The following is a 104926-nucleotide window of genomic DNA, read 5'->3' as shown; positions in this document are numbered from 1 at the left end:
GGGGGGGGCTCTGGGGCGTTGCCCTCCATCGCGTCCAGGGCGGTCTACGCAGCGTTCGCGGTGTCGGCGCAGCCGGCCACGAAAGCAAGGACGGGAGTCAGCAGTAGGCCACAAACCTTGGCCACGGTGTGCGCCTTCACGGAAACCTTTTCGGCGGATGTGTGGCCGCGGTCCACTCGGACCGGACATGGCCGCGCGCCCATCGCTCTGACCGACAAGGCGAAACCGAGCACCCCGAGCAGATTGGCTACGATAGTAAATTCGCGGCCGGTAAGTACCTGGCTTGCGACGTCCAGAACGTGGGCGATGAAGGGGTAGGAGTAGGTCACCAACGCCATGTCTGCGGAGTCGGCCGCCGGTGCTCACTCAGCTTAAGGGGCAGGCGCAGCGGGCTCTGTGGCTCACCCTGATCGCTCACGGGCAGGTCACGACCTCGGCCGGCTGTCGAGTGGCCGCCCGGGCGTGGACCGCTGTGCGCGGCGCGACCCAGGTGTCGCGGACCTTGACGGCGTCGAGCTGGCCGCCGCCGACCAGGGGGAGTGCCCGCTGCCGGCGCACGCCGAGGGGGCCACCGAACTCCTGGCACCCGTCCGGCCCAGCGGCGGTGACGGCTGGGCGCCCGCGATGACGTCGCCGATAGGGTCGCCGGCCCTGGTGAAGAATTGCTTGCACCCTGCATCCGTGCACCTTGACTGGTCGCTCGTCGGTCGTCGCCACCGGGTGTCACGTGAGTGACTCGCGCGTCAGGCGGACACCTCGTTCTGTGTCATGTGCATCGTCTCGTAGTCGGTGGGGCTGAGCCCAAAGCCGGGAGCGCCGGCGGCGGGTGTTCTAGATGTACTGACCGGGGAGGTTGGTCAGGCGGCTGATGGGTGGATGACCGCCGATACCGGTGTGGGGCCGGTGATTGTTGTAGGCGTGTAGCCAAGCAGGAAAGGCCGCCCGGCGGTCGGTCTCGCTGGCGAAGTACTGGGCGAAGGCCCACTCGGTGGTCATGGTGCGGTTGAAGCGTTCGACCTTGCCGTTGGTCTGGGGCCGGTAGGGCCGGGTTCGTTTCGGGGTGATGCCCAGGTCGGCGCAGGTAGCGGCCCAGTCGCGGCTGCGGTAGCAGCCGCCGTTGTCGGTGAGCACCCGGCGAGTGGCCACGCCGCGGTCGGCGAACCAGGCCACCGCCCGGCGCAGCACCGCAGTGGCGGTCGCGCTGGTCTCGTCGTCGTGGATCTCGGCGTAGGCCAGCCGGGAGTGGTCGTCGAGAACGACGTGGATGAAGCCGTGGCGCATCAGCGGGTTGCGGTACTTGCTGCGGGCTCGGCCGCCGTCGGCGGTGCGGTTGGCGTGGCCCTGCTCGCGGCCGAGAAACCGCCAGCCGCCGCCGGCGGGGATGTTGCCCAGCTTCTTCACATCGGCGTGCAGCAGTTCGCCCGGCGCGGGGTGCTCGTAGCGGAGCACCACCCGTTCGCGCCGGTCGAGCTGGGCCAGCCGGTTGACCCGGCAGCGGCGCAGCACCGCCCCGGCGGTGGACGGTGCCACCCCGATCTCGTCGGCCAGCCGCACGGCGCCCCAGCGCTTGCGCAGCCGCAAGGACACGATCCGCTTGGTCCTCGCCGGGCCGGTCTTGCCCGGGCTGGAATGCGGCCGGCTGGAGCGATCGGCCATGCCGGTGCCGCCCTCGGCCCGATAGCGCTCGGCCCACCGATCGGCGGTCTTCCAGCTCACGCTGAAGAACTCCGCAGCCCGGCTCTTGGGCCAGCCCTCCTCGACGACCAGGCGGGCCAACCGCAGGCGCTGGCGTGGGGTCAGGGCGGCGTTAGCGTGGAGCACGAGGACCTCCGGGTTCGTGTCGTGGTCGCCTTCAGCAGCTCCACTCCACGTCCGGAGGTCCTCCCTCCACAAGATCAGTCAGCTAGACGCTGTGATCGCACACCCTCGACCAACGTCTCCGGTCAGTACATCTAGAAGGCCTCGAGGTAACAGAAGACCTCCACCTCCACCTCTAGCTTGTGGCGGGTTGGCCAGGAACGGCACTAAAACAGCTCGGTCTTCAGCGTGGCGAACACCGTCGCGGCCATCGCGTCTTCGTACGCCGAGCCGACCCGACCTATCGAGGCCAGCCGGCCCGAGGCACGCAGCCCCTTGCCGAACTCATACGACGTGTACGCCGCGGTAGGAGTCGTGGACCAGGCTGGTCACGTCCCGTTCGTCGCGGGCTCGGGTCCACAGGCCCTGCTCGGGAGAATCAAGGGCCCGATCGGTGCGCAGGCTGGTCGACGCGCGCCAGCCGACGATCCGCTGGCTGTAGACGTCCATGACGAAGGCGACGTAGACGAAGCCGGACCAGGTGGCGGCGTAGGTCAGGTCGGCCACCCACAGCCGGTTCGGCCCCGGCGCGGCGAAGATCCGGTCGACCAGGTCCCCGCGGCGGGCGGCCACGTCCGCGCGCACGGTCGTGCGCTTGACCCTGCACGCCGACCGCCCCGGCCAGGCTCAGTTCACGCATAAGCCGCTCGACCCGGCAGCGGGCAAGGGGAACGCCCTCGCGGTCAGAGCCCGCCAGACCTTGCGGGCGCCGTAGGCGTTGGCCTCGTACACCCGGAGGATCAACCTTGAGCTGGGCGTCGCCGACCGCCCGCACCGAGGGCGGTCGGGTTCGGCCAGCGTAGGAGGTGCTCAAAGCGATCCTGGCGCCCGCATCAGCGAGCGCGAGGCAGATCGGCTCGACGCCAAACTCCTGACGATGCTGGTCGAGGTAGTCGATTAGCGCTGACATGGCCGTCGAGCTCGGCCGCGAAGACAGCCGACGCCCTCTTGAGAATCGCGGTCGCCCGGCAGCTCGCGGTTCTCCCGCTCCAGCTCGGCCGGCCGTGCCCGCTCATAGGTGGTCAGACCCGGCGCGGCGCCGGTGTCGATGCGCACCTGCTGCACCCAGCTCCGCAGCGAGTCCGGCACGATCCCCAACTCCTCACCCAACCGATTGCACGCGGCCTTGACGCTCAGCCTCTCCCGCCCCTCAACCAGATCGAGCGCGGCGCGCATCGCCCGCTTACGTACCTCATCGGGGTACTTCTACGGTGCCGCAATTATTATCATACCCATGTGGATTGAGAGCCTCCGGGACAGCTACGTCGTGCCGCCACGGTGACACTCATGTGACGCCGCTGCATGCACGATTTTCATGGAAGGCAATGGCGGGGTGACTCGACAAGGGAAAGGTGCGGAAGCCGTGACAGCGACTGCAAGAGCCGTAATCGCCTATGTCGGTCGCCTACTGCGGCGGCTCGGAGACCCTGCCAGAAAGCGAAGGGACGCATACCCCACCCCGCGGGAGAGATTAGATATATCGGCCCGCGACGTGCCCATGCTGCTCGATAGGGAGCTGAACAGCCATGGGCAATCTGGCGCCCGCACGCACCCCCCAACTCATCTCCTGTACGACATGACTGGCCCCACAGGGGTTGTAGAGGTTTTCCGGGAGGATCAGACTTACCAACGCGTGCTCGCATCCCACAGGGAGGAAGCGGGTGACGCAATCCTGGTCTCGATTCTTGCCCCACGTCGCGGAAACCCAAATCCCCCAAGCTTTCGGACACGGGAAGAAGAAGCGGAACGGGTCGGTGCGCTGGTAGGGGAGCCGCCCGAAGTGATCCGCTGGTACTCCAGCGACCCAGGTCAGGAATATCGGGCTACTTTGATCGCCTGGTCAACGTCTGCGATCCTTTACGAAAGCTGTGGCGCTACCTGCCGCTTGGAACATTGGGAGGGTGGCTGGGTTGAACGACCTGCCACGAGGATTCGCATCGAAACAACCTATACCGTCAGCATCAAGGACGTCCCCCCTATGCTCGTGCCCGGTAAGACTTGCGAAGAGGCGAATGAGCAGGATATGGATTGCTTCTACTACTTCGTAGGCAAAGATCCGCGTGGCCTAAGAATTCACCGCCTTTACGCGAGCGCCTCAATCAATGTACCGAATGGTGAGGTCGCCAGGCTTGGCCCCGTATCAGTCGAGCATAAAGACATGGAGCAGTGACGGATGTAGGGCTGCAACTTAGCAGCCCCCACAAATCGACCAACCGAGCTTGCTCAGCCGGGAGGGACGGTGGATGTTGCGGAAGCTTCCGCGGTAAGAGCAAACCTCGTCCGTCGTACCTGGGCGGCCACTCCGGGCCGCCTGTGCGCGAGCCACCGCTTCAATTAGCGATGCTGCACCCACAATGGCCGTGGAAGGCGGAGCCGACACAGGCCGACCCAAGCGTGGCAGACGTTATCAGAAGCGAAGCGGCTGCTGAAGGCAGCAACCGCCCACTCAATCGCATCGCAGATATCGCTTATCCACGATCGGCACGGTGAATGCCGTCGGTGCCGACCCGCCGGCAGATGATGGCCCCGGCGGTGGCAGAGAGGAGCTGTGCGTGTAGGGAGCCTACATTATCGACCGATCCAGGATGCGACTGACGGGTCAATCTCCCCTCGCGGGGAGCTTGCCAACAACCGGTCCGATGAAAGGAATGCAGTCTTAGTGGGTTTCCGCAGCGCTGCCCGCGTGAAGTGGCCGAGCCGAGCGAATTGCCGACAGGCGACGAGCCTCCAGCCAATGACTCGTCAAGAAAGCCAGTCTGCAGCCCATAAAAACTGGCAACTCGGATGAGAGCTTGGCCACTGGAAGAATTGCCCTGTGTCGGCGACCTGCGTCGAAACCGCCAGGTCTCGCTCAAGAAGCCCTCGAACTTGATCGGCGAGCCGTTCACTGCGCACGAGGGCCACAGCTTCGAAGTCATGCAGAGCACTACGATAGTTCAGGTTGTACGAACCATGACAGACCACATTGGCACGGTCATTCAGGGCCGTCTTCCAATGCGTCATGCGTCGACCCCCAGAGAAGTCGAACAGACGCACCCCTCGAGCGCATGGTTCTGTTGCAACGGATTGCCGAAGCTTGGAAGGGGTAATCGCTCGCCTCTGTTGTATAGGGATTGATGAGGATTACATTGCTGGCGCGTTCCCTCGAAAGTCGGCCAAGGGCATGGAAGAAGCTCCGATCAGAGATGCAGGGGTTCTCGATCAACACCTTGCCCTCCGCCACCCCCGGGAGCGCCAAATAATAGGCACGTATCAAGTTGTTCGGATCTCCCGGGAAGGACGCGAGCAATGCGCAATCATCATGCCCAACGAACCCCAGGGGTCTGTAATTCGCTTCGGCGTTGAAAGTTCCCCCTCCCCGCACCGTCCATGTTGACGCGAACAGTCCATTGAGTCCGTCGGCGAGTGGCCCCCGAATACGCAGCATCCCGTCGTGCCACTGCCGAGCGTCAACGGGTAGGCCATCCTGGTCCACGGGGTCGCCATAAAGGTAGTTTCCGCCGATGTTGAGGCTGCCGATCAGTGTTGGTCTTCCATCGATAACCATAAACTTGCGGTGGTCAACAACGTTCCAATTCGCCTCAACGTCCCGTTGCACCAAATCTTGCATCCGAAGAAACACCTCTGGTACGCCCTCTGCAGCAAACTGCCGGCGCTTGTCCTCCCAGTCCCACTCCCAGTACGATTCTTGATCCGAGTCAATGACCTCCGCCCCGGCCTGACGAAGGAATCTCGCAATCCTACTGAAATCCGCCTCTCCTGAGGAGTTGACGGCAACACTGCCATAGTAGCCGCTCTTCGTCGTCTCACCGTCGGCCATCACGCGCACCTTTACCCCGGCCTGGGCTCTCTCGGCGAGTGCCCGGCAACCCGCCAACCGGCGTCGTCGCTAAAAAACAGCATCATTTGTACATTCACGTAGTGTTCCGCCACGGCGACCTCCTCCAGCACGACCCTCAAGCAATCGGGACCATCGACGACGGCGTCGCACTGGTTACTGGCAGACACTACGGGAGCGAGCTGCAGCAAAAGCTTGCGATCGATCCTGTCAGTGATGGCCGAGGCAGCCTGCCGCAGTTGGTCTTGGCCGAAGCCGTGCACGTTCTCCAATTGTTCAATGTTCCACATGAAGCTGTTGGAGTGGGCCATCTCTTGGACGCGGTGATGTACAGCATCTTCGACTGCATAGTCTGGCGTGATGCCGGAATCGGCACTCGCGAGGAAGCCAGCCGCGTAGTTGAAGTAGCGCACAATGTCCGCTAGCGTCTCCTCGTCAAACTCGTCAAAACTAAGATTCATTGTTGACCCACCCCAACCCGTGGTTTGAGCCAGCATTCCGCCCGAGCACTTCACGCGGACGCCGCGACTGAGCCGGAGAGCGCATGAATGGCCGACCAGCATCCAGTTCACGTAGGCCCACGCGTGCAACCCCGAGCACCACATCGATGTCCGGGTCGCGGCCATACCGCTTGTACACTCGACGCATCGCTTCGCGCCCTGCCTCGATTAGGGCTTTGCGATCTCTGAGCGTCGGTGGTTGCTGATCGCGCTCTTCTCCTGTCATCCCGCACCTCCAGCGAAAATGGGCCGCACCTGCAGGGAGGGGGCGGTCCGCTCCAACGCCTAGATCTGCGGCTTCTCATCGACGCAGAGCGCCACCGCCTTCCCCGGCGGATGCAGATACAGGCCGACGACGTCGCGGATCTCTGCTTCCAGTTGCCGGTCAGTGCAGAACCTGAAGATCTGCGCCCGCCAGGGCTGAATGCCGAAGTGGCGGCGGATCCAGGCCCGAGGGTGGGTGTGGGAAATCGGTGTGCCCTCACCGGCGAGCGCGGCGGCCAGCAGCCGCGCGGACCAATGGGCCGCGCCGAGAGGGTGGGCGGCTCGGTCAAGGTCAGCTCCAGCACCCGCTTCCGCAGCCCTTCGGGCAGCTGCGCCCGCTTGCCCGGCCGCGGCGGGGTCCTCCACCCCGACCAGGCCGCCTCGGCGTAGCGGCCGCGCCAGGTCACCACCGTCGGCTCGGCGCAGCCGACGAGCGCGGCGACCTTCTTGTCCGGCACGCCCTCGGCCGCGAGCAGCACGATCCAGGGGCGTTCGACCTCCCGGGCCGGCGCGCCCTTGTCCCGGAACCGCCGCTGCAGCTCCCCCCATCGGCGTAGGGCACTTCCACAGTCCGCACGTGCGCGGCCATGAGAAAGGGTCACTCCGGCGGCAGATCACATCAAGGAGTACCGGTACGGAGCACTAGCGGCCTAGTCGAGCGACCAGGCGCCCCACAGTCTCACGCTGTGGCGAGTCCGGGCCGACTCCCGGCGCAACCCCTTGACGCCGCCCATCCCTGAGAGTAAGCGTAGAGCTACAGCCGCGGCCCAAGTCGATGCAAGATTAGCGCCGCGGCGGTCGCGATCAAAAGCAGCGGTCATTGATGAGGAGACGCTGGAGGGAGCCGGCCCTCTTAGTCAAGTCTCAGGCAGCCTCATCCTGCGCGGGCAGCCAAGCGTTTAAGCATTCCCGCGACAGCCTGAATTCCAAGTCTGTGGGCGGCAGGTGTCTTTCATCCCCCTTCTTTGACGACATGCGAGACATGACACGGCGACCCCCTCGGGAGGGCGGCATGGCTGATCGCAAATTGGTCCGCTGGCATCGTCGTCGACTTGCGGGTGCCGTCTGCGCCTTCCTCATCACAGGGGCAATCTATGGATGCAACGGAGGCGAGGTCCTATTTGGTGGGGCACTCCTGGGCAATCTACTGAACCAGTTCTCCAGCGAGGTGAACTGGACAGTCACACACGCGAGCGCTGAGGCGAGTGTCAGGACGACGCAGGCCGGTTCCGAGGCCACTAGGGTAATCGATCATGCGCGCGTAGCGTTCGCAGATTCATTGGATAAGGCCATCAAAAGCTCCGATGAGGCACTCGCCGATCGCATCACTCAAATCGAGAACATGGTGGACCGGTTTGCGCGAGAAGGCGCGGTGGCGGCTGAGGAACTGGTGAAGCAGGCGCAGGCCATAGCCTTAACACTCCCGTTCTCTAGGGGAGATCCACAAGTTACTACATGGCAGCCTCGCTTTTTCGTTCCATCGCAAGACATCACTTTCACTGTCACAGGGATCTTCACTCAGGCTCAGCGGGAGGGAATGGCTCCCACTCTGACCATTGGTGATCGTCAAATCTCGGTAGGCCCGGGAATGCCAGGCACGAGCTTGACACAGGAACTGCAATTTATTGTGCCGTCAAACATCTTGCCAGCACCGACAGGGGCGGCAGCCACGCCAATAACTGCATCCCTGACCGTTCCCTATCGCTCGCCTGTGTTGCAGCGCCATAAGACGGCCACCTTCTCTGTCCTGCTTGGCGTCATGCCACCATCCGCAGGAACCGTAGAGATTCGGCGTGTAAGGCATGACGTCAGCACGGAGCAGCTCCGGAAGTCGACTGGTGTAATCGCCCAGGGCGGCAGGGATGATAGTGAGGCGCTGGAGTACTGCACAGAGCCCGCTTCGCCGCCGTGGCGCTTCGTGGTGCCATCCAACGTTGATGACATCTTCAAGCTCGACGACCTGACCCGATATTCGAGGGAGAATGTCAATTGGAGCAAGCGTTGGGTCAATGTCGGAGCCACGGATCGAGCCTGCGTCATGGTATGGACCTGCGGCCGGGACGAGTGCGGCCATAGTGGCGACATCAACTTTCACGTTGAGTGGACGATCGCACGTGACGTTGATCATCCGACGTGGGTAACCGAGAGTCCCGTCAATCTCGCCTGGGGGGAAATGCGCACCTTTGATGTCGTCAATGGAGAGTGGCGACTGGTCTACGACCCATTTGACGGGCCCCCACAGGAACTAGTCAGCGCAGTAGAATTGCCATACATCTCTTTGAGAGAGGAGCAGGGCGTCGTTAGTCTTCAGGTTAAGACCTTCTGCAAGAGAGCCCCTGGGGCTGAACCGCCTTGCATCATGCTGTGACGGCGGCATTCAATAAGTAGGCGATCTTCGGCGCTGCATACCCGTAGGGGCGGCGACACCATGTCAGATGACTTGCGCCGTGGCGTCGCCGATTCGACCTTGGATGTGCACGGGTACCAACAGCTGCGAATGATCGACGCCGGCCTGTTGACGACCAGTCTGCGCGTCAATTGCCAAGGTGCCGTGGTGGCGCGGGGCTGCGTGGTGGCAGAACTGTTCGTAAAGCCGATCGACCGACGGGTGGCCGCATGACCGCAACCGGCTGGGATGATGCAGTTTGGCAAAACTGGGCGGGCGACCTTCGGATGCGTCCACTTCGGCACTACCGCCCCCGCAGCCTGGCGGAGGTGGTTGCCCTCGTCCAGGAGGCGGAGTCGCAGCCGATACCGCACCACGTGCATGCCGTCGGCTCCAGTTGGTCCTTTAGTGGACCGGGCGCAACCTGCGACTACATCGTGGAGACGCGGCAGCTCAGCCAGAGTCTGAACACGGTGACCTACACCGGGATCTCCGACGGCGACCCGGCAGCTCAGCGCTGGGGCGCTCCCGTACTCGGCGTCTGTCACGTCGAAGCCGGCATCACCTTGTATAAGCTGTGTCAGCGGCTGGACCAGCCGCCTAGGGGAGAGCCATCGCCAGTACTACTCCATGGCACGCCGTCAGCACCAATAACACGTTGGGCCTTGCCCACGATGGGCGGCTCGAGCGGTCAAACACTGGCAGGCGCCATTGCCACCGGTACGCATGGCATGGATGCACACCTCCCGCCGCTAGCCGATGCCGTCCGCGCCCTTCACCTGGTCGGCCCGGGTGGTCGGCAGCACTGGATCGAGCGGGCGGCAGCCGTTACCACGCAGGCAGGACTGCAAGCCGCATATCCCGGCATCACGGCGCACTACGACGACGACATGCTGGCGGCGGCCGTTATCAGCCTAGGTCGTTTCGGCATCGTTTACGCCGTCCTGCTCGACGTCGTGCCGCAGTACGCCTTGCGTAGCTCCATCAGGCGACTCTCCTGGCAGCAGGCCCGAGCGGCGCTGGGAACTGGTCAGATACTGGCTGAGCACCGCGGTGTCCAGCTTGTCGTCAGCCCATACCGTGCCGGGACAGCGGCGGATCGGACTTGCTATCTGACGACGCGCGACGTCGGTGCGGTCCTCCCGCGCACGCGACCGATGTGGTTCGGACAGGGGGTCGCCCGGGCTTTGCTGGGTGGCGGCAGTTTGCTTCGATCGCTGGCCATCCTTCTGGGGCTAACTTGGCTAGCCCTTCGCCAAGGGCAAAGGCACGGGCCGGGCCGTCGCCTCGGCCGTCGACTGACCTGGCTGCTGCAGCTGCCGCTGATGAGTTTGATCCCTCTGGCGGCTGGCCGTCCAGGCGACCTGGTCGCGGCCGTCTGCCGCACGGCCAACGCCTGGCGTCTGGCTGGCATTACTCGCGGACTGACGCGTGGCGTTCTGGCCGCGGCGCATCGCAGAGGCACGAGGGAGGCGGTCAGCTTTCAGGCCATGGCCGGGCCGCCCTGGGTGAACGAGTACTACCGAGGCAACTCGGTCGAGGTCTTCTTCAATGCCACGACCGCGTACTATCTGGAGGTCATAGAACAGGAACTGTTGCCGATCATTGAGAAGCATGCCGAGCGTGGCCACGCAATCGCCGGCTGGTTTTCATTGCGCTACATGGCGCGCAGTTCGGCCTTGCTGGCAATGCAACAATGGCCGTGCACGGTGAGTGTGGAAGTGGCCGTCCTGCGCGGCATCCCCGGCAGCGTGCAGGTCCTCCGTGAGTTGGAGCATCTGGCCATTGCTCACGGTGGGCTAGTGCATTGGGGGCAACAGAACAATCTCGACAAGGTCGCCGTGGCCCGGATGTACCCTGCATTGCCTAAGTGGCGGGAGATGCTGCGGTTGCTAGCGAAGACCGAAGTGGAAGCCGGTACGTTTTTGAACAGCTACTGCGCGGAGCGCGGCCTAACCGTTTAATGGAGTCTTTGCACTCTGACTGTCCCGCCTCGGAACTTGTCGGGCTCTGAACTGACGTTCCGTCGGGTGGAGTGCCCCCCGTCAGGCGGACACCTCATCTCGTGTCAGATGGATGTTCTCGTAGTCATCGGAGCTGAGGTTGTTCGGCTTCGAGCGTTGGCGGAGGGTGTTGTTGGAGTCCTCGATGTCGGAGAAAGCTTCATTTCCAGCTCATGGCGGGTCGGCCCGGACCGGCGGTAATCAGCACTTCCTTCAGAGTGGCGGAGAACGACTCGGCCATCGCGTTCTCGAATGCGCACCCACCCGCCGATCGCGGACAGCACCCCGGAGGTGCGCAGCGCCTTGCCGACTCGTAGCGGGTTCACTGCGAGCCGCGGTCGGTGTAGCGCACCGTTCCGGCCGGCGGTTGGTGATCGCCAGCGGACGGCGTCGAGGACTGGCTCGCTGCGCAGGTGGTCGGCCATCGCCCAGTCGACGTACTTGCGGGAGAAGGCGTCGACGACCAAGGCAGCGGTCAGTCCCTCCACAACCCGACGATCGCCGACTCTGGGGACGACCGCTGGTGGATGCACGTGTGCGGCGTCCGGTGGACCAGTTGGCAAGGGCCTCGGCCACGACGCACGTCGACTAGGGGCCTCAGGTCAGGCAGCCACAGAGTGACTTCTCCGGTGCTCCTCCAGTAGTCCGGCGAAGTCCGGCCGCCTGTCTCCTCCGCTGCACTGGGCCGCGACCCCTCGGGCCGACCTGCTGCACGGCGATGCACACTGAAGATCAACTGGAGCCTGCTCGCCACGGTCGGCGACATGCAGATCAATGCCCCGCTTCGTGGGTGTGCCAATCACCAGGCCGCGTGATGAGTGGCCAACCGTCGCAGTCGCCGTGTCAGGCGGAGACCAGCCTTCCGGCGACGAGCCCGGTACCGCCGATGACGGTCGAGGCGATGCGGGCGGCCGTGATCGCCCTTCGAGCCGGTGCCTTCGACGCTCGTCGCAACGTCGATGTCGCTGTTCGCAAGCGCACGTCGGGGGCGGCGCTCCTAGCCGGTGCTTCCCGTGTCGCCGCAGGCACGCCTTGCGTGAACGCTGGTGCGCGCGCTGCCGTGGTCCTGGTACTGGCGGGGCACGCCGGGGCTGGGGCATCGACCGTGGCGCTAGCGGTCGCGGAGGCGCTGGCGGGCAGCCGCAGGGTGCAGTTGGTGGAGTACTCCGAGCCGGCGCGGTCGGGGTTGGTGGCGGCGTCCAGCGTTGAGCTCGGTGCGGACGGCTCCGGGTGGCGGCGGGGTCGTCGCGGTCGCCTCGACGTCGTCCGTCTGGCTCGAAGCCGTGTGGAGGTGGAGCTGCCGTCGTTACCGGAGGCGGATGACGCGGAGCGGTTGATTGTGGTCGACGTCGGCTGGCGCCTGACCGCCCGACTGCCCGACACCGGCTCGGCCGCGCCCTGGAAGCGCGGCGAGCGGGTGGTTGTGGTGACTCGGGTGACGGTGCCTGCCATCCGGCAGACCGAGCATGTGTTGAGCACCATCGGCGGTGGGGCGCTGGTGGCTGCGGTGGGGCCGGTCCGCTGGCCGCGGGCGGTGGAGGCCAGCTGCGGACCGCTCCTGCGCGGGTTGCGTTCGCGTGGCCGCGTGGTCCCGGTTCCGGTTGACCGGCGACTGGAGACAGCGGGCCTGACCGCGGACGGGTTGCCGAGGCGGGTGGCGGCCGCGGGCCGGTTGCTGGCCGCGTTGGTGACACCGGGCGTGCTGGCGCGGCCTGATCCGCAACACCGAGTGCCGTCGACGCGGAGGAGGCCGGGGGGAGGCCTCCGGTGACGAGCGCAGCCACGACCCGGGTCATGGCGGTGGAGGTGTTGGGTGCTGTCGTCACCCTGCTCGTCGGGCCGTATCTGCTGGACAGCTGGGCTGTGGCCGCGGCGCGTGTGGAGGTGGTCGCGGCGGTCTGTCCCGAGGCGCCTCCGGGGATGCAGACGTTCGCCGACGACGTGACGGCGTGGACGAAGTGGGGAGTGCTGGCGCTGATCGGCATCGGCGCTGTGGTGTCGCTGGGCTCGATCCTGGTGGGCCGGATCTTCTCGCATCCGCACGCGTCCCGGTACGGGGCGATGGGTGTCGCGGTGGTCGTGATGGTGGCGATCACTTACACGGTCATTCTGGTGATCCTGGATTCGATCACCGGCAGCGGGTGCACGTGATGCGCCGCCGTGCGGACGTCCGCGGCGTCGGTGCGCCGGAGTGGGGGCCGGCCCGGCTACTCGCCGTACTCGGGGCCGGTGCCCTGGTCGCGATGGCGGTGCTGGTCGGGCTGGTTCTCGCGGTGATCGAAGCGGTGACCGACGACGGACCGGGCACCACCGAGGCACCGCGACGGACGGCTCCCTCCACGGCCTTCTCGCGTGAGGACGCCCTCGCGGCCGCGCCCATGCCGTCCGCTGCACCGGAGGCGGCATTGCCCGGGCCGGTGTCGGCCCGTATCGCCGGCGGTGTCGAGCTGCCCCACGCCACGAGCGTGGGTCCGGCGGACGTGTCCACCGGCTTTCCCAGCACACCGGAAGGGGCACTGGCGCAGTTGGCGGCGATCGACGTGACCGCGATGGAGAGCGGGTCGCTGGACGGCGCGCGGCGGGTGATCGCCGAGTGGGCCGCCCCGGGCGGCCCCACCGCGGCGACGTGGTCCGGGGTGGACGGCATGGCCCGGCTGCTCTCGGCCGCCGGCCTGTCCGCTGCTGGGACCCCGGAGCTGGCCGTCGTGGTCCGCCCGGTGATGGGGCTGATCAAGGGCACGGTGGGCCCGGGCTTCGCGGTGGTGTGCGTGAACTTCGAGTTCACGGTCACCGTGGAACAGACGTCGCGGATCGCGATCGCCGACTGCCAGCGCATGACCCGGACGGGGGGCCGGTGGGTGATCGGCGCGGGGGCGGAGCCTGCGCCGGCGCCGTCCATCTGGCCCGGCACCGAGGCGGCCATCGCCACCGGCTGGCGGGAGCTCCGGCATGTCTAGGGCGCAGCCGCGACGGCGCATCGAATCGGTGCCCCCGCGGGCGCTGTCCGTGCTGGGGTTGACCGTGGCGGCCTGGGTCGCGGCGACCGCACCGGCGTCGGCCGACCAGGTGTGGGCGTTCCCGCCGGCTCCGGCGGCGGACGACGGCTCGCTCTCGTGCGCACCGACCGATCCGTTCTGCGTCGCCGGCGAGGCGGCCGGTGCGGTGGTCACCGACGTGTGGATCAGCGCCATGGTGTCGCTGTGGGAGGCCGGACTGTGGCTGCTGCGCCTGGCCTTCGCGGTGGTCGACGCCCTGGCGACCCCGGACCTGTCCGCCGACGGCCCCTTAGCCGGGATCTACCCGGTGACCTTCGGCATCGGCGCCGCGGTGGCCGGCCTCATGGCGCTGGTGCAGCTCGGGGTCGCGGCGGTGCGGCGGGACGGGCAGACGCTGGGCCGACTGCTAATCGGGCTGGTCCAGTTCGGCCTGGTGTGGGCCGGCTACGTCGGCGTCGCGGCGCTGCTGGTCACCGGCGTCTCCGGGCTGACCACCGCCCTGCTGCGCAGCCTGCTGGGCATCGACACCCTGGCCGCCTTCGACCCCTCGATCAGCGTGGGCCGCGACCTGGTCGACGGCACGGTCGCCACCGTCCTCGGCGTCTCCTCGATCTTCCTGCTGGTGCCGGCCAGCGTCGGCTACCTGCTGCTGATGCTGGTCCGCGAGGCCGCGCTGATCGTGCTGACGGCCACCTCGGCGATCTCCGCCGGCGGCCTGCTGGCCCAGACCTCGAGCGCCTGGTTCTGGCGCAGCCTGCGCTGGTTCCTCGCCGCCCTGCTGGTCTCCCCGGTCGCCGTGCTGGTCCTCGGCGTCGGGGTGACCATCACCGAGGGCATCCTCACCGGGGCCGAGGAGACGAGCACCGAGGCCGCGGTCGGCATGGCGGTGGTCGGCTGCCTGCTGGTCCTGCTGGGCGCCGTCTGCCCGCTGGCGCTGTTCCGGCTGCTGGCCTTCGTCGACCCGGGCACCTCCAGCGGAGCGGCGCTGCGGCAGTCGCTGGCCGCGTCCGGTGGGGTGCTCGGCGCCCTGCAGGGCCTCGGCGGCCGCGGTGGTGGCGCCGCCGCCGGGGCGTCCGCGGCGGCCGTCGGCGGGGGAGTGGCCGCCTCGGGCGCGGCCGCCCGGGTGGCCGGGGACCGCGCGCAAGGGGAGTCGACCGCCGACGCCGCGACGCAGGGCCGGTTCGCCGGTGCGCTGTCCGCGCTGACCGCCGGAACTGCGCAGGCCGGCCGGCTGGCCGCCGGGGTGGCCGCCTCGGCCGCCGACGTCCTCTCCGGTGCCGGCGTCGGGCACACCGATCCGTACATCGGGCAGCCGATGACCGGCCGCCCGCCGGCGGGCGGCCCCGGGAGCGCCCCGGGGACGCCGGGTCGTCGGCGGCGGGACGGGCGGTCGGCGCACCCGGACGGCGTTCCGCCAGGGGGAGGTGCGGGTGCCGGTCCGCCCCCGGCGGCCGACGGCGATGCCGGAGAGGGGCCGGTGGCGGCCTGGCCGGCCCAGCACATCGACGGCACGGGCCCCCGGGGTCCGGACGAGATGGATCCGCCGGCTCCCCGGGTGCCGCGGCGCGACCCGCCCGCGGACGGCGACGGGCGATGAGCGCCCGCTACGGCGACTACGCCCGGGACGTGGCCGGCTGGTTCCTCGGCATGACCGGCGCCCAGCTGGCCCTGGTCGCCCTCGCCGGCGTGCCGGCGCTGCTGGCCCTGAACGCCCAGGCATGGGGGCTGCTCATCGCATGGCTGCCGGTGTGGGCGCTGTTGGCCGCCGTGCTGCTACTTCCCGTGCGCGGCCGCGCGGCCGGCCGGTGGTTCGGCGATCTCTGCCTGCACGGCATCGGAGGGGGCATGGGCTGGACGGTGTTCGGCTCGCGGGCCGCGGCGGGGACGGCCGACGACCTTTCCCAGGCGGATCTGCCGGGCGTGCTGGCCGGCATCCGCACCCACGACGGGCCGCCGTTCGGGCCACACTTCACCCGCCCGGTGATCGTGCAAGACCTGGCCGCGCGCACCTGGGCGGCGGTGGCGCGGATCGACCATCCCGGCATCGGGCTGGCCGAGCCGGCCGACCGCGACCGGATGGGCGCCGGGCTGGCCGAGCTGTGCGAGCTGGCCGCCCGCACCGAGCTGATCGACGTGCTGGCCCTGCAGGTGCGCACCGTGCCCGACGACGGCGCGGAGCGGGCCGCCTGGGAGCGCGCCCACACCCGCCCCGACGCGCCGGCGCTGGCGGCGCGGGTGAATGCGCTGCTCGGGGCCACCCTCACCCCGGCCGCGGTGCGCACCGAGGCCTTCGTGACCGTCGTGGTCGGCGAGGCGCGGACTCACCGGGCCGCCCGGCAAGCCGGCGGGGGCGTGGACGGCCGCGCCCGGGTGCTGCACGGGGTGATGGCCGAGGTGGAGGCCGCGCTGCGCGGCCCGGTCGGCTGCACCGCGGTCGGCTGGCTGGACTCCGCCGCGCTGGCCGCCGCGGTCCGCACCGGGTTCGCCCCGGGCGACCGCGCCCAGCTGGTCGCCGCGGACCTGGCCGCCGCCGCGGATCCACGGCTGGCCACCGGGGTGCCGATGGCCGCCGCCGGCCCCACGGTGGCCCGCGCGGAGCTGCGGCACTACGTGCACGACGCGTGGGCGTCGGTCACCGACACGATCCTGCTGCCCGACTCCGGCGCGGTGCTCGGCGCCCTGGCCCCGGTGCTGGTGCCCACGACGGCGGGGGAGCGGCGCAGCCTGACCGTCTTCCTCGCCCCGCTGCCGCTGGAGCGGGCCACCCGGCTGGTCGGCCGGGAGGACATGAGCGCCACCACCGGCAACGAGCTGCGCGCCCGGATGGGCTTCCGCCAGCGGGCCCGGCAGCGGCGGGACACCGAGCGGATCGGCGCCGCCGACGAGAGGCTCGCCGCCGGCCGCGCGCTGGTCCGCCCCGCCGTCGCCGCCTGCGTCACCGTGCCCGGCACCTGGCCGGTCGCCGAGCACGGCCGGCGGCTGGACGCCTCGATCCGGGCCGCCGGCTACGTGCCGCTGCGGCTGGACCTGGCGCAGGACTCCGGCTTCGCCGCCGCCGCCATTCCGCTCGGCGTCGGCCTGCCCCACCGGCGGGGCCGACGATGACCCGGCGCTGCGACCGGCGGGGCCGGGCGGTCGCCGTCCTGCTCGACGACTTCGGCCACCGGCTGCCCGCCCGGCCCCCCGCGCAGCAGGCACCGCGGGAGCGGGGCCCGTTCGCCCAGCCGGTGTCGCGCCGCGGGCCCCGGGGCCGGGGACGGGGCCGGGCGGCGACGCCGGCGCCGCTGTCGGTGTGGCGGATGACCTCGGAGCAGACGCCGGTGGTGTGGCCGCTGATCGCCACCAGCGGACTGCCGCCCACCGGCGCGCTGATGGGCATCGATTTGCTGTCGGGCGGGGCGTTCTACTGCGATCCGATCGGCTGGGTCACCGACGACGACATCCCGGTCACCAATCCCAACGTCGTCGTCTTCGGCAAGCCCGGGCGCGGCAAGTCCGCCACCGTCAAGGCCTTCGCGCTGCGGATGCTGGGCTTCGGCTACCGCACCCTGGTCCTGGGCGACACCAAGGACGAGTACGAGCCGCTGTGCCGGGCGCTGGGCGTGGAGCCGTTCGTTCTCGGCTCCGGCCTGCCCGCCCGGATCAACCCGCTGGCCTTCGGGCCGCTCGGACACGGGTGGGAGCGGCTGGACGCCGCCGAGGCCCGGCGCCGCGAGGCCGTCCTGTTCGCCCGCTGGCTGGTGCTGCTGCGCGGCCTGGTCGGCTCCCAGCACGTGCCGTTCGGCCCGGTGGAGGAGACCGCCGTCGGGGAGGCGCTGCGGCTGCTCACCGGCCACCGCTCGGGCGCGACCCGGCTCACCGAGGCCACCATTCCGCGGCTGTGGCGCGCCCTGGACGAGCCGCCCGCCGAGCTGGTCGCCGCCTGCCGCTACGCCGACTGCCGGCACTTCCTCGACGCCACCCGAACCCTCCGCGACGCCCTCGGTTCCCTGGTCAAGGGCTCCCTGGCCGGGCTCTTCGACGACCACACCACCATCGCCGTCGACTGGCGGGCACCGATCCAGTCCCTGTCGCTGTCCCGCCTGGAGCCGCTCGGCGACTCCGCCGTCGGCATCGCGCTCACCTGCCTGAACTCCTGGGGACAGGCGATGCGGGAGATCGCCGACCCCGGAGACCTGCGCATCGTCATCCGCGACGAGACCTGGCGGCAGATGCGCCTCGGCGTGGAGGCGGTGCGCAGCCTGGACGCCAACCTGCGGCTGTCCCGCCGCGACGCCGACGTGCAGGTCCTGCTGGTCCACAAGCCCTCGGACATGCTCACCGCCGGCGACGCCCCCTCGCAGGCGGTCGCCATCGCGCGTGACCTGCTGCACCTGTGCGACGTCAAGGTCCTGCACGGCCAGGACCAGGCCGTCGGCGACGAGCTCGGCGGCATGCTCGGCCTGACCCCGACCGCCCAGCGGGTCGTCACTGGCTGGGCGGTCGCCGGCCAGGGCCGCGCCCTGTGGCTGGTGGGGGACCGGGCGTTCCAGGTGCAGACCGTCCTCACCGCGCCGGAGCTGCGGCTGACCTTCACCAACGACGCGCTCACCGCCGGCGGCCCGGCGTGAGCGGGGCGGCGGTTCGCGCGGCGCGGGCCCGGCTGTGGTGGGCAGCCGCGCGCGTCGCGGTACCGGTGGTCGCCGCGCTCGCCCTGCTGCTGGTCCCGCTCGCGGTTCTCGCCGCACCCGCACCGACGGCGGCGTCGTCGGCCTGCGCGCGGGCCGGCACCGGCGCCACCGTCGCCGGCCTCGCGCTGGACGCCGCCCAGATGGGGCAGGCGCAGACCATCGTCACCGTCGCCGCCGCGCGCGGGCTCGACCCGTACGCCGCGACGGTGGCGCTGGCCACCGCGCAGCAGGAGTCCCGCCTCCGCATGCTGGCCAACGACGGCCGCAGCCCGCAGCTCACCGCCGCGCAGGCGGCGGTGACCGCCACCAGCCTCCGGTACCCGCACGACGGGCTCGGCGCCGACCACGACAGCGTCAATCCCTTCCAGCAGCGCTGGCTGGCCGGCTGGGGCACCGTCGCCCAGCTGATGGACCCCGTCTACGCGGCCGAGGCCTTCTACGCCCGGCTGGTCGAGGTGCCGCACTGGCGGACGATCCCGCTCACCCGGGCCGCGCAGGCCGTGCAGATCTCGGCGGCCGGCGGGGCCTACGCCCGCTGGGAGCCGTTCGCCCGCGAGCTGACCGCGATGCTGTGGCCGGCCGCCCGGGCGGTGGCCGCCGATCCGTCGGGGGCGGCGGCCGGGATCTGCCCGGGCCTGCCGGTCGCCGCCGGGGCGTGGATCCGGCCCACCGCCGGCACGGTCACCTCCGGCTACGGGCCCCGCTGGGGAACGCTGCACGCGGGGATCGACATCGCCGGCCCCCGCGACACCCCCGTCTACGCCGCCGCCGACGGCACCGTGCTCACCGCGGCGTGCACCAGCGCCTACTGCGACCGCGACGGCGGCCTGGGCCTGGCCGGCTACGGCAACCTCGTCGAGCTCGACCACGGCGCCGGCGTGACCACCCGCTACGGGCACCTGTCGGCCTACGCCGTCCGCGCCGGCCAGCCGGTGCGCGCCGGCGCGCTGATCGGCTTCCAGGGCTCCACCGGCAACAGCACCGGCGTCCACCTGCACTTCGAGGTCCGCCGGGACGGCGTCCCGGTGGACCCGGCGCCGTGGCTCGCCGACCGCGGCGTCGACCTGCACGCCGCCGACCCCGGCTGACCCACGCCCCGCCCGCGAACGGAGGAGGAGCCATGCACAGACCAGAGTCGGGACGGCGGCGATGAGCGCCGGCCCGTCGCGGGCCGACGTCGGCCCGGCCTCCTGGGAGATCCCGGTCGCGGCCGCGCTCACGTGGTCGGCGGCCGCCGCGCTGCTGCTGCCGGCCGGCCGCGCCGCCGCCGCGGCGCTGGCCGGCGGCGGCTGGGTGTGGCCGGACGGGGCGGCCGCCCTGGTGTCGTCGGTCGGCGGCCTGCTCACCGGCGACGCCACCGCGGGCCTGGACGCCGGGCAGGCGGCGGCGGTGCCGTCGTCGGCTCTCGTGTACGGCGTCACCGCGGCGGTGCTCGGGCTGTTCGTGGCCGTCAGCGGGGGAGCGGCCTGGGCCGCGCACCGGCGGCTGGGCGGGCCGTCGGGCATGGCCACCCGGGGCGAGGTCACCGACGTGCTCGGCCGGGCGCGGCTGCGCCGGGTGGCGCCGGTCGTCCGGCCCGACCTGGCTCCTGCTCGCCGCCGCGGCGCCCGCCGCGTCGCCGAGCCAGAGGTGGGCTGGCGGCTGGGTCGCGCCGCCGTGCCGGCCGCCGGGGAGCTGTGGGTGCCGTTCGACCGCACCACCGGCGTCTACGGCCCGCAGGGCTCGGGCAAGACCCTGGACCTGCTCGCGCCGGCGCTGCTGTCCGCGCCGGGCGCGGCGCTGGTGACGCTGACCAAGGCCGAGGACCTGCTGCTCACCGTCGGCCCGCGCGCCGACGGGAACCGGCCGGTCGCCGTGCTCGACCCGTTCGGGGCCGTGCCCGGCCTGCCGGAGCTGGTCTGGGATCCGGTCGCCGGCTGCGCGGACCCGATGGTCGCCGAGCGCCGCGCCAAGGCCTTCACCGCCGGCACCGTCACCGGCGCGGTCACCGACGGCAGCACCGACAGCGCGGCCCGGTTCTACGCCTTCGAGGCGGCCAAGGTGCTGCAGGCCTACCTGCACGCCGCCGCACTCACCGGCGGCACCGTCGAGGACGTCCTGGGGTGGGCAGCCCACCCGCAGGCCGCGACGCAACCGGCCGACATCCTGCGCGGCCACCCCGACGCCGCGCCGCTGTGGGACGGGCTGCTGCACGGCGCCCTGCAGGGCGACCCCCGCACCGCCGGCAACACCGCCACCACCGTGCAGCAGGCGCTCGCGCTGTTCTTCCAGGCCGACATCCGCCGCCGCTGCACTCCCGGGCCCCACCGCCCGGCCACCGACGTCGCCGCGCTGCTCGCCGCTCGCGGCACCCTCTACCTGCTCGGCCGCGACGATCCCTACGCCTCGGCGTCGCCGCTGATGACCGCCCTCGCCGAGCACATCCTCGACACCGCGCTGCAGCTGGCCGGTAACGCGCCGACCGGGCGGCTGTGCCCACCCCTGCTGGCCTGCCTGGACGAGCTGCCCTCCACCGCGCCGCTGCCCACCCTGCGCACCCGGATGGCCAACGACCGGGCCCTGGGCGTCAGCTTCCTCTACGCCGCACAGACCTGGCGGCAGCTGGTCATCGTCTACGGCGAGGACGAGGCGCGTGCGCTGTTCGGGCTCACCAACGTCGTCGTCGCCTTCGGCGGCGGCAAGGACGGCGGCTTCAACCGCGACCTGTCGGAGCTCACCGGCACCACCCGGATGCGGCGCGCCACCTACACCTACGGCCGCGCCGGCTGGGGCCGCTCCACCCACGGGGAGAGCGTGCCGGTGCTGCGGCCCGAGGAGATCCGCCAGCTCCCGCCCGGCCGGGCGCTGGTCGTCGCCGAGCACGCGCCACCGCTCCTCGCCCGGCTCGACCGCTGCATCTCCGGCCGCGCCGGGCGGCCGCTGCTGGCCGCCCAGGCCGCGGCCCGCGCCCGGGTCGCCGCCGTCCGCCAGGACGCGTCCGGGCGAGGGAAGCAGTCCGGTCGGGCACCCGCGGCGGCCGCCCCCGCCGGCCGCGAGCCTGCCGGAGGGCGGGCACGGTGACCGCCCCCGAGCTCGTTCCCCCCTTCCCGACGCCGCCGCGGGCGGTGCGGACCGCCCTGGAGCAGCTGCGGCAGGCCGGGGACGGCGGCCTCGAGCCGACCGGGCTTCCGCTGCTGGACCGGCCCTGGGACCCGGCCGGCTGCTCCCCGCACGTCCGGGCGCAGCTGTGGCCCTGGCTGGACGACGTCGCCGCCTGGCTCAACCACACCTACGCCTGGCAGACCGCCGCGGCCATCCCCTCCTGCTGGCCCGCGCACCCCTACCTGGTGTCCGAGCTGGCGGTGCTCGCCTGCCTGCGGGTCGCCGCCGCCGACGCCCTCGCCCCGCAGGGGCTGGAGGAGTGGCACCGCTACGCGCTGCCCGGGTTCCAGCTGCGGATGAGCGAACGGCTCGGCATCGGCTGCCCGCCCGGCCGGCACACCGACTGGCCGGCCCGCTCCTGGGCGGCCGAGTACGACAGCCCGCGGGCCGCCGAGGCGCGGCGGGCCCTCTTCGACGGCGACGCCGGTCCGCGCCGGGTGGCCGGCACGATGCGGCCGGGATGGGGCACGCCGGGAGGAACACGATGAGCGGCGACCCAGCGGCCCGTCCCGGCGACGGCGACTGGATGACCCTCCTCGGCGGCGTCCGGGTCAGCCGCACCTGGATGACCCGGCACACCCCGCGGCTGCTGGCCGCCTGGTGCGACGCACCCACCCCCGAGGAACGGCACACGGTCGCCGCCCGCATCCTGCGGATCGCCACCGAACTGGAGAGCGAGCCCGACGACGGCGATCAGCCGGCCGCCCCTCCGGCGTGGGAGCCCGTCGCCGAGCGGATCGATCCGCGCCTTCGGCACGGGCCGGACTGGCCGCCGCTGGCCGCCGCGCTCGACCGCGCCGCGGCCGCCGGCTACGACGTCGCCGGCCGGCTCCCCGCGCTCGCCACCGCGGCACCGCTGCCGTACCGGCACCCCGCGCGGGAACTGCACTGGCGGCTGCTCGACGACTGCCCGGCCGCCCTGCCGATCCGCGGTGCGCAGGACGGCCGGCCCGCTGCCGCCGGACGCAGCCCGGGTGTCCACAGCCCGGCCGGTGCTCCACACATCCCCGGCCACGCCGCACCGAACGCAACGAACGGCGCAGCGTCGACCCGTGCCCGGCCCAACCGAGGAGGAGATCCGCCATGACCGCCGCATCGATCACCGATCCGCTCAGCTACGCCGCCGCCCTGCTCGACGCCGTCGGCGCCGACCGCGACCAGGTCCCCGCCGACATCGCCCTGCAGTGCCTGTTCGCCGCCGAGCTCCTGGAGCAGGCCGGCGCCCGCCCCACACTCACCGCGCTCATCGACGGCGATCCGAGCGCCAGTCTCCGCACCGCCATGCGCGCGCTGGCGACCCTGGACGAGGACGTCTTCACCAGCCCGCCGGTCCTCGACGCCGCCCGCGCCGCCCGCCACGCCCTGCGCCGGCTGGGCTGAGCGGTGGCCACCGCCCTGCGGCACCTGCTCGACGACCTCGCCGAGCGGACCGGCGCCCCCGCCCAGACGGCCACCATCGAGGACGTCACCGGAGCGCTGGCCCACCTGGGACGGGCGCTGACCGGACTGGCCGACGACGGGCTCACCCCGACGGCGAGCGCACGCCAGACGACCGCCACCGAGCTCGCCGCGGCCTGCGCCACCGCCGGCAGGCTGTGGCCGCGCACCGGCGGGCCGCTCACCGACCTGGGCGGCGTCGCCGCGGACCTGATCGGCCGCGAGCGGGCGAGCATGGGCCGCGCGCACCGGTGGGCGGTCACCGTGGAGCTGGCCGAGGTGGCCGATCACTGCGCGCACCTCGGGCGCCGGCTGCTCCCGCGGAGTGCGGCCCCCGAGCTGGCGTTCGTGCGCATGATCGCCGCCGCCGTCGAACGCGACGCACAGGCCGATCCACCGACCGCCGAGGGCACGGCGGTGCTCGACTGCCTGGTTCCCCTGCCCGGCCCGCCGTCCGGTGCGACGGCGGGGACGGCCCTGGACGCCTCGGCGGCCCTCGTCGCGGCGCTCGATCGGGCCCTGCAGGCGGACGACCTAACCCTCCGCGACTTCCGTGCCGCCGTCGCCGCCGCCGAGCTCACCAGCCGTTACGCCGCCATCAGCACCGGCAGGGCCGGGGAGGACGCCGGTCCGCTGATGCTCACCGGGCTCGCGTGGCAACTGGCCGGCCGCGCCAGCATGGTCTTCCACGACGGACACCGAGCAGAGCCCGGCGATCGCCGGGGCGTCGTCGCCTGGTCGCAGACCCTTGTGAGTGCGCTGAGCAGCGAGGTTCACGCTCACGCCGACGCAGCCGGGCGGCGCGACCGGAGGGAACTGGCGGACGTGGCCGCCGCAGTTCACCGCGTTGCCGGCGAGCTGCCCGTCCTTGCCGATCGGCTCAGCGCCGCCGTCGACCGCTGGTCCCGCACCGGCCGGCTGTACGCCAACGCCCGGGACCTGCCGCCCATGGAGAACATGCCCGAGGAACGGGTGTCGGCGGTGATCGCCGGACAGCAGGTGCGGGCCAGCGGCGCCGACCTTGACCGCCTCCGGGTGGCCGTCGGCCGTGCCGTGGACCTGTCGATCGGACTGACCCACGTACTCGCTTGCGCCGCTTCACCGGCGGCCACGTCTCAGCGGCCCCTGCCTAGCGCACCCGGGCGTCTACTCGACCGTGCGCACGCCGTCGCCCTGTCTCTCGCCGCCGTTCGATTCGGGCCGGATGCTGCTAGGGGTGTCCTTCCAGCGCCTCCCGACGTCTGATCACCGGATTCGGCCCGGCCCCTGAGGTCCGAGGCGCCGGGCAGTGCCCCCGGCGGCCATCTTCGTTGACGGGCTCGCGTGCCCGACCGCCTCCGGGACCGGGGGCCCTGTCGTTCGGTCGGTCGTCGGCCGGGACTGTGTCCTGGGGGTCGTCGTCCCTCTGTCGAGTGGTGCGCGCCTCACGCCCATGTCCCTGACCGCGGACGGTCGCGACCATCGGCTCCTGGACCGTGCGCTGAGGGGGACGACCGTGGTGATGGATTTGCTGCAGGTGTGGCTGAGCCTGACGGGGGTGGCGGTGGCGCTGATCGGCGGCGTGCTGTTCACCGCAGCCCGACTGTGGGGCGACTCCCGGGCGGTGGAGGACGACGAGCCCGTGGGCGCGGTGGCCGACTGACGATCCGTTCATGACGAGCTACTCGGCGACGACGGCGCTGCCGTACGAGCACCTGGAGCGGGCGACCGCCGGACTGCGGGGCGCGCTCCGCCAACTGGTGCTCGACGACTGCGCCGGCGAACTGCCCGACTGGTCGACACTGCAGATTGCCGGCACTGTCACGACGACCGACGCCCGTGGGAGGACCTGGTACGAGTACGCAGCCACCGTCGAGAGCCGGTCTCTCCGGGCCTGATAACCCCACTCCGACGGGCAATGCCAGCGGCGGCCCGAGCATGTCGCCGGAGGCGACCCCGGACGCTGCTCAGCAGTTGGAGGGGTGACAGCGCAGAGCCTGGGCTCTACCTTGTCACCTGCAAGGTCCTTCACAGGCCCGCTCGTTGCACATTTCACGCGGAGCTCCGATGGACGTTGGAACGCTCGTTATCGCTCCGGCAGTCGAGGCTGTACTTTCTGCTCTCCTTCACTCGGCGGCGTCCGGTGTCGGGCGCCTCCGGAACAGAGATCCCATCAGCAAAGCGCTTGAACTGGCTCTCGGTCGAGCGATCAAAGACTACGCGACGACGGATAATGGTCGGGCCATCGCTGGACCGCTGTTAGTCGAAAACAGCTTCTTGACAGAGCCTGACGTTGCCGAGCAAATAGCTCGAGTGATTCAGGCGAGCGGTGAGCCCGACTTCTCACTGCTGGGGCAGCGGTGGGAAGCAGCGCTGGGTGGGTCCGAGACCTTCACGGCGTGGGACTTCGCAAGCGAGGCCCAAGTCCTCGTCGGCTACCTTCGCGACGAGCTTGCTCGGCTCGCCCCCACGCAACCGATACTGGCGATCCATGCGATCGGCGACGTGGGCGACGCGGTGCAGGTTCTCCACCGCGACGCAGTCGTAAGTCTGAGTGAAATCGACAGTGATCTAAAGGATGTGTATTCCCAGCTGACCAGCCTGGTCACAACGGTTCAGAATCTCGGGGCCAGCCTCCTTGGCGCGACGCCGGACATCCGATCCCATATCTACGACCAGACCAGTTTGATCGAAGAGAAGACCCGCGGATTCCTCGGGCGCCGGTTTGTCTTCGAGGGCATCGACGAGTTTATTGCAAGCGCCGACCACGGATACTGCTGCGTCGTCGCACGGCCTGGGCTGGGAAAGACTGCCCTGATGGCAATCCTCGTCAAGAACCGCGGTCTCGTGCACCACTTCAATGTGCTTACGGCCAACATAACGTCTCCCCGGGCCTTCCTTGGCAATGTCTGCGCGCAACTCATCAGCCATTATCTCCCTGGTCGCTATAACAACTTGCCGGCACGGGCTACCGCTGACGGCGGCACGCTCATGGAGTTGCTGTCAACGATCGCGTCTCAAGCCCGCTCCAAGATCATCATTGCTGTCGATGCGCTAGACGAAGCAGACGCGTCCTCCATGCCACCGGGCTCTAACCCCTTGTGGCTGCCCGAGTCGGTCCCGCAGGGCTGCTACTTCGTCGTGTCAATCCGCGGCGACGAGGGCGAGCCACCTCCGAGGCTTAGCGTCCGCAGCCCGCAACGTTCGATCGTCATCGATCATCTCGGTGAGCCGAACATGGCGGATATCCGTGCGTACGTCAGGTCGCAGCAATATCTCCCGGGCATAGTGGAGTACATTCGTCGTCACGGCCTGACCGCTGACACTTTTGTTGAACTCCTGGCCGAGAAGAGTGAAGGAAACTTTATGTACCTTCACCACGTCCTTCCGGACATCGACCGTGGCCTCTTGCAAGACCGCGCCCTAGAAGGACTTCCGATCGGGTTATGGCAGTATTACTCCGACCAGCTCGAGCGCATGCGGGGCCGCGATGAGACGGCCTGGTTCGACTACAAGATTCCGGTCATCGTTGCGCTCTCAGCCGAGCGCAAGCCCCTCACGGTGGGGCAGATCGCCGAATCGTCTGGGATCCGAGAGCGTGGGCGAATTGTGGGCGCGCTTCAGGAATGGGCGCCGTTTCTCGAGACCGTGCCCGTCACCTACAGTGGCCGACGACTCAAGGCGTACAAGATCTACCACTCACGGTTCCACGACTTCCTGCGCGACCAGGTCTCAGGGGTCTCGGAGGGCATCATTGAAGCGGAAGACCGCATCATCGACGCCGAGTTGACGAGGTACCTGAGTGACCAGTGAGTCGACGATCGACACCGCGGACGAACCTAGCCTGGATTGTGGTTCGCCTGGCAGGTCTTCCTGCGCTCCTGGACCGTCACGGGCGTTGGGAAGACCTCTTCCACCTCGCCCGGTGCGCACGCTTCCTTCAAGATCAAGCGGCCGAGTTTGCCGCTCCGACCTCGAGCCTGGAGGTCCCCAGCCCTCTAGAGACACTGGACCTTGCTCTTCGACGAGCTGTGAGCCTCGACCGCGTCCGCGAAATGGCGGCCTTCACCCTGACGCAAGCCAGATGGGGTGACCTGCTCGGCGGTGAATCACCGCTCGTCCTGCTCCGAAAGGGCAACCTGGATCGGGCCATTGACATCGTTCAACTGCTAGGCCCGGAGGAAGCCATACCGTGGCGCCTGCTCTTGGCCTGGGAGTTGGCCGACGTCGGCGCCCTAGGGGCCGCCCGTCGCATTGTCCGCGATCTCGCCGGGAGCGAGCCGCCCATCCTTCGAACAGCGAGCGCCCGGCACGCGGTCTATCTATTGTGCCGCACGCGACACGTCGATCCGGAAGCGTTCCGCAAACTCCAGCGGCAACTCTTCGACGACAACGACAAATCGGACTTGTGCGAGTCCCTCATCGAAGCGGGAGACCTGAGTTCAGCGCTGCTCGTAGCCACCAGTATCGCGTACTTCTACGATCAGCGCGTTGCCCGCCTAACAGCCATCGCCAAGGCGCACGCCCGCAGGGCTGAGATCGATGCTGGCCGGCTGGCTTTGACGCGGGCCGAGACCGACCTGAGCCTGATAGAGGACGAAGACACTCACGCCGAACGCCTCGCCGCGATCGCCTCCGCGCACGCGTTGCTCGGCGACTCGCGCAAGGCGCGAGCCAACTTCGCCGAGGCCATCAAGGCGGTGCTCGCGCATGGCGCCTCAGCATCAAGCCTGGCCAGGATCGGGCAGGAGCAGGCCGAAGCTGGCCTATTGGATGACGCTGAGCAAACGGCTGCCCTCCGTGGAACCGGCACGCTCGATTTCCATTACCCCAAGGAGATTCTCGAGAGCGTCGCAGTAGCCGCAGCGGACCGCGGCGAGACCGAACGTGCCGTCAAACTGCTTTCCGTGATCGGCTCGTCGTACATTAACTATCCTCGGGCCGTACGGAACGTTGCTCGGTGTGTCGCCGCACACGACAAGGTGACCACCATTCTTCCGCTGGTCACGGATCTTCCCACCGATGAGCGGGGCAGGACACTGAGCGCGGTGGTGTCAGTCCACGCGCGGGCGGGACACCTTGACCAGGCGATCTCCGTCGCCGAGTTGCTGGAGGGCGATGCTGCTGCCGGCGCGCTTGTGGACATCGTACTCGCTCCCGGCAGTCCCCCCACAGCGTGGCAGCGCGCCCGTCAAGCGGTCGAGCAGGCCAGTCCCTCCGCGCGCGTGCGGTTCCTGGCCCGGTTGGCCACCGCGTTCGACGGCCCGGAGCGGGACCGGGCCTTCGGGCAGGCGCTGGAGGCAGCCGCCAGCGCCGACCAACAAGCCCGGTGGGACCTCTTAGCGACGGTGGGCTACTGGCAGGCGTCGGTCGGGGACGCGCGGGCAGCCGCGACGTTCGCGGCTGCCCGGCGGGCCAAGCGCGCCAGTCAGGAGGAGCCCGGGACGGAGGACGATCGCGACCAGTGGTGGGAGCTGGGCGTCTTCGAGAACTCTGCCGGAAACCCAGCGGGAGCTCGGGAGAGCTTCGCCGAGGCGATGCGCATCCCGTCGCTGTCGCGCAGCTTTGCCACATGGGCCCTGCCGGCGGCCCTGGTCGGCATCGCGCTCACGCAGGCGCGGAGCGGCGACGAACAGGGAGCACGGATAACTGTTGAGTCAGCCATGCGCGCCGCGGAAGAGATTCCCGAAGACGAACGCGGTCCCATTGCGAGTGCGCTCGCGAATGTCTTCGCCGAAACGGGCGACTTCGAGGTCGCCCTCAACCTGTTGTTCTCCGCAGCGCCGGACGAAGACGGTTGGCAAGTGCTGGAGATGGTCACTACCAAGATGGCCGAAGTCGGCCTGGAGAACGAAGCGCGCGACATGTTGGCTCTGTTGGCGTCCCAGGCGGAAGGTTACTTCGAGCCGCCGACGTTCGAGGCTTCCGAGCCGATCGCGGCACTGGCTTCTGCGCGGGCCACGGTTGGGGATGTCGATGGTGCCCGCGAAGTCGCGTCTTGGGATGCCACCAACGAGGCCTCCTCGCGAGTGGAGTTCGAAATCATCAAGGATCTTGTTCAGCGCGGCGACGCGGATGCGGCCAGGGAACTGGTGGAGGACATCTGGAGCCCGCGCTGGAAGGCCAAAGCATACTGCGCGATCGCCTCCGCTCGCTTGTCGCGAGGAGACCTGGAAGGCTCAGACGCTGCATTTGCCGGGGCCGTCGCAGCCGCAGAGGAGGAGGAAGAAGAGATTCGAGTGCGTGTGCTGTTGGAGGTCGCGCACGCGCAGGATGAATCGAGGCAGAGCGCTGGCCTCGAGACCACCCTCGCGGGAGCTCTGGCCGCCGCGGACGCAATTGAATACCCGGACGGGCGCGACCAGGCCCTGTCAGCCGTTGTGCAGGCTCAGGCGGCGTTCGGTGACGTGGATGGTGCGCTGCGAACGGTGAGCAATATCCGCAACCTCTGGTTTGTCGGCGAAGCGCAGTGCATGGCTGCGCTAGCTGCCGGCACGCGATCACGAGACCCGAGCGCGGCGGCAGCAATCGCGGAGCAGATTGAAAGCCCCTGGTGGCGTGCCGTCGGCCAGGCGGCTGTCTTTGCGGTCAAGGAGAAGCGTAACGACCCCGACGCCTGGGAGTACTGGACGAAAGCTCAGCAGGCAATGAATGAGGTCCCTGAGGGAAACGCGCGATCCCGGCTGCAGGAGGCGGTCGTTGGCATTACGCTGGAGACGGGAAATATGGCCTTGGCGCTGCGGCTTGCGCGGGACTACACGACGGACCGGGAACTCCGTTTGACTCGGCTGGTGCGCGAACTCGGGCAACGAGGGGCCGTCGAAAGCGTCCGCAACTTGCTTCCGGAATGTGCAAAGTACCCGGCCGCCGCCTATGCCGCATGCCAGGCCCTCGCCGAGGTCGTGCCAGCCCATGCAGACGCCATCGCGGAAGAAATGATCCTCGCGGGCGCCCTTTAGCTCGCTCACCGGCACCTCGGCCGCATGTGGCCCTAAGGCAGCCTTCAGTGCGAGCCTGGGTGGCGGTACTAGCAGCCGTTCCCCGGAGGTGCAGGCTCAGTGCGCGCCCTCGCGATGGTCGTTGGGACGGAGGCTGGATGCTCCGGACGGGGCGGAGTCAGCGTGGAGGTCCACGTCGCGTGCCCTGACCGCTGCGATCGCCTGAGGCCGCCGCTGACCCACGGCAGTCCGGAGACGGGGCTGGCGTCGAGCACAGCCGCGTGGACGGTGCCTGGAGACACGTTGAGGGCCTCGGTCACCCAGTCGATGCGGTCCAGCCATCGGGACGGCGGCGAGGCAGAGATGATGGCCGCCGCATCCCGCACGGTTTGCAGGAGAGCGCCCGGATTCCCGTCGGGCGCGGTGCCCGTGACGCAAGCGTCGAGCAGGTGATCGGCGAGGGTGCTCGCGGCCTCGATCGCCGCCCGGAGTGCGGCGGCGCCTTGCTCAAGGAGGTCGGCGGGGTCGAGACCGTCGGGCAGGAGGAGGTGACGAGGGTCGTCGTCGCGGGCGGTGAGCTGCCAGTACATCCGCTCGGCGGCCCGCAGGCCGGCGTCGTCGGCGTCGGTGGCCACGAGCACGCCGGGGCCGTCGCCGCGGATGTAGGGGCGGAGCAGATCGGCCTGCGGGTCGGTGAGTGCGGTGCCGAGGGCGGCGACGCCGACGGTCTCACCGTCGCCGGCCACGGTGAGGGCGAGAGCGTCGAGCGGCCCCTCGACGAGGGCGGGGGTGGCACCGGCCGCGAGCGCGGCACGGCTCTCGAAGAGCCCGAGCAGGTGCTCGCCCTTGCGGTAGAGGTCGGTGGCGGGGGTGTTGAGGTACTTGGGGCCGGCGCTGCCCCGGTCGGGGGCCGCGGGGCTGCGGCGCGCGACGAAGCCGCGGATGACGCCGTCGATGTCGCGGATGGGGAAGGTGAGCCGATCGCGGAACCGGTCGATCACCGTCCCGGTTCGCGTTCGCTGGGCGAGGCCGGCGGCGAGCAGCTCCTCCTCGGTGGCGCCCCGGCTGCGCAGGTGGTCGACGAGCGCGGTCCAGCCGCCCGGCGCGTGGCCGGGACTGAACCGCGCGTCGGCGGTCAGGTCGTTGCCGAGCCGCTGGCGCAGGTAGCCGGGCGCCCACGAGGTGGGGTAGCGGTCGGTGAAGAAGGCGGCGGCCTGGCCGTTGAGCTCGATCAGCCGGTTCCGGCCGACGGCTGCGGTGGCCCAGAAGTGCTGCTCGAGCAGGTAGTCGGCGTCGTCGGTGGTGTCGCGTCCGGTCCAGCGGAACGGGTCCGGAGTGACGTAGGCGGGCGGGCCCTCCGGACGATCGGTGTCGTGGTCGAGGTCGAACGGCGCTTCCGGGGGATCGCGGAGTGAGTTGACCGGAAGGGCCACGGAGCCGGCGGCGGGATCGTCGACGGGGGCCAGCCGATCGGCGTCGTCCGGGGGCCGCAGGTCGGGCGGCAGCGGCTCGGGGGCCCGAACGGGTTCGGGGTCGGTGAGGGCGGCGACCCGGAACACCAGCGCCTCGGTCAGCTCGCTCGCGCGCCGGTTGCCCGATGCAGCGATCGGCAGGCCGGCGACCGCGGCGGTGAGCAGGTCGGCGGGGGACCAGCCGCCACGGCCGCCGGTGGTGACCGCGGCGACCAGCGCCGGCCAGGCGGGGCTAGTCATCACCCGTTGTCCGTCGGGCAGCAGCTCGAGGAGGGTTGTGCACCAGTCGGGGCGGAGGACCGCAGCGCCCGGAGGAGCGGGGACGGTTGCCGGGGTGAGGTGGGGGGCCAGCCGCCACCACAGTGCGGCCGCGGGCAGCTCGTCGGGCAGCGGCCGCTGCGCCGCCACCGCGGCCAGCAGCCCGGCGGCGTCGAGCCCGGCGCGGTCGGCGGCGGCCACCCGGTCGGCGAGTGCCGGCCAGTGCGGGTCACGGCGGAGGCGGGGATCGATGCTGTCGGCCAGCGCCACCCACACCGAGGCGCCCCGGGCCGGAGCGGTCGCGGCGATGGCCTCGTCGAGCCGCCGCTGGTGTCGGCGCTCCGCGGTCGCGGGGCGGGGCGGCCCGGCGGGGCGCCGATCGCTGTCGGGAACGGCGAGCGCGGCCCGCCAGACGGCGAGGCCGGCGCGCAGTTCCGCATGGTCGGGGTCCAGCAGCGGCCGGGCCCAGCCCGGCGCGCCGGTCGCGGTCATCGCGGCGGTGGCCTCGGCGACCCGGGCCGCGCAGGCGGTGAGGTGGTCGGCGCGGGCGGCTAGGTAGGGCCCCCAGTGTGGATCGTCGGCCAGCGCCGCCGGCACACCGGGCAGCCACGGCAGCGGACCGGCCGGGCCGCGGACATACAGCCGCCAGTCCAGCACCGCGGCGGGGTCGTGGGCGCTGTCGAGTTCCCGGCTCGCGGCCGCGGTGCGCAGGGCGGCGACCGGGTCGGCGCCGGTGAGGGCGAGCAGCGCCAGGTGGCCTCGCAGCGTCGGCCACGCCGCCCCGGCGGTCACCCCGGGGGAGAGCCGCTCGGCCGCGTTCTCCAGTTCTTCTGCAGCCGCGGCGTCGAGCCGGTGCGCGGCGGCGAAGCCCAGGGCATCGGCATACCGGGTCGTGGCGTGGTGCAGCTGCTCGACGGGGTCGGTGAGGATGCGCCGGCCGGCGGTGGCCGAGGTCTGGGCGCCGTCGCGGCCGAGCATGCCGACCAGCAGGTCGGCGGCGGTGGGTGGGAACACCGCGGCGGGGGTGATGATGCTGTGCGGATCCCCGTCCCCGGCGGTGGCCAGGTAGAGGTGGTTGGCCGCGCGGCCGCGGGTGAGTGCCACGTAGAGCAGCTGGCGGGACTCGCTGCCGGTGAGCACGGTGTGGCAGGTGTCGGCGGTGATCCCCTGGGCGCCGTGCACGGTGGTCGCGTAGCCGAGCTGCACGTGTTCGCGCACGTACGCGGCGGGGAGGGTGACCCGCCGTCGGGTGCCGGTGTGGGCGACGGTGAGGGCCCCGTCCCGGCCGACGGCGGTGACGGTCCAGCGGTCCCCGTTCTTCACCCAGTCGGCGGCGGTGATCGGCAGCCGCCGGTCGTTGGCGCGGCTGATGACCGGATCGCCGACGCCGGCCCGGGTGCCGTCGGCCAACGCCACCTCCTCGCCCACTGGAGCCGGGAGGGCGGCGAGGCGGTCGGCGCGAGCACGCTCGTTGAGTTGCCGGGCGACCTCGCGGGTGGCGGCCAGCAGCAGCGCGTCGGCGCCGCGGGCCCGGTCGGCGGCCCACGCGCTGTAGGCCTGGTCGGCGCAGGTGGACAGGTCGCCGACGTGCACCCGGCCGGAGTCGAGATAGAAGCCCAGCGCGGTGGTGTCCCCGGCGCGGAGGGCCACGGTGGCCGCGGCCTCCGCGGGGTCGGCGAAGCGCACCAGCTGGGTCAGCGTCGCCGCGCCGTGCGTGGCGGCGATCTCGGCGAGCACGCCACCGGCGGCGACCGACGCCAGCTGCCGGTCGTCGCCGACCAGCCTCAGCGAGCCGCCCCGCCCCAGCACGTGGGCAACGACCCGGGCGAGGTCGAGGGTGCCGGTCATGCCCGCCTCGTCGACGATGACCAGCGTGTCCGGCCCGATCCCGGCCACCCAGTCGGGCAGGTCTCCGGCGTCCAGGGTCTGGACCAGCTTGGCGACCGTGTCGCAGGGCCCGGCGAGGGCCTCACGCAGCCCGGCAGTGGCTACCGCCGACGGCGCCAGGCCCAGCACACTGCCGCCGCCGTCGGCGGTCCAGGCCCGGGCCAGAACGGCAAGGGCGGTGGTCTTGCCCGTGCCGGCCGGGGCGATGGCCACCTGCACCCGCGCGCCGCTGCCGGCCAGGTCGCGGACCAGCTGCGCCTGACCGGAGTTGAGCGGCCGGCCGGTGGCGGCGGCCTCCAGCAGCGCCAGCTCGACGACGGCCGGATCGGCGCGGCGGCCCCCGCCGCGGCCGGCCGCGGCCACCAGGCCCGCCTCGGCGTCCAGGACCGCGCGGCTGCTGTAGAGGCGGGCGCCGGAGACTGTGTACACGCTGGCGCCGTCCGAGCGGCGCAGCTCCGGCGGCTCGACCACCGGATCGGGTTGATCCAACGGGATCGAGTAGGCGGGGGAGAGGGCCGTCGCGGTCACCCGGGACACGACGCCGTCGACAGCGTCGGGGGCCCGGTCGGCGGCGCGCACCACCCGCTCGGCCTCGGCGCGGACATGCCAGTACTGCCAGCTCGCCCGCTGGCCGCCCACGGTGTCCAGCACCCGGAGGGCGGCGGTCTGGATCCAGCCCTCGGTCACCGCCGGCGTGCGGGGACGGGGCCGCCGGCCCAGGACCGTGTCGAGCATGCCGGTCACGCCGGACGGGCCGCCGAGGACGGCCGCGGCCTCGGCGCGCCACGTCGCGCGCTGCTCGGCCAGCGACCGCGGTTCGTGCTTGGCCTCCCGCGTCTCCAACGTCGCCCGCTGCGCCAGCGCGATCGCCTCCACCGCGGTCGGTGGCCGCCCGTGCTGGAGCTGGAAGTCCGCGGTCAACGCCCCCTGGCGCGCATCGATCGCCCGCCGCCGCGACGACCACTGTCTCAGCAGCCGGTCGTCGATGCCGACGATCTCCCGGACCGGCCGCTTGCCGGGTTCGCGGCCGGGGCGCGCGGTGAACCGGATCCCGAGGCCGCTGGTGAGGTGGGCCTCGAGGCGGGTGTTGTACCGCTCCGAGGCCGCGACGTTGGCCTTGTGCAGCATCCGCCCGTCCAGCGCCCGCCACCGCCCGTCGCGGGTCTGCACCTTGTTGCTCGCCGCCACGTGCGTGTGCAGGTCCGGGTCGCCGGCGCGGGAGTCGCGGTGGGTGAAGACCGCGGCGACCAGGCCGGTGGTCTCCACCTGCCGCACCCCACCGGCCCCCAGCCGGGTGAAGGCCGCGTGCCGTTCCAGCCAGGCCAGGGTGTCGGCGACCGCCGCGGCGTGCGCGGCCTCGACCTGCTCGGCGACCTGCCGCGGCGCCAGCGCCCACAGCGCCGAAACGGACTTCACCGGCGAGAACGTCAGGTCCCAGCCGGCCACCGCCCGGGTCGCGGGCCGGGAGGCCCGGGCGATGAGTCCCGACAGCTCCCGGGCGTCGGCCGGCGGCCGGCCGTACGCGGCGGCGAACAGGTCGCGCGCCACCTCGCCGCGGATCCGGGCCCGCTCCTCGTCTGGCAACGGGGCGTCCCGCGGCCGCCCGCTGTGCGTGTTGGCGGCGGCGAACCGCCGCGCGCACCGTGCCCGGAAGCCGTCCGGGGGAGTGGCGTACCGCAGGAACGGCAGCCCGAGCGCGCCCGTGGCCCGGGCCTCCGCCGGCGTCTGTCCGGCGGCGAGCGCCTCCCGCTCCAGCCGCTCCGCGTCCGGATGGCGCCCCTCCCCGAACAGGGCCCTCATCTGTTCTTCGCCGACGGGGGTACCGGCGATCACGCCGGTGAGCCCGGCCAGCCCGCCGCCGGCCCACACGCCGGGCGACTCGCCGCGCTGGGAGTAGTAGTCGCCCAGGCCGGCATGGCCGCGCTCGGTGGCGTCCATGGCCGCCACCTGCCGCGTGAGGTACGTGTAGCCGTCTCCTGCGGTCAGCTTGTGCAGGGACATCACGGCCGCGGACGGTAGGCACGCCACCTCCAGTCCCGGACCCGGAGTTCTCCAGTGCCTGGCCCTGGGGCCGGTGCCTCGACGCGTCCGACCGCCCACCGAGCCTCTCCGCACTTCCGGTCGGGCCTTCGGTCGACGTCGTCACCCCGGCGGGCGACGACGGGCTCGGTCGCCGGCCCTTACCGTCGCGCCGTGCCGTACCCGCCGCGCAAGGAGCACCGGCCTGTGGCCGCGTTCGCGGGCACGGCGTCCCCGCGCCCGGATCCCGCGGTCCAGGCGCAGGTGGAGCGGTTCGTCGTCGAGCAGTACGCATCGGGCCGGTCCCTGCGGGAGTTGGCCGAGCTCACCGACCGGTCGTTCTCCGCGGTCCGGAAGATCCTCGACCGGCACGGGGTCGGGCGGCGCGGCGTCGGGGCGGCCCGCCTCACCGCCGAGGACCCTCGCCCGCCGGCCCCGTAGGCCGCGCGCGGTCCCACCGCGTCGACGCCGCCCGCCCGCACGGGGCACCGAACCCGACAGTGCATGAGGTGTAATCCTTTGCGATCTTGATCGCAGCCTCTGGTGATGAGAATGCTGCTGTCGTCCGGCGACGTCGTGCGTCACTGGTGCGGGAGAGCCCGCTGAGGTGTTTGGCGCGGGGTCCTCGGGTGCCCTTGATTGCTGCTGCGAGCGCGCGGGTCTGTGTCCTTGGTGTGAGGACCCTCCGGACGACGCCCTGCAGGTCGTCGACTGCAAGGAGGGGATCCGAGTGGAGGTTCTGTACGAGCGAGTTGCCGGGCTCGACATCGGCAAGAAGACGCTGACGGTGTGCGTGCGCACACCCGGCCCGCGGGGTGGCCGGCGGGCGGAGACCCGGGACGTTCTCCACGATGACTCGGTCGCTGCAGGTGATGCGGGACTGGCTGCTCGAGCGCGGGGTGACGATCGCGGCGATGGAGTCGACCTCGACCTACTGGAAGGGCGCGTTCTACTGCCTGGAGGAGGTGCTGGAGGTCTGGCTGGTCAACGTCGCGCACATCAAGGCGATCTCGCGGCGCAAGACCGACGTCAAAGATGCCGAGTGGATCGCCCAGCTGCTCGAATGCGGGCTGCTGCGGCCGTCGTTCGTGCCGCCACCGGACATTCGCCGGCTGCGGATGCTGACCCGCTACCGGGTGCAGCTGATGGGCGACCGCACCCGGGGGATCACCCGGCTGGAGCTGATGCTCGAAGACGCATCGGTGAAGCTGTCCTCGGTGGCGGCCAGCCTGACCAGCGTCTCCGCCCGCGCCATGCTCGGCGCGCTGATCGCCGGGGAGAGCGATCCGCAGATCCTGGCGGAGCTGGCCAAGGGCAAGATGCGCCGCAAGATCCCGGCCCTGACCGAGGCGCTGACCGGGCACTTCGACGCCGGCCACGCGCAGCTGGCGCGCAGCATGCTGGCCCGCATCGAGGCGGTCGAGACGACTTTGGCCGAGCTCAACACGGTCATCGCCCAAGCATTCGAGCCCTGGTCGCATCAGCTGGCGCTGCTGCAGACGATCCCCGGGGTGGGGGAGAAGGTCGCGCAGGTGATCATCGCCGAGACCGGCGCGGACATGTCGCGGTTCCCGACCCCGGAGCACCTGGCGTCCTGGGCCGGGGTCTCGCCGGGCACCCGGGAGTCGGCGGGCAAGCGGTATGCGGTGCGCCCGCCGCACGGCAACAAGTGGCTGACCGCGATGCTGGTCGAGGCGGCCGGCTCGGTCGGGCGGATGAAGGGCGCGAACTATGTGGCCGCCCAGCACGCCCGCCTGTTCAGTCGCCGCGGCAGGGCCCGGGCCCAGATGGCGGTGGGGCATTCGATCCTGGTTTCGGCCTACTGGATGCTCACCCGCGACCAGCCCTACGACGACCTGGGACCGGAGTGGCTGGCCCGGCGCAACGACGAGGCCCACGCCCGCCGGCTGGTCGCCCAACTCGAACGCCTCGGCCACACCGTGGTCCTCGATCCGGCCGCCTAACCGGAACTGCAGAAGTACTGGAGGACGGGCTTCGCCCGCCCCGCGCTGACGCGCGCCTGCAACTCACCCATTCACGGGTCTGTGTCAACCCCTGATCTTGGAATCTCCAGCTGCGTGAAAGTGCACCGGCCGGGAGGCGGCGTGAGCCTCGCTCGGCGCCAGCGAGAACTGGCAGCCTCCTGAAAGGGCTGAACTCGGCGGGTGAAGCTGCACGGGGGAGTGAACGGCGAATTCGGCGGCCGTTCGCAGCGGCGCCGCTATCCGTCCAGTTCGGCGGCTGAGCAGTTCCGGACACCGCCCCGTCACCGGGCATGTCCACCAGCGGGGCATCCGAGGCTGCCTCTCGTGCCTGACGACTCTATTTGCCCAATCCCGTAAGGGTTCACTTGGCAGGGCTGGGCGGCCCCTCCCGCCGCCTCTGGGCACCGGGCCAGTCCGGGCCTTGCCCTGAGGGTCGCACGCGCGCTTCTCGGCAGATGAGGGCGCCGCGGTGGTCGTGGAACTCGATGGGCGCAGGTCCCCGGCGCGCCGACGGTTCAGTTGGCTCGGCGCCGACCGTCGTTGCTCGATCCCAGGTCGGCGCCTGTCGCATCGAGGGCATCGGCGCCATCAGACGGGCAGCACACTAGGTGCGACCGCGCCCAGCGGCTGGCGTGCTGGTCCACTGTGCGAACAATCCTGTCGCCACGTTCTTCACCTTGTTCCAGCCGTCAATATGGCGGATCGATGGCCTGTTCCGCGTCCTGCTCAAGTAGGGCCGCCACAGCCGCCGGGAGCTGTGAATCAAAGGTGACGAGTTCCCCGTCGCCGCTGCTGACGGCGAGTGACAAGTCACGCCAGAGCGCCTCACGGCTCGGTGAAGACCACAGTAGGTGACAGGTTCGTGCTGGCAGAGACCAGCCCTGATGCAAGGCCCTGGTCGCTACGAGGACGCCTCCTTGGCTGAAGTGCTCTACGGCGGCACGCCTGTGCGCCGGGTCGGTCCCCCCGGTCAGGAGTTCCACGCGGATTCCGGCTGCCCTTAGCTCGCTGGCGACGTACTCAGCGTCGACGACTTTCGACGTCGTGATGAGGCAGGGACGGCTCTCTTGCTGGGCACGCAGTACGAGCTGCTGTGCTGCGCGCGCTCGAGGGTCGTCCTCCTGGTCTTCGATGCGGGTGAGCAACTCGTTAAGTTTGTGCAGGCGCGTGCTGTCTAGGCCTGGGGGCGAAACGTCCTTGTCCGTCTCCGTGGCGGCTGTTCGGCGGCTGATGTACGAGTGCAATTCCGCGAGTGAAGCGTCCCTGGCCAATAGCGCAGTGTCGCCCAGAAGGACCTCGGCCTCCGCCCGGAAAGTTGCCGCGGGGTCGTCGACCTCCAACAGCGTTAGCTGGACCGAGGACTGCGTCTTTGCGAGGGCCTGACGGAGCGAAAAGTTATGGGCCTCGTCGACCGCGACGGGTAGGTCCCGCCCGCCGAGGTGATCTATGACTACGACACGATCCGCACGATCAGCCAAACTCTGCATGGCCTGCGCCGTCTTGGTTCCAGCGGCGATGCCGGTGCGCTCAAGGACCAGTAGCGCGGGCCGAAGGGCTGCCAGACCCGGTCCGGCACCGCGCACAACAAGTAGTTGGGTGGTTAGTAGTAATACGCTCGAACTGTCAGGAAGTTGGCCGTCATGACGGTCCAGGAAGAGCAGAAAGTCACTGTTGCCGTTCAGGGCAGTGACAGGCAGATTGGCGTCCTGCAGGCGGGCACGCCATTGCTCCAAGAGAGCTAGCTGTGGGATGACCATGACCGTAACGCCGCCGGCATGCATCTGGCGTTGGATCAGTTCCATCACTATGGTCCCCAGTCCCGTGCCGACCGGTGCTGAGACGACCATGCGGGTCGCCGGCGAGGCTAGGACGGACAGACGGAAGGCATTCCACTCTGCGTCAGGGAAGTTCATGTGCGTCTCGCTCGCTCGTCTTCCACTCGGCGCCGTAGGTATTGCCGCGCCGCGACGAGGATGTCGAGCTCCTCAGTCGTAACTTCATCGCGGAAGTGGAAGACCTTGTTGCGGACGTCCCGGACTGGCTCCAGGTTGGACGCGGTGATGGACTGACTCCTTCCGAATACCGAACGGAAGATTGTGCCATAATTCTCGTGCTGAAGCAGGACACCAAGCAGTTCGCCAAGCGTCAAATCTTCTAATCCCGCGGGCGCGCGCGGATCGCGTAGCCGTTCTTGGGAGAGTGCGCGCGCGAAAGCTGCATCAGTGTCCTCGGGAGTAGGTAGGGCTGCGCGCATCAGAGCGCGCACCGCTAGTTCAATGTCCTGCAACAGGACGAAGGGTCTTGTCGCCTGCCACAGGTAGCGCGTCACGTCGGTAGCGGTCATAAGGGCGTCGATGCGGGCGGGGTCCCCTACGCCCACGGCTCCGTCACGCTCTAAGCGATCGAGGATCGCCCCAACTTCATCGCCAGCGTGCACGAAGACGAGGTCGTCCGACGCGTCGAGCACGCTGAGGTCGAGTGGGTCGTCATTACGCCTGACGTGAAACAACCGGTGAGCAAGCGAACGGTAGGAAAAGACAGCGATGACACGGTTGCCGGCGACCACCGGGACCTGATCGAAACCGCGTTTCTGCATGACGGCGAGGGCCTCGCGGACCGTCGTGTCCGAGTCGACGCAGACAACCTTCTGCGTGGCGGGTACGAGGCGGGCGACCTGCATGAAGTCGTGGCTCGATACCGCGACATGCAGCTCACCCAACGGAGTCCCTCCTTTCGCTCGGACTGGAGAGTGCCACGCCATCGGCACGGAAGCAGAAACGTCCGGGCCCGGGCTCACGAGCTGGTCCATGCCGACTGGTCAGGCTCGGAACGGCGAGCGCCGACCTCCAGACAGCCTGTCACAACGCGTTCCGCTGCCCGAGATGCAAGACGTGTGTCGCACTTGATCTTGATCCTTCTCCGTTAGCGACGAGGAGCAGGACGGGTCCGGGGAGAGGGCATGAGGATCGACGTCGGGGTCCCGGTCAACGTGATCCAGTGAGCCCGATCGCCGCTCGACCTGGTCCTGTCGGACCTCCTCGTTACGGTCGACTGGTGACGACCACGGGGGGAGCGCCGCAGGACAGCCCGACCGAGGCCGAGCGGCGCCGGGAGATCGGCGCGGAGCTGTCCCGGATTGAGCAGAGCGCCAAGGACAGCGCCCAGAGCCAGCTCGAGCAGGCGAAGCAGTGGCGCCTGGTCAACCTCAGCCTGGGCGTCCCGACGAGCCTGGCCGCCGCCATCTCAGCAGCGATGGTGGTCGCCCCCGACAAGTACGACCTGATCGCCGCCGGCCTTGCCCTGCTGGCCGCCGCCGGGGGAGCGGTCCTGACGACTCTCAACGCTGCTCACCGGATGAACCAGGCCTCCTCGGCCGGCAACGCCTACCTGGAGATTCAGGGGCGGGCTCGCCAGGCCCGGCTCGTCGACCTGCCCTACCAACCCCTTGACGACGCTCGGGCGAAGCTCGAAGAGCTGACCGCCCGGCGTGACGAGCAGAACAAGACCGCCGAGATCCCGAACCGCCGGGCTTACCGCAAGGGCCAGAAGAACATCGATGCCGGCGGCCAGGACTACGACGTCGACAAGAAGAAGGGCTGATCAGGCGTGGTGCGTAGCGTGAGCGATGCCTTCGATGTGTTCCTCGGGTGGCTGATTCCGCTCGAGACCCATCGACAGGCCGCTGCCCGGCACCGGACGAGCGTCGAGGCCTCGCTCAAGGCAGCCCTGACGGTCCAGGGCTTCTACCAGCCCGGCTCCTTCTGGCACGGCACCGGCGTGCGTTACCACTGCGACGTCGACCTGCTCGTGAAGATCGGCAACCCGAAGCCCGGCAGCTCGGACACGGCGCTGGGGTGGGTCAAGGACGCCTTGACCGACACCTTCCCCCGCACGCCGGTCTACGTCAGCCGGCCGGCCGTGGTCGTGGACTTCGCCAACGGCACGGAGCGGTGGGAGGTCATCCCAGGCTTCAAGAAGACCAAGGCCGGGAGCAGCGCCGACCTGTACGACATCCCCGGCGCCGGCACGGGGTGGATCGACACGGCCCCCGCCGAGCACGTCAAGTACGTCAACGAGGTCAACGACACCCGCGCCATCGGGGGCGGAGCCAAGTCGCTGGCCCGGCTGGCCAAGGCCTGGAAGTACTACAACGACGTGCCCATCTCGTCGTTCTATCTGGAGATGCGCGCGGCCGAGCACATGAAGGCCCAGAGCAACTTCATCCCCGGATGGGACCTCTGCCTGTACCTGGAGGGCCTGGAGGACCACAGCCTTGCAGCAATGAGCGACCCGAAGCACGTGGCGGGGCGGTTCTATCCCTGCTCGTCCGAGGCGAAGAAGGCCGAGGCGCTGTCGAAGCTGCACGCGGCGGCGGTCCGGGCCCGCAAGGCACACGAAGCGAACAGCGACGGCAAGCCTGACGAGGCGTTCAGGTATCTCAACCTGCTCTTCAACGGGAACTTCCCGGCTCGCTGAGCGAGCGCGCCGACCCAGCCATTCGCCTGCGGCAGGAAAAATCGCTTCGCCGCAGCGGTACGGCGTCGATCCAGTGCCACCCGTCACGTCCGGCCAGCAAGCGACGGTCACGTGTCCAACGTCGCCTCTGTGATCAAAGAGTTGCGGCGCGTGTGAAGCCTGCAGCCGCCGGCTGAGGCCACAGTCAGCGCCGACAACGAGGGCTGAGAGATGGCCAGCGTGGTGGCAGTTCTGGTTGCAGTTGTGCGCGTTCGCGCCTATTCGTAGCCGGGCGCGGCCAGAATTGTCCGCTGGTCACACGTCTTATGGAACGGCCGCGAACCGGTGCGAACGCGATCACGACGGCCTGGCAGTGTGGGGGTCAGGGGTTCGAGTCCCCTCAGCTCCACCCATCGGACCAGGGCTTTGTTGCGAAGGCTCTGGTCCGGACTCGTTTCTGGTTGCAGTCCGACCGACTCCACCGGGCCGCCGAGGGCGCCCATCCGGTCGGCGGCTTCTCTGGTGAGAACCGGGTCAGGCTTCGTTCGACAAGGCCAAGGCGCGGTCGACCTGCCGCTGGTTGGTTGCTCCCACTTCGGCTGCAGCTCCTGGCGGTCGGACCCGAGGGCGGGCCGGAGACGACGCGTCCTGGACGTTGGACCGCCGGCTCAGCCAGTCGGCCCCGTCACCGCACGGGGCGGTGTGGGGTCGTCGGTCCTGCTGGTGGGGCGCCGTTCCCACTCCGGGGGTCGCTTCCAGTTGCGGACGAAGCGGAGGTTCGGTTCGTCGGCGACGACCTCCACGAGGTTCCGGATCACCGCCTGGTCGACGCCCTCGGCTTCCAGAGCAGCCAAGGCTGCCCTGCTGTGCTCGGACAGAGGTGACCGCGATGCCGTTCCCCCGGCAGGGAGGACATCCAGCAGGTCGGTGGCCGCCCGGATGCCGAGTCGCCGCAGCTTGTCCCTGAGATTTCCGTCCGCACCGAGATGCACGTACAGGCAGGCCTGATCGATCCAGTCGACCAGCCGCCCCGCGGGGATCCGTGTGCGAAGCAGGAGATCGAGGATGTCGAGGGTGGTCAGGTCCTGCATGTCCTCGATGCCCTCGCCGAGGAGGCGTGCCTCGTACCAGACGTTCATGCCGTCGAGGTCGCGGAGGGGATATTGCGACCGCAGAGCAGGAACCGATCGTTGCACCAGCCGCGCCGCCGGTGCGATCACGAGTCGGCGCAGCACCCCGGGGATGAACAAGGCGAGTCCCCCGATGAGGTACGTGATCGCGGCCCGCACGCCACCAGCGACGCCCAGTCGTGTCAGTAACGGGTGGACGGCCGCGGTCACGAGCAGGATCGCGACGATGTACGCCGCGATCGTGAGGTAGGACCGTGCGTGCAGCTCGTCCGTGAGGTACCGGCGCACAAGGATCCAGAGGGCCAGGGTGTAGGCCCCCAGGAAAGAGAAGGCGACGCTCGTCCACACGCTGTTCGGCCCGGCGCCGAGGTCGACGGGGGGCACGAGCCACAGCAGTACGGTCCAGCCCACGGATAGAAGGCCGGACAGGACGAAGGCAGGCACGAGGGAGTCGAGCCCGACCCGTGCCATCCGGTCCATGGCGACCCGGGAGACGGAGGGACCGTAGACGCTTTCGAACTTGCGCCTGTAGACGAGATCGCGTCCGGCGCCGTCCTCGCCGCCGTCGTCCTGCCAGAGTGCGTAGTACGGCGAGTCGACAGGCGGGGGCGGCAGGTTTCCTGGCCTGTCCACTCCCAGGCGGTACAGCTGCACGACATAAGTCCCCCAGATGGTAGGCGCTCGCTGTTGGAGGAAGAGCACGAAGAGCCACCCCGGGGCGAAGGCGAATGCCCACGCTGCGAAGATCCGCAAGACCATGCCTCCGAAGCCGGTCAGATCTCGCGGCTGGGGACCGATAGCGAGCATCACGGCGGCGGCCACGCCCCCCGCGACGGCAACTTCGAGGAAGAGGGCCGCGCCCGGATGGCGCAGAGGGCGCCCCACCCGGCGGGCGGCGAACGGACTCCGCCTCGAGCGCAGCCAGCTGTCCGGTTCTGCCGGTTCCGTCTCTGTGGGCAGCGGGTCCACAGCCGGGTCGGCCGCCCGGAGAAGCACGTCCGCACGAGCGGCGAGCTGTCGCGCGAGATCCCTCGTCCTTTCCGAGGTCATCGCCGGCTACGGTTCGCGTTCCGCGATGTTCTGCGCCACGTCTCGCATGAAACGGACGTCGTCATCCGTCGCCGCTGGGCTCTCGATCAGATGAGTCATCGAGATGAGGCCGATCTCCGCCTCCTCGTCGCGGGTGCTGACGGCATGATCCACGGCCCATTGAGCTCGGTTCCACCACTCTGCTCGCCGGTCGGCCTGCGTCTTCTGCAGCACGGTCACAACACCCACGAGAAGTGCGACCGCTGCACCGAAAGCGGTTGCCAGGGCACCCCAGTCCGCGGCGCCTCGAGCGTCGGCTGCGAGGAGCGACACGACACAAGGCTAGCTGCGCGTCGAGCCGACGAGGTCGCCCAACTGCCCCAGTTGGCCCGCGCCATGCCGGGGCGGCGGCACAACATCGGTAGCGCCACCGGCCCACAGCGTCACCGCGCACACGGCGAGCGCCAGCACCGCCGACGCCGCGACCAGCAACCGGCGGCACCGCAGCGGCGGTGCCCCGGTCGCGGAGGTCTTGGTCATCGGGTCCTCCGTCGCCGGCGCCGGGCCGACAGCGCCAGCAGTGCCAGGTTGGCGGCGCCCACGAGGACGGCGAGGGCGGCCCACCAGCGCCTCGCGTCGGAGGACGTGAACGCCTCCGCCGCGGGTCCTGCCGTGTCCGCCGTCGCCGGGGCGCCCGGGGAGTGGCGCGCAGACCACCCGGTCGCCGCCCTGGCCGCGGCGATCGGTGCCGCCGCCGTCACCCGACGGGAACAGCGGCCGCCCTCCGCCCAGCGGAGCTACCAGGCGTCGACATCACTGCCCGGAGCCAGCTGAGGGCGCACCGCCCACGTCCGCGCGGTGCACAGGCCCAGGAGGAAGGGAGGGGCGAACGCCCAGGGGAGTTGCGCTTGTCAAGCGCTGTGCCGTCACAGCTGAACTTTCACCCGTCTAGGTGGTCCTCGTCGCCGGGCAGCGGCATGGGAATGAGGGCCCGTGCCTCCGCGTGGGCACGTTCCAGTTCGTCCGCGAGCTCTTGTACCTGTTGGGCGCTCTTCCTCAGGCCGAAGACCTGGTCGGGCTTCCCCTTCCGCATCCGGAAGCCGAGGAACTGGCTCTCGAGGGAGGTGTACTGGAGGCGTGGGAAGCTCATCCACACGCTATGTACGACGCCGTTGCGCTCTTCGTTCCGGTCGAAGGCGCGCTTGTATAGCGCCAAGACTTCCGTCTCGTGGCTCCAGCCACTGAGCCCTCGCTCCAAGGGCGTCTTCAGTTCTCGCAAGTAGGCGCCCGCCCACTTCCTTTCGCCTGTGGCGTGCACCGCGAGGAGGCCGAAGTAGTCCTCAACGGCCGCTGCCGCGGCCGTTGCTCGACCGATCTCGTAGATCAAGTGGTCGAAGTCGTTAGGCGCCTCGGGGATCACGTTCACACTCCCGGTAGTCAGGCAGAGCGCAATCCCTCCACCGTCGATCAACAACATGCATCCTGACGATCACGTTTCGCAACCTGCAACCGATTTCGCTGTCCGCCGTACGTCAGACCGCCAGTCGTGCCAGCGTCAACTGTCCAGGGACTTTGAGGTTCCCAGAACGCTTCAGCTTCAGCCCTGTTGCACGCGTGCCGATGTGACTGCTGCGGGGTGCCGGCGGCAGGCACCGGCTTCGGTTCGGGTGGAGGACACCGAGTACGCCGGCCCGGTCAGCTCGCGACGGGCGCATGGGCGCACCGCACCGGACCGTTGTCCTCGTCTAGGCAGTGCGCACGGGGGATTGGGCAAATGGGCTTGGGAATCAACAAGGACCTCGAGCCGCTAGTCCGCGAGGTTCGCCGCCGGGGCGGTCGGGTGGAGGTCACGGGTGGTAACCATGTGCGGTGGGAACTGGGTGGGTGGCGCTTCCGCACAGGACTGACGATGAGTTCGGCTAGTGCCCAGGCTGCTCGTCGCGACATCGAGGCCCACCTGGCCGCCCTGGACGTCCCACGGCTTCCCTTTGCCGTTGTGGGCCCCAACCAGCGGGGCAAGTTTGAAGTCCACGGACCTAACGGGCCAGTGCCCAACAACGGCGGCTATCCCCGGGCGTTCGCTGACCGGGACACCGCCCGCCGGCTGAGCAACGAGCTCAACCGAGCCCACGCCCGAGGTCAGGCTGGTGTCGGTTGATCCGCGCTTGTCGGTCGGATGACCTGCTGCGCGCTGCCCACATCATCGTCACGGGCGGGTCGGAGGTCATCACGTGGCTGATCATGCGAGGCGCCTCTCCGACACGGTGACGAGGGTCCACGCAAGGACCTATGCGCCCTCGGTCACTAACGTCCCCACGGTCGTGTTGGACGACCTCGGCGACGCCCCGGTCCCTGCGCAGGTTTGACTGGCCCCCCGCGCCGGCCGGCCTGAACGGCGAGGCGGCGGGGCGAGCGGGTCGATGCTGGCGACCCAGACTCGCTCTCAAGGTGATGGAGCTGCCGGCTGAGTCGGCGCAGACGATTGTCCCGTGCACCACCGAACCCCGGACCCCTGTCACGGCGTCCGTGGCGCTACCAGGCCACTCAGCGGGGTTGGGCTCCCTGAAGCGCCTCTACCAGAGTCGGTACGACTCGGTGCTGGTCGGAGATCTGAATGCGGTTCTGGCGGTCGACGGGGCGACCACTGGCATTCCATGCTGCAACCAGAGCATGCGGATGCGGGCAATCCTGGAAGACGCCAGCGGCGTCCGTTAGATAGGCGAGGACGTCCCGCAGCCCGTCGCGTTCCGGAGAGCCCTCCTCTGAGGTTGTGAGCTTGACCTCTACGAGGAGACGCCGGTTGGCGCCCGGGATATCCAGGAGAAAGTCGGGTCGAAGTGGAACCCGAGACAATCCATTCGAGGCCAGAATCTCGGCCCAAATGCTTGTCGCAGCCTTGTCGGGGGCCAGCGTCCATGTCGGACGTTGCCACCACAGCGCCGCCTGACCAGCTGGGCCATGCAACGTCGCGAAGGGAACCCCGGCCGCCGGCAATAGCGTCGCCGGTCCTTGGACCTGGTAGCCGATCTGTCGGAGTGCGTCGAGCATGTCGAAGCCGACCTGAAGCTCGAACAACACCGAGTCTCGGTCGGGGCTGAGGAACTGACGCTCGAGGAGTTGTTCGAGCGACTCGGCGCTGCCGTTCCGAATACCTAGAACGAAGTCTTCAGCGAATGCTACGAGCGGAGCGAGGAAAGGTCGACGGGCAACGAGTCCTTCGGTATGACGTAGGGCATCGGGTCCTACGCGACGGACCTTCGAAAGCTTCGGATGAAGCATCAGCCGACGAGCTCGACGGCTGATGTCGTGGACACGCTCGCCGACGATCCCCTTCTTGGGAAGGCCGCTGAGGTCGGCCAATTGAGCGGCGCAGTGCAGCGCCACGAGGACGAGTCGGCCAAGTGGGGTGTCATAGCGTCGCTCGGGCGGCGTACACACGAACAACGCCGGATCCGCCTCCGCAATCCGGCGGCGCTGGGTCAGCGTCCACGAGACGCGCCCTCGTACCTCGCCGTGCAACTCGACCCGCGTCATGCTCTGGCTGGCGGGTAGCTCGCGTAGCGCGCGCTCCGCCGCGTCTAGTGCCGCAGCCGTGTCCGGACGCAGGGCCAGATGGGTGGCGAAGATCCGCACCAGGTCCGCGCGAGACAACTCCGGCAAGTTCGGCAGGGACGCGTGGGTGAAGCCCACGGTCGCCGATCCCGAGAGGTACCGCCACAATCGAGGCCGCAGGGCCGCGGCCACTCGGTCGCGGTCCCATGTCGCGACTGCCATCGGTTACGAAATCTCGTTGCTGCTGGTGGAACCGGACTCCGGGTTCGTGCCCGACGAGGCAGCGGACCTCTTCAGCAACGTGCCGGCGTCCAGGGTTCGTGCTTCCCCGACCGTCGCGAGCTGAGGCTTGATGTACACGTCGAGCGTTTCCTGGAGCCGCTCCACCTCTTCCTGACCGGTGAATTCGCGCGGAGTGGCCCCAAGTTCCTCTCGTAGGTAGACGACCTGGCGGAGGTGCTGGACGCAGTCGAGAAGGACTGCCGCACCCAACGGACGCTCCCGCATCTCCGGCGCCGCCAGGATGTTCCGAAGAGCCCTGTCCCAGGCCGGGTGTCCTGTACCGCCGGACTCGTCGAGTATGCGCTGCCAGGCGTGCTCCGTCGGCGGGCCGACCTCGATGATCGCGAACCGGCGCATCAGGGCCTCTGACATGTCGAACAGCAGGTCCCGATCGCGATCGTTCAGCGTGGCCAGGAGTCGCCAGTTCGACGACATGATGATGGGGATCGTGTGCGGTGGGGCGAGCTGTTGCGGCGGCACGATGGAGATCGGCAAGTATTCGTCATCCTGGAGTTCTTCGAACGGCAGGACCACGGCTTGGCCGGACAGGACCGTGAACAGCTGGCCGATGGCCTTGTCGATGTCTGCGCGATTGAGCTCGTCGATAACGAGCCAGTGGTCGTCCTTGATCGAGCTTGAGATCTGTCCTCGGTGGAACACGAGGTCCTGCTCTCGTGTCAGTCGATAGGTGCCGACCGTGTCGGCCGACGTCCAGTCGGCCGTGCCGGTGGTGAGCGATGGCTCATGGCACAGGCCTACCCGGTGAGCGGCTGTGGCCACGGCCAGCGCCAGGCTGGTCTTTCCGGTGCCGGGAGGTCCGGTGAACATCAGGTGCTTCCCACCGCGGAGTGCCGTGAGGACGCGGGAGAGGAGTGCGTCGTCGAACACGAGCCCCTGTGTCCGCACCTCAGCGCTGAGGTCCTCCAGGGTGAGGGCGGTGAAGGGGACCGGCAGTTCGCCGATGTTCTCTACCAGCAGCTCCTTCATCAGGCGAATGACCCATTCGGGCTTCAAGGCGATGATGGAGTTGACGTTGACTCGTGGGTTGTCGCCGAAACTCTCTAGATCGATGGGCGGGTCGATCTTCATGTAACGGTCGTAGTAGACGAACGCGTTGTTGGCGTCTTCGCCGGGGATGCGTCGCCCGACCCGACCGATCCCGAAGATGCATCCCCTGTCCGGGTGCGCGCTGGTCTTCGTGCGCGTCATCACCACGATGTGGCCGGTGTCGACGTTCCTGCCGTTCGGGATGGACACCGGGAAGTGGTAGCGGACGCCGTCCAGATCGCCATAGGTGCCGGTTCCGTTGGACACGAGCAGCCACAGCGCCGGTCGGTGAGGCAGTCGTGGCTTGATGTCGGCACGCGGGTCGGTCAGTGGCGGGTCGAAGATCGACATCACGAGTCGGCTCGCTCGGGTCTGACGACCTGCGACGAGAGCGGCAACCGTGTACCCGCCGTCGGGTGTGGGTGCGGCGATGACGACGGGTGCGCCGGGGGCCTTGGCCTTGTTGCGGCCTCGAGCGGCGTCGACGACGTAGGACACGCTTCCCTGTACGTCCCTCGCCTGGTCGACCACGAAGACGATCAACTCCGTGGCGTTGCCCACCTCGGCCTGGCCCAGGCGATTGAGGAGCTGCTTGGTCCCGCCCTTGGCGGACGCCACGGCGATCTTCGCGGCGTCCACGTCGGCCGCGCTTGCTAGGGCGTTCCGGATTTCGTCCTTCGCTCGCCAGACATCGTCGACGACGAGGCCGAACTGCTTCTGGAGATCGGCAACAAGATCGATATCTGGCTCCACCGGAAGTTTCTACCTCACGGTGGGTCGTGGGTGCGGGACGCAGCGTCGTCTCGCTCGAGGCGGCGGTCGTACCCCGAGGCTGGAACCGACGGTCGGGCCGGCAGGCCCCAATCGGCACTTACTCCGGAGCACCAAGGGACGACGTCGCCGAGGAGGGTCCCGAGACCCGATCGGCCCACGGGTGCTTCTCGCGCATCGCGGCCCTGGGCGGCTCGCACCTGTCCAGTTCTGTGAGACCCGGGTGATGAACGTGTCCTTCGCGCTCCAACCGGGCCGTGGCATCACATCACTACGGAGTCGGAGGCGCTGAGGTGTTGGGCCTACCGGGTGGTCGACTCACGTGCGGTCGGCGTGCCCGCAGCGACGGCGCGGAGTCATCGTGAGAACACCGGCCGCGGAAGATCCTCACGATGACAACGCCGGTGACCGGGACCGGAAGTTCCGCGGCGACGCATTCGGGATCTATGGGACCGAGGGACTGCGCCGGCGGTCGAGTGCGAAGGTCTAGCTTGCCGAACTTTGGGAGGGTGGAGCGCTGGGCATGACCTCGGCGGCAACCCAACGAAACTCCCCCCGCGTCCCGGGAAGGTCCGAGTAGGGCTGCCAGGCCATCCGGTACGAGCCGGACAGGTCGCGGGTGTTGTCCGGGTAATCGCCGCCGCCCCACTCGAGCGTGCCCGACAGGTCGACGCCGTCGTGGATGCGGAAGTCCCGGTCACGGGTGCCCGGGTCGTCGCCGGGGGGCCACCACAACCCCCGGGCGTTCGAGAGCATGATCGCCGCCCCGTTGGTGCCGGGCTGCACCGCGCAGAAGCGTTCCAGGCGGGCAATGTCGAACACGTAGTTCCGCCGCGCGAGGTCGATTGCCGCGTGGTTTCTGAGTTGGAACGTCTCGTCGCCCGGGCCATCGTGAGCGGGCACGACGCCCGTCCATGGCGCGGTGAAGTACTTGAACTCGATGGCGGTCCGCCCCTGCGGCCCGAAGCAGAGCACGTCCAGGTACTCGGCACGCCCCTGGGGCGAATAACCCTGCGGCACCTCGAGGCGGATGCTGATCGACTCGGCAAGGCCGTGGAGCGCCTGTCCGAAGGCGTGCTGGAAGTCGGCTTCCGAGTGGAAGACCGGACGCACGGTCGCCAACCGCGTCATCACCTCGGCGACGGTCGGGCCCCCGGCGATCCTCGTCATGGGTTGACGTTGACACATGCCTCCCTCCCAGCGGGCGTCGGGTTCCGGGACAGGCAGCGTCCGGCTTCAGTTGGGGGCCGGCGCCGTTGGCGTCGCCGTGCCCGCGCATCAGGTTCGGTCGGGGGATCCCGGCGCGGCGACCCATGCCTCGAGCGCCGTGCTGGGCATCGGGCTGAGAGCCCACCGCCGTCGAGGTGCTCGTGCCCAGAGGCGCTCCCCCGTCGGGTTGACAGGGTGGGGCAACGTGACGAGCGACGCGCGGACGGTTGTCGCCCGGACGGTGCCGGATGGTCTGTGATCACCGTCTGGAAGCACCACGCCCCCGAGGGCCGCTGAGCAGATCGGCGAGCACGCCGGGAGGTGGCGTCTGCACCTCGGATGACCCGTTGTACGCGGTCCACCGAAGAGGAACCTGCTGGGCTTGCTTTGCGCGGGATGGCTCCCCTCCCGGGCGTCTGCCCGGAGATCCACCACCTCAGGCGTGCGCGTGTCCTGCAACGACGTCCAGAGCCCGGCCCCGCAGCTGCTCGAGCGGGCATGAGCCGATCACTTCTTCGGCCGAGTCGCAGCAGCGTTCCCCGTCGAGGCTCTCGGTCCAGGCGACCCAGCCTTGGTCGGAGTCCAGATCCAGGGCGAGCACCACGTATGCGCCGTCGGCGGCGAGCCGGACACCGAAATGGCCTCCGGCGAGTGATACCACCGTGCCCTCCGTGGCCTCGGCCGCGCGGTCGATCTCTCGGAGATACTGCTGGTAATCCACTTCGGGGCGCCTCGTCCTCGGCTCGGGACCATCTCGTCGTCTCATAGTCTCGGCCCCCGTCGAGGACCCGCTGCGGGTTCGTCCTCAGGGGTCAGCGCATCGGCCGGGACGTCAGAGGCCCTCCGTCTTCCAGCGGCCCGAGGCGAGCCAGCCGAGCAGCGTCTGCATCGGCATGAGGTCGGAAGCGGGCACCAGGTACCAGTTGTCCCTGATACGGCGAACGCGGTCGTACGTCCTCGTCACGGTCCAGTGGGGACGGCTCTGCCGGACCGGTATCACGAGCATGGCCCCGGTCAGTTGGGAGACGAGCACGATCGCTCGCGGCTTCGTGACCTTTGCGTCCCATCCGGAGCAGGTGTCGACGAACGCCGTCGAGTAGGGATAGCTGGACGGGTCCTCGCTGAACTCGAGGCGGCGCGACTTAGACTCGACGATGAACTGCGGGCCCCCGTCCTCTCCGACGACGATGTCGAACTCGTCCTCGTACTCCGGGATCTCGGCGATGCTGTCCCGTAGCTTCAGGGGCGTGACCCTGACCGGGTGGCCGCAGTTCTCGAGCCGCCGGCCGACCATCTCGGCCCAGCGGTGTCCTTCGCGTAGTTCCGAGGAGAACAGCTGGACGTTCGCCATCCACTGGGACGGGCGCTGCGCGTCCGAGTTGGTCATCTGACCACCTCCGGCCATCGTCTGGGCGTCGGCTGGCCGCCGTTGCCCGGGGCGCAGACCGTAAGTTGCAGGTCCGACAGGTTCCGGACGGTTCTCACCCGTTCGGGTGGGCGAGCCTTCCGGCGTTTCCGCGGTCCGTCCCTGAGGGTCGGGGCGTGATCAGGGACGACGAAGGCAAGCCTCCGCTCGCGGAGGCGCTGTCCAGGGCGGGCGACAAGCCGGAGACTCTCACCGCAGAGGGCAGGGACAACCGGAAGGCGAAGAAGAACTGGGCGCAGCGCTTCAGCAACGCGCTGGCCATGACGGTGGCCGACGCGCTGCGACCGTTGTTCCCGAAGGCCCGGGTGACTCCTCGGCCCGACGGAAGTGGTCAGGAGTTCACCGTCGGCGGCAAGATCGACCGCAAGCGGACCGATGTCGGTGTGTGGGACGACGCCGCGGGACTGGTCGCCGGCGTCTCAATCAAGACGTACAGCTTCCGCGACACCCATGGGGCCACCGGGACCAGGGACGCCCGCATCGGCCGGTACTCCCGCAACGTGAAGCGCAACGACATGGAGCTGCGCGACGAGGCGGACACGCTCCACCGGCGTCAGCCGTATGCCGTTCTCGTCGCGCTGTTCTTCCTGCCCGAGGACGCCTGCTGGGATGGGGTGACGGGGCAGAGCAGCTTTGCCCACGTCGTCTTCACGCTGCGCAAGAGGGCCGGGCGCGAGTCGCCGGACGGCCGCTACGACCTGTTCGAGCACGTCTTCGTCGGTCTGGTGACCGACGCCGGTGACGTGCGGTTCTTCGATGTGCGCAAGGCTCCGCCCGAGAACCAGCCGCCGTCACGGGACGACACGATCTCGCTCGCTGAGTTGATCGCGCTGATCGACGACGCCGTCGTCTTCCGCAACACCGGCGTCAGTCGTCACGAGCGCTATGCCGAGCCGGATCCCGACTGGCAGCCGCCGGCGGGTTCGCTGCCGGCGGGGCTGGAGCAGGAGGCACCTCTGACGCTGGACCTGGTCGCAACGCTGGTAGAGATCGACAGGGTGCTCGGCGGTCCTAGAGGGGATGCCGATCAGGACGAGGACTGACTCCGTACCCGCTGGACCACCCGCTCCGCCGCCTCAGCTGGGTCCTCGTGTTCCCAGACGCGGATCACGGTCCAGCCGGCGTCCTGCATCCGCCGGTCGGTGTCCCGGTCCCGAGCCACGTTGGCCGCGAGCTTGTCGGCCCACCAGGAGGCGTTCGCCTTCGGCTTGGTGCCGTGGGTGGGGCAGGCGTGCCAGTAGCATCCGTCGATGAAGACGGCGACTCTCGAACCGGGGAACAGCATGTCGGCGCGCCGGCGCGTGCCTTCCAGGGGCAGAGGGGCGTCGACCCGGTAGCGCAGTCCTCGAGCGTGCACGAGGCGGCGGATTGCCCACTCCGGCCCGGTTCCGCTCCGCCGTTGCCTCTGCATCCGGCGGAGCGCCTCGGAACTGCTGGCCTCGGGCACGACCGTCATGATGCCCTTGGACCCACCGCACCCGGCGGGTCCGACTAGCTGGTCGCCTTCACATGGTCGGCCACGTCGGCGCGGAACTGCTCGTTGAACCGCAGCTTGGCCTTCTGCATCCGGCTGTAGAAGCCACTTGCCGCCCTGTTGCTGAGTGGGCGGGCGGACTCGTGGTCGACCGTGGCCAGCAGACCCTTGTACGGGGCCTGGATCGGCCACATGGAGGCGGGGGAGGCGTAGACCTTGCCATCGCCGCCCCAGGCGGCGGTGGGCCAGCGCTTGCCGGTCACGAGGGATCCGTCCTCGGGATCGTGCGTCCCCGGCTCCAGCAGGCGCTTGCCGAGCCACTCGCTGACGCCGACCGTGACTGCGTTGCCAACGAGCTTCCAGCGGGGGCCGTTGGAGCGGCCGGCGTCCGCCGCCTGGGTCCAGCCGCGCTCGAAACCCTGCAGGGCCTCGGCTTCTTCGATGGTGGGGAGGATGATCCGCCGACCACTCGGCGCCGAGGCGACCCAGATGGCGGGCGGACTGGGGATCCCTACAGTGCTGCCCCCCTTGAGCGTGGGCACCGCATCCTTCGCCCAGCCGAGCCCTCGGAGGCCCTCGGTCCAGTAGAAGCCGTATGCGTCGTCGGCGAAGTACTCGTCGTCCGGTTCGCCGGCGTTGTCGACCAGGAGCACGTCAGCGGGGTTCTCGGTCTTGCTGGCCACCAGGATCACGCGCTGGCGACGTTGGGCAACGCCGGTGCTGCGGCTGTCCACGAGCCGGTAGGCCCAGCGGTAGTCGAGCAGTTCGAGCTGGTCGACGAGGTAGCGCATGGCTGTGCCGCCGTCGAGGACGAGCATGTTGCGGACGTTCTCGAAGACCAGCCACTTCGGGTCGGCCTGCTTCAGCAAGGGAAAGACGTGAGCGACGAGTCCACTCGCTTTGCCGGTGATTCCGGCGGTCCGTCCAGCCTGCGACAGGTCGGTGCAGGGGAAGCCCGCCGTGACGAGGTCGACCTTCGGCAGAGACTTCAGCTCTGCGACGTCGCCTTCGAGCTTCGCGTCGGGGAACCGGGCCCGCAGCACCTCCTGGGCGGGCGACCAGTTGTCGACCAGGAGCTCGGCCTCGGCGGCACCGGCTCGCCGTAGTCCTTCCTCGACTCCACCGATGCCCGCGAACAGGCCGACTGCGGTCATCGGTGTGGTCACGCGGTCATCATCCGGTAGGCCCCTGACAGAACCGAGCGGGACACGACGAAGCAGGCGAGCCGGGCCGTGCCGTGGCCCACAGGTTCGCCTGACGTGACGCCTCGCCGCCACGTCCCGCCCGACGGCTGCTCGACGTGCGGAATGTCACTGACCGGCCCCAGCTTCGCCCCGCTGCGAGTGAGCGAGAAGGCGCACGACCTATCGGGGCTGTGACGGGGTCACTCGGCGGTGTGACGCCTTGCCGAGCTCAGGAGCTTGATACTCGGCGCCCAAACGATGGGCGGGAGGGCCGGGTGCCGTACCCAGGACGCAAGGTGCACCACGTGCTGCCCGAGTTCGCCGGCACGAACGTCGTCAGACCGACGACTCAGCAGCGAGCGCAGCTCGTCGCCTTTGTGGCCCGTGAGTACAAGGCTGGCCGCTCACTGCGAGAGCTCGCAGAGCTGACCGGGCGCACACAGACGGCTGTCCGTAGGGCACTGGACGAGTGCGGCATTCAGCGGCGCGGGCGGGGAGCGCCGACACTGTCGGCGGATTGACCCCTGCGGTCCCAGCGAGGTCTTCCGTCGGCATCGTCCCGCCACAACCGCGAAGAACCCGGTGGGCAGCGCCGTGGCCGCTACGGCTGGACGCGACCGGGCGCTCGGGCACGACCCGGTCAGGATTCGTCACTCGTCCGCGTGGGGCGCTGGTCGAACATGTGCTCGACGGGCTACTTCTCCTGCGTGGTCGTCGAGCACCTACGCGAAGGGCTGTTCGAGTACGGGCTGAACGAGTGCGATCAGCTGCGGGAGCCACCAGTGACGGTCACGGTGGCCCATCTCATCGACTATCCGGAGATCGACGGCCTGCCATGCGGCTGGGGGCCCACCCGAACGGGGCCGACGACGGTCGGCGGAGCCTCGTCGGGGCGTCCGCGAACTCGCCCCCGGCCCTCGAAGGCTGAGTTCCTGACCTGGGCTCGGGCCGAGACTTACGGCAGCCAGCCATGACCTGGGCCGGCGAGCCGTCCGCTTGCTGGAGCCGGATCAGGGCACCGCGGTCGGTTAGCTCTGGGACAGGTCAGCCCTGTAGACGTACGGCTCGGCTGCCTGCAGGGCTTCCTGGGATGTGTAGACGCTGATCTCTGGCGCGCTGATCGCCCGGGTCGCGACGGCCAGAACCCACCCCGGCTGGTTCTTGGCGGCATTCCACTCGTTGGCCGTCAGCAGCACCAGGGGCTTGTCCCCGCTGACGCCCTTGACCTCCGCCCGTGTGATTTCGGCGCCTCGCGTGCAGGTCAGGTCCCAGCCGCACTTGGCGAGGCTGACGTCGTCGACGTGCCAGCCCTCGTCCTCGTATACCTGGCGCACAGCATCCATCGCAGCCAGTTCGACAACCTTGTTCTGAACGGCGTTACCGAAGCCGGCGCCACGAGGTGAGACCGTGAGTTCCCGGTCGGGCTCACCCCGCTCCGGCCACTCGGGCAGTAGGGACTCCACCCGAGCCAGCTGCTCCTTGCTGATCCAGGACGGGTTGGAACCCTGCGACTGGACCTGGACCTCCAGGTCGGCGATGCCGGCGGCCTTGAGCTCGGCGTCGGTGATGGCCGCGTCGAGGAGTGGGATGTCGACGGCCACCACGTTCTCTGCGCCCGCGTTCGCCGCCTCGTCGAGCCAGTAGCTGGCGTCGTCCTCGGCGAGGTCGTCGGGCACGTGGTCGTGAGCCGGGCCGGTCACCCAGCCGAGGCCCCAGATGCCGCGGGCGATGCGCTTGCCGTCACCGGTCGCCCACAGGACCACGCGCTGGCCCGGGGCCATCATGCGGCTCCGGTAGTTGTTGACGACGGTCCATTGGCCGATCGACGCGTTGCCGTCGTGCATGAAGGCCGGTAGGTCCCAGACCTCGGGGTTGCAGCGCAGTAGCCATGCGCCCAGGGTGTCTTCGGTGACGAGCGGCGGTGCCATGCGGGCTTCGTAGCATCCCAGCGACCGTCGGTGGGTGTGCGACGCCGGGTGTGGGGGCTGACGTGGCACCCGCGACAAGGGCGCCTCCGGGCTACGTCGTCGAGTAGGTGCCGTTGATCATGAAGCCGCGTCCCGGCGCGCAGCTGTCCACGGCGCACCGAGTGACCGGCCACGCTCCTGCCTCGTCGGCGTGGTAGCCCCGGACGGGAACGACGTAGAGGCTGCTGCTTGCTGTGGTGGCACGAGCTACGTCGTTGAAGCTGTCAGCCGAGTGCGATGGGTGCGGCCAGCATCCTGGCCAGTGGCCTTGTCGCCGTTCCGCTCCTCGCCCGTCGGCGCGACGCCGTTCGCTGACGGCCGCAGCCGTCACGCCCGGCTCGTAGCCTGGTCACATGGCAGACGACCCGGCGTTCCAACTGCCAGCCGACGAGTACGTCTTCGAGGTGCCGGACAACGGTGAGTTCGCCCCGTTGAACGCCCGCATTGTGCCGTCAGTCCGGCCGATGATCGAGTTCTACGACCGTCGGCGCTCCGTCACGCCCTTCGGCCAGCGCATCTGCAGCTACTACGTCGAGACCTTCCTGGGGGGCCGCAGCTACGAGTCTTACGCCGGGCTGGACCTCCACATGGGCTCGCCGTCCTGGAAGCTTGCTCCCGAGGCCCGTCACGCTGTGACCCGGTGGGCCCGAGAGGTGCTGGAGCTCTACTGAAGGGGCGTGCCGGTACCGACGCCTACGGTGAGCGGTGCTGACGCCCTACGACACGCTTGTCTGCCAGAAGCACGGATGGATGGGCCGAGGCGCGCCCTGGACCCGGTGACCGATTCGGGCCGATCGCAGGCCGAGAGGGACGGTCCCTTCGGGTGACACGCCTCCTCGCCGTCCGCGGCCGAGGAGGGGCCGCGTTATAGCGTGCCCCGGCCGGGTCGGACGGGGGAGACGTGAGGGCGATACGCGCGTCGCAGTACATGAACGAGGCAGGGGCGCCCTCGCGTGGCAGATGACCGGATGAGCGGGCCTGGTGTCGGAAGGCCAGCCGCCCCGCTGCGCGGACAGCGAGGCGGTGCGGGGTTCGAGTGGGCCCGGTTCGCCCTCTATGGGCGGGACGAGCCGACCCGCACCTATCCCTCTGCGCTCCGTGCCGTGGTGGAAAAGCAACTGCTGGCGCTGGCTACCGGGCTGGACGACACGGCGACGTCGGTCATTCGGCGTCCCGTCGCCGACGCCGAGGTGTCGGCAACGCTGGGGGAGCTAGCGGCAGCCCTAACAGGTCAGGCGACGGTACTCCGCGACTCCGCGGCGGCACCGGCTAGCGACGTGGATGAGCGGCCGTTCCGCGTCGTCCTCATGGGGCGAACGATGGCCGGCAAGAGCACCCTGTTCGAGTTCCTTTCAGGCGGCGACGGGTCGCGTATCGGCGATGGGCGGCAGCGGTATTCCAGGGACTCCTGTGCCCGGAGCGTGCGGGCGTTGGGCATCGAGATCGTCGACACCCCCGGGGTCGGGGCGCTGGACGGGCAGGCCGATTTCGAGGCCGCCTTCGCTGAGGTGCCGCGGGCAGATCTCATCCTGTGGGTTGCGGCGAACGATGCGACCCAGGAGCAGACCGGGGAGGCCCTGGGCATCCTGGCGGCAGCGGGCAAACCCCTCGTGGTCGCGCTGAACTGCCGCGCGGACCTCGATGACGAGATCGGCTGGCTGGACATCACGGAGGAGCCGGAACGGGTCTTCGAGCAGAGCGAAGGCCACTTCAACGTCATCCAGCGGTACCTTGAACGAGCCGGCGGCCGCCCCGTGGGCACCTTTCCAGTGCATGCCCAGGCGGCGCTGCGCGCTTCGACGGGGCAACACGACGAGGCCACGTCGCGCCTGTTGCATGGAAATAGCCGCATCGATGGCCTGCTCGAGGCCTTGGCGGTGGAAAGGGCGCATTCGTCCGAAGCCCGTCGGCTGCTGGGAGTGTGCGATCAGCTCCGCGGAGGGCTGGTGGATGCGGCGGCACTCGTCCAACAGCAGACCGCGGCCGTGCGGACCGACGCGGAGGCCCGCGCGGGGCTCCGGCGGTCCTTCGTCCGTAAGGCCAACCGCCGCGTCGGCGACGCGGGGACGGAGCTGCTCGCCGCCACGACGGCCGTTTTGAGGAAGCGCGCCCAGTGGCACAACGAGGTGGACCTCGCGTCGGACGTCGCCGCGCAGTGGCAGGCCGAGGCTGAGCTGATCCAAGAAGAGCTCGTGCACGCCGTCACGCAGGTGGCCGAGCGGCTGAACGACGACATCCAGGACATCGGTGCCGACTGCGCGGACGACTGGAGGCACTTCACGTCGGAGGGCTTCCGCGATCTGACCGGCTTCGGGCAGGTCTGGTTCCACCGACTTGCCGCTGGCGGTATCGACCTTGCCGCCGCCGCCGCTACGACGCTGGTCGGACTGCAAGTCGGTGCGCTGATCGGATCCGCGGTGCCGGTGGTGGGCAACGTCGTCGGAGCAGCGGCAGGCGCGGTCGTGGGCGGGCTCGCCGGGCTGTTGGTGAACCCGGTGAAGGGCTTGGCCACCGGTTTCGTCGACCGCTTCTGGCGCAGTGAGGCCGCGGTCCTCGACCGCCGTCGCCGAGAAGTCGAGGCACAGATCCGCGATGTGCTGCGGCGGGCCCAGGACGCCGTCGTGGAGATGGTGTCCGGCGCGGTGACCCAGTGGCGGTCGCTGGTGACGCAGGAAGCCGATCGGCTGCAGGAGGGCGTAGCCGCTCTGCAGGACGTGTCCCGGTCCATCGACCGGCTGGCCGTCGCTGTCCGAGACTCCATCGGGGCGGTCGATACCGACACCGCTCGCGCGCTGCTCGGCCTGGCCGGCCGGACGAGAGCGGCAGCGGCTCTGCGGCGGGCCACGCGGTGGCCCGGCGTCGGCGTGGCGCTGGAGCTGCCCGAGCCCGCCTTCACCGAGTTGGCGCTGTTCCCGATCGCTGCGACCCCGGAGCCGCTGCTGCCCACGCCGCCGGCTCCGGGGGAGTGGCGGTCCGGTTCCGCCCTGCATGTCGTGCTCGGTCTGCACGCCGGCGACCTGTGGATCTCCCGGATGACCGCGCAGGACCTATCGGTGCGAGTCGATGTGGCCATTCCCGAGGGGATCCGGCAGGCGTGGTCGGCGCTGGCCTTCGCGCACACCGACTGTGCCCCGAGCATCGACGTGCCCCCCACCCCACGCGACCCTCGGGAGGACGCATGACCCGGATCCTGCTGCACGAGCTGGCCACGCAGGCACCTCCGTTGCTGGAACGGCTCAGGGCGGTGCTGTCGGGCCGACCCGGCCGGGAGTCCGACGAGTTGCTGTCCCGTGCGGTGTTCGAGGAGCGCTCGACTCCCCGCATGGTCGTGACGGGGCAGTTCAGCAGCGGCAAGTCCAGTCTGGTCAGGGCGCTGACCGACGGCGCCGCGGACGTGGTCATCGACAGCGACATCGCCACGGACGAGGTGACCGAGTACACCTGGGACGGTGCGGTCACGTTGATCGACACTCCGGGCGTCCGGGCGGGTGTGCGTGATCACGACCGTCTGGCCGAGGAGGCCATCTCCACGGCGGACTTCGTTCTGTTCGTCGTCACCGTCGACCTGCTGGACGACGCCTCACGCCGGTTTCTGCGGCACCTGGCGCTCGACCTGGGCAAGGTCGATCAGCTGCTGGTCGTCGTCACCCATGCCGCAACCATGAAGGCGCCGGAAGGACATCGGGAGCAGGTCATCCGCGAGGCGGTCGGCTTGATCCGCGACGCCTTTCCGGTGCAGGAAGTGGACTCCAGCTACTACCTGCGGAGTCTCGAGGATGAGCGTCGGCGGGACTTGCTGCGTCAGCGGTCGGGCATCGACGAGCTTCGTGACGCCATTAACCGGATGAGCGAGAACCGGGGCGATCTGGCGATTCTGCGGCAGCGGTTCCAGCTCGTCCGGCAACTCTGCGACGAAGGGCAGGAACTGTTCGCAGAGGACCCCGAGCGGCGGAATGGTCTGGCGCTGCTCGCGCTGCAGCGCAAGGCAATGACCGACCGGCGAGTGCTGATCGACGTGCAGTACCGCGACGCCGAGGCCAAGTTCCAGGAGAACAGCCGGACGGCCATCGCCGACTTCGTCGACGCCTGCGAACTCCCCGACACCTCCGAGGACGACCTCGCCCGCGCCTGGGCGCGACTCGAGGCGTCGCTGAACGGGCACGCGGACGCCTTCGCGGTGGAGGTAAATCACCTGGTAGCACAGCAGTTCGGCCGCCTCGGCGTGGAGATGTCCGAGATCGCTGGCAGCAACCGGGCGGCGGAACTCCTGCGATGGAGCGGGACGATCCGGCCGCGGCCGGCCTCCGCGCCGGATCCGCGGAGCCGCGGGGTGCCCCGGGCGGACGCCGGCGCTCGCAGCGAGCAGGGCGCCGGGTGGATGCACGACATGGGGGACTGGCTGTCGCAGGCAAAGACGTTCTGGGGGGCCGGCGACGGCCTGTCCGGCTCGTCGGGCTCGCTGGGGCACCAGGCCGTCAAGGACATCGGGCACCGGTTCGGCGCGCGGTTCAAGCCCTGGCAGGCTGTCCGAATCGCTGATCGCCTCGGCAAGGTGCTGAAGGTCGCCGGGATCGGGCTCCAGGTGGCCACGACCATCCACGATCTGTGGCAACGAGACCGGCAGGCCGTCGCCGAGGTCGAGCGCCAGCGGCGTGCTCGCGCACTGGTCATCACCGAGATCCTGGTGGTCGCCGATCAGATCGCCGCGGACTCATACACCCAGCTGCGGTCCATCGTCGATCCGCCGTTCGAGTCGGCGATGGCGGAGATCGACCGACTTCGCGATGAGATCCTCGCGGACTCGTCTGAGCGCGGCGCCGCCTCCCGAGAGCTGTCCGCCATTGCCGCCGAAGCCGCGTCGTACCTCCGGCGGAGCGAGTCGATGCTGAGGCCGGCCGACCAGTCGGATTGAGCGCACCTCTGTCGCGGCCGAGTGTGTGCCACGTCGTCAGGTACGCGCCACCAGGAGGGGATGAGGATGTCGAGGGATGCGCAGAGGGGATACCTGCGCGTTGACGGCGGCCCACCAGGCGGCGAGCCGCAATCTGTCGATCGGACGCCAGAAAGGACGAGGAACTGAGATGACCGAACCGGGCGATCGCGTTTCAGCGACCGAGCTACCAGAGGTGGCGGCATCGGGGGTGTCCGAGGCATTGCGGGAGCATCTGTTGGGCTGGCTCGGCGCGCCGATTGTCGGCGGGATCGTCGTGCGCCCGCTGCATGGTCGGCCCGCGCGCGAGTCGCCACATCCGACGCCGGACACCGCCTCCGATGAGGAGTAGCCGCCCTTGAGCCGGGACCCCGACGAGGGTGTAGCGAACGAGCGGCTCTTCTGTCCGAGTGCATCACCGAGCCCGAACAGCGTCATCTTCGCGGTCCGAGGCCCCGAGTCGGCCACGGGCGCTGCCATGCGCTACGTCGATCGACTTGTTCCCGTGAGCGATGACGTGCTCGCTGCGGCCGAGCCCGTGGACCCTCGTCAGGTCTATCGCTTCGGTGCGCCATGTGCTCAGGGCGGCTGCGTGCACTGGAGCGGAAGCAACTGCCGCTTGGGCAAGCAGATCGTGCAGTCGCTAGCTCCAGCGGTGGCTCAACCTCCGCCGTGTCACTTGCGCAGCCGTTGCCGGTGGTTCGCTGAGCAGGGCTCTGAGGCTTGCCTTCGCTGCCCGTTGATCGTCACGCTCCGCCGAAGTGCCAGCGCCGAATACGTCAACGCGGTGGCACCAGCGTTCCCAGGCGACGCCGCTCCTGAAGCTGTCCAGGGCGGCCACCGAAGCTAGCTGAGCAGGGTGGCCCTCAAGCGGCGTTAGTGATGGTTGCGCCGATGGATCGAGGTGACCGACACATCGCTGCCGACGGTGACGAGCGTAGGGGTCACCGCGTCGGCGTCGGTGGACGCCGACGGGGTGCAGGCGGGCGTTCGTGGCCGCGTTCGGCCCGGCCGTCCGAGCAGGTCCACGACGTTGTCGACCTGCCCGCGGACGCTGACCCTCTTGCGGCGGGGTTCCCTCCCCGAACCTCGGCCAGGCCGGCCAGGTCGCCGGCATTCCGGGTGCCCAGTCGAGCTTGGTCGGTGAGGTCTTCCGTCTCCTGCGTAGGCGTCCTCCCAAAGCGGCTGCTCATCGAGAATGTCGCCTTCATGCTCCAGCTGGGCCGGGGTGCAGCGATGGAGCACGTCACCGACGAGCTCAAGGAGCTCGGCATGCGCTGGGCGTACCGCGTCGTCGACTCTCGGCTGTCAGGGATACCGCGACGTCGCAGGCGTGTGATTCTGCCGGCCTCGGCGGAGGAAGATCCGCGGGCAGTCCTGTTCGTGGACGGCGCAGGTCCTCGGGGCCACCACTACCGGGACGACGCCTGCGGCTTCCACTGGACCGAGGGTCTCCGCATGTCCACGTTGGCGAGGGAGAGGATCAGTCGCCGACGACGGGACAGCCGGTCGAGGAATGCGGCTAACAGTGCTGCGCGTACCGGAGTTCCGCATGCTGGGGTGACCGGGCTGGCTCGCTCGTATGTCGTCGGGTTGCCGCCGTGGCATCGGCCCGACACGACGGACAGGGGAATGCAGCGGAGACAGGTGGACGCCGCGGTCGTCCCGGGGTGCAGGGCGTCGGTACGTCGAAGTCGTCGGCCATCGCGGTTCATCGCAGGAATCCGCCCGCGGAAAAGAGTCCCCGGCGGTCCAGAAAGGTGTTGTAGGCACGGCAGGAGGTCTCACCCAGGTGTAGGCATGCGCTGCACGCGCCGGCCCCGCGAGCGCAGCCGGGGTCGAGGGGGCATCGGGACTCGGCCGTGGTGACGGTGTCCAGCAGCAGGTTCAGATTGGTCTCGAACACCGACTGCAGGCCGCCGAGGACGAAGTCGCCACGTGGCGACGCGTAGAGGAAGAAGCCGAGGTGGCTGGGCACTAGGTACTCGTTGAGCGCGTCACGGTCGATGCCGGCGAAGACGGCGGTCTGACGGATCATGCGGTGGGCGTAGCTGTGGACGAGGGTGAGGACGTCCGCTCCGACGGTGGGGGTGGCGGGCGTGTCGCCGGGACCGGGGATGTCGCTGGCGGCAGCGATCGCGGCGCGCGCCCGTCGGGCATCGTCGTCCCCCGGTGACCAGCCCGGCAGGCTGTGACCGCGGTGGTGGAGCCAGCGGCCGACGCGGAGCGGGTCGAGTCGGACGAGGAGGGCCTCGGTCTCGGCGAGATCCCCGAGGAGCCGGTAACCCTCGCGCTTGGGGTGCCGGAAGGGCACCAGGCGGCAGGCGGCCGGGTCGCTGTCTCCGCGGGTGTAGCCGTACATGACGTTGAGGACGGGGAAGCTCTCCACGAGATCGACACCCGCGAGCCCGGCCCGTTCCATGGCGGCCGGATAGTCGTTCGCGTACCGGTCGGCCAGCATGCTGCCCGGGCTCGCGGTGAGGCCGGTGATCGGTACGCGGGCCTCGCCCAGTGCGAGAGCGATGTCGACCGCCTCCTGCTCGACGGCTTCCCGGCGGTCTGCCGGCGCGGTGTCCAGCGGGGTGGCGTCCACGGCCCGGGCGAGCTGGCCCATCCGGGCGGCTTGGTCGACGAGGACGTCGACCATGGCGGGGTCCATGTGGTTGGCCAGTAGCTGCGCGCGCAGCTCGGCGGCAGAGGGCAGCCCGGTGACGGTGGTGGGACTGTGGGCCTCCATGCCGTCGAGCACCCAGTCCAGAGCCTTGGCTGGTCCACCGGCGGCTGCGAGGGCCTGCAACCGCTCGGGGCGGGCCGGGTTGACCATGACGAACCCGCGGGGGGTGTAGGCCGTCCGGGCCTTGTGGACGTTCCAGTGCAGCCCGCCCTGCCGGCAGCCCTGACACTGTTGGAAGCCCAGTCCCTTCTGCAGCTGCAGGTGGCACCGGGGGCAGACGAACCGCAGGTCGGAGGTCCGGGTGCTGGTGGTTCCCACCAGTTCCACGTCGTCGTGGGTGGGGCAGCGTGGGATGCGGGGTTCGCCGACCGCCCCGCATTCGTGGAATCCCAGGAAGTGCAGCTGACCCCAGCGGGAGTTGCCGCACGCGCACGGACGGTTCTGATCCCGGCCGACGCGCTTGCAGCGTGGGCACAGCCAGATGCGGGGGAAGCGCTCGACGGCCACGCCGCGGCTGGTGTCGATCTCGACGACCTCGAGGCGCTGCTGACGGCGGAGGTCGGCGGCGAAGCCGCTGTCGTTGGCGTTCTGCTCCCACGGATGGATCTCCCGCAGGAGGCGACGTCGCACGCTGGCGTCGTCGATGGCCAGGGGGGCGGCGCCCGGCCAGTCGGTGACGCGGTAGATGCCGCCGCGCAGGTCGGCGGTCTGGTGGGGCAGGAAGGTCCGCAGTACCTGACTGGCACTGCGGGTCCCGAGGTCGCTCACGCTGCTTGTCCTCCAGTGCGCCCGGACCGTCCGGTGCGGCGGGCGGTGCGGGCAGGATGTCCGGTGGGTGTCGCCCGGCCGGTCCGGCTCGGGGGTTGCGGTGGGGTGGGGGGTCAGTCGCGGATGGGCACGCTGACCTCGACGTCGCGCAGGCTGGTCATCGGGGCCGAGGCGCCCAGCTCGTTCGGCCAGGTGCGCGTGCCCGCCGGGTCGTTGAGGTTGGCGAACCAGTTGTCCAGCCACCGGCCGATCTCCTGGCGCAGTGCCTCGTCGATCGGACCGTCGAAGCCGAGCAGCGAAGCGATGGCCGCCGCCTGGTCGGCCGCGCCGATGCCGGCGTCGTCGAAGTAGCGACGCAGGGCTGTGATGGTGGTCAGGCGTCCGCGGGAGGCCGGCTCCATGACCGCCAGGCGGCGGGCCTCGACGATGCCGGGCATCGTCAGGCGCAGCACCCGACGGCTCCGGCGGGTGACGGGGACGGCCTCCACGAACCGGTCCCCGTGGGTCACGTACTGGGTGAACTGGCGGAAGATGGCCGCGTCTCGCTCACGGCCGATCTTGTGCAGGACGTAGACCAGGCCCGGGAAGGTGCGTCCCACGCGGGCCGTGGTCTGGATGAACTCGGCCGTCGACAGTGGCAGTCCGAGCATCACCATCACGTTGAGGCGGGCGACGTCGACGCCGTGGCTGAGCATGCTGCTGGCCGCGACGACGTGGATGCGGTCGTCGAAGTCGGCCTCGGGGTTCTCGAGGCGCTCCAGGATGCCGCGGACGTCGTCGAAGTCAGTGCCGCCGGTCAGCTGGACGGCCTGCAGCCCTTGGATGCTCGTGTTGCTGGTCAGGCTGCGGGTGGCGGCCTCGACGTCGTACAGCGTGCTGCCGTACACCACGTCGGTGCCGTAGTAGGACAGCAGGCGATCGGCGTGTACCGGGTCCACGCCGGCTTCGGCGCAGACTGCGCCGGTGTCCTGCGCGAGACGTCGCACGGCGGTCTGCAGGACGTCCAGCGTCCGGTCGCTGACGTGGTCGAGGGTGACGCCTCGGGGGGCGACGGCCACGAAGCGACGCAGGGGCATCGCACCGGGGCGGGTCCAGAACGATCCTCCGGCGACGGGGCCCTGGGTGGGGAAGACCCGTCCGCTGCGTCGGTAGAGGACGTCGACCTGATGGTCGTGGCCGGTCAGGGTGGCGCTGCTGGCGACGATCTTGGCGGGGCGGTTGCCGAGTGCGTCCTGCAGGTGGTCCAGCAGGCTCTCGTAGTGGCTGTCGACGGCGCCGAGGCTGTCCCGAAGGAGGTGGAGCTCGTCCTGCAGCCGCAGGGTCGGTGCATACCGGTCGGCCGGCATGGGCAGCGGGCGCACGCCGGCGGTGCAGTCGGGAACGAGACAGCCGGTGGGCGTGGCCGACCGGGCGGTGTAGGTGTAGCCGTGGGTGGCCTCGTTGCACAGGGCGACGGGCGGCCCGACCAGGCCGCGCATGGCGGCCTGCATGCCCACGCTGGCGGCCTTGTCCAGGGTGCCGAGGACGACCGTCGGCAGGTAGCGGTAGAGCTCGGAGTCCACCACGTAGACCGGGAGGGCGGGGTCGGGCCAGGGGCAGTCGGGGTTGGCGCACTGGTGGGTGAGGCGCCACAGGCGGCGGTCGAAGTGCATGCCGACCTGCGTGCCTCGGCAGAAGGGACAGCGCATGAGGACCTGGAACCGGTCGGGCATGCCGGGGCTGTCGGGGTCGAGGTCGGCCGTCTCGGGTCGGGCCGTCTTGACGATCCTGTTCGGTGTGCTGCTGGAGCCGACCAGGAAGCCCAGGCTGATGGGGGCGCCCTTGATGCGTTCACGGCGGCGGACCAGCTCCGCACCGGCGAGCGCGTCGGCGAAGCGCTGTGTCTGCTGCAGGGACAGCAGCCGCAGCGGGAAGCGCGACCAGGCGGTGACGCCGCTGGTCTTGCCGGTCATGCGGTCGTGCAGCGCCGCGGTGACCAGGAGGCCGAGGTAGGTCTCGGTCTTGCCGCCTCCGGTGGCGAACCAGACCGTGTCGACGACGTCGGCCTCGCCGTCGTCGACGAGGAAGCTGAGGGCGCCGAGCAGGAACCCGACCTGGAAGGGGCGCCAGCTGTCGTACTTGCCGGCCGCGCTGTGGGCGATGGCGTCGTTCATCAGCTGGAAGGCCCGGCGGACCGTGGCGTCGCTGCGGAGCAGGTGTAGGCCGCGTCGAAGTCGTTCGAGCTCCAGGGCGGCGGTGCGGCGGGCGTCTTCTGCTTCGGCGCGCATCGGTGCGTCCCACTCGGGGTGGTCGTCCAGTAGCGGGGCCCACTGGTCCGTGAAGTAGCCGGCCAGGGCGTCGACGAGGGCCTGGAGCGAGGGCAGCGGGTCTTGCGACAGGGTGGTGAAGGTGAGGTCGGGTGCGGGTTGCCGGCTCGTCCAGTACTCCGGTCGGCGGGTGGTGACCTCCACCGTGTCCGTGGTCCCGAAGCCGCCTGCGGGCAGCAGCGCGACGCCGACGTTGATCCCGTAGGCGGGCACCGCCCGGTCGTACCGGAAGCTGTCCGGCAGGGCCTCCAGTTCGAACGGCACGGTCGTCAGGCCGGTGACTTGCATGGCGGTCTCGTACAGGTGGGTGTCCAGCAGCTGCGGATGCTGCGCGGGGCTGCTGTTGACCAGCTGCACCACCAACTCGGGTGTTCCGTTCCAGCTCTCGATGTCCACCCGTACCTCGGCGCACAGGCCGGTGGCACCCGCGGCCGCGAAGGCGTCCCGTAGGGCGTCGGCGCCGTACGGGAACGGCGCGCCGCCGGGGTCGACGTCGACGGCCACCGATACATCGATGCCGGGGGATCGCACCCAGGGGCGATCCGGGTCGGACGTGATCTTCGGGTCCTCGTACATCCATGCGCGCGCCTGGACCCTGACGTCGAAGTGCCACGGCCCCTCACCGGTCGGGCGGACCCGGAGGCCGATGGCGCATGGCTCGAGGCGTTCGGCCCGTTGGCCCAGGGCGCTGTTCATCACCTCTTCCTCGGTGGCGAGCCGCCCCATCCAGAACGTGGAGGCCGGGGCCACGGCGAGCCGGTGCGTGCCGTCTCCGCGGCCGGCGATGGTGACCTGCTGGTCGAGCCAGGCAGTGAAGTTGGTGGCTGCCTCGGTGAACGTCTGCGGCTCAAGCACGGGGATTCTTGACTGCCTTCCTGGGCTGCTTCCGGGATGCACGTGGCTTGGGTGCGGCCGTCTCGCGTGGCTCCAGCGGGGATGCCAGGACGCCGTCTAGGGCGTGGTCGACGAGGTACTCGTAGAGGGCGTCGACGCGGGGATCGGCCTGGAGCAGTTCCATCGCCTTGACCTGGATCTGGCGGACGCGCTCTCGGGTGACCCCGAGGTGGTCCCCGATGTCGTCCAGCGTCGATGCGTCCCGCCCGTCGAGTCCGTACCGCCGCTGAAGGACCTCGACCTGACGTGGACTCAGCACCGCGGCGAGCAGGGCCGCCAGATCGCTGTCCAGCTGCCGGGCCAGGACGACGGTGGCGGGGTCGGCGCAGGAGGCGTCCTGGGAGTCGCCGGCGAGGAGATCCAGCAGCGGAGTGTCCTCCTCGTCGCCGACCAGGGTGTCGTAGCTGAGCACGGGCTCGGACCAGGTGAGGATGGCGGCGACGCGTCCGGCCTCCAGGCCCAGGTCGGCGGCCAGCTCGCCGAGCGTCACCGGTCGGTCCAGCTGGCTCTCGAGGCGGGCCTTGGCCGCTCGGACCATCTTGGCCCGGTCGTACATGTGCACCGGCAGGCGAATGGCCCGTCCACGGTCACCGGCGCCCCGGTCGATGCTCTGGCGGATCCACCACGTCGCGTAGGTGGAGAACTTGTAACCCAGCTCGGGGTCGTACTTGTCTGCCGCCCGCATCAGGCCCGTGTTGCCGTCCTGGATGCGGTCGGGCAACTCGACCCCGCTTCGGGAGTAGCGGGGCAACTTGGCGATGCTGACGACGAGCCGGAGGTTGGCGCAGACAAGCTCGCTGTGAGCCCGCCGACCGGCCTCGATGATGGGCGCATACCGCCGTCTCGACCCCCCCGGCGTCGACGACGTGACGTCGTCGGCAGCCAGGGCCCGCAGCGCCTCCTGCCCGGCGCGGATGGCGCGGCCCAGGCGTACCTCTTGCTCCGCCGTCAGCAGTGGGATCCGAGACGCCGCAGCGAGATAGGCACCCAACTGGTCGCGCTCGACCGAGCCGACCTGGCGACGGATGCGGCCCCCGTCCAGGTCACCGGCGCCGTCGTACCTCGGCTCGCGGCGCTGCTCGCTCAGCTCGACGCCGAGTGCGGCGAGTCGCAGCAGCACGTCCTCGACTCCGTCGCTGGACAAGCCCCGCCGCTGGGCCAGCGTCGTCACGTCGAGCAGGGTCAGCGTGCCGGACCGCTCGTAGTCGTCATGCAGATCGGCGGTAACGCGCGCGACCGCAGGGTCACTGCCGAGGTTGAACGCCGGACGCGCTGGTGAACCCGAGGAGAAGGGATCTTCGTCGTTCCAGTCGTCACCGTCGGTCGCTGATGGGGCCAGCGTGCCCTCACCGACCTCGAGGACTGCAGGGGCGGCGAGGACATGGTGGGTAAGACCGATCGGGGGCTCGCCGCCGGCGGCGGTTACGCGGGGGGCCGGGGCGGACGGTGACGAGAGAGGCTGGTTCCCGGCTGTCGCAGCCGGCCTGGGGAGGGGGGCTTCTCCTTGCGTCTGCGCTGGCCTGGAGCGTGGCACCGGGGGCGCGGCGAGCGCGTGGGACAGAGCGCGCAGGCCGCCAAGCGCCTCAGGGTCCACCCCGTGGCGTCGCAGCAGGGCGTGCACCTCACTGGACGATGGAAGTCGCTGGAGCACTCGCGCGAGGTCCAGCAGATCCCGCCGAACAGCCTTCAGGGCGCCCGAGTGATCGACGGCTGCGCCGACGGCGCCTGAGCGACCCCGCCCCGGTTGTCCCTTCAACGGGCCGCACCCGCGGTCACCGCTTGCACGCGGGCAGGTCGACCGCTTCGAGGCGAGTGACGGAAGATCGCGCGGGCGCAGTGGGCGCGGGCCTCGGCGAACCACCGACCACCGGGGCTCGTCTCCACAGGACCCCCAACCTTGACAAGTTCTGATACGGGCGCGTCACTGAACGCAGACGCATGGTGACACGGCGGTGCGACAGTTCGAGGCTCCGTCGGTTGATGTCGAGACAGCCGCCGATACTGGCGGTGTGTGCGGAACAGCCCCCACACCGGCCCGCCGAGGGTGACTGTCAGGAGGTCTCGTCGCCGATGTGCGGCCCGAGGGGGGCGTCGTCCGTGGACGCCACAGGAGCCCCTCCACCGCCTGCGCGCAAGCCTGTGATCAGACGAGCGCAGTTGTGCGGTCAGGGAGCCGCTACTGCTGCCGCGCTGGGCTGAGCCCGGCCGCGGTCAAGCCCCTGGTGGTGTAGTCACACACTCGGGCGCGGTCCACAGCGCACTGCGAAGAATGCTGCCGTCAGCACGCTCAGCCTCCACGTAGAGCGGGAAGGCCGCGCAGAAGTCACCACCCGTCGCGTGGACAAGGGAAGAGCCCGTGGAGTCCAGGCTCAAGTTGCCGTAGTCGAAGAACTGCCCAGACCCGTAGAAGTCGCGCCCCTGGGTGTAGACGACGTAAACGTGCACCGTCTCATTGGGTTGGAACCCGGCGAGCTGAAAGCTCCCGGACAGGGACTGTGCCGGCGCATCAGTGATAGTGATCTGCGGCTGGGCGTCCGCCGGAGGCGGCTCAGGCGCGCAGATGACTGGACCGGACTCGAAGCGTCGTTCTCCACCGATCGCAAGCCCCACCACGTCACCCTCGGCGACGACGATGGAGTAGCGAGCCACCGGGCCGGTGGCTGCTCCACCCGAACCGGTCGAGACGCCATTTACAAACCACTCCGTCGAGGTGGTCCCCGCTGTGGGAAGACCGGAGACCTCCATCACGACGTTGCACATCCCCGCCTGCGCCCAGGGCTCGGCCGTGAAGGTGACGTTCAGCGCGGAGAGGTCCGGGAGCCCCTGGAGGACGCCGCCGTGACGAACGAACGCAACGCAAGAACCCTGGTCCACGAACGGCTTGCTGGTGACCGGGTCGATGTAGTTCGCGTAGCCGCCCTTCTTGCACGAGCCCGCGTCGGGCGCTGGAGCCGCGCTGCCGGCAGAGGCGAATGCGCCGACGCAGAGGAGAGCCGCGGCGGCAGTGAACATGGAGCGGCGGGCAGCCGCGCAGAAGGACATGGCAAAGAATCCCCGTTGGTAGACACCCCGTAGAGCCGCAGGTGCCAGCCGTTGGGCCTGGCGTGGGTTGCGGCGTGACGAAACCATACGAAACCGAGACTCGTAAGTCCACAAACCGAGGCGCGATCTCGTTGCGTCACGATGCGAGCATCAACAGCTGCACTCGTCCTAGCCGCCGCTGTCCTTCTCTCCGCTGCGCGAACGGCGCCGTCGAGTCTGGCCCCACGTCCGCTGACGATCATGCCTGAGCCCTGGACTTGGCCAGCGGCGATGACCGGCGACTCGCGGACCCGCCCGCGATCGCCGAAGCCGTTGCCGCCGACCGTGGTCACCCGACTGTCCGCCCAGGCGCTTCGTGCACGTCTTGCCCAGGCGACACGGGCGTTTCAGGGTCGATGTCCTGCCGGGATCTACGGTTGCGGCAGTGACGACTCGACCGGTCGGGCAATCGCCGCGCGGATTGGCAGAGGACTCGTGAGCTTCCTGCCGGGGGACGTGCTGGCCTCGGCGATGCGGTTCTACGAGCTCCAAGCCCTGGGGTTGGACCTCCATGCGCGGCTGGATCCGCTCGGCCTCAAGGCGGAGGTGACGCACGACGCCCAGGCCCCGCTCCTGTACCTCGCGATCCCGCTGCCGGCCGGCGGCAAGGTCATGTTGTTCTTCGACAGCAGGGGTGCCTGGAGCGTTGCGCGTCCGCTCGGACCGCACGAGCCCGGTGAGCTGACCGCGTGGCCGTTGGAGACTCCGCCGGCGACGCTTCTCGACATCGCCGCGGAGGCGGCCCGGGCGAGCATCGAGCGGCGCTCGCTGCTCAGCCCCTACTGCTGGGGCCGGGCCGAGCACTCCGTCATCACCGGGCTCGCGGACACCCTCGTCGCGCTCGGGGTGCCAGCCGGAGACATCCAGGTGCCCCGGGCCCTCACACCTGACATTGAGGGCAACAAGCTGGTCAGGGACAGCGGGCACTCGGAGAGGCTGGTGCTGCAGGAGGAGACGGAAGCAGCGCAGGTCGAGGTTGCGCTGAGACCCGGGCTCGGTTGGACCGCAGACCTCGAGGTCCATGACGACCTGGGGTCCCGAGGACGGATGGACTTGCGGTTCGCCAGCTACCACGTCCGGGAACCCAGGCCCGACATGCCCCTCGGCGAGCTGCCGGTCGACGACCTAGCGGGGCTGCTCCTGGAGTGGTGGGCGGCTGACGGCGGGACCTCCAACAAGTGGGGACGGCTGTGGCGGTACGCACCCACGCCGCGTTGGTCCTACTTCTATGTCGGGGAGCTCGACGACCATCAGGCCCTATCGAGCTGGTTCCACTGGTGCGGCTTCACCGATGTGCAACCCCAGAAGGCCGGTAAGAGCGTTCAGCTCAGCGGCAAGCACTTGCTGGTCCATCTGCATTCTGCTGCTTCCAGCGCGGGGCTCTCCGTTGTCCAGCGTGTGCAGGGCCAGGCCAGCGTGACCGCCAGCCGCGCTGCGGTGATATCCCCGGCGGGCTTCACCCGCCAGGCGCGCCGCTGGGCCGACGACGCCGGCGTCGCCCTGTTCGGACTCGATGGCGGCTCCGTCCCCCGTCCGGGCAACGAGGCGGCTGCACACCTCATGCCGGAGCCAGGGAAGCTGCTTCCGTCGGACTGCACGGGCTCCGCCTGCAAGTTCGTGGGTTGCGTGCTGGACAGTTCTGTGGGCTGCCCCACGGACATCGGCCGCGAGTGGTCCGACCCCCACTCTTACCTGTGGCGGCAGGTGGAACCCCCGAGCCAGTAGGACCGGCGCAGGGGGCTGCCCCGGTTCACTTGGCTGGTCCTGAGGTCCGAGAACGGGTTCGGCCTCCGACGGACATGCCCGACTTCGGCGAGGTCGTTGTCCTCGGGGTGGCGTGGACCCGTGTCGAGCAAGACTTAGGCGGACGGCGCTCAAGCGGCTGGCGTGAAGTGACCCCATCGGGCCGGACACTGGTGTGCTCCGGCAATCGTCCTCGGGAGTGCCCCCTCGGGTCGGGACCCCACTGTCCGTTCCGGCCGCACCGCGGCGCGTGCGTGGAAGGGTGCCTGCATGCTGGCCGCACTGCGCGTCGTCCGCCTATCGACCACGCCGATCAAGGGTCTCTCGCTGCACCATCCCTCCTCGATCGAGCTGACGACGCACGGTGCCGTCGGCGACCGGCAGTTCTTCCTGGTTGACGAGGAGGGGCGGCTTCAGAGCTGCACCGCCAACGCCGCGTTGCTGTCCCTGGCGGCGAGGTTGGACCCGGACAGCCGCCGCCTCGTGGTCGTTCGCGGCGACGAGGTGCTGTGTGCCGGCACCATCGACACCGCCTGCGCCGTCGACACCGACATGTGGGGTCTGCGCACCATCGGCGCCGATGTCGTGGCGGGCCCGCAGTGGAGCACCTTCTTCTCCGATCTGCTCGGCAAACGGGTCCGCCTCGTGCAGGCCCGGCAGTCCGCCTACGACGTGCACCCCGCGACGATTTTCGGCAGCAGTTCCGTCGCCGAGCTCGCACGCCGGTCGGGCCTCGCCTGGATCGATCCCCGCCGCTTCCGGATGCTGATCGAGTTCTCCGGCGGCACGCCGCAGCTCGAGGATTCGTGGGGTGGCACGCCCCTGCGGATCGGCGGCGCGGTCATGCGGGTCGGTGGCCCAGTGAAGCGCTGCGCGGCCACCACCCGCGACCCCGCTTCCGGTGCTGTCGACCTGCAGACGCTCCGCCTGATTACGGCCTACCGCGGCCGCCGGCACTCCGAGCTCGGAGTCGGGGCGACCTTCGGCCGGTACTGCGAGGTGCTCGAGCCGGGGACCGTCGCGGTCGGCGACTGCCTGCGCGTCGGCTGACCGACCTGGGGCGTCTTCGCCGTCCTCACTGCTTCTCGCGAGCCTCGAGCCCCCGGCCTGGACGGGTGGCCTCGGCTTGGCGACGGAGCTGGCGCACATCCAGCTCTAGGTCGGCGAGCGCTCCATGAGCACGTACCCGACGGCCAGGCAGGCGGGGACGGGTGGTCGCGGTGCTCGTCACCGGCGTCGTAAGCGGGCCGCTGCCGCCCGAGCATGACGCTCCGCCCCTCCGTGTGACCGGAGGGCTACGACGCGCCTGGCGCCGAATGCGGCGGCGGCGTGCGGGCACCGGCTCAGGAGTCCCGGCCGGGGTCGATGGAGTAGACGACGGCGATGGAGCAAGTCAGATCAGATGCAGCAGAGCTGATCGCCTTGAACCGCCGCTTCGGGGAATGGGAGTTCGCCGGGGACGGAGGCGCCGCGGGCTTCGCCGCCGTCCTCGACGACAGCCTGTCCTTCCGGAGGAGCGATGGATCGATCGCGACGAAGGCGCAGTTCCTCGCGGGCCTGGCGGATCCGGGAAACGTCACAGAGCGGATCGAGACGACGGTGGTCTCGGTGAACGTTCTCGACTCGCAGGCCGTGGTGGTGGCCGTGGTCGCACTCAAAGGGCGTCGCGGAGGGCGGGATGTTGATGGAGCGTTTCGGAACATCCGCCTTTTCGAGCGGCAGGGTGACGCTTGGCGGTGCGTGATGTGGTTCAACAAGCCCATCGCTAGCACGTAGGGACCTCGCGCCGACCATCGTGGAGCTGATAGAGGGCGGCCGCGTTGTCGCCCGGACGTCGCGCCGCACCCCGCGGCGGACCAGTACCCGAACGACTTGCACCGTCACTACCTTCTGCCGACGTGGAGGACGGACGAACATCTACGACACGCTGGTGTGGGCGGCGCGGACAATTGAAGCGGCTACCGAACCGAGTGCCGCGAACCTTCCCGCGCCGAGCGCGTTCAGCTGTTGGACTAACACCGAGGGGCTATATCCGAGGGGCGACACGCTACATACGCACACGGCTCAACCGGCTGAACTTATGACTAGTTGCGACCGAAACGGGAACCAGCGGCCGATGTCGTCGACTGGGTGCCTGGCGCCGACGAAGATTTGCCGTTCCCGCGGGACGGCACGGCCCAGTTGGTCACGGCTGGCCGGTGCCGAGGATCTGCGGGGTCGTACGCAGTTGGGCCGAGCGTCGTGCCAGGTCCCAGCCCGAGACGACTGCGTCGACCACGGATCGGACGAGCTTCTCGTCGATCGTCGCGTCGTAGACGCGAACGACTCTCGGAGAACCACCAGCCCTTGTCGAGTAGTCGCGGTGCGCCGCCCCCGCCTTGAGCCAGCGCCCGCGTGGCGCTAGGCCGATGCCGCTCAGGTCCGGATTCTCTAGCAGCCGACCGGCCGGAATGCTCACCGACCGGTTCTGCTCGTCGACACCGTTGAGGAAGCCATCGGCGAGTAGGTCAGCGAGCCGAGCGGGCTGTTTCGCGACCTGTGGCGCCGCCTTCTGCACGACTCCCGGGGCCTTCACCTCGACGCCGAACAGCGGTACGTCCCAGCTGCTGCCGTCGACCAGCTGGCAACCCAGCATGATGGTGTGGTCTGCGAACTGTTTGCCGCGCCCTGCGCCGAGCCTGGTCCGCGACAGCAGGTACACGTGCCACGAGCTGACCTTCCCGGTGACCACTGGGCCGCCGCCTGCACGGCGCAGTCCGCTGCCCTCGATCGCGGCTACTGCCGTCGGGGCCAGGTCGGCGGGCAGGTGGGACAGGACTACGCGACGGACGAGTGCTTCGATCAAGCCGCCGAGCATGACGTCGTCGAACTGCGCTTGTCTGGACGACCGCAGGGCGCCCGACTCCAGCAGGGAGTCCATCATGAAGCCGGCGACGCTGCGTAGGTCGTTGCCGGCCAGCTCGGCCGGGGATGCTCCGAGGTCCGCCAGCGCCCTCTCCAGTGCGGTGACACCCGCCCGCCGCACGTCCGCGCTGAGTCGCGCCGGCTTGTAGGACTGCTTCGTCACCGGATTGACGGTCCTGCCGCGCCGGTCCCGCCACGTCTGCGCCTCGACGAGGAAGCGGGCCACGGAAGCCGTGTGTGCGTCGAGCTCGGCTCGGGCCTGCGCTGCGCGAGCGGCGGGTAGATCGGCCGATGTCAGCTCGGCGGTGAGCTTGTCGAGCCGTTCGCTGACTCTACGGAGCAGCGTTTCGGTGGACAGCTTCTGGGTCCGCGTGACCGGTCGGTGGAAGCCGCCGCTCATCGCACGGACTCCCGGACGTAGGTCACCACCACGTAGGCGTCCTGGGTGGCTCCCCAGAGACGCAACGCCGGCCCGAACAGCGGAACACTCCCGGCCGCGAACTCCGCAGCGGAGCGCACGACCTGTCTGGCGACCTCTCTCGTCAGCTCGTCACGCCGCCCCTGGATCACGCCGAAGCCGTAGAGGTAGTCGGTCGGCCCGGCGGCGGTGACGACGGACTGGATCTCGGCGTCGTCCAGATCGCGGTACATCTGCACGTACAGCAAGACGGCCTTCGCCAGGGCGAGCCCCGCGACGACGGCTCCTGCCTTGATCATGGCGCCGGTGCGCACGGCGAGCCCGGCCAACCCGATGATCGCGCCGGCCAGATCGTCAGCGCCGACCGTTCGCTGCTGCTCCCCGGCAGGCTTGGCCGGAGCAGCCGGGTGGAGCGTGGCGACCTCAACCCGCAGCCTCTGCAGAACCAGCCGTTCGAGCTCGCCGAGGCGCTCGTCGGTGACGAGGAGGTCGAGCACGTCGGGCGACGTGACCGCGGACCACACCGGAGCGGCCGAGCGTGCACCGGCGAGTTCGATCACCGCTGTTTCTGGACCCCGGACGGGCATCGGGGTCAGCCCCCTGGCGCTCGCGGCCTCCGCAGGATAGGTACCCAGCCACCCCTTGCCACCGGTGACCGACCGGTACGGCAGGACGGAGGCCGCGTCCAGTGCTTCGCCCTGCATGGACCGCAGCCGTGCCTCGAGGTGGGCCAGCAGCTTCGCCATGAGCTTCGTGACCTCGTCGGATGACCGAAGACCTACCTTGCCGGGCTCCGGTCTCACGTGCCCGGCCAGGAACGGGGCGATCTCTATGAGCGTCTGCAAGGCCACGGCGTACTCCTGCTGCGTCCGGTCCAGCGCCCGTCTCGCGTCTTCGCGGGCCCTGGGGAGCGCGGCGCCCTGCGCCGGTATCGAGGACGGTTTCAACTCCGAAATGCCGGCATAGGCGTGCGCGGCATACACGAAGTTCCGGCCGGTGCGTTCGGCCTCCCGGAATGCTGTGACGGCGGCCTTCGTCGCTGGCAGAGACGCGTCCACGGTCGGTGGGTCGCCGGGCCGGAAGCCGAACGTCGCACTCGCCGCGGCGACAGCGTCGAGGCAGGACCTCAGCTTGCCCTGCACAAGCACGCTCGCGGCGGATGCGATCGTCTCAAGCGCGTTGCTGATCGCGACGGTGATCAGCTCGCGGGTTAGGGCGTAGAAATCCCTGCCGACCGGTGTCGCTTCCGGCGAGGCCTCAGCGTCGCTGGTCCCCCCGGGCGCAGGTGACTTCTCCGTGAGTTTGCGCCACCCCTCGTCGTACGCGCGCAGACCAGCCCACCCGTCGACGAGGTAGAGCTCGAGGAGGTGGGACAGCAGCAACCCGTCCAGCTCGACAGGGGGACCGCCGTCGAACGGCGCGCGATCCTGGAGGTTCACCAGCTGGTGCGGCGTGATCTGGCCGAGCCCGGCGGGAGCGCCGTCGACGTAGCGCTCGACCAGGTCGGCGTAGGAGGCGAAGAGATCGTCCGCTGCCGTCACCGGCGGGAGCGGCTCGGCTCGCCCACCCCGGCCCGACAGCGTGCGGAGCGAGCCGGGCGCGGGGGAGGCGGTGCCGACGCTGAGCAGGTCCACGCGCGTCACTTGGGCTGCGGCAACGGGGTGCTGCTGTCGTGCAGGTAGAGGAGATCGGTGGGGAGGGTGTACTCCCAGGGGTCGCCCACGGGCGTCCCGTCGTCCTGGGTCGACGCGCGCACCTCGTCGGCGACCGATCGGAACAGAGGATCGGCCATCGTGGGGGCCTCCCTGCCCAGCCAGGGAATCCCGCTGGCTGCGAACATCAGCGATGCCGCCTCGTACCCGGCGGTCGCCGGGACCAGCACCCGCACCGAGCCGGCTTGCAGGAACGCCTCGAACTTCGGATCGCTGCGCGCGGTCCGGGAAACGCTGTCCAGCCACCGATTCCGATGCGCCCAATAATACGGGTAGGCGATGTAGGAAAGGTTCTTCCAGTCGAAGGCCTGCTCGAGGAACTGGACGAACCTCCCGCGACGGGCCGCTTCGGCGAACTTGACCCGCGTCAGCGACACCGGGTGCTTCTTGTCCGTCGCGAACGCGGCCGTCGGGACCGTCCTGTCCACGGTGAACGGTGCTACGTCCATGTCGACGTCGTCCGTCGCGAGCACGTCCGCGGAGAACTCGTCCCCCGGCTGACCGTCGAAGGGGCGGGTGAGGTAGCCGATCGCGATCCGGCGGAGCTCCTGGCGGATCATGGTCTCCGCCTTACCGGGCGAGATGGTTGCTAGGAAGTCGTCGAGGGCGAGCGCCTCGATGTCGTCGAGCGCGCTCTGGTAGTCACGAGTCTCGGAAAGGTAGCGTGACCGCTCCTCGGTGTTGCGGACATCGACCTCGCGCTGCTTCGCCGCCCGTACCGCGGCTGTGACGGCGTTCTGCCACTCCTCGATAAGCGCGGCGGACGGCTTCAATCGCAGCCAGAACGCGAGCGAGAACCTCTGGCAGTTGTACACATCGATCGACAGCGAGGCCGATGATCCGGACAGCACGACGCTCGTAGCCGCCGGGACGGTGTCGTCAAGGGCGTTATACCGGACCTTGCCGAAGTTCCGGTCCACCATCGTCTGGCCCTCGATCCGGACCTGGAGCTTGTTGTTCTCCTCCTCATTCGGGGATGGCGTCGCGGGGCCGCCGTCGAACTCGCCGCGGTACTCGCCGGTGACGGTGACGTCGACGATCTCGTATCCGTCGAGGTCGTGGCCGAACGAGGCCCCGAACGACCGCCACTTCTGCTTGCCGTCGTCGACGACCTGCGCGAACGATCCGCCGTTCGAGGTGCCGGCTACGCGCACAGACGCTGTCTTCCGGGGTGGCGGGAGAGCACTCAGGTCGTACTGGGACGCGAGGATCCGGTAGGACGTGTCGTTGACCTCGGCGGCGGTGAAGTCGAGCGTGACCGTTTCCAGCTGGAGGTCCGCTGGCTTGCGGGGGAGCTGGATGCTCTCCTCGATTTGCGCCCGCAGCATCGCGACCAGCTGCCTGGCGGGCTCGGGGATGACGATCTCGTACATGAGCCGCCGCCCATAGCAATACACCTGTGCCCGGTACCTCTTGCGCACCCAGGTGTAGATGCCAGAGACGTCCTCCGGCCTCCTGCCGTTCGTCGCGGTGTTGTCGAAGGAGAACGTAACGGTGTTGGTGGTCTCGGTGAGGAGCTTCGTCGAGCGGGCAGTCGTAATGCGCTGTTCCACTCGCGATGCCGCCTTCGCGGTGACGCTGCGGGCGAACTCCGTGCCGACGGACTCACGGCGTTTGGTGTCGAGGCCGTAGTTGATCCCGCCAGTCGTGTTGAGAGTGGCGGCGTCGCCGTACTGAACCTTCAAGGAGACGTCGGCGTTGACCTTGAGGGCAGAGGCGATCTCGTTCTCGATGGCGGACTTCAAACTCGAACGATCGTCGCGCACGGTTTCGGTCGACGACTCGGTCACGGTTGATTCGTCGGTACTGAAGGACTCCTCGGACCTCTCCAGCCGTTTACTGGTCCTGCTCCGCCGTTCGCCCTTCATGACGTTATTGATGTCGGCGATCTCGAGCGCCTCGTATCCAACCAGCTCATCACGGACAACGTTGAGGTCGCCGATGCCGATCGGCCGCAGGCGCAGCGGTTCGAGGACGTCGAACAGTCGGATGAACAACGGGTGCACGGAGACGGTCAGACTGTCGACGAAGGTGGACAGATCTCGGACGGTTCGAATCCTGGGGAACCCCGCCGGCACGGACTTGCGGTCCCACGAGGTGACCAGCCCCCGCGCTGAGGTCGTGTACTCGGCGAACGCGACCGCCCCCACGCGGTCCAGCTCGGCCTTGGACCTCAGTCGCGGTGTCCGCAGGACGAGCGCGTCCCTGGCAAGTGCCTCGACGACGCTCAGCACCTTCAACGCCGCGATGAACGGCGACGCGTCGACGGTGTACCAGCGCTGCAGGACGACGATGAGGTGCAGCCGGTCGAGAAGGTCCCGGCGCCACTCGACGAGCGGGTTGGTGCCGGTCGTGAGGTCGAGCAAGTCGATGTCGCCGAGTAGCGCCCGAATCCGTTCGACGAGGCGGTCGATGTCTTGGTCCCGACCGTCGGGGCGGCCCTTCTGCCGGTCGGTCGGGGGCGGCGATGGCGTCGACGCCGCGGCAAGGGTCGCAGCGATCGCGTCGCCGATCAACTCGATGAGCGCGGTCGGCGCTGTGGGACGGGCCGCGGGGCTGAGTCGCCACGGGGCACTCTGCGGCGGCTCAAGGTTGCCGCGTGGGTCGACGAGTATGGATTCGGGTGCCTCGCGGAGCGCGCGGAGCATGAGCGAAGGGTCGGCGGGTCCGCCCGGCGGGTCGGGGATCCCGGGGCAATCGGCGACGAGGGGCGCAAGAAGATCCAGCGCAGCGTGCTGGAGCCGTTCCATCCGACGCTGGCGCGTCCCCGTCCAGCAGAAGACCGCGTCGTAGACCGGGCCGGCGATGCCTGTACGACCGGCGCTGAAGGGATCACGGTCGTTGAGATAGCCGTAGGGGGGATCGACGTCCAGGGTGACGTCGCGGATGGTGGTGTAAGGGTGTCTCCGCGACTGCTCCGCGTCCCGGATCAATACGAAGCTGAACAGATCGAGTTCCGCCGCCACCGAACTGACGGTAATGCTGGTGTTCTCGTCTCGGAACCCGTTTCGTCGCCGGCCGTGGCGATGCCCGGACTACGTCGACAGGGCGGTCCTCCTGCGTAATGCCTTCGGCCAGGAGGTACTCATCACCGTCGAGCTCAAGACGCGTCCCCGGACAAGCGCTACCGTCGTGCGATGGGTGACCTGCCCGACGGCCCTGATCGCGAAGCGGATCCCGATGTCGGACCAGCCCGGTCTGCGGAAGATTTGCAGCGGGTGGACTACGAGCAGACGGTTCAGATAGTGCGGATGCTCACCGACGTCCGTTTCAAGCTTCTTGCACTCGTGCCGACGGTTAGCGCGATCGGTGTCGTGGTGGCGGAAGGGCGTAGCCGGGCGGATGCCATCGGTCTGGCCTTGGTCGGACTGTCGGCGACCGTGGGGATCCTCGTCTACGACCTGCGCAATTCCCAGCTCTACGGGGCCGCGGTACACCGTGCGAAGGTCGTGGAGGAGCGTATCGGCCTGCGCCGCTCCAATCCCGCTGAGAGCGACGTCCCGGGGGGGCTCTTCAGCGAGCGTCCGTACCGCCTTCGCCTGGCAGGAGTCGCTATCTGGCATGACCGCGGGCTCGCGCTCGTGTACGCCGCGGCCACCACCGGCTGGCTCTACGTGCTGTCCGCAGCCGTGCTCCCAGCTGCAGGAGAGGGCTTCGCCTCGGCAGCTCTGAACGAGGACACCGAACAGGACGCATCCCCGTGGGCCTTGGGAGTGGCCATCGCGGGCGGACTTTTGATGTGCTGGCTGATACATGTGTTCGACTACCGCGGCGATAGGCGTAAGCGTCGCGTGGCCTGGTTGATTCGCTCTGCCGAGCGTCCTGAAGTGCCCCACCACGAAGTGCTCGAGCACGCGAACCGACCTCGACTCGCCACTGCAAGCCCAATGAGTCGCTCCGACGACGCAGCATCGACTCTCCGCACTGATGGTGCACGCCGTGGTGAATGTGCGGACAGTGCGGATGCTGAGCTGAGGGACAAGCAGGCACCCGGTCCCTGACCTGCAAAGACCGTAAGGCGCCGCGGCGGCGAGTCGGCGTTCACCACGCCGGGAGCCGACAAGGAGGACTCTTGAGACACCATACGCTCAGGACGGGTCGTCGAACGGGCGTGGTGTGGAAATTTGAGCTGGTGCCGCGGGCGTCTGAGCTGACGGCACTGGGGCACTGGTTCAGAACCCTCGGAAGACGTCTACGTAGGTCTCCACGGTCATGGTGCCGGTCGGCACCAGCAGCCAGTCGGACAGCGACATGGTGGCCTGGCCGCCGGCGGGAATCCCGGCCGGAAGGTAGCCGCCGGCGCCGCCGACGATGCCTCCCTGGCCGTTGCGGAACAGCAGGTGGTACTGGTTCCCACTCTTCACGTCCCAGGCGAGAGTGGAGGTGAAGGTGGCGCTGACCTGAGCGTCGAAGCCGACCCCGCCGCGGATCTGCGTGGTGGCGGTGACCGTCCCGGTCTCCGCCGGGTAGTTGGCCAGATAGGACACACCCGGGTCGGAGATCGTGACCTGCACGTCGGTGACGCCGACGGCGTCGGTGATGCCGCCGCCGACTGCCATCTGACCGGTGGGTAGCCGGTGCACCGTGACCTGCCCGGTACCCAGCGCGAAGCCGGTGGCGTCCACGGCGGTCGCGGACACCTCGATCAGTTCCCAGTCCGTCCCGTCGTTGCCGAGCACCGCGCCCCAGGACACGGTGTCGAACTCGGAGTCGTAGGACCAGCCGGTCTCGGCGATGGTGATCGCCGGGCCCGCCGGAGTGCGCGTGGGGGTGGCCGACGGCGTCGGGCTGGGTGCACTGCTCGACGTTCGGGGCGTCGGTGCGATGTTGCTACTGGTCGGCGCGGCAGCGTCCGATCCAGCCTCTGCGGCGGCGTCGCCGCCGCAGCCAGCCAGCAGGATCGCCCCCGCCCATGCTGCCGTCGCCAAGACCGCCCTGCGCGCCACCCGGCGTCCCCCTCCGCGTTGCTTGTCCGCCCTCAGCGTCAGCTGCCTCAAACGCGCAGGTCAAGCCGCCCACCGACGGCGTCACCCGGCCGAGGTGGCCACCAGGGGAGGAGTTGGGCCTGGCAACCGTTGCGTGTGTCACCGGCCGCTGCGGTGATCCCGATGCCCCCGTTCGAGCGACCCACCTGCGCGATGGCGGTTCGGCGGCGAACCGGTGGCGGATACTGCCGCGGCGGTATCGACATGCGGGAGGACTGAGCGGATGGAGCGGCCGGCAGACGGCACCCCGCACGGAGAGCGCATGTCCGGGCCCGGTAACCCGCCGCCACAGCCGCCCTGGGCTCCACCAGTTGCGCCGTCGGGCTGGGGGCCGCCGCCGGCGCCGGGCTGGGGACCACCGGCAGGCAATCCCGCCGGGCCGCCGGGCTGGGGGCCGCCACCGGCGCCTCCACAGGGACCCCCGCCGGGCTGGGGACCACCGCCGCAGCCGTTCGGAGGTCCGCCGCCGAACCGGCCGCAGTACTCCGTGCTGGGAGTGATTTCCGCCGCCGTGGTACTTCTCCTCCTCGTCAGCGCACTCATCGGCGGCAGGAATTCCCCCGAGGAGTCATCCGACGCGACAGGAACAACCACGGCGCCTTCGGTTGGGGCGGGACCTGCCACCGGGACAGCCGCGCCGACGCCCGAGCCGGCTGGCTTCGGGGACGGCACGTACCTGGTTGGCAGCGACGTTCAGCCGGGTCTGTACCGCTCCGCCGGGGGCTCGTTCTGCATGTGGAAGCGGCTGAGCGCGGTGAGCGGTGACTCCGACGCCGTGCTGGCCTGGGAATGGTCCGACGGGCAGGCCTACGCCGAAGTGCTGGCAACCGACGTGGCGTTCTCCACTGACGGCTGCGGCCGGTGGACAGCAGTGACTGCCGGCGGCCCTGACGTCAGCGACGGTTTCGACGACGGCACGTACCTGGTTGGTAGCGACATTCAGCCGGGTCTGTACCGCTCCGCCGGGGGCTCGTTCTGCATGTGGAAGCGGCTGAGCGCGGTGAGCGGTGACTCCGACGCCGTGCTGGCCTGGGAATGGTCCGACGGGCAGGCCTACGCCGAGGTTCTGCCGACCGACGTGGCGTTCTCCACCGACGACTGCGGGACCTGGAGCCGCAGCGACTGACCCTGTTCGGCGCGGTCTAGGCACAAAAGTGCTATGGGGCGACACGCCCGAGTGCAGGGGAGGGATACAGCAACGGATACAGCAACGCGCTCGGAACGACGGTGAACCGTACCGCACGCCGATGGATATCCGAGGCCGCTGACCTGCGCTGATTCGACTTTGGTGAACCGCAGGGAACCCCTCGGATGTGACTGGGGGTCAAGGGGTCGCAGGTTCAAATCCTGTCAGCCCGACAGGGAAACCGCTGGTCAGAGGCGGGTCGGCCGAGAAGGCTGGCCCGCCTCCTGCATGACTACAGCAACGCGGCCGACAGGGCTGCCACGGTCACCACCGCAGCGCCTGGTCGAGCCACTCGGCCGCCTCCCGCTGCTGCGCCGGGCCCACGTGGCTGTAGATGTCCGCCGTGATGGCGTACGACGAGTGCCCGAAGTGCTCCTGGACGACCTTGGTGTGGGTTCCGGCGGCCAGCAGGAAGCTCGCGGCGGAGTGCCGAAGGGTGTGCAGGGTGACGCCGCGGAGGCCGGCCCGCTCCGCGAGGACCTCGAAGCGCCGCAGGACGTTGCGGGGCTCGAGCGGTGTGCCGATCTCGGTGGTGAACACCAGGCCGTGCTCCTGCCAGACCCCCGCGGCGGCGAGCTGTTCGTCCCGCTGCCGGGTCCGCTGCGTTGGGAGCGCCTCGATCGCCGACCGGGGCAGGGGCACGGTCCGGCGGGATCTGTCGGTCTTGGGCTCGTCGAGCCGTAGCCCGCGGGACGTGCGGACGAGGGTCCAGCGCACCCGCAGCGTCCCGTCGCCGAGGTCGACGTCCGACCAGTGCAGGGCCAGCGCCTCGCCGCGGCGAAGCCCGGTGGCCAGCAGCACCCGGAACAGGTCCTCCAGCCGGTCGCCCCGGATCGTCTCAAGGAGCGCCTGGGACTGCTCCGCGGTCAGGTGGGGCGCATCCCTGCGCTCGACGCGGAGGTGCTTCACGGCCGCCGCCCAGCGGCTGCCCTGTGCCACCAGCGTCACGCGATGACCTCGAGTTCCTCCAGCAGGCGGTAGGGCTCGGGATGCCCGGCCGGGGGAGCGGCGCGAGCTCGACGCCGCGGCGCAGCTGCACCCGTAGGTCGACCGAGGTGTCCTCGGGGATGGTCAGCGCGTCAGCGGTGCTCCGGGCGACGCCGTTCAGCTGCAATGGGGCTCACGACGACGATCCGCGCGGCGGCCAGGCGGGAATGCCAGGTCGCCGACCAGAACCCGACGACCTGCTTCCGCGACGCCTTCTCAGCCCCGCGAGACCTCGCCGTCACCTGAGAGAAGACTGAGTTTGCCGTCGGCCGGGGCGTACAGGGCTGTCATCCGGTCCGCGATCCGCTGCGCCGCGGTGACCAGATCGTCCTTGTACCGCTTGATCATCTCCTCCAGGGACAGCCGCTGCAGGGGCGCTCCGATCGACATCGCACCAATCAAGGTGCCGTCGGCCAGGACGATGGGGGCGGCGATGGAGACTGAGCCGTTGTCGCGCTCCTCGTTGTTGATCCCGAAGCCTCGCTCGGCGGTCTGTTCGAGGTCCTGGAGGAGTTCCTGGGCGTTCTGGATCGTGTGGGGCGTATAGCGATCCAGGGGCAGTGCGCTGACGATCCGGGCCCTCACGTCGGGCGGCAGGCTGGACAGGATCGCCTTGCCTTGAGCGGTTGCGTGCAGGGGACCCCGCGAACCCGGCTGGCCCCACATCTGGAGTCGCTGCCCCGACAGGACGCAGTCGACCGAGAGGAGTTCGAAGCCCTCCAGCACTGAGATGAAGACCGTCTCACCGGTCTTCCGGGCCAGGGCCTGCAGATGGGGGCGGGCCACGGCTCGCAACAGATCGTCCTGGGGTCGCAGCTGGGAGATCCTGGTGATCTCGGGCCCCACCCAGTACAGCTTCGTCAGCGGGTCCTGGACGGCGAACCCCGTCTCCACGAGGTCTCGCAACAACCGGTGCACGGTGGAGGGCGCGAACCCGAGATCGCCCACGAGCTCGGTGAGGCTCACGCCGTTGCGGTAGGCCACCAGCTGCGACAGCACCGCGAACGCCTTTCGTGCGGCGCCCACGTTCTGATCCGTCACGAGCTGCTCCTTAGCGCGGACGTTGTCATGACCCTCCGCCTCCTCCTGGACGCTACCGCGGTTCCCGCTCCGGGACGGGCTGCCGCCCCCGACTGCGGTTGACGTCTTCCATCATGCAGGACTATTTTTCCACCCAACGGGATGGGATGCCTGTTCGGCCGAATCGGGACAGCCACTCGATCGGCCCACCAACGATGAGGGGAGACCCGAGATGACGCAGGACGCACGCGACGGGTTCGGGCTGGCGACGATCGGAGATCACGTCACGTTCAGCAAGACCGTCGGTGAGTCCGACGTCTACCTCTTCGCCGGCATCACGGGGGATCTCAACGCCAACCACGTCAACGAGCAGGTCATGGCGCAGACCAAGTACGGACGGCGGATCGCCCACGGTGTGCTGACCGTTGGGTTCATGTCGACCGCGTCGACGCTCATGATCGACAAGCTCGGTGGGTTGGCCGTTTCCTACGGCTACGACCGCGTGCGCTTCGTCAAGCCGCTGTTCATCGGGGACACGGTCACCGTGCGCTACGAGATCGCCGAACGACTGGACGACCAGCGTCGGACGGTGTCCGCCGTCGAGGCCACCAACCAGGACGGCGAGACGGTCGCGGTTGCCCGGCACATCCTCCACTTCCTGTGACGGCCGTTCCGTCGTCCACGCCGCGCCAGACACGAAGGTGATCCCATGAGTGACGACGTCCTGCCCCTGACCGGGGTGCGCGTCCTGGACCTGACCCAGGTGATGTTCGGTCCCTCCGCCACCCAGGTGCTGGCCGACCACGGCGCAGAGGTCATCAAGATCGAGCGGCCGGAGGTCGGTGACCTCATCCGCGGCATCGACCAGATGGCCAATACCCACGGTGGGGAGAGCGCCTACTTCCTCTGCCTCAACCGGAACAAGCGATCAGTGACCGTCGACCTGAAGAGTCCGGCCGGGCGTGACCTCATCCGCGAACTGGTCGGTCAGGTCGACGTCCTGGTGCACAACTTCCGGCCCGGTGTGGCGGAGCGGCTGGGCCTCGGCTACGAGCAGCTGGCCGCTGAGCACCCGCGCCTCATCCACGCGTCGGGATCGGGCTTCGGTTCCTCCGGGCCGCTGGCCGCCTGGGGCGGGCAGGACATGCTGGCGCAGTCCGTGTCCGGCGTGGCGATGCACGCCCGCGACGAGTCCGGCCGGCCCAGCCTGCATCCGGTCTCCTTCGCGGACTTCACCGCCGGCATGGTGCTCGTCCAGGGCATCCTGCTGGCGCTGCTGCACCGTGAGCGCACGGGCACGGGGCAGCACGTCGAGGTCTCGCTGCTCGACACCATGGTGGCCGCGCAGATGCAGGAGATCACCCAGTGGACGATGCGGCGGTTCGAGCCGAACTTCGCGACCCAGTACCTGGCGGGCGTCTTCCGGGCCGCTGACGGGTGGTTCACCCTGGTCGGCCTCTTCCGTGAGGAACCCCTGCGTTCGGTCTGCACGGCCTTCGGTGCGGAGGACCTCAGTCGCCGACCGGAGTTCGCCACCCCCGACCTCGAACGCGAGAACCGCGCGCTGCTGATGCCGCTGCTCGAGGAGGTCTTCGCTCGGCACACGGTGCAGGACTGCCTGGACCGGCTCAACGCAGCCGACATCCTGTGCGCCCCGGTCTACGACTACGAGGAGCTGCTCGCGCACCCGCAGTTGCGCAACAACGACATGTTCTGGGACCTCGAGACCTCCGACGGGCCGGTGCGCACCGTCGGCACGCCGCTGCACCTGTCGGCGATCCGGCAGCACCCGCGGCAGGCGCCCCCCGCACTCGGCCAGCACACGGACGAGGTGCTGCTGGAACTCGGCATCGACGCCCAGCGTCTGGCCGCGCTCCGCGCGGCAGGTGTGCTCGGCTCCCCCGACCCGACCGGACGGCGGCTCGCACGAGCGACCACCGCCGTCAGCCCGACCCGATAGGAGAGCGACCGTGGCAGAGGCACTGCTGCAGGACGTCGAACTGCGACAGATCACCAACCCGGCCACCGGCGAGCTGCTGGAGGAGTTGCCGGACACGCCCTTGGACGAGGTCGACGCGGCCGTCGACCGTGCGGTCGGTGCCCAGCGGCGCTGGGCCAGGGTGCCGCGGCACGAGCGCGCCGTCCTCATGCACCGGTACGCGGGCCTGGCCCGGCAGCACGCCGACGAGCTGGCGGAGCTGCTGAGCCGGGAGCACGGCAAGCCGCTGCGGCAGTCGTTGGACGAGGTGGAGCTGCACTGCCGGCTCTTCGAGGGTTTCGCTCACCGGATCCTGGCCTTCGAGGAGCGTGCGGTGTTCCTCGACAGCCAGCGGAACCTGGAGCGTGACCTCCAGGTGACCAGGCACGAGCCGCTCGGTGTCGTCGCCGGCATCATCCCGTTCAACTTCCCGATCGAGCTGTACGCGCACAAGGTCGCGCCGAGCATCGCCACCGGGAACGCCGTGGTGATCAAGCCGTCGGAGGAGACGCCGCTGGCCACCCGCCGGGCCGTGGAACTGCTGCATCAGACCGGTGTCCCGGAGGACGTCGTCCAGGTGGTCTACGGCGGTGGCGCGGTCGGCAAGCGGTTGGTGTCGGCTCCGCAGGTGGCTGCGATCTCCTTCACCGGCTCCACCGAGGCCGGCATCGACGTGGCGACCACAGCGGCCAGGACGCTGAAGAGCGTGTTGCTCGAGCTGGGCGGCAACGACGCCATGATCGTGCTGCCGGACGCGGACCTGGACCTCGTCATCGAGCAGGCTGTCTTCGGCCGGACGCTGTCCAACGGGCAGTGCTGCTGCGCCAACAAGCGGCTGATCGTCGACCGCAGCATCCACGACGACGTGGTGGACCGGTTGGTCGACCGATTCGGCGGGCTGGCGGTCGGCGATCCGCTCGCTCCGACGACCCAGCTCGGCCCGCTGATCAAGTCCGGCGCCGCGGCGACGGTGGAGGAGCAGGTGCGCCACACGATCGCGCAGGGGGCGACCCTGGCCGCCGGCGGCGACCGGGACGAGTGCTTCGTCCGGCCGACGCTGCTCACCGACGTCCGGCCGGAGATGGACATCGCCCAGGACATGGAGGTCTTCGGGCCGGTCATCGCGGTCACCGAGGCTGCGTCGGTCAACGAGGCCGTCGGCATCGCCAACGCGACGCGGTACGGCCTGAGCGGTTCGGTGTTCACCCGGGACATCAACCGGGCGATGGAGGTGGCCACCCGCCTGGAGACCGGTCAGGTGGTCATCAACGGGACGGGGCTCTACCGCTCGGACGTGATGGCCTTCGGCGGCTACAAGAGCAGCGGACTGGGGCGGGAGGGCCTCGGCGTCAGCCTCGAGGAGTACCTGCAGACCAAGACCATCACCATGCGCGGCGTCGTCCCCGGGGTGGAGAGTGACTGAGCCGGCCCTGCGGGTCCCCGGCGCGACGGTGAGCACAGCAGAGTTCCTCGCCGAGGCCGGGCGTCGGGTGGAGGAGGCGGTCGCCCTCGGCGCCCCGGAGCGCACTCCGCACTACGTCCACAACTCGGCGTGGGCCCTGTCCGAGGTCGCCACGCCCAGCAGGTGGAAGGGGGAGTTCTACGACCACGGGAACTGGACCGCCGGCTTCTGGGCCGGGATGCTCCTCGAGCTCCACGCGCTCGGCGGCCCGGACCGGACGGAGACCGCCGCGCGCATCGCCGAGGCGGTGCGGGCTCGGGCCGACGACGGCGGGACCCACGACATCGGGTTCCTCTTCCAGCCGTCGGCCTGCCTCCTGCACGCCGTCACCGGGGACCCGCAGTGGCGGGACGACGGGCTGCGGGCCGCGGACACCCTGCTGCGCCGGTACCGGCCGGCCGGTGGGTACCTGCAGGCCTTCGGCGCGCTCGACGACGAGCGGTCCTTCGGCACCAGCACGGTCGACACGATGATGAACCTCCCACTGCTCTGGTGGGCCGCCGAGCAGACCGGGCGCGCGGACTTCCGGGAGGCCGCGATCGACCACGCCGACGCCACCCTGCGTGGCATCGTGCGCCCCGACGGTTCGACCTACCACCTGGTCCGCTACGGCCCGGACGGTGAGGTTCGCTGGCAGGGGACCTACCAGGGCGTGGACGATCGCTCCTGCTGGACCCGCGGTCAGGCCTGGGCGGTCCATGGCTTCCTGAGCGCCGCGCGGGTCACCGGCCTGGACCGCTTCGCGGACGCGGCACGACGCACGCTCGACTTCCTCTGGTCCCGTCTCGAGCCGACCCAGCTCCCGCCGTACGACCTGGTGTCCCCGTCGCCGTACCGCGACTCGTCGGCCGGCGCGATCGTCGCCTCGGCCCTGGCCGAGGCCGGGACCGACCCGACGCTCCGGGAGGCGCTGGGCGTCGAGGAGCGGTTGCCGGTGCTGCTGGAGACCCTCGGCCGGGAGGCGCTGTTCCGGGACGACGTCGGACTGTTGGCCCACGCGGCCTACTCGGTGCCGCACGGCCTCGGGGTCGACGGGGCCCTGCCCTACGGCGACTACTACTACCTGCGTGCCCTTCGGGTGCGGGAGACGGGAATCGTATGACCGCCATCGCCGACGTCCGGCCCGTCCTCCTGGACGGGGAGTGGCTGCCCGCTGACACTGTCGACAGCTTCACCGCGCGCAACCCGCGCACCGGGGAGGAGCTCGGGGCGTACCCGGTCAGCGCTTGGGCCGACCTGGACCGGGCGCTGACCGCCGGGACGCGCGCGTACTGGGCCCTTCAGGAGGCCGGCCCCGAGGCGGTCGCCGGCTTCCTCGACCGGCTGGCTGACCGGTTGGACGCCGACGCGGGACGGTTGTGCGCGGTGGCTGCGGAGGAGACCGGGTTACCGGAGGGGGCACGGCTGCGCGAGGTGGAGCTGCCGCGTACGACCGGGCAGCTCCGTCAGGGCGCCGCCGCTGCTCGCGAGCGCAGCTGGACGGCGCCGATCCTGTCACCGTCCCGCGGGCTGGCCGCGCGTCTGGCGCCGATCCCCGGTGTGGCCGTCGTGCTCGGACCCAACAACTTCCCGTTCGCGTTCAACTCCGTCACCGGCGGGGACGCGGTTGCCGCGCTGGCAACGGGGCACCCGGTGCTGGCGAAGGGCAACCCCGGTCATCCGGAGACGACACGGCTGCTCGCCCAGCACGCTCAGGCCGCCGCGGTGGCTGGCGGCCTGCCGGGCGGGGTGGTGCAACTGGTGTACGCGTGCTCGCACGCGGACGGGCTGCGCCTGGTCGCAGATCCTCGCGTGGCGGCGACCGCGTTCACCGGCAGCAAGCGGGCCGGCCTGGCGCTCAAGGCGGCGGCAGACGCGGCGGGTAAGCCCATCTACCTGGAGATGTCCAGCATCAACCCGGTGGTGGTGCTGCCGGACGCATGGGCACGAAGGTCCGCAGGACTTGCCGAGGAGATCGCGACCAGCGTCCTGCAGGGGGGTGGTCAGTTCTGCACCAACCCCGGCCTGTTGCTGGCCGTGGGAGAGGCGACGTTCACCGGCCTGCGCGAGGCACTGCGCGACCGGTTCCTGGCCGCGCCCGCGGCCACGCTGCTGGGGACGTCGGTTGCTGAACACCTCGACGCGGCCCACGCCCGGCTGGGTGAGGCGGGTGCGGTCCTGGCGGCCAGGGGGGCCGGCGGGGAAGGGGGGTGTTCCCGGCCGAGCACGTTGTTCACCGTCGACGCGGGCGACTTCGTGGCGGAGTCGGCGCGACTCGGCGAGGAGGCGTTCGGCAACAGCACCCTGCTGGTCCGCTGCGCCGACGTCGTGGAGGCCGAGCGGTGCCTGGAGGCCCTGACCGGGCAACTCACCGGGACCATCTACGTCGAGGACTCGGCGGAGGACCTCGCCGCCTACGGCGTTCTGGAGCCCGTGCTGCGGGAACGCGTCGGGCGGCTGTTGAACAACAAGGCACCCACCGGGGTCGCGGTGGATCCGGCCATGAACCACGGGGGTCCGTTCCCGGCGGGAGGCCATCCCGGGTGGACGGCGGTCGGCATCCCGTCGAGCCTGCGGCGGTTCGCGATGCTGCAGTCCTACGACAACGTGCCTGACTCGCGTCTCCCGCTGGAGTTGCAGGGAGCCAACCCGCTGGGTCTCCAGCGGTGTGTGGATGGCCGGTGGACCACCGAAGCGATCGTCTGGTGAGCCTGCCTGCGTCGCTGGAGGCACCGGAGGCCGTCCTCGTTCCTGACGGTGCGCGTCGCGACGGGGCCTACGTCGCGCGCCTGCACCTGCCCGCGGGCCTCCGGCCCCAGGGAGTGTCCGGTCCGTCGGTGGTGGTGGTCCGGGGTGAGGAGCTGCTGCTGCTCCCGGACGTGGCCACGATGTCCGACCTGCTCGACCAGCCGGACGTCCTGGACATCGTCTCGACTCCCGGGCTGCGGTGTGTGGGCACGGTGGACGACGCCCTGAGGAACAGCCATCACACCCGGCGGGCGCCCGACCAGCCGTACTTCCTGGCCCCTACGGACCTCCAGGTCTTGAAGGCCTGCGGCGTCACCTTCCCCGCCAGCATGCTCGAGCGGGTGGTCGAGGAGCGCGTCGCCGGTGACCCCGGTGCCGCGGCGGCACTGCGGCGGAGCCTGGGGGACCTCGTGGGCGCGAACCTCGCCGCGGTGGTTCCGGGCAGTCCCCAGGCGGCCGAGGTCAAACGGGCTCTCGTCGCGCACGGGATGTGGTCGCAGTACCTGGAAGTGGGCATCGGCCCGCATGCCGAGGTCTTCACCAAGGCGCCGGTCCTCTCCGCGGTGGGGACCGGCGCGAGGGTCGGCGTCCGCGCCGAGTCCGAGTGGAACAACCCGGAACCGGAGGTCGTGCTCCTGGTCGATCAGGCCAACCGCCTGGTCGGCGCCACGCTCGGGAACGACGTGAACCTGCGGGACTTCGAGGGCCGCAGCGCCCTGCTGCTCGGCGAGGCGAAGGACAACAACGCCAGCTGCAGTGTGGGGCCCTGGATCCGGCTCTTCGACGCCGGCTTCACCCTGGAGCGGCTGCTGTCGACGGACGTGCGCGTCGAGATCCGGGGCACTGACGGCTTCTCGCTCGACCAGAGCTACCCGCTCAGCGCGCTCGCGCGTGACCCGTATGACCTCGTGCAGCAGGTGGGCGGGCGCACGCACCAGTACCCGGACGGCTATGCCCTCTTCCTGGGGACCGGGTTCGCCCCGACCGACGACCGGTCCGGCCCGGGGGAGGGGTTCACCCACCGGGTCGGTGACCTGGTGCGGATCAGCAACCCGTTGCTGGGTGCACTGGTCAACTGGGTCGGGCACAGCGAGGAGCTGCCGCCGTGGACCGCGGGCATCCGCTCGCTCTGGCGGAGTCTCGGAGCGCTTCCGCCCGTGTGACCGCACCACTCCAAGGGCCCTCTCGTCGTGACGTCGAGGGGGCCCTTGGCATGCTCTGGCCGCTGCCGACGGCCGCCCTCCGGGAGCGGGTCGGCCCCTCCTGGAGGACCCCGACACCCTCCTGTGACGTGTGTCGCTGTGACCGTTGACACGCCCGGAAGCGTCCCTTAGCGTCATTCCGCGAGACGGGCTGATTATTCCACGATACGGAAAGAGGCGGTCGGTGGTGCTTGGAGGGAACGGTGGGGACGTCGCAGTCACCGTGTCCGGCGCGGTGGCGACGCTCGAGCTGACCCGCCCGGACCGCCTGAACGCCATCCGCCGGCAGACGCTGGAGGAGCTTGCCGCAGCGCTCACCGAGATCGAACGCGCACCTGAGGTCGGTGTGGTGATCGTCACCGGAGCCGGCCGGGCCTTCTGCGCCGGGGCGGACATCGGCGAGATCGACGGCCAGGACCAGGCGGCGGGCGACGCCTTCACCCGGGAGGGGCAGGAGGTGTTCGACCGTCTGGCAGCCAGCCCGGTCGTCTCGATCGCGGCCGTCCACGGGTACGCGCTCGGTGGCGGGCTGGAGCTGGCCATGGCCTGCGATCGGCGCATCGCCGCCTCGTCGGCTCAGGTGGGGCAGCCCGAGGCCGCTCTCGGTCACCTGCCCGCCTGGGGCGGCACCCAGCGCCTGCCCCGGCTCGTCGGCCGGGCTGCGGCCCTCCGGATGATGATCACGGGCCGTCGCGTGCCGGCCGCCGAGGCGCTCCAGCTCGGACTCGTGGACGAGGTGGTCGCCGACGGCCGGCTGACCGAGGTGGTCCAGGAACGTGCCGCCGAACTGGCCGCCCCCGCCGCCGCCGTCGTCCGCGCCATCAAGGCAGCCGTGGACGCGGGCCAGCGCGCCGGGCTGTCGGCTGGTCTCCACGCCGAGCGTCTCGGCATGTCGCTGTGCCGGGGCCTGCCCGAGAGCAACCGCCGGCGTTCCGAGTTCCTCACCCACAACCAGGCCTGACGGGAGTGACCGTGACCGGTGACCAGGGGGCGGCGACGCCACCGCTGCTGGAGATGGACGGGGTCAGCAAGTCCTACCCCGGGGTGTGCGCCCTCGACGGGGTGTCCATGACGGTACGAGCAGGGGAGGTGCTCGCCCTCGTCGGAGAGAACGGCGCAGGCAAGTCCACCCTGATCAAGGTCCTCTCTGGGGCGGTGCACGCCGACAGTGGCTCGATCAAGATCGACGGCGAGCACATCGACATCTCGGCCCCGCTGGACGCGGCCGGTCACGGCATCGCCACCGTGTACCAGGAGTTCAGCCTCTTCCCCGCGCTGAGCGTGGCGGAGAACCTGTTCTTCAACGACATCGCGGTGAGCAGCCGGCCGGTCCGGTGGGGACGGCTGCACCGGGAGGCCCGTGAGGTGCTCGGCCGGTTGGGCGTGGACCTCGATCCGCGTCGGCTGGTGCGCGACCTGACCATCGCCGAGCAGCAGATGCTCGAGATCGCCAAGGCGCTGCACGGGCAGGCACGGATCGTCGTTCTCGACGAGCCCACGGCCGTCCTCGGCGGGTCGGACGTCGACCGGCTGCTCGACCTCATCCGCTCACTGCGGGCCCGCGGGGTCGGCGTCATCTTCATCTCGCACCGCCTCGACGAGATCTTCGGCGTCGCCGACAGCTACCTGGTCCTCAAGGACGGCAAGCGCACCGCCGCGGGTCCGGTCAGCGACACCAACCCCGACGAGCTGGTCGGCAAGATGGTCGGCCGGGCCATCGCCGAGCGGGAGGAACTGGCCGGAGCCCAGGCGCACGTGGCCGGCGACGAACTGCTGCGGGTGGAGGGGCTGACCCGAGCCGGCGTCTTCGAGGACATCAGCTTCAGTGTCCGCGCCGGGGAGGTGGTCGGCATGGCCGGCCTCCGGGGCGCTGGACGCACCGAGGTGGCTCGGGCCGTGTTCGGGATGGACACGGTGGACGCCGGCCGGGTGTGGGTGGCCGGCCGGCCGCTGGCCCTGGGCCAGCCACACCGGGCCATCGCCGCCGGGTTGGGTTTCGTCACCGAGGACCGTAAGGCCGAGGGGCTCCTGATGAACCTGTCGGTGGCCAAGAACATGACGATGGTGGACGTCGCCACGGGACGCCGGCGCTGGGTCCCGCAGCGGGCGGAGCGCCTGACCGCACAGCAGCTGGTGGCCGACCTGCGGGTCCGGGTCGCCGATGTCTCCACCCTCGTCGGGACGCTGTCCGGCGGCAACCAGCAGAAGGTCGTCATCGCCAAGTGGCTGAAGGCCGGCGTGCGAGTCCTGCTGCTCGACGAGCCGACCCGGGGCATCGACGTCGGCGCCAAGGGTGAGATCTACAAGCTCATCCGCCGGCTGTGCGACGAGGGGCTCGGCGTGCTCCTCATCAGTTCCGAACTGCCCGAGGTCCTGCTCACCGCCGACCGCGTCCTCGTCATGCAGCGCGGTCGCATCAGCGCCGAGATCGACCGGCAGCACGCCACCGAAGAGAAGATCGCCCGTCACATGGTCAGCGAGGTTGCGGCATGAGTACTCAGATCACCCCTCTGGGCAATTCCGCGGATGCGGGAACCGGGTCTGCGGCACCCGCGGGCGCCGGTGAGAACGGCCCGGCCGAGAACCGGCGGGGGCCGCTCGCCGCGGTCGCCAAGGCGCTGTTGGGCGGCGGGACGCCGCTGGCGGTGATCGCCGTCCTCCTGGTGGCGACCTACCTCATCTCGCCGAACTTCTTCGGGCTGGACAACCTGATCAACGTGTCCCGCCAGGCCGCCATCGTCGGCGTCGTCGCCGTCGGCATGACCTTCGTGATCCTCAGCGGGGGCATCGACCTGTCCGTCGGCTCCGTGCTCGCCGTCGTCGGCGTGGCCAGCGCCATGCTGGTGGGCGACGGCGTCAACCCGCTGTTGGTCCTGCTCCTCGGGCTGCTGATCGGGCTGGTCTTCGGCGTGCTCAACGGGCTGGGGGTGACCTTCCTCGGGATCCAGCCGTTCATCATGACGCTGGCCATGCTGGTGATCGCCCGCGGTGTGGCCCTGCGCATCTCCGAAGGAGGGCCGCAGGCGTTCCAGACCGACAGCGGCCTGTGGGCCTTCTTCGGCAGCGCCAAGCTGGGCCCGGTGCCCGGCCCGCTGATCATCTTCCTCGTCGTCGCGATCCTGGCGTGGGTGGTCCTGCGGTACACCCCCTTCGGTCGCAAGGTCTACGCCGTCGGCGGCAACATCGAGGTCGCCCGGCTCTCCGGCGTCCGCGTCAACCGGATCCGGATCGCGGTGTACGCGATCAGCGGGCTGACCGCCGCGCTCGCCGGCCTGATGATCACCGCCCGGCTCAGCGTCGGCGCACCGACGGCCGGCTCGCTGATGGAGCTGGAGGCCATCGCCGCCGTAGTCATCGGCGGCACCAGCCTCATGGGCGGCATCGGTGGTGTCGCCGGGGCCGTGCTGGGTGCCTTCCTCCTGGCGGTCCTCGCCAACCTGCTGAACCTGCTCGGCGTCGGCGCCTTCGACCAGCAGATCGTCCGCGGTCTGATCATCATCGCCGCGGTGGTGATCACCTCCACCACCCTGCGGATGCGGCGCAAGCGCGCCAGCTCCAGCTGACCGTTCGCCCGGGACCGCCACCGCGGCCCCGGACCCGGCTCCGAACTCGCTCCCGGACACACGGAGCGGACCCGTCGCACCACTGGCGCGGCACCACCCCCGCGGCCTGTTCGGCCGCCCCACCGCACTTCCCCACCACACCCCCCGGGACCTGGAGGAACAGATGCGCAACGTCCGGAACCAGAGACTGACCCTCGCTGCAGCGGCGGCTGCCGCGCTGCTGACCACGGCTGCCTGCGGCAGCGGTGGGCCCAGCGCCTCGGGCGGCGAGGGCACCACCGGCAGCGGCGAGCCCCAGCCGATCGAGTGGAGCAACGCCTGCGGTGAGGAGTGCCAGGAGGCCCTGACGCTCGAGGGCGACCCGGCCGACGTCGACTGCACGGTCGGGATCTCGCAGAACAGCCTCAAGCACCCCTACGGCGTCGCCCAGAAGGCCGCGCTCGAGGACGCCGCCAGCCGCAACTTCCCGAACATGACGGTGTTCTCCACCGACGGGCAGGGCGACGCGATCACCCAGTCCTCGCAGGTGAGGGACCTGATCACCCGCGGTATCGACGTCCTGGTCATCACGCCGCTGGAGCAGGACGCCCTCGTGCCGGTGATCAAGGAGGCCCAGGAGGCCGGCATCAAGGTCGTCACACACGACCGCTCGGTCAACACGGACGTCACCGTGCACATCGCCGCCAACAGCGTCCAGGCCGGCGAGACCGCGGGGCAGTACATCGTCGACCAGTTGGGGGCCGAGGGCGGCCGGATCGTCGAGATCACCGGGACGCTGGGCGCGAGCGCCACCAACGAGCGGCACGAGGGGTTCGACAACGTCGTCTCGCAGCACCCCAACGTGGAGGTGGTCGCCAGCCAGACGGCGGACTTCCAGCGTGACCAGGGCCTCGCCGTCATGCAGGACTTCCTGCAGCGCTTCGGCCCGGGGGAGATCGACGCCGTCTACAGCCACAACGACGAGATGTCGCTCGGCGCGCTCCAGGCCATCGAGGAGGCCGGGCGCAGCGACGAGATGTTCGTCGTGGGGTTCGACGGCGCGGAGAACGCGTTCGAGGCCATCGAGGCCGGCGACTACGCGGCCAGCGTCGTCTACCCGCTCGACGCCCCCGAGGCCATCGCCGCCGCCGCGAAGGCCTGCCTCGGCGAGGAGATGCCCGAGACGGTCCTCCTGGAGGGGCCGCTCGTCACGCAGGAGAACATCGCCGACTTCGTCGGCACCGGCTTCTGAGCCCGATCAACCCGTTTCGCACCACAAAGAGGAGTGCACCCATGAAGGTCAACGGAGCAGTCATCCACGCCATTGGCGAGAAGTGGTCGGTGGAGGAGCTCGAGCTCGAGGAGCCCCGCGCCAACGAGGTACTGGTGAAGGTCATGGCCTCCGGGCTGTGCCACTCGGACGACCACCTGGTCACCGGCGACCTTGCTCAGCCGCTGCCTCTCGTCGGCGGGCACGAGGGGGCCGGCGTGGTGGTCGCGGTCGGCGAGGGGGTGACTCGGGTCAAGCCGGGTGACCACATCGCCACCGCGTACATCCCCGGTTGCGGCGTCTGCGACTGGTGCGCCCAGGGCATGCAGTTCATCTGCGACAACGGCCTGGACATGTTCAAGGGCTTCATGCTCGACGACACCCCGCGCTTCCACCTCTCCGATGGTCGGGGGATCGGCGCGATGCAGCGGCTGGGCACCTTCGCCAACTACCTGGTGGCGCCCGAGCAGGAGTGCATCAAGATCGATCCCGACATCCCGTTCGAGCACGCCTGCCTCGTCGCCTGCGGCGTCACCACCGGCTGGGGGTCGGCCGTGTACGCCGGCGGCACCCGCCCCGGGGACGTCGTGGTCGTCCTCGGTACCGGCGGAGTCGGGATGAACGCCATCCAGGGGGCGTCGAACGCAGGGGCACGGATGGTGGTCGCCGTCGACCCGGTCCCGATGAAGCGCGAGCTGGCCCGCCAGCTCGGCGCGACCGACGCCTTCGCGTCCATCGACGAGGCGATGCCGGCCATCCACGCGGCCACCAACGGTCAGGGCGCGGACGTGTCGATCGTGACCATCGGCCGACTGGAGCCCGAGGACATCGCCGCCGGTTTCCGGGCGATCCGCAAGATGGGCACCTGCGTGGTGACCGCGATCGGTCAGAACGAGGGTCCGATCCCGATCGACCCGCTGGAGCTGACCATCTTCGCGAAGCAGCTGCGCGGAGGGCTCTTCGGCAACGCCAACCCCACCCGCGACATCCCGCGCCTGCTCACCTACTACAAGGCCGGGAAGCTCAAGCTCGAGGAACTGGTGACCAACACCTACCGGCTCCCGGAGATCAACCAGGCCTACGACGACCTGCGTGAGGGACGCAACATCCGCGGCGTCCTCGTCCACGAGCACTGAGGGCAAGGGCGGTAAGGCCATGTACCAGACAGCTGCGCCCGCCACCGGCGAGCGGACGCCGGGGGCCGCTCCGGCAGCCGGATCGGGACAGCCGGGGGCCGGCCTGCTGGCCGGGGTCCGTGTCCTGTCCTTCTGCCACTGGCTGCAGGGCCCCGCCGCCTGCCAGTACCTCGCCGACCTCGGCGCGGATGTGATCAAGGTGGAGCCGCTCGAGGGCGCGGCCGAGCGCCGGGTGCTCGGTCCCGGCCGCGGCCCGGACGGCGCCAGTTCGCTGTTCGTCTCTGCGAACCGGAACCAGCGCAGCATCGCGCTGGACCTCAAGTCACCGCAGGGGCGCCAGGTGGTGCTGGACCTGCTCGAGACGCACGACATCGTCATCGAGAACTTCCGTCCCGGGGTGATGGCCCGCCTGGGGCTGTCCTACGAGGAGCTCGCAGCCACCCGGCCCGGTCTGATCTACGCCTCGGCCACCGGCTACGGATCCTCCGGCCCGATGGCCGAGCGGCCTGGCCAGGACCTGCTCGTCCAGGCGCTCACCGGCTTGGCCGCGGCCTCGGGCGGCGCCCCGACCTCGGCCGGGGCCGCGGTAGCCGATCAGCACGGCGCGGCGCTGCTGGCGATGGGGGTACTGGCCTCCGTCATCCGGCGGGCCACCAGCGGCGTCGGCTGCCGGGTGGAGGCGAGCCTCCTCAACGCCGGGGTGGACCTCCAGATGGAGGCGTTCACCTTCTACCTCAACCGGGCCCGGGACCGGTCGTGGTCGGAGCAGTTGGGCCGCCACGACCGGCTCGCGACCTGGTACCACCCCGCGCCCTACGGCGTCTACGGGACCAAGGACGCGCACGTGGCGGTCTCGCTGGTGGCCCTCCCGACCCTGGTCCAGGCGTTCCCCGAGCTCAGCGACATCGGTGCACTCGATCCGGTCGCGGACAGGGACGAGGTGGCCGAGGCGCTGGCCGCGGCGCTGGCGACCCGCAGCCTCGAGGAGGTGGGGGAGGCCTTCACCGAGGCCGGTGTGTGGTTCGCACCGGTGCTGTCCTACGCGGACGTCGAGCAGCACCCGCAGATCCTGCACAACCAGCTCATCCAGGAGGTGGGTGACGACAGCTGGTGCGGTCGGGTGGTGAGCCACCCCGTCCGCTACGACGGTCACGTCCCACCGGTCGTCATCTCGCCGCCTCACCTGGGCGCGCACAGTGTGGAGGTGCTGCGCGAACTCGGCTACGCCGAGGAGCGCATCCAGGGCCTGCTCGACCAGGGCGCCGTTCGCGCGCAGGGCTGAGACGCGCTGTCCCGCCCAGTGGCGGCGGGCTGCCGCCTCGGCTCGCCCGACCCGCGCGCGGGCCGGGCGACAGACATCCAGAACAGGAGACAGGGGAGTCACATGTCCGTGCACGGCGCGGTTCTGCATGAAGTGGGCGGGAAGTTCCAGGTCGAGGAGCTGCGACTGGACGAACCGCGGGCCGGCGAGGTGCGGGTCCGGGTCGTGGCGTCGGGGATGTGCCACTCCGACGAGCACCTCCGGACCGGGGACACCAAGCAGCCGCTTCCGCTGGTCATGGGACACGAGGGAGCCGGCATCGTCGAGGCGGTGGGCCCGGGGGTCACTCGGGTGAAGCCCGGTGACCACATGGTGACGGCCTTCATCCCCGGCTGCGGCAAGTGCGTGTGGTGCGCGCGGGGGATGCAGTTCGTCTGCGACAACGGCAACGGCATGGCCGAAGGGCTCCTGCTCGACGGGACCGCTCGTTTCCACCTGACCGATGGCCGCGGGATCGGCGCGATGCAGCGACTGGGCACCTTCGCCAACCACCTCGTCACCAACGAGGAGCAGTGCATCCGCATCGACGAGGACATCCCGCTCGAGACGGCCTGCCTGGTCGCGTGCGGCGTGGCCACGGGCTGGGGCTCGTCGGTCAACGCGGCGGCGGTGGAGGCCGGCGAGGTCGTCATGATCGTCGGCACCGGTGGCGTCGGGATGAACGCCGTCCAGGGCGCGGCGATGGCGGGCGCCGAGCACGTCATCGCCGTGGACCCGGTCGCCTTCAAGCGGGAGACCGCCGAGCGGCTGGGGGCGACGGCGTCGTTCGCGAGCATCGCCGACGCGATGCCGCACGTGCTCGACCTCACCAATGGTCAGGGCGCGGACAAGGTCGTCGTCACGGTCGGTCGCATCGACGGTGGCCTCGTGGGCGAGGCCGTCCGAGCCACCCGCAAGATGGGCACCTGCGTGCTCACTGCGGTCGGGCAGTGGGACGCGGGGATCGACCTGTCGCCCTGGGACGTGACCATCTTCGCCCGCACGGTGAAGGGGTCTCTGTTCGGCAACTGCAACCCCACCCGCGACATCCCTCGGCTCCTGCGCTACTACCGCAGCGGCCGGCTGCGCCTCGACGAGCTGGTGACCCGCACCTACCGCGTTGACGAGGTCAACGAGGGCTACCAGGACATGTACGACGGCAAGAACATCCGGGGCGTCGTCCTGCACGAGCACTGACACCCCGGGCAGCCACGCGCTGGCTCGAACGAACCAACTGGTGTCGGGGTGTGCCGACGCTCAGGCACCAGTTGTGAGGCCTGATCCCGGGCGCGGAGGACATCGACTCCGCGCCCGGGATCGTTGGGCTGCACACGGGAGGACGTCGACTGTGTGACCGGCGGGTGCGGTCGGCTTGGGGTTCGTCGAACCGCCTGTGCCCGGCGGCGGCTGGCGCGCCAACGGATGAGTTCCCCGAGGGCACCACGCCGGAAAGCCCACAGGCTTGGTGGCCTCGAGCAAGTTGATGCCGGCCGGCGCGCCCCCGGGTGTCCGCCCGCTGGCGATCGAGCAACGGCCCGTGGCCCACGCCCGAGCTCCAGGTCTCAGGCATCGCCGCCACGGACGAGTCGACCCGACGGTGCGCGGGATCCGGCCGACTCGGGCAATCGCACGGCCGGACACGTCGTTTCCATCTCGTCAGCAGCTAGCTCGGGCCGCCGGGCTGGACGAGCCGCGATCGGCCCGGTCGGCCTCGGGCGCCGCAGACGCCGTTCGGTAACCGGCTGCCCCCTGGTTCTGCGGGTGCGGGCGGCCTTTGCCGGCGTGGTCCTGATCGCCTCCCCACGCTCGGGCGGTGCGCGGAATGCGCCTCCAGCACCGCCGCGGGTGGGGTTGCCGCTCACGCTCCTTCCGCGCGGCGACGTCGTCGCGGAGCGCCGCGTGCAGCCGCCGCCACCAACTGGCCATCGGCGGTCCACGCGGTGAACCAGCGAGAGGCGGCGTTCCAGAGGGCCAGCCGATGCGGGACGTGCCGCTCGGCACAGCCGCTGCGCAGCACATACTGGAGTGTGTCCAGCAGCAGCCGGCGGTCGTCGCACTTCGGCGGCTGTTCGCCATGCCGTGTGCGCGCACCGGACCATCACCACGCCCGCGGAACCACCCCCCCCCGTCGATCCGGGGCACCAGCCAGTCAGGTCGTCGCGGAGCGCGCCGAGTCGCCCGCCCATGCGATCACCTCGCCGGAGGCCCAGTGGAGCTGGGCCCCGATGGGTCACGGTCATCAACAGGCAGCGAAGTGCTGCTCGGGACGTCACCGTGGCTCCCGGCGGAACCGCGTGGGAGCTCCCAGGAAGACCGCCGCGCTGACTCCGGCCATGCACACCGGAACGACGCCGAGGGCAGCGGACCAGCCGAGTGGACCGGCTCCCACAATGCCGATGAGCCAGGGAACGAGTGCGCCGCCGACGCCACCGAGCGCGATGGCGCCGCCGAAGGCGGTCCCCTCCATGCCGGCGAACCCCCGGCTGCTCTCGCCGAGCAGGATGGCGAACAGCCCGGAGAAGGCCAGGCCGGCGCAGGCGACCCAGGCAGTGGTCAGGACGAGCGGTGCGGGCACGAGGACCAGGGCAGAGGACACCGCACCGGCAGCGGACAGGACCAGGATCAGGGCGCGCCCATCGACCCGGGAGACGACCGCGGCGGCACCCAGCCGGCCCACGGTCATGGCGGTCCAGAAGACGGTCACCACGAGTCCGGACCAGTTGTCGCCACCGGTCACGACCTCGTCGTAGTAGGTAGGCAGCCAGGAGAAGAAGCCGATCTCCGCGCCGACGTACAGTCCCATGCCGGTGCACACGGCGACGAACCAACGGCTGCGCAGCATCTGGCGTAGGGCCTCGGTGTCCACCGCCTCCGTGGTTCGGCCGGCTCGGGGCAGTCGCTGCGCACCCAGGGCCAGGAACAGCAGCCCCGTGGCGGCGGCCAGCACGAGGTAGAGCGCGCGCCAGTCCCACCCGGACGTCAACGCGACGTGAGCCAGTGCCGGACTGCAGGCGGCCCCGACCCCGAAGGCGACGTGCGCGAGGTTGAGCACGAGGGCCCGACGGTGGGGATAGAGGTCGGCGGCCAGCGCACTCGCCACGGTCTCGAGAGCTCCGCTGCCGAACCCGATCACCACCGAGGCGACCAGCGCCACGGGCAGCGTCGCGGCCAGCCCGAACACCAGCAGACCGGTGCCGTAGCAGGACAGCGAGAGGAGGAGCACTGCCCGCCGACCCCACCGGTCGGACAGATAGCCGCAGAGCAGCACGCCGACGACGAACCCGGTGAAGTTGGTCGGGAAGAGCCGGGCTGCCACCGCCGACCCCTCCCCGAAGGCGGCGCCGATCGCCGGCAGGGCCACGCTGACCGCCCCGAGGTAGGCCGCGTAGAGGAACAGGGCCCCGCAGCAGGTGGCGAGCAGCAGCGGCAGCAGTGTCGGCTTGCGGGTCGGGACCCCGGCCGGAGCGGACGTGGAGGGCCGGGACATCCCGTCGACCTCAGGCGGGTAGGGAAGCGGTGAGCGTGGACTGCTGCAGGTCCTGCAT

82 protein-coding genes and 4 pseudogenes (1 of these 86 running past the window's edge) are annotated in these 104926 nt (G+C 70.0%); 50 read left to right on the top strand and 36 right to left on the bottom strand.

Annotation, left to right across the window (positions count from 1 at the left end; all coding sequences use genetic code 11):
* Positions 1-44: 44 nt before the first annotated feature.
* The 4 genes and pseudogenes from ACI784_RS09430 to ACI784_RS09415 form a co-directional block, all read right to left on the bottom strand.
* A complete protein-coding gene (locus tag ACI784_RS09430) occupies positions 45-329 on the bottom strand; it encodes a hypothetical protein (RefSeq protein ID WP_457013280.1) in 285 nt (94 codons plus the stop codon).
* Between the two features lie 502 nt (positions 330-831).
* Positions 832-1821 carry an IS481 family transposase gene (locus ACI784_RS09425; protein WP_457013279.1) on the bottom strand — a complete coding sequence of 330 codons (990 nt, stop codon included), beginning with the start codon at positions 1819-1821 and terminating at the stop codon, positions 832-834.
* Between the two features lie 321 nt (positions 1822-2142).
* Complete coding sequence (locus tag ACI784_RS09420; RefSeq protein ID WP_457013278.1) at positions 2143-2442, bottom strand: DDE-type integrase/transposase/recombinase; 300 nt, start codon at positions 2440-2442, stop codon at positions 2143-2145.
* 312 nt (positions 2443-2754) lie between these two features.
* Positions 2755-3051 (bottom strand): annotated as a pseudogene (locus ACI784_RS09415) (transposase); the annotation flags it as partial.
* 439 nt (positions 3052-3490) lie between these two features.
* Here ACI784_RS09415 and ACI784_RS09410 point away from each other — a divergent pair.
* On the top strand, positions 3491-4027 hold the full coding sequence (locus ACI784_RS09410) for a hypothetical protein (protein WP_457013277.1): 537 nt from the start codon (positions 3491-3493) through the stop codon (positions 4025-4027).
* 572 nt (positions 4028-4599) lie between these two features.
* Here the strand turns inward: ACI784_RS09410 and ACI784_RS09405 are convergent.
* The 4 genes from ACI784_RS09405 to ACI784_RS09390 all read right to left on the bottom strand — a co-directional run bounded on the left by ACI784_RS09405 (position 4600) and on the right by ACI784_RS09390 (position 6825).
* Positions 4600-4893 (bottom strand): phospholipase D-like domain-containing protein, encoded by a 294-nt coding sequence (locus ACI784_RS09405; RefSeq protein WP_457013276.1) that lies wholly within the window; start codon positions 4891-4893, stop codon positions 4600-4602.
* The gene (locus ACI784_RS09400) at positions 4832-5677 is read right to left on the bottom strand and encodes a phospholipase D-like domain-containing protein (RefSeq protein ID WP_457013275.1); all 846 of its coding nucleotides are present in this window, start codon (positions 5675-5677) and stop codon (positions 4832-4834) included. Before ACI784_RS09400 ends, ACI784_RS09405 begins: the two co-directional genes overlap by 62 nt.
* A gap of 11 nt (positions 5678-5688) precedes the next feature.
* Entirely contained in the window at positions 5689-6267 is a 579-nt protein-coding gene (locus tag ACI784_RS09395; RefSeq protein ID WP_457013274.1) for a hypothetical protein, read from the bottom strand.
* A gap of 213 nt (positions 6268-6480) precedes the next feature.
* Complete coding sequence (locus ACI784_RS09390) at positions 6481-6825, bottom strand: hypothetical protein (RefSeq protein ID WP_457013273.1); 345 nt, start codon at positions 6823-6825, stop codon at positions 6481-6483.
* Between the two features lie 913 nt (positions 6826-7738).
* Between ACI784_RS09390 and ACI784_RS09385 the strand changes: the two genes are divergently transcribed.
* The 19 genes from ACI784_RS09385 to ACI784_RS09295 all read left to right on the top strand — a co-directional run bounded on the left by ACI784_RS09385 (position 7739) and on the right by ACI784_RS09295 (position 30030).
* Complete coding sequence (locus ACI784_RS09385; protein WP_457013272.1) at positions 7739-8827, top strand: hypothetical protein; 1089 nt, start codon at positions 7739-7741, stop codon at positions 8825-8827.
* A 12-nt stretch (positions 8828-8839) separates the two neighbouring features.
* The gene (locus ACI784_RS09380) at positions 8840-9079 is read left to right on the top strand and encodes a GMC oxidoreductase (protein WP_457013282.1); all 240 of its coding nucleotides are present in this window, start codon (positions 8840-8842) and stop codon (positions 9077-9079) included.
* On the top strand, positions 9076-10809 hold the full coding sequence (locus ACI784_RS09375) for a hypothetical protein (protein WP_457013271.1): 1734 nt from the start codon (positions 9076-9078) through the stop codon (positions 10807-10809). Before ACI784_RS09380 ends, ACI784_RS09375 begins: the two co-directional genes overlap by 4 nt.
* Positions 10810-11734: 925 nt before the next feature.
* Entirely contained in the window at positions 11735-12619 is an 885-nt protein-coding gene (locus ACI784_RS09370; RefSeq protein WP_457013270.1) for a hypothetical protein, read from the top strand.
* Positions 12616-12999, top strand: coding sequence for a hypothetical protein (locus ACI784_RS09365; protein WP_457013269.1), 384 nt, complete (start codon positions 12616-12618; stop codon positions 12997-12999). The genes ACI784_RS09370 and ACI784_RS09365 overlap by 4 nt, the downstream gene beginning before the upstream one ends.
* Positions 12999-13805 carry a hypothetical protein gene (locus ACI784_RS09360; RefSeq protein WP_457013268.1) on the top strand — a complete coding sequence of 269 codons (807 nt, stop codon included), beginning with the start codon at positions 12999-13001 and terminating at the stop codon, positions 13803-13805. The genes ACI784_RS09365 and ACI784_RS09360 overlap by 1 nt, the downstream gene beginning before the upstream one ends.
* Positions 13798-15441, top strand: a complete 1644-nt coding sequence (locus ACI784_RS09355) for a hypothetical protein (protein ID WP_457013267.1) — start codon at positions 13798-13800, stop codon at positions 15439-15441. Before ACI784_RS09360 ends, ACI784_RS09355 begins: the two co-directional genes overlap by 8 nt.
* Positions 15438-16949 (top strand): SCO6880 family protein, encoded by a 1512-nt coding sequence (locus tag ACI784_RS09350; protein WP_457013266.1) that lies wholly within the window; start codon positions 15438-15440, stop codon positions 16947-16949. The genes ACI784_RS09355 and ACI784_RS09350 overlap by 4 nt, the downstream gene beginning before the upstream one ends.
* On the top strand, positions 16946-18454 hold the full coding sequence (locus ACI784_RS09345; protein WP_457013265.1) for an ATP-binding protein: 1509 nt from the start codon (positions 16946-16948) through the stop codon (positions 18452-18454). The genes ACI784_RS09350 and ACI784_RS09345 overlap by 4 nt, the downstream gene beginning before the upstream one ends.
* The gene (locus ACI784_RS09340; RefSeq protein WP_457013264.1) at positions 18451-19602 is read left to right on the top strand and encodes a M23 family metallopeptidase; all 1152 of its coding nucleotides are present in this window, start codon (positions 18451-18453) and stop codon (positions 19600-19602) included. Before ACI784_RS09345 ends, ACI784_RS09340 begins: the two co-directional genes overlap by 4 nt.
* A 61-nt stretch (positions 19603-19663) precedes the next feature.
* A complete protein-coding gene (locus ACI784_RS09335; RefSeq protein WP_457013263.1) occupies positions 19664-21574 on the top strand; it encodes a type IV secretory system conjugative DNA transfer family protein in 1911 nt (636 codons plus the stop codon).
* On the top strand, positions 21571-22143 hold the full coding sequence (locus ACI784_RS09330; RefSeq protein WP_457013262.1) for a hypothetical protein: 573 nt from the start codon (positions 21571-21573) through the stop codon (positions 22141-22143). Before ACI784_RS09335 ends, ACI784_RS09330 begins: the two co-directional genes overlap by 4 nt.
* Positions 22140-22742: a hypothetical protein gene (locus ACI784_RS09325; RefSeq protein ID WP_457013261.1), complete on the top strand. Its 603-nt coding sequence runs from the start codon at positions 22140-22142 to the stop codon at positions 22740-22742. Before ACI784_RS09330 ends, ACI784_RS09325 begins: the two co-directional genes overlap by 4 nt.
* Positions 22739-23035, top strand: a complete 297-nt coding sequence (locus ACI784_RS09320; RefSeq protein ID WP_457013260.1) for a hypothetical protein — start codon at positions 22739-22741, stop codon at positions 23033-23035. Before ACI784_RS09325 ends, ACI784_RS09320 begins: the two co-directional genes overlap by 4 nt.
* A gap of 3 nt (positions 23036-23038) precedes the next feature.
* On the top strand, positions 23039-24337 hold the full coding sequence (locus tag ACI784_RS09315) for a hypothetical protein (RefSeq protein WP_457013259.1): 1299 nt from the start codon (positions 23039-23041) through the stop codon (positions 24335-24337).
* A 256-nt stretch (positions 24338-24593) separates the two neighbouring features.
* On the top strand, positions 24594-24734 hold the full coding sequence (locus ACI784_RS09310; RefSeq protein ID WP_457013258.1) for a hypothetical protein: 141 nt from the start codon (positions 24594-24596) through the stop codon (positions 24732-24734).
* Between the two features lie 10 nt (positions 24735-24744).
* Positions 24745-24969 carry a hypothetical protein gene (locus ACI784_RS09305; protein ID WP_457013257.1) on the top strand — a complete coding sequence of 75 codons (225 nt, stop codon included), beginning with the start codon at positions 24745-24747 and terminating at the stop codon, positions 24967-24969.
* A 169-nt stretch (positions 24970-25138) separates the two neighbouring features.
* Entirely contained in the window at positions 25139-26884 is a 1746-nt protein-coding gene (locus tag ACI784_RS09300) for a hypothetical protein (protein WP_457013256.1), read from the top strand.
* A 218-nt stretch (positions 26885-27102) separates the two neighbouring features.
* Positions 27103-30030 carry a hypothetical protein gene (locus ACI784_RS09295; RefSeq protein ID WP_457013255.1) on the top strand — a complete coding sequence of 976 codons (2928 nt, stop codon included), beginning with the start codon at positions 27103-27105 and terminating at the stop codon, positions 30028-30030.
* 68 nt (positions 30031-30098) lie between these two features.
* Here ACI784_RS09295 and mobF read toward each other — a convergent pair whose 3' ends face one another.
* On the bottom strand, positions 30099-35627 hold the full coding sequence (mobF, locus tag ACI784_RS09290) for a MobF family relaxase (protein ID WP_457013281.1): 5529 nt from the start codon (positions 35625-35627) through the stop codon (positions 30099-30101).
* A 192-nt stretch (positions 35628-35819) separates the two neighbouring features.
* Between mobF and ACI784_RS09285 the strand changes: the two genes are divergently transcribed.
* On the top strand, positions 35820-36086 hold the full coding sequence (locus ACI784_RS09285) for a helix-turn-helix domain-containing protein (RefSeq protein WP_457013254.1): 267 nt from the start codon (positions 35820-35822) through the stop codon (positions 36084-36086).
* A 365-nt stretch (positions 36087-36451) separates the two neighbouring features.
* A pseudogene (locus ACI784_RS09280) lies at positions 36452-37609 on the top strand (IS110 family RNA-guided transposase); the annotation flags it as partial.
* Between the two features lie 710 nt (positions 37610-38319).
* Here the strand turns inward: ACI784_RS09280 and ACI784_RS09275 are convergent.
* Positions 38320-39543 (bottom strand): helicase-related protein, encoded by a 1224-nt coding sequence (locus ACI784_RS09275; protein WP_457013253.1) that lies wholly within the window; start codon positions 39541-39543, stop codon positions 38320-38322.
* The gene (locus tag ACI784_RS09270; protein ID WP_457013252.1) at positions 39540-40349 is read right to left on the bottom strand and encodes a CBS domain-containing protein; all 810 of its coding nucleotides are present in this window, start codon (positions 40347-40349) and stop codon (positions 39540-39542) included. Before ACI784_RS09270 ends, ACI784_RS09275 begins: the two co-directional genes overlap by 4 nt.
* A 335-nt stretch (positions 40350-40684) precedes the next feature.
* On the opposite strand from ACI784_RS09270, the gene ACI784_RS09265 reads away from it, so the two are divergent.
* Both ACI784_RS09265 and ACI784_RS09260 read left to right on the top strand, forming a co-directional pair.
* Positions 40685-41230: an SLATT domain-containing protein gene (locus ACI784_RS09265; protein WP_457013251.1), complete on the top strand. Its 546-nt coding sequence runs from the start codon at positions 40685-40687 to the stop codon at positions 41228-41230.
* Positions 41231-41248: 18 nt separating this feature from the next.
* A complete protein-coding gene (locus ACI784_RS09260) occupies positions 41249-42106 on the top strand; it encodes an SMODS domain-containing nucleotidyltransferase (protein ID WP_457013250.1) in 858 nt (285 codons plus the stop codon).
* A 647-nt stretch (positions 42107-42753) separates the two neighbouring features.
* Here the strand turns inward: ACI784_RS09260 and ACI784_RS09255 are convergent.
* The 3 genes from ACI784_RS09255 to ACI784_RS09245 all read right to left on the bottom strand — a co-directional run bounded on the left by ACI784_RS09255 (position 42754) and on the right by ACI784_RS09245 (position 44784).
* A complete protein-coding gene (locus tag ACI784_RS09255) occupies positions 42754-44037 on the bottom strand; it encodes a hypothetical protein (RefSeq protein ID WP_457013249.1) in 1284 nt (427 codons plus the stop codon).
* A gap of 234 nt (positions 44038-44271) precedes the next feature.
* On the bottom strand, positions 44272-44577 hold the full coding sequence (locus ACI784_RS09250) for a hypothetical protein (RefSeq protein WP_457013248.1): 306 nt from the start codon (positions 44575-44577) through the stop codon (positions 44272-44274).
* Between the two features lie 9 nt (positions 44578-44586).
* Positions 44587-44784: a hypothetical protein gene (locus ACI784_RS09245; RefSeq protein WP_457013247.1), complete on the bottom strand. Its 198-nt coding sequence runs from the start codon at positions 44782-44784 to the stop codon at positions 44587-44589.
* Positions 44785-44916: 132 nt separating this feature from the next.
* Between ACI784_RS09245 and ACI784_RS09240 the strand changes: the two genes are divergently transcribed.
* Positions 44917-45078 carry a hypothetical protein gene (locus tag ACI784_RS09240; RefSeq protein ID WP_457013246.1) on the top strand — a complete coding sequence of 54 codons (162 nt, stop codon included), beginning with the start codon at positions 44917-44919 and terminating at the stop codon, positions 45076-45078.
* Between the two features lie 106 nt (positions 45079-45184).
* Here ACI784_RS09240 and ACI784_RS09235 read toward each other — a convergent pair whose 3' ends face one another.
* The 6 genes from ACI784_RS09235 to ACI784_RS09210 form a co-directional block, all read right to left on the bottom strand.
* Entirely contained in the window at positions 45185-45721 is a 537-nt protein-coding gene (locus ACI784_RS09235; protein ID WP_457013245.1) for a hypothetical protein, read from the bottom strand.
* A 1067-nt stretch (positions 45722-46788) separates the two neighbouring features.
* Positions 46789-47934: a hypothetical protein gene (locus ACI784_RS09230; RefSeq protein ID WP_457013244.1), complete on the bottom strand. Its 1146-nt coding sequence runs from the start codon at positions 47932-47934 to the stop codon at positions 46789-46791.
* 87 nt (positions 47935-48021) lie between these two features.
* On the bottom strand, positions 48022-49878 hold the full coding sequence (locus ACI784_RS09225; protein WP_457013243.1) for an AAA family ATPase: 1857 nt from the start codon (positions 49876-49878) through the stop codon (positions 48022-48024).
* Positions 49879-50382: 504 nt separating this feature from the next.
* Complete coding sequence (locus ACI784_RS09220; protein WP_457013242.1) at positions 50383-51066, bottom strand: hypothetical protein; 684 nt, start codon at positions 51064-51066, stop codon at positions 50383-50385.
* Positions 51067-51541: 475 nt separating this feature from the next.
* Positions 51542-51826, bottom strand: a complete 285-nt coding sequence (locus ACI784_RS09215) for a hypothetical protein (protein ID WP_457013241.1) — start codon at positions 51824-51826, stop codon at positions 51542-51544.
* 111 nt (positions 51827-51937) lie between these two features.
* Positions 51938-52492, bottom strand: a complete 555-nt coding sequence (locus ACI784_RS09210) for a hypothetical protein (protein WP_457013240.1) — start codon at positions 52490-52492, stop codon at positions 51938-51940.
* A 155-nt stretch (positions 52493-52647) separates the two neighbouring features.
* Here ACI784_RS09210 and ACI784_RS09205 point away from each other — a divergent pair, with 155 nt between their 5' ends.
* Positions 52648-53574 (top strand): hypothetical protein, encoded by a 927-nt coding sequence (locus ACI784_RS09205; protein WP_457013239.1) that lies wholly within the window; start codon positions 52648-52650, stop codon positions 53572-53574.
* Here ACI784_RS09205 and ACI784_RS09200 read toward each other — a convergent pair.
* The gene (locus ACI784_RS09200; RefSeq protein ID WP_457013238.1) at positions 53559-53978 is read right to left on the bottom strand and encodes a very short patch repair endonuclease; all 420 of its coding nucleotides are present in this window, start codon (positions 53976-53978) and stop codon (positions 53559-53561) included. The two genes, ACI784_RS09205 and ACI784_RS09200, sit on opposite strands and share 16 nt — an antisense overlap.
* Positions 53979-54022: 44 nt before the next feature.
* Positions 54023-55171: a DNA cytosine methyltransferase gene (locus ACI784_RS09195; protein WP_457013237.1), complete on the bottom strand. Its 1149-nt coding sequence runs from the start codon at positions 55169-55171 to the stop codon at positions 54023-54025.
* A 134-nt stretch (positions 55172-55305) separates the two neighbouring features.
* Here ACI784_RS09195 and ACI784_RS09190 point away from each other — a divergent pair, with 134 nt between their 5' ends.
* Positions 55306-55710 carry a helix-turn-helix domain-containing protein gene (locus ACI784_RS09190; protein WP_457013236.1) on the top strand — a complete coding sequence of 135 codons (405 nt, stop codon included), beginning with the start codon at positions 55306-55308 and terminating at the stop codon, positions 55708-55710.
* 507 nt (positions 55711-56217) lie between these two features.
* Here the strand turns inward: ACI784_RS09190 and ACI784_RS09185 are convergent.
* On the bottom strand, positions 56218-57117 hold the full coding sequence (locus ACI784_RS09185; RefSeq protein ID WP_457013235.1) for a protein NO VEIN domain-containing protein: 900 nt from the start codon (positions 57115-57117) through the stop codon (positions 56218-56220).
* A gap of 392 nt (positions 57118-57509) precedes the next feature.
* Between ACI784_RS09185 and ACI784_RS09180 the strand changes: the two genes are divergently transcribed.
* The 5 genes and pseudogenes from ACI784_RS09180 to ACI784_RS09160 all read left to right on the top strand — a co-directional run.
* Positions 57510-57827: a hypothetical protein gene (locus tag ACI784_RS09180; RefSeq protein WP_457013234.1), complete on the top strand. Its 318-nt coding sequence runs from the start codon at positions 57510-57512 to the stop codon at positions 57825-57827.
* Between the two features lie 435 nt (positions 57828-58262).
* A complete protein-coding gene (locus tag ACI784_RS09175; RefSeq protein WP_457013233.1) occupies positions 58263-60338 on the top strand; it encodes a GTPase in 2076 nt (691 codons plus the stop codon).
* Positions 60335-62068 carry a GTPase gene (locus ACI784_RS09170; RefSeq protein ID WP_457013232.1) on the top strand — a complete coding sequence of 578 codons (1734 nt, stop codon included), beginning with the start codon at positions 60335-60337 and terminating at the stop codon, positions 62066-62068. The genes ACI784_RS09175 and ACI784_RS09170 overlap by 4 nt, the downstream gene beginning before the upstream one ends.
* A gap of 169 nt (positions 62069-62237) precedes the next feature.
* Entirely contained in the window at positions 62238-62438 is a 201-nt protein-coding gene (locus ACI784_RS09165) for a hypothetical protein (protein ID WP_457013231.1), read from the top strand.
* Between the two features lie 530 nt (positions 62439-62968).
* Positions 62969-63427 (top strand): annotated as a pseudogene (locus ACI784_RS09160) (DNA cytosine methyltransferase); the annotation flags it as partial.
* A gap of 370 nt (positions 63428-63797) precedes the next feature.
* On the opposite strand, the gene ACI784_RS09155 reads toward ACI784_RS09160, so the two are convergent.
* The 4 genes from ACI784_RS09155 to ACI784_RS09140 form a co-directional block, all read right to left on the bottom strand.
* A complete protein-coding gene (locus tag ACI784_RS09155; RefSeq protein ID WP_457013230.1) occupies positions 63798-65528 on the bottom strand; it encodes a hypothetical protein in 1731 nt (576 codons plus the stop codon).
* Positions 65529-65641: 113 nt separating this feature from the next.
* Positions 65642-68689 carry a helicase-related protein gene (locus ACI784_RS09150; RefSeq protein WP_457013229.1) on the bottom strand — a complete coding sequence of 1016 codons (3048 nt, stop codon included), beginning with the start codon at positions 68687-68689 and terminating at the stop codon, positions 65642-65644.
* Positions 68682-70349 carry a sigma-70 family RNA polymerase sigma factor gene (locus ACI784_RS09145; protein WP_457013228.1) on the bottom strand — a complete coding sequence of 556 codons (1668 nt, stop codon included), beginning with the start codon at positions 70347-70349 and terminating at the stop codon, positions 68682-68684. Before ACI784_RS09145 ends, ACI784_RS09150 begins: the two co-directional genes overlap by 8 nt.
* 590 nt (positions 70350-70939) lie before the next feature.
* Positions 70940-71770, bottom strand: coding sequence for a hypothetical protein (locus ACI784_RS09140; RefSeq protein ID WP_457013227.1), 831 nt, complete (start codon positions 71768-71770; stop codon positions 70940-70942).
* A gap of 474 nt (positions 71771-72244) precedes the next feature.
* Here ACI784_RS09140 and ACI784_RS09135 point away from each other — a divergent pair, with 474 nt between their 5' ends.
* The 3 genes from ACI784_RS09135 to ACI784_RS09125 all read left to right on the top strand — a co-directional run bounded on the left by ACI784_RS09135 (position 72245) and on the right by ACI784_RS09125 (position 75328).
* Positions 72245-73534: a hypothetical protein gene (locus ACI784_RS09135; RefSeq protein WP_457013226.1), complete on the top strand. Its 1290-nt coding sequence runs from the start codon at positions 72245-72247 to the stop codon at positions 73532-73534.
* A gap of 288 nt (positions 73535-73822) precedes the next feature.
* Positions 73823-74602: an MOSC domain-containing protein gene (locus tag ACI784_RS09130; protein WP_457013225.1), complete on the top strand. Its 780-nt coding sequence runs from the start codon at positions 73823-73825 to the stop codon at positions 74600-74602.
* Positions 74603-74935: 333 nt separating this feature from the next.
* The gene (locus ACI784_RS09125) at positions 74936-75328 is read left to right on the top strand and encodes a nuclear transport factor 2 family protein (protein ID WP_457013224.1); all 393 of its coding nucleotides are present in this window, start codon (positions 74936-74938) and stop codon (positions 75326-75328) included.
* A gap of 409 nt (positions 75329-75737) precedes the next feature.
* Here the strand turns inward: ACI784_RS09125 and ACI784_RS09120 are convergent, their stop codons facing one another.
* From ACI784_RS09120 to ACI784_RS09110, 3 genes are read right to left on the bottom strand one after another with little or no spacing between them, the layout of a single operon-like run.
* The gene (locus ACI784_RS09120) at positions 75738-76856 is read right to left on the bottom strand and encodes a hypothetical protein (protein WP_457013223.1); all 1119 of its coding nucleotides are present in this window, start codon (positions 76854-76856) and stop codon (positions 75738-75740) included.
* Positions 76853-78508: a hypothetical protein gene (locus ACI784_RS09115; RefSeq protein WP_457013222.1), complete on the bottom strand. Its 1656-nt coding sequence runs from the start codon at positions 78506-78508 to the stop codon at positions 76853-76855. The genes ACI784_RS09120 and ACI784_RS09115 overlap by 4 nt, the downstream gene beginning before the upstream one ends.
* Positions 78509-78513: 5 nt before the next feature.
* On the bottom strand, positions 78514-81552 hold the full coding sequence (locus ACI784_RS09110) for a hypothetical protein (RefSeq protein WP_457013221.1): 3039 nt from the start codon (positions 81550-81552) through the stop codon (positions 78514-78516).
* 171 nt (positions 81553-81723) lie between these two features.
* Here ACI784_RS09110 and ACI784_RS09105 point away from each other — a divergent pair, with 171 nt between their 5' ends.
* A complete protein-coding gene (locus ACI784_RS09105) occupies positions 81724-82587 on the top strand; it encodes a hypothetical protein (protein ID WP_457013220.1) in 864 nt (287 codons plus the stop codon).
* Positions 82588-82758: 171 nt separating this feature from the next.
* Here the strand turns inward: ACI784_RS09105 and ACI784_RS09100 are convergent, their stop codons facing one another.
* Positions 82759-83514: a hypothetical protein gene (locus ACI784_RS09100; protein WP_457013219.1), complete on the bottom strand. Its 756-nt coding sequence runs from the start codon at positions 83512-83514 to the stop codon at positions 82759-82761.
* Between the two features lie 544 nt (positions 83515-84058).
* Here ACI784_RS09100 and ACI784_RS09095 point away from each other — a divergent pair.
* A complete protein-coding gene (locus tag ACI784_RS09095; protein ID WP_457013218.1) occupies positions 84059-84697 on the top strand; it encodes a hypothetical protein in 639 nt (212 codons plus the stop codon).
* A 324-nt stretch (positions 84698-85021) separates the two neighbouring features.
* Here ACI784_RS09095 and ACI784_RS09090 read toward each other — a convergent pair whose 3' ends face one another.
* Together ACI784_RS09090 and ACI784_RS09085 are read right to left on the bottom strand one after the other, a co-directional pair.
* Entirely contained in the window at positions 85022-85705 is a 684-nt protein-coding gene (locus ACI784_RS09090) for a site-specific integrase (RefSeq protein WP_457013217.1), read from the bottom strand.
* A gap of 255 nt (positions 85706-85960) precedes the next feature.
* Entirely contained in the window at positions 85961-86785 is an 825-nt protein-coding gene (locus ACI784_RS09085; protein ID WP_457013216.1) for an IclR family transcriptional regulator, read from the bottom strand.
* 211 nt (positions 86786-86996) lie between these two features.
* On the opposite strand from ACI784_RS09085, the gene ACI784_RS09080 reads away from it, so the two are divergent.
* From ACI784_RS09080 to ACI784_RS09020, 13 genes are all read left to right on the top strand, one after another.
* Positions 86997-87428, top strand: coding sequence for a MaoC family dehydratase (locus ACI784_RS09080; protein WP_457013215.1), 432 nt, complete (start codon positions 86997-86999; stop codon positions 87426-87428).
* 45 nt (positions 87429-87473) lie between these two features.
* Positions 87474-88724: a CaiB/BaiF CoA transferase family protein gene (locus ACI784_RS09075; protein ID WP_457013214.1), complete on the top strand. Its 1251-nt coding sequence runs from the start codon at positions 87474-87476 to the stop codon at positions 88722-88724.
* A gap of 10 nt (positions 88725-88734) precedes the next feature.
* On the top strand, positions 88735-90165 hold the full coding sequence (locus tag ACI784_RS09070) for an aldehyde dehydrogenase family protein (RefSeq protein WP_457013213.1): 1431 nt from the start codon (positions 88735-88737) through the stop codon (positions 90163-90165).
* Positions 90158-91306 (top strand): glycoside hydrolase family 88 protein, encoded by a 1149-nt coding sequence (locus tag ACI784_RS09065; protein ID WP_457013212.1) that lies wholly within the window; start codon positions 90158-90160, stop codon positions 91304-91306. Before ACI784_RS09070 ends, ACI784_RS09065 begins: the two co-directional genes overlap by 8 nt.
* On the top strand, positions 91303-92892 hold the full coding sequence (locus ACI784_RS09060; RefSeq protein ID WP_457013211.1) for an aldehyde dehydrogenase family protein: 1590 nt from the start codon (positions 91303-91305) through the stop codon (positions 92890-92892). Before ACI784_RS09065 ends, ACI784_RS09060 begins: the two co-directional genes overlap by 4 nt.
* A complete protein-coding gene (locus ACI784_RS09055) occupies positions 92889-94094 on the top strand; it encodes a fumarylacetoacetate hydrolase family protein (RefSeq protein ID WP_457013210.1) in 1206 nt (401 codons plus the stop codon). Before ACI784_RS09060 ends, ACI784_RS09055 begins: the two co-directional genes overlap by 4 nt.
* Before the next feature lie 274 nt (positions 94095-94368).
* Entirely contained in the window at positions 94369-95094 is a 726-nt protein-coding gene (locus ACI784_RS09050) for an enoyl-CoA hydratase/isomerase family protein (protein WP_457013209.1), read from the top strand.
* An 11-nt stretch (positions 95095-95105) separates the two neighbouring features.
* On the top strand, positions 95106-96626 hold the full coding sequence (locus tag ACI784_RS09045) for a sugar ABC transporter ATP-binding protein (RefSeq protein WP_457013208.1): 1521 nt from the start codon (positions 95106-95108) through the stop codon (positions 96624-96626).
* Positions 96623-97696 carry an ABC transporter permease gene (locus ACI784_RS09040; RefSeq protein ID WP_457013207.1) on the top strand — a complete coding sequence of 358 codons (1074 nt, stop codon included), beginning with the start codon at positions 96623-96625 and terminating at the stop codon, positions 97694-97696. The genes ACI784_RS09045 and ACI784_RS09040 overlap by 4 nt, the downstream gene beginning before the upstream one ends.
* A gap of 163 nt (positions 97697-97859) precedes the next feature.
* The gene (locus ACI784_RS09035; RefSeq protein ID WP_457013206.1) at positions 97860-98927 is read left to right on the top strand and encodes a substrate-binding domain-containing protein; all 1068 of its coding nucleotides are present in this window, start codon (positions 97860-97862) and stop codon (positions 98925-98927) included.
* A 41-nt stretch (positions 98928-98968) separates the two neighbouring features.
* Positions 98969-100081 carry an NDMA-dependent alcohol dehydrogenase gene (locus ACI784_RS09030; protein WP_457013205.1) on the top strand — a complete coding sequence of 371 codons (1113 nt, stop codon included), beginning with the start codon at positions 98969-98971 and terminating at the stop codon, positions 100079-100081.
* Between the two features lie 19 nt (positions 100082-100100).
* The gene (locus ACI784_RS09025) at positions 100101-101363 is read left to right on the top strand and encodes a CaiB/BaiF CoA transferase family protein (protein ID WP_457013204.1); all 1263 of its coding nucleotides are present in this window, start codon (positions 100101-100103) and stop codon (positions 101361-101363) included.
* Between the two features lie 102 nt (positions 101364-101465).
* Positions 101466-102578 carry an NDMA-dependent alcohol dehydrogenase gene (locus tag ACI784_RS09020; RefSeq protein ID WP_457013203.1) on the top strand — a complete coding sequence of 371 codons (1113 nt, stop codon included), beginning with the start codon at positions 101466-101468 and terminating at the stop codon, positions 102576-102578.
* A 661-nt stretch (positions 102579-103239) separates the two neighbouring features.
* Here ACI784_RS09020 and ACI784_RS09015 read toward each other — a convergent pair.
* The 3 genes and pseudogenes from ACI784_RS09015 to ACI784_RS09005 all read right to left on the bottom strand — a co-directional run.
* Positions 103240-103443 (bottom strand): annotated as a pseudogene (locus ACI784_RS09015) (transposase); the annotation flags it as partial.
* A gap of 207 nt (positions 103444-103650) precedes the next feature.
* A complete protein-coding gene (locus ACI784_RS09010) occupies positions 103651-104868 on the bottom strand; it encodes an MFS transporter (protein WP_457013202.1) in 1218 nt (405 codons plus the stop codon).
* A gap of 10 nt (positions 104869-104878) precedes the next feature.
* On the bottom strand, positions 104879-104926 hold the final stretch of the coding sequence (locus ACI784_RS09005) for a U32 family peptidase (protein WP_457013201.1). The gene runs 870 nt beyond the window's last position; only the last 48 of its 918 coding nucleotides appear in the window; its start codon lies beyond the right edge, outside the window; its stop codon occupies positions 104879-104881.

The organism is Geodermatophilus sp. SYSU D01186 (genome assembly GCF_054050215.1).
This window is presented reverse-complemented; position numbering and strand designations above follow the sequence as displayed.

Bases quoted from the DNA above. Each gene is read 5' to 3' on its own strand.
- ACI784_RS09170 (WP_457013232.1), top strand. From the start codon at position 60,335: ATGACCCGGATCCTGCTGCACGAGCTGGCCACGCAGGCACCTCCGTTG.
- ACI784_RS09355 (WP_457013267.1), top strand. From the start codon at position 13,798: ATGTCTAGGGCGCAGCCGCGACGGCGCATCGAATCGGTGCCCCCGCGG.
- ACI784_RS09025 (WP_457013204.1), top strand. From the start codon at position 100,101: ATGTACCAGACAGCTGCGCCCGCCACCGGCGAGCGGACGCCGGGGGCC.
- ACI784_RS09320 (WP_457013260.1), top strand. From the start codon at position 22,739: ATGACCGCCGCATCGATCACCGATCCGCTCAGCTACGCCGCCGCCCTG.
- ACI784_RS09325 (WP_457013261.1), top strand. From the start codon at position 22,140: ATGAGCGGCGACCCAGCGGCCCGTCCCGGCGACGGCGACTGGATGACC.
- ACI784_RS09130 (WP_457013225.1), top strand. From the start codon at position 73,823: ATGCTGGCCGCACTGCGCGTCGTCCGCCTATCGACCACGCCGATCAAG.
- ACI784_RS09165 (WP_457013231.1), top strand. From the start codon at position 62,238: ATGACCGAACCGGGCGATCGCGTTTCAGCGACCGAGCTACCAGAGGTG.
- ACI784_RS09185 (WP_457013235.1), bottom strand. From the start codon at position 57,117: ATGGCACCGCCGCTCGTCACCGAAGACACCCTGGGCGCATGGCTACTG.
- ACI784_RS09345 (WP_457013265.1), top strand. From the start codon at position 16,946: ATGACCCGGCGCTGCGACCGGCGGGGCCGGGCGGTCGCCGTCCTGCTC.
- ACI784_RS09275 (WP_457013253.1), bottom strand. From the start codon at position 39,543: ATGAACTTCCCTGACGCAGAGTGGAATGCCTTCCGTCTGTCCGTCCTA.
- mobF (WP_457013281.1), bottom strand. From the start codon at position 35,627: ATGTCCCTGCACAAGCTGACCGCAGGAGACGGCTACACGTACCTCACG.
- ACI784_RS09180 (WP_457013234.1), top strand. From the start codon at position 57,510: ATGGCAGACGACCCGGCGTTCCAACTGCCAGCCGACGAGTACGTCTTC.
- ACI784_RS09305 (WP_457013257.1), top strand. From the start codon at position 24,745: ATGACGAGCTACTCGGCGACGACGGCGCTGCCGTACGAGCACCTGGAG.
- ACI784_RS09360 (WP_457013268.1), top strand. From the start codon at position 12,999: ATGCGCCGCCGTGCGGACGTCCGCGGCGTCGGTGCGCCGGAGTGGGGG.
- ACI784_RS09140 (WP_457013227.1), bottom strand. From the start codon at position 71,770: ATGTCCTTCTGCGCGGCTGCCCGCCGCTCCATGTTCACTGCCGCCGCG.
- ACI784_RS09030 (WP_457013205.1), top strand. From the start codon at position 98,969: ATGAAGGTCAACGGAGCAGTCATCCACGCCATTGGCGAGAAGTGGTCG.
- ACI784_RS09120 (WP_457013223.1), bottom strand. From the start codon at position 76,856: ATGAGCGGCGGCTTCCACCGACCGGTCACGCGGACCCAGAAGCTGTCC.
- ACI784_RS09235 (WP_457013245.1), bottom strand. From the start codon at position 45,721: ATGTTGTTGATCGACGGTGGAGGGATTGCGCTCTGCCTGACTACCGGG.
- ACI784_RS09400 (WP_457013275.1), bottom strand. From the start codon at position 5,677: ATGGCCGACGGTGAGACGACGAAGAGCGGCTACTATGGCAGTGTTGCC.
- ACI784_RS09335 (WP_457013263.1), top strand. From the start codon at position 19,664: ATGAGCGCCGGCCCGTCGCGGGCCGACGTCGGCCCGGCCTCCTGGGAG.
- ACI784_RS09080 (WP_457013215.1), top strand. From the start codon at position 86,997: ATGACGCAGGACGCACGCGACGGGTTCGGGCTGGCGACGATCGGAGAT.
- ACI784_RS09375 (WP_457013271.1), top strand. From the start codon at position 9,076: ATGACCGCAACCGGCTGGGATGATGCAGTTTGGCAAAACTGGGCGGGC.
- ACI784_RS09020 (WP_457013203.1), top strand. From the start codon at position 101,466: ATGTCCGTGCACGGCGCGGTTCTGCATGAAGTGGGCGGGAAGTTCCAG.
- ACI784_RS09350 (WP_457013266.1), top strand. From the start codon at position 15,438: ATGAGCGCCCGCTACGGCGACTACGCCCGGGACGTGGCCGGCTGGTTC.
- ACI784_RS09370 (WP_457013270.1), top strand. From the start codon at position 11,735: ATGACGGTCGAGGCGATGCGGGCGGCCGTGATCGCCCTTCGAGCCGGT.
- ACI784_RS09060 (WP_457013211.1), top strand. From the start codon at position 91,303: ATGACCGCCATCGCCGACGTCCGGCCCGTCCTCCTGGACGGGGAGTGG.
- ACI784_RS09210 (WP_457013240.1), bottom strand. From the start codon at position 52,492: ATGACCAACTCGGACGCGCAGCGCCCGTCCCAGTGGATGGCGAACGTC.
- ACI784_RS09035 (WP_457013206.1), top strand. From the start codon at position 97,860: ATGCGCAACGTCCGGAACCAGAGACTGACCCTCGCTGCAGCGGCGGCT.
- ACI784_RS09300 (WP_457013256.1), top strand. From the start codon at position 25,139: ATGGACGTTGGAACGCTCGTTATCGCTCCGGCAGTCGAGGCTGTACTT.
- ACI784_RS09220 (WP_457013242.1), bottom strand. From the start codon at position 51,066: ATGACGAGGATCGCCGGGGGCCCGACCGTCGCCGAGGTGATGACGCGG.
- ACI784_RS09075 (WP_457013214.1), top strand. From the start codon at position 87,474: ATGAGTGACGACGTCCTGCCCCTGACCGGGGTGCGCGTCCTGGACCTG.
- ACI784_RS09125 (WP_457013224.1), top strand. From the start codon at position 74,936: ATGGAGCAAGTCAGATCAGATGCAGCAGAGCTGATCGCCTTGAACCGC.
- ACI784_RS09245 (WP_457013247.1), bottom strand. From the start codon at position 44,784: ATGACCAAGACCTCCGCGACCGGGGCACCGCCGCTGCGGTGCCGCCGG.
- ACI784_RS09310 (WP_457013258.1), top strand. From the start codon at position 24,594: ATGGATTTGCTGCAGGTGTGGCTGAGCCTGACGGGGGTGGCGGTGGCG.
- ACI784_RS09105 (WP_457013220.1), top strand. From the start codon at position 81,724: ATGGGTGACCTGCCCGACGGCCCTGATCGCGAAGCGGATCCCGATGTC.
- ACI784_RS09040 (WP_457013207.1), top strand. From the start codon at position 96,623: ATGAGTACTCAGATCACCCCTCTGGGCAATTCCGCGGATGCGGGAACC.
- ACI784_RS09010 (WP_457013202.1), bottom strand. From the start codon at position 104,868: ATGTCCCGGCCCTCCACGTCCGCTCCGGCCGGGGTCCCGACCCGCAAG.